The sequence below is a fragment of the Promicromonospora sp. CA-289599 genome, assembly GCF_050936155.1.
Taxonomy (GTDB): domain Bacteria; phylum Actinomycetota; class Actinomycetes; order Actinomycetales; family Cellulomonadaceae; genus Promicromonospora.
On record NZ_JBNJNI010000001.1, the window covers coordinates 4385238 to 4499721 of the forward strand.

104 protein-coding genes, 2 tRNA genes and 1 pseudogene (2 of these 107 only partly in view) are annotated in these 114484 nt (G+C 69.3%); 56 read left to right on the plus strand and 51 right to left on the minus strand.

The genetic code is table 11. The features are described 5' to 3' along the window. A protein-coding gene (locus ACQEVI_RS19510) for a glycoside hydrolase family 76 protein (RefSeq protein ID WP_432901826.1) crosses the window boundary here: on the plus strand, positions 1-354 show its end. The gene continues 828 nt to the left of window position 1, outside the view; only the last 354 of its 1182 coding nucleotides appear in the window; its start codon lies beyond the left edge, outside the window; it ends in the stop codon at positions 352-354. A gap of 9 nt (positions 355-363) precedes the next feature. Here the strand turns inward: ACQEVI_RS19510 and ACQEVI_RS19515 are convergent, their stop codons facing one another. The 5 genes from ACQEVI_RS19515 to ACQEVI_RS19535 all read right to left on the minus strand — a co-directional run bounded on the left by ACQEVI_RS19515 (position 364) and on the right by ACQEVI_RS19535 (position 5783). Continuing rightward, on the minus strand, positions 364-1410 hold the full coding sequence (locus ACQEVI_RS19515; RefSeq protein ID WP_432901828.1) for a MerR family transcriptional regulator: 1047 nt from the start codon (positions 1408-1410) through the stop codon (positions 364-366). Positions 1411-1453: 43 nt separating this feature from the next. Beyond that, entirely contained in the window at positions 1454-2638 is a 1185-nt protein-coding gene (locus ACQEVI_RS19520; RefSeq protein ID WP_432901830.1) for an MFS transporter, read from the minus strand. 100 nt (positions 2639-2738) lie between these two features. Next, a complete protein-coding gene (locus ACQEVI_RS19525) occupies positions 2739-4241 on the minus strand; it encodes an RICIN domain-containing protein (RefSeq protein WP_432901832.1) in 1503 nt (500 codons plus the stop codon). A 148-nt stretch (positions 4242-4389) separates the two neighbouring features. After that, positions 4390-5058 (minus strand): phosphatase PAP2 family protein, encoded by a 669-nt coding sequence (locus ACQEVI_RS19530; RefSeq protein ID WP_432901834.1) that lies wholly within the window; start codon positions 5056-5058, stop codon positions 4390-4392. Then, positions 5058-5783, minus strand: coding sequence for a phosphatase PAP2 family protein (locus tag ACQEVI_RS19535; protein ID WP_432901836.1), 726 nt, complete (start codon positions 5781-5783; stop codon positions 5058-5060). The genes ACQEVI_RS19530 and ACQEVI_RS19535 overlap by 1 nt, the downstream gene beginning before the upstream one ends. A 554-nt stretch (positions 5784-6337) precedes the next feature. Between ACQEVI_RS19535 and ACQEVI_RS19540 the strand changes: the two genes are divergently transcribed. Further along, entirely contained in the window at positions 6338-9994 is a 3657-nt protein-coding gene (locus ACQEVI_RS19540; protein ID WP_432901838.1) for an NACHT domain-containing protein, read from the plus strand. A 211-nt stretch (positions 9995-10205) separates the two neighbouring features. Here the strand turns inward: ACQEVI_RS19540 and ACQEVI_RS19545 are convergent, their stop codons facing one another. From ACQEVI_RS19545 to ACQEVI_RS19565, 5 genes are read right to left on the minus strand one after another with little or no spacing between them, the layout of a single operon-like run. Further along, entirely contained in the window at positions 10206-10940 is a 735-nt protein-coding gene (locus ACQEVI_RS19545; RefSeq protein ID WP_432901840.1) for a hypothetical protein, read from the minus strand. Between the two features lie 34 nt (positions 10941-10974). Continuing rightward, positions 10975-11643 carry a pentapeptide repeat-containing protein gene (locus ACQEVI_RS19550; RefSeq protein ID WP_432901841.1) on the minus strand — a complete coding sequence of 223 codons (669 nt, stop codon included), beginning with the start codon at positions 11641-11643 and terminating at the stop codon, positions 10975-10977. Between the two features lie 47 nt (positions 11644-11690). After that, a complete protein-coding gene (gene amcA / locus ACQEVI_RS19555; protein ID WP_432901843.1) occupies positions 11691-11885 on the minus strand; it encodes a multiple cyclophane-containing RiPP AmcA in 195 nt (64 codons plus the stop codon). Beyond that, positions 11882-13033, minus strand: coding sequence for a cyclophane-forming radical SAM peptide maturase AmcB (amcB, locus tag ACQEVI_RS19560; RefSeq protein WP_432901844.1), 1152 nt, complete (start codon positions 13031-13033; stop codon positions 11882-11884). Before amcB ends, amcA begins: the two co-directional genes overlap by 4 nt. After that, entirely contained in the window at positions 13030-13911 is an 882-nt protein-coding gene (locus ACQEVI_RS19565; RefSeq protein WP_432901846.1) for an HAD family hydrolase, read from the minus strand. Before ACQEVI_RS19565 ends, amcB begins: the two co-directional genes overlap by 4 nt. 92 nt (positions 13912-14003) lie before the next feature. On the opposite strand from ACQEVI_RS19565, the gene ACQEVI_RS19570 reads away from it, so the two are divergent. Then, positions 14004-14165 carry a hypothetical protein gene (locus ACQEVI_RS19570; RefSeq protein ID WP_432901848.1) on the plus strand — a complete coding sequence of 54 codons (162 nt, stop codon included), beginning with the start codon at positions 14004-14006 and terminating at the stop codon, positions 14163-14165. A 101-nt stretch (positions 14166-14266) separates the two neighbouring features. Here the strand turns inward: ACQEVI_RS19570 and ACQEVI_RS19575 are convergent, their stop codons facing one another. Next, on the minus strand, positions 14267-14578 hold the full coding sequence (locus ACQEVI_RS19575; RefSeq protein WP_432901850.1) for a hypothetical protein: 312 nt from the start codon (positions 14576-14578) through the stop codon (positions 14267-14269). Between the two features lie 172 nt (positions 14579-14750). On the opposite strand from ACQEVI_RS19575, the gene ACQEVI_RS19580 reads away from it, so the two are divergent. From ACQEVI_RS19580 to ACQEVI_RS19595, 4 genes are read left to right on the plus strand one after another with little or no spacing between them, the layout of a single operon-like run. Further along, positions 14751-16118 (plus strand): helix-turn-helix domain-containing protein, encoded by a 1368-nt coding sequence (locus ACQEVI_RS19580; protein ID WP_432901852.1) that lies wholly within the window; start codon positions 14751-14753, stop codon positions 16116-16118. Between the two features lie 36 nt (positions 16119-16154). Further along, entirely contained in the window at positions 16155-16892 is a 738-nt protein-coding gene (locus ACQEVI_RS19585; protein ID WP_432906020.1) for a creatininase family protein, read from the plus strand. Then, positions 16813-17565, plus strand: a complete 753-nt coding sequence (locus tag ACQEVI_RS19590) for a RibD family protein (protein ID WP_432901854.1) — start codon at positions 16813-16815, stop codon at positions 17563-17565. The genes ACQEVI_RS19585 and ACQEVI_RS19590 overlap by 80 nt, the downstream gene beginning before the upstream one ends. Then, the gene (locus ACQEVI_RS19595) at positions 17562-18023 is read left to right on the plus strand and encodes a deaminase (protein ID WP_432901856.1); all 462 of its coding nucleotides are present in this window, start codon (positions 17562-17564) and stop codon (positions 18021-18023) included. Before ACQEVI_RS19590 ends, ACQEVI_RS19595 begins: the two co-directional genes overlap by 4 nt. A gap of 310 nt (positions 18024-18333) precedes the next feature. Here the strand turns inward: ACQEVI_RS19595 and ACQEVI_RS19600 are convergent, their stop codons facing one another. The 10 genes from ACQEVI_RS19600 to ACQEVI_RS19645 all read right to left on the minus strand — a co-directional run bounded on the left by ACQEVI_RS19600 (position 18334) and on the right by ACQEVI_RS19645 (position 27977). Then, complete coding sequence (locus ACQEVI_RS19600) at positions 18334-19170, minus strand: DEAD/DEAH box helicase family protein (RefSeq protein WP_432901858.1); 837 nt, start codon at positions 19168-19170, stop codon at positions 18334-18336. 253 nt (positions 19171-19423) lie between these two features. Next, positions 19424-19870: a hypothetical protein gene (locus ACQEVI_RS19605; RefSeq protein WP_432901860.1), complete on the minus strand. Its 447-nt coding sequence runs from the start codon at positions 19868-19870 to the stop codon at positions 19424-19426. Between the two features lie 280 nt (positions 19871-20150). Further along, the gene (locus tag ACQEVI_RS19610) at positions 20151-20384 is read right to left on the minus strand and encodes a hypothetical protein (RefSeq protein WP_432901861.1); all 234 of its coding nucleotides are present in this window, start codon (positions 20382-20384) and stop codon (positions 20151-20153) included. 47 nt (positions 20385-20431) lie between these two features. Then, complete coding sequence (locus ACQEVI_RS19615; protein ID WP_432901863.1) at positions 20432-21871, minus strand: SAVED domain-containing protein; 1440 nt, start codon at positions 21869-21871, stop codon at positions 20432-20434. Next, positions 21868-22404, minus strand: a complete 537-nt coding sequence (locus ACQEVI_RS19620; RefSeq protein WP_432901865.1) for a Mov34/MPN/PAD-1 family protein — start codon at positions 22402-22404, stop codon at positions 21868-21870. The genes ACQEVI_RS19615 and ACQEVI_RS19620 overlap by 4 nt, the downstream gene beginning before the upstream one ends. After that, positions 22401-23825 (minus strand): HesA/MoeB/ThiF family protein, encoded by a 1425-nt coding sequence (locus ACQEVI_RS19625; RefSeq protein WP_432901867.1) that lies wholly within the window; start codon positions 23823-23825, stop codon positions 22401-22403. The genes ACQEVI_RS19620 and ACQEVI_RS19625 overlap by 4 nt, the downstream gene beginning before the upstream one ends. Before the next feature lie 150 nt (positions 23826-23975). Beyond that, a complete protein-coding gene (locus ACQEVI_RS19630) occupies positions 23976-25055 on the minus strand; it encodes a nucleotidyltransferase domain-containing protein (RefSeq protein WP_432901869.1) in 1080 nt (359 codons plus the stop codon). Between the two features lie 709 nt (positions 25056-25764). After that, positions 25765-25835, minus strand: a tRNA-Gly gene (locus ACQEVI_RS19635). Between the two features lie 109 nt (positions 25836-25944). Continuing rightward, complete coding sequence (locus ACQEVI_RS19640; RefSeq protein ID WP_432901871.1) at positions 25945-27054, minus strand: transaldolase family protein; 1110 nt, start codon at positions 27052-27054, stop codon at positions 25945-25947. A 185-nt stretch (positions 27055-27239) separates the two neighbouring features. Further along, positions 27240-27977 (minus strand): GntR family transcriptional regulator, encoded by a 738-nt coding sequence (locus ACQEVI_RS19645; protein ID WP_432901873.1) that lies wholly within the window; start codon positions 27975-27977, stop codon positions 27240-27242. A 192-nt stretch (positions 27978-28169) separates the two neighbouring features. Here ACQEVI_RS19645 and iolC point away from each other — a divergent pair. The 12 genes and pseudogenes from iolC to ACQEVI_RS19705 form a co-directional block, all read left to right on the plus strand. Continuing rightward, positions 28170-29126: pseudogene (iolC, locus tag ACQEVI_RS19650) on the plus strand (5-dehydro-2-deoxygluconokinase); the annotation flags it as partial. 177 nt (positions 29127-29303) lie between these two features. Next, positions 29304-30119, plus strand: a complete 816-nt coding sequence (locus ACQEVI_RS19655; RefSeq protein ID WP_432906022.1) for a Cgl0159 family (beta/alpha)8-fold protein — start codon at positions 29304-29306, stop codon at positions 30117-30119. Positions 30120-30190: 71 nt separating this feature from the next. After that, entirely contained in the window at positions 30191-31120 is a 930-nt protein-coding gene (iolB, locus tag ACQEVI_RS19660) for a 5-deoxy-glucuronate isomerase (RefSeq protein ID WP_432901875.1), read from the plus strand. Then, on the plus strand, positions 31117-33027 hold the full coding sequence (gene iolD / locus ACQEVI_RS19665; RefSeq protein ID WP_432901877.1) for a 3D-(3,5/4)-trihydroxycyclohexane-1,2-dione acylhydrolase (decyclizing): 1911 nt from the start codon (positions 31117-31119) through the stop codon (positions 33025-33027). Before iolB ends, iolD begins: the two co-directional genes overlap by 4 nt. Before the next feature lie 61 nt (positions 33028-33088). Further along, on the plus strand, positions 33089-34591 hold the full coding sequence (locus ACQEVI_RS19670) for a CoA-acylating methylmalonate-semialdehyde dehydrogenase (protein ID WP_432901879.1): 1503 nt from the start codon (positions 33089-33091) through the stop codon (positions 34589-34591). Between the two features lie 111 nt (positions 34592-34702). Beyond that, positions 34703-35680, plus strand: a complete 978-nt coding sequence (locus tag ACQEVI_RS19675; protein ID WP_432901881.1) for a substrate-binding domain-containing protein — start codon at positions 34703-34705, stop codon at positions 35678-35680. Continuing rightward, positions 35680-36741 (plus strand): ABC transporter permease, encoded by a 1062-nt coding sequence (locus ACQEVI_RS19680; RefSeq protein WP_432901882.1) that lies wholly within the window; start codon positions 35680-35682, stop codon positions 36739-36741. Before ACQEVI_RS19675 ends, ACQEVI_RS19680 begins: the two co-directional genes overlap by 1 nt. Next, entirely contained in the window at positions 36738-37520 is a 783-nt protein-coding gene (locus ACQEVI_RS19685) for an ATP-binding cassette domain-containing protein (RefSeq protein WP_432901884.1), read from the plus strand. Before ACQEVI_RS19680 ends, ACQEVI_RS19685 begins: the two co-directional genes overlap by 4 nt. 61 nt (positions 37521-37581) lie before the next feature. Next, entirely contained in the window at positions 37582-38601 is a 1020-nt protein-coding gene (gene iolG, locus ACQEVI_RS19690; protein ID WP_432901886.1) for an inositol 2-dehydrogenase, read from the plus strand. A 43-nt stretch (positions 38602-38644) separates the two neighbouring features. After that, positions 38645-39604: a TIM barrel protein gene (locus tag ACQEVI_RS19695; protein ID WP_432901888.1), complete on the plus strand. Its 960-nt coding sequence runs from the start codon at positions 38645-38647 to the stop codon at positions 39602-39604. Continuing rightward, positions 39583-40785 (plus strand): Gfo/Idh/MocA family protein, encoded by a 1203-nt coding sequence (locus ACQEVI_RS19700; protein ID WP_432901890.1) that lies wholly within the window; start codon positions 39583-39585, stop codon positions 40783-40785. The genes ACQEVI_RS19695 and ACQEVI_RS19700 overlap by 22 nt, the downstream gene beginning before the upstream one ends. Before the next feature lie 103 nt (positions 40786-40888). Then, positions 40889-40965 (plus strand) — tRNA-Pro (locus ACQEVI_RS19705). A 58-nt stretch (positions 40966-41023) separates the two neighbouring features. On the opposite strand, the gene ACQEVI_RS19710 is transcribed toward ACQEVI_RS19705, so the two are convergent. The 12 genes from ACQEVI_RS19710 to ACQEVI_RS19765 are packed head-to-tail and all read right to left on the minus strand — an operon-like array spanning position 41024 to position 48473. Further along, the gene (locus ACQEVI_RS19710) at positions 41024-42205 is read right to left on the minus strand and encodes a tyrosine-type recombinase/integrase (protein WP_432901892.1); all 1182 of its coding nucleotides are present in this window, start codon (positions 42203-42205) and stop codon (positions 41024-41026) included. Then, positions 42202-42399 carry a helix-turn-helix transcriptional regulator gene (locus tag ACQEVI_RS19715; protein WP_432901894.1) on the minus strand — a complete coding sequence of 66 codons (198 nt, stop codon included), beginning with the start codon at positions 42397-42399 and terminating at the stop codon, positions 42202-42204. Before ACQEVI_RS19715 ends, ACQEVI_RS19710 begins: the two co-directional genes overlap by 4 nt. A gap of 35 nt (positions 42400-42434) precedes the next feature. Then, positions 42435-44000: a replication initiator gene (locus tag ACQEVI_RS19720; protein ID WP_432901896.1), complete on the minus strand. Its 1566-nt coding sequence runs from the start codon at positions 43998-44000 to the stop codon at positions 42435-42437. Next, positions 43997-44272: a hypothetical protein gene (locus ACQEVI_RS19725; protein WP_432901898.1), complete on the minus strand. Its 276-nt coding sequence runs from the start codon at positions 44270-44272 to the stop codon at positions 43997-43999. The genes ACQEVI_RS19720 and ACQEVI_RS19725 overlap by 4 nt, the downstream gene beginning before the upstream one ends. Beyond that, complete coding sequence (locus tag ACQEVI_RS19730; protein WP_432901900.1) at positions 44269-44958, minus strand: DUF2637 domain-containing protein; 690 nt, start codon at positions 44956-44958, stop codon at positions 44269-44271. The genes ACQEVI_RS19725 and ACQEVI_RS19730 overlap by 4 nt, the downstream gene beginning before the upstream one ends. Beyond that, the gene (locus ACQEVI_RS19735) at positions 44955-46637 is read right to left on the minus strand and encodes an FtsK/SpoIIIE domain-containing protein (RefSeq protein WP_432901902.1); all 1683 of its coding nucleotides are present in this window, start codon (positions 46635-46637) and stop codon (positions 44955-44957) included. Before ACQEVI_RS19735 ends, ACQEVI_RS19730 begins: the two co-directional genes overlap by 4 nt. Then, positions 46634-46879 carry a hypothetical protein gene (locus tag ACQEVI_RS19740; RefSeq protein ID WP_432901904.1) on the minus strand — a complete coding sequence of 82 codons (246 nt, stop codon included), beginning with the start codon at positions 46877-46879 and terminating at the stop codon, positions 46634-46636. Before ACQEVI_RS19740 ends, ACQEVI_RS19735 begins: the two co-directional genes overlap by 4 nt. Further along, the gene (locus tag ACQEVI_RS19745; RefSeq protein ID WP_432901906.1) at positions 46879-47121 is read right to left on the minus strand and encodes a hypothetical protein; all 243 of its coding nucleotides are present in this window, start codon (positions 47119-47121) and stop codon (positions 46879-46881) included. The genes ACQEVI_RS19740 and ACQEVI_RS19745 overlap by 1 nt, the downstream gene beginning before the upstream one ends. Then, positions 47121-47366, minus strand: a complete 246-nt coding sequence (locus ACQEVI_RS19750) for a hypothetical protein (protein ID WP_432901908.1) — start codon at positions 47364-47366, stop codon at positions 47121-47123. The genes ACQEVI_RS19745 and ACQEVI_RS19750 overlap by 1 nt, the downstream gene beginning before the upstream one ends. Next, a complete protein-coding gene (locus tag ACQEVI_RS19755) occupies positions 47366-47626 on the minus strand; it encodes a hypothetical protein (protein WP_432901910.1) in 261 nt (86 codons plus the stop codon). Before ACQEVI_RS19755 ends, ACQEVI_RS19750 begins: the two co-directional genes overlap by 1 nt. Continuing rightward, complete coding sequence (locus ACQEVI_RS19760; protein ID WP_432901912.1) at positions 47626-48012, minus strand: hypothetical protein; 387 nt, start codon at positions 48010-48012, stop codon at positions 47626-47628. The genes ACQEVI_RS19755 and ACQEVI_RS19760 overlap by 1 nt, the downstream gene beginning before the upstream one ends. A 2-nt stretch (positions 48013-48014) precedes the next feature. Then, positions 48015-48473, minus strand: coding sequence for a plasmid replication, integration and excision activator (locus tag ACQEVI_RS19765; protein WP_432901914.1), 459 nt, complete (start codon positions 48471-48473; stop codon positions 48015-48017). A 125-nt stretch (positions 48474-48598) separates the two neighbouring features. Between ACQEVI_RS19765 and ACQEVI_RS19770 the strand changes: the two genes are divergently transcribed. Continuing rightward, a complete protein-coding gene (locus ACQEVI_RS19770; RefSeq protein WP_432901916.1) occupies positions 48599-49420 on the plus strand; it encodes a hypothetical protein in 822 nt (273 codons plus the stop codon). Then, positions 49417-50214 (plus strand): hypothetical protein, encoded by a 798-nt coding sequence (locus tag ACQEVI_RS19775; RefSeq protein WP_432901918.1) that lies wholly within the window; start codon positions 49417-49419, stop codon positions 50212-50214. The genes ACQEVI_RS19770 and ACQEVI_RS19775 overlap by 4 nt, the downstream gene beginning before the upstream one ends. A gap of 41 nt (positions 50215-50255) precedes the next feature. Here the strand turns inward: ACQEVI_RS19775 and ACQEVI_RS19780 are convergent, their stop codons facing one another. After that, entirely contained in the window at positions 50256-51284 is a 1029-nt protein-coding gene (locus ACQEVI_RS19780) for a hypothetical protein (protein ID WP_432901920.1), read from the minus strand. Between the two features lie 324 nt (positions 51285-51608). Here ACQEVI_RS19780 and ACQEVI_RS19785 point away from each other — a divergent pair, with 324 nt between their 5' ends. After that, complete coding sequence (locus tag ACQEVI_RS19785; protein ID WP_432901922.1) at positions 51609-51854, plus strand: hypothetical protein; 246 nt, start codon at positions 51609-51611, stop codon at positions 51852-51854. A 537-nt stretch (positions 51855-52391) separates the two neighbouring features. Here ACQEVI_RS19785 and ACQEVI_RS19790 read toward each other — a convergent pair. Further along, positions 52392-53459 carry a LacI family DNA-binding transcriptional regulator gene (locus ACQEVI_RS19790; protein ID WP_432901924.1) on the minus strand — a complete coding sequence of 356 codons (1068 nt, stop codon included), beginning with the start codon at positions 53457-53459 and terminating at the stop codon, positions 52392-52394. Positions 53460-53675: 216 nt separating this feature from the next. On the opposite strand from ACQEVI_RS19790, the gene ACQEVI_RS19795 reads away from it, so the two are divergent. From ACQEVI_RS19795 to ACQEVI_RS19805, 3 genes are read left to right on the plus strand one after another with little or no spacing between them, the layout of a single operon-like run. Further along, positions 53676-54926, plus strand: coding sequence for an ABC transporter substrate-binding protein (locus tag ACQEVI_RS19795; RefSeq protein ID WP_432901926.1), 1251 nt, complete (start codon positions 53676-53678; stop codon positions 54924-54926). Continuing rightward, positions 54923-55861, plus strand: a complete 939-nt coding sequence (locus tag ACQEVI_RS19800) for a carbohydrate ABC transporter permease (RefSeq protein ID WP_432901927.1) — start codon at positions 54923-54925, stop codon at positions 55859-55861. The genes ACQEVI_RS19795 and ACQEVI_RS19800 overlap by 4 nt, the downstream gene beginning before the upstream one ends. 28 nt (positions 55862-55889) lie before the next feature. Further along, on the plus strand, positions 55890-56759 hold the full coding sequence (locus ACQEVI_RS19805; protein ID WP_432901929.1) for a carbohydrate ABC transporter permease: 870 nt from the start codon (positions 55890-55892) through the stop codon (positions 56757-56759). A 99-nt stretch (positions 56760-56858) separates the two neighbouring features. Here the strand turns inward: ACQEVI_RS19805 and ACQEVI_RS19810 are convergent, their stop codons facing one another. The 3 genes from ACQEVI_RS19810 to ACQEVI_RS19820 are packed head-to-tail and all read right to left on the minus strand — an operon-like array spanning position 56859 to position 59730. Continuing rightward, complete coding sequence (locus ACQEVI_RS19810; RefSeq protein WP_432901931.1) at positions 56859-57620, minus strand: glucose 1-dehydrogenase; 762 nt, start codon at positions 57618-57620, stop codon at positions 56859-56861. Continuing rightward, positions 57617-58645 (minus strand): zinc-dependent alcohol dehydrogenase, encoded by a 1029-nt coding sequence (locus ACQEVI_RS19815; protein WP_432901933.1) that lies wholly within the window; start codon positions 58643-58645, stop codon positions 57617-57619. Before ACQEVI_RS19815 ends, ACQEVI_RS19810 begins: the two co-directional genes overlap by 4 nt. Continuing rightward, the gene (locus tag ACQEVI_RS19820; protein WP_432901934.1) at positions 58642-59730 is read right to left on the minus strand and encodes a C-terminal binding protein; all 1089 of its coding nucleotides are present in this window, start codon (positions 59728-59730) and stop codon (positions 58642-58644) included. The genes ACQEVI_RS19815 and ACQEVI_RS19820 overlap by 4 nt, the downstream gene beginning before the upstream one ends. A 149-nt stretch (positions 59731-59879) precedes the next feature. Between ACQEVI_RS19820 and ACQEVI_RS19825 the strand changes: the two genes are divergently transcribed. Genes ACQEVI_RS19825 through ACQEVI_RS19845 form a run of 5 tightly spaced genes read left to right on the plus strand, consistent with a single transcriptional unit; the run spans position 59880 to position 64966 of the window. Beyond that, positions 59880-61256: an ABC transporter substrate-binding protein gene (locus ACQEVI_RS19825; protein ID WP_432901936.1), complete on the plus strand. Its 1377-nt coding sequence runs from the start codon at positions 59880-59882 to the stop codon at positions 61254-61256. Continuing rightward, complete coding sequence (locus tag ACQEVI_RS19830) at positions 61253-62215, plus strand: carbohydrate ABC transporter permease (RefSeq protein WP_432901938.1); 963 nt, start codon at positions 61253-61255, stop codon at positions 62213-62215. Before ACQEVI_RS19825 ends, ACQEVI_RS19830 begins: the two co-directional genes overlap by 4 nt. After that, positions 62202-63110: a carbohydrate ABC transporter permease gene (locus tag ACQEVI_RS19835; RefSeq protein ID WP_432901940.1), complete on the plus strand. Its 909-nt coding sequence runs from the start codon at positions 62202-62204 to the stop codon at positions 63108-63110. Before ACQEVI_RS19830 ends, ACQEVI_RS19835 begins: the two co-directional genes overlap by 14 nt. After that, a complete protein-coding gene (locus tag ACQEVI_RS19840; protein ID WP_432901942.1) occupies positions 63111-63974 on the plus strand; it encodes an amidohydrolase family protein in 864 nt (287 codons plus the stop codon). Then, the gene (locus ACQEVI_RS19845; protein ID WP_432901944.1) at positions 63971-64966 is read left to right on the plus strand and encodes an aldo/keto reductase; all 996 of its coding nucleotides are present in this window, start codon (positions 63971-63973) and stop codon (positions 64964-64966) included. Before ACQEVI_RS19840 ends, ACQEVI_RS19845 begins: the two co-directional genes overlap by 4 nt. A 112-nt stretch (positions 64967-65078) precedes the next feature. Here the strand turns inward: ACQEVI_RS19845 and ACQEVI_RS19850 are convergent, their stop codons facing one another. Beyond that, positions 65079-66248 carry a mandelate racemase/muconate lactonizing enzyme family protein gene (locus tag ACQEVI_RS19850; RefSeq protein WP_432901946.1) on the minus strand — a complete coding sequence of 390 codons (1170 nt, stop codon included), beginning with the start codon at positions 66246-66248 and terminating at the stop codon, positions 65079-65081. A gap of 110 nt (positions 66249-66358) precedes the next feature. On the opposite strand from ACQEVI_RS19850, the gene ACQEVI_RS19855 reads away from it, so the two are divergent. The 5 genes from ACQEVI_RS19855 to ACQEVI_RS19875 all read left to right on the plus strand — a co-directional run bounded on the left by ACQEVI_RS19855 (position 66359) and on the right by ACQEVI_RS19875 (position 72640). Beyond that, positions 66359-67135, plus strand: coding sequence for a FadR/GntR family transcriptional regulator (locus tag ACQEVI_RS19855; RefSeq protein ID WP_432901948.1), 777 nt, complete (start codon positions 66359-66361; stop codon positions 67133-67135). Between the two features lie 132 nt (positions 67136-67267). Beyond that, the gene (locus tag ACQEVI_RS19860; protein ID WP_432901949.1) at positions 67268-69373 is read left to right on the plus strand and encodes a right-handed parallel beta-helix repeat-containing protein; all 2106 of its coding nucleotides are present in this window, start codon (positions 67268-67270) and stop codon (positions 69371-69373) included. Positions 69374-69482: 109 nt separating this feature from the next. After that, positions 69483-71597 carry a beta-galactosidase gene (locus ACQEVI_RS19865; RefSeq protein WP_432901951.1) on the plus strand — a complete coding sequence of 705 codons (2115 nt, stop codon included), beginning with the start codon at positions 69483-69485 and terminating at the stop codon, positions 71595-71597. A gap of 192 nt (positions 71598-71789) precedes the next feature. Beyond that, positions 71790-71984, plus strand: coding sequence for a DUF4177 domain-containing protein (locus ACQEVI_RS19870; RefSeq protein ID WP_432901953.1), 195 nt, complete (start codon positions 71790-71792; stop codon positions 71982-71984). Between the two features lie 137 nt (positions 71985-72121). After that, positions 72122-72640, plus strand: coding sequence for a hypothetical protein (locus tag ACQEVI_RS19875; protein WP_432901955.1), 519 nt, complete (start codon positions 72122-72124; stop codon positions 72638-72640). A 63-nt stretch (positions 72641-72703) separates the two neighbouring features. Here the strand turns inward: ACQEVI_RS19875 and ACQEVI_RS19880 are convergent, their stop codons facing one another. Further along, the gene (locus tag ACQEVI_RS19880) at positions 72704-73663 is read right to left on the minus strand and encodes an LLM class flavin-dependent oxidoreductase (RefSeq protein ID WP_432901957.1); all 960 of its coding nucleotides are present in this window, start codon (positions 73661-73663) and stop codon (positions 72704-72706) included. A 145-nt stretch (positions 73664-73808) separates the two neighbouring features. Here ACQEVI_RS19880 and ACQEVI_RS19885 point away from each other — a divergent pair, with 145 nt between their 5' ends. Next, on the plus strand, positions 73809-74843 hold the full coding sequence (locus ACQEVI_RS19885) for a DUF418 domain-containing protein (protein ID WP_432901959.1): 1035 nt from the start codon (positions 73809-73811) through the stop codon (positions 74841-74843). Positions 74844-74890: 47 nt separating this feature from the next. Continuing rightward, entirely contained in the window at positions 74891-77254 is a 2364-nt protein-coding gene (locus ACQEVI_RS19890; protein ID WP_432901961.1) for a beta-galactosidase, read from the plus strand. Here the strand turns inward: ACQEVI_RS19890 and ACQEVI_RS19895 are convergent. Together ACQEVI_RS19895 and ACQEVI_RS19900 are read right to left on the minus strand one after the other, a co-directional pair. Beyond that, the gene (locus ACQEVI_RS19895) at positions 77251-78609 is read right to left on the minus strand and encodes an MFS transporter (RefSeq protein ID WP_432901963.1); all 1359 of its coding nucleotides are present in this window, start codon (positions 78607-78609) and stop codon (positions 77251-77253) included. The genes ACQEVI_RS19890 and ACQEVI_RS19895 overlap by 4 nt on opposite strands. A 71-nt stretch (positions 78610-78680) precedes the next feature. Further along, the gene (locus ACQEVI_RS19900) at positions 78681-79625 is read right to left on the minus strand and encodes an SDR family oxidoreductase (RefSeq protein WP_432901965.1); all 945 of its coding nucleotides are present in this window, start codon (positions 79623-79625) and stop codon (positions 78681-78683) included. 222 nt (positions 79626-79847) lie between these two features. Between ACQEVI_RS19900 and ACQEVI_RS19905 the strand changes: the two genes are divergently transcribed. The 5 genes from ACQEVI_RS19905 (at position 79848) to ACQEVI_RS19925 (ending at position 83716) form a co-directional block, all read left to right on the plus strand. Next, positions 79848-80687: a helix-turn-helix transcriptional regulator gene (locus ACQEVI_RS19905; protein ID WP_432901967.1), complete on the plus strand. Its 840-nt coding sequence runs from the start codon at positions 79848-79850 to the stop codon at positions 80685-80687. A 93-nt stretch (positions 80688-80780) separates the two neighbouring features. Further along, positions 80781-81326 (plus strand): hypothetical protein, encoded by a 546-nt coding sequence (locus ACQEVI_RS19910; protein ID WP_432901969.1) that lies wholly within the window; start codon positions 80781-80783, stop codon positions 81324-81326. A 4-nt stretch (positions 81327-81330) separates the two neighbouring features. Beyond that, on the plus strand, positions 81331-82434 hold the full coding sequence (locus ACQEVI_RS19915; protein ID WP_432901971.1) for an amidoligase family protein: 1104 nt from the start codon (positions 81331-81333) through the stop codon (positions 82432-82434). Continuing rightward, complete coding sequence (locus ACQEVI_RS19920) at positions 82431-83021, plus strand: SigE family RNA polymerase sigma factor (RefSeq protein ID WP_432901973.1); 591 nt, start codon at positions 82431-82433, stop codon at positions 83019-83021. Before ACQEVI_RS19915 ends, ACQEVI_RS19920 begins: the two co-directional genes overlap by 4 nt. Continuing rightward, entirely contained in the window at positions 83018-83716 is a 699-nt protein-coding gene (locus tag ACQEVI_RS19925; RefSeq protein ID WP_432901975.1) for a hypothetical protein, read from the plus strand. The genes ACQEVI_RS19920 and ACQEVI_RS19925 overlap by 4 nt, the downstream gene beginning before the upstream one ends. Before the next feature lie 74 nt (positions 83717-83790). Here ACQEVI_RS19925 and vanX read toward each other — a convergent pair whose 3' ends face one another. The 3 genes from vanX to ACQEVI_RS19940 are packed head-to-tail and all read right to left on the minus strand — an operon-like array spanning position 83791 to position 86516. After that, positions 83791-84435, minus strand: coding sequence for a D-Ala-D-Ala dipeptidase VanX (gene vanX / locus ACQEVI_RS19930; RefSeq protein WP_432901977.1), 645 nt, complete (start codon positions 84433-84435; stop codon positions 83791-83793). Then, entirely contained in the window at positions 84432-85469 is a 1038-nt protein-coding gene (gene vanA, locus ACQEVI_RS19935) for a D-alanine--(R)-lactate ligase (protein ID WP_432901979.1), read from the minus strand. Before vanA ends, vanX begins: the two co-directional genes overlap by 4 nt. Before the next feature lie 48 nt (positions 85470-85517). Further along, positions 85518-86516, minus strand: a complete 999-nt coding sequence (locus ACQEVI_RS19940; RefSeq protein WP_432901981.1) for a D-isomer specific 2-hydroxyacid dehydrogenase family protein — start codon at positions 86514-86516, stop codon at positions 85518-85520. Positions 86517-86818: 302 nt separating this feature from the next. On the opposite strand from ACQEVI_RS19940, the gene ACQEVI_RS19945 reads away from it, so the two are divergent. Then, complete coding sequence (locus ACQEVI_RS19945) at positions 86819-88807, plus strand: anthranilate synthase family protein (protein WP_432901983.1); 1989 nt, start codon at positions 86819-86821, stop codon at positions 88805-88807. Between the two features lie 110 nt (positions 88808-88917). On the opposite strand, the gene ACQEVI_RS19950 is transcribed toward ACQEVI_RS19945, so the two are convergent. Further along, positions 88918-90585: a M15 family metallopeptidase gene (locus tag ACQEVI_RS19950; protein ID WP_432901985.1), complete on the minus strand. Its 1668-nt coding sequence runs from the start codon at positions 90583-90585 to the stop codon at positions 88918-88920. Positions 90586-90938: 353 nt separating this feature from the next. Between ACQEVI_RS19950 and ACQEVI_RS19955 the strand changes: the two genes are divergently transcribed. Both ACQEVI_RS19955 and ACQEVI_RS19960 read left to right on the plus strand, forming a co-directional pair. Then, positions 90939-93500, plus strand: coding sequence for a helix-turn-helix transcriptional regulator (locus ACQEVI_RS19955; RefSeq protein WP_432901987.1), 2562 nt, complete (start codon positions 90939-90941; stop codon positions 93498-93500). Between the two features lie 337 nt (positions 93501-93837). Then, entirely contained in the window at positions 93838-99405 is a 5568-nt protein-coding gene (locus ACQEVI_RS19960; RefSeq protein WP_432901989.1) for a choice-of-anchor G family protein, read from the plus strand. A gap of 85 nt (positions 99406-99490) precedes the next feature. On the opposite strand, the gene ACQEVI_RS19965 is transcribed toward ACQEVI_RS19960, so the two are convergent. Next, positions 99491-100423 (minus strand): SDR family NAD(P)-dependent oxidoreductase, encoded by a 933-nt coding sequence (locus ACQEVI_RS19965; protein ID WP_432901991.1) that lies wholly within the window; start codon positions 100421-100423, stop codon positions 99491-99493. Positions 100424-100523: 100 nt separating this feature from the next. Between ACQEVI_RS19965 and ACQEVI_RS19970 the strand changes: the two genes are divergently transcribed. Next, positions 100524-101198, plus strand: coding sequence for a TetR/AcrR family transcriptional regulator (locus ACQEVI_RS19970; RefSeq protein ID WP_432901993.1), 675 nt, complete (start codon positions 100524-100526; stop codon positions 101196-101198). A 64-nt stretch (positions 101199-101262) separates the two neighbouring features. Here the strand turns inward: ACQEVI_RS19970 and ACQEVI_RS19975 are convergent, their stop codons facing one another. After that, complete coding sequence (locus ACQEVI_RS19975) at positions 101263-101748, minus strand: hypothetical protein (RefSeq protein WP_432901995.1); 486 nt, start codon at positions 101746-101748, stop codon at positions 101263-101265. 260 nt (positions 101749-102008) lie between these two features. Between ACQEVI_RS19975 and chrA the strand changes: the two genes are divergently transcribed. The 7 genes from chrA (at position 102009) to ACQEVI_RS20010 (ending at position 109055) form a co-directional block, all read left to right on the plus strand. Continuing rightward, positions 102009-103400 carry a chromate efflux transporter gene (gene chrA / locus ACQEVI_RS19980; RefSeq protein WP_432901997.1) on the plus strand — a complete coding sequence of 464 codons (1392 nt, stop codon included), beginning with the start codon at positions 102009-102011 and terminating at the stop codon, positions 103398-103400. 119 nt (positions 103401-103519) lie between these two features. Next, the gene (locus tag ACQEVI_RS19985; protein ID WP_432901999.1) at positions 103520-104248 is read left to right on the plus strand and encodes an ATP-binding cassette domain-containing protein; all 729 of its coding nucleotides are present in this window, start codon (positions 103520-103522) and stop codon (positions 104246-104248) included. Beyond that, a complete protein-coding gene (locus ACQEVI_RS19990; protein ID WP_432902001.1) occupies positions 104245-104931 on the plus strand; it encodes an ABC transporter ATP-binding protein in 687 nt (228 codons plus the stop codon). Before ACQEVI_RS19985 ends, ACQEVI_RS19990 begins: the two co-directional genes overlap by 4 nt. A 13-nt stretch (positions 104932-104944) precedes the next feature. Further along, a complete protein-coding gene (locus ACQEVI_RS19995) occupies positions 104945-106483 on the plus strand; it encodes an ABC transporter substrate-binding protein (RefSeq protein ID WP_432902003.1) in 1539 nt (512 codons plus the stop codon). Then, positions 106470-108245, plus strand: coding sequence for an ABC transporter permease subunit (locus ACQEVI_RS20000; RefSeq protein WP_432902005.1), 1776 nt, complete (start codon positions 106470-106472; stop codon positions 108243-108245). Before ACQEVI_RS19995 ends, ACQEVI_RS20000 begins: the two co-directional genes overlap by 14 nt. A gap of 40 nt (positions 108246-108285) precedes the next feature. Beyond that, a complete protein-coding gene (locus ACQEVI_RS20005) occupies positions 108286-108582 on the plus strand; it encodes a hypothetical protein (RefSeq protein ID WP_432902007.1) in 297 nt (98 codons plus the stop codon). A 62-nt stretch (positions 108583-108644) separates the two neighbouring features. After that, a complete protein-coding gene (locus ACQEVI_RS20010; RefSeq protein WP_432902009.1) occupies positions 108645-109055 on the plus strand; it encodes a hypothetical protein in 411 nt (136 codons plus the stop codon). On the opposite strand, the gene ACQEVI_RS20015 is transcribed toward ACQEVI_RS20010, so the two are convergent. Next, on the minus strand, positions 108980-110245 hold the full coding sequence (locus ACQEVI_RS20015; RefSeq protein ID WP_432902011.1) for a zf-HC2 domain-containing protein: 1266 nt from the start codon (positions 110243-110245) through the stop codon (positions 108980-108982). The genes ACQEVI_RS20010 and ACQEVI_RS20015 overlap by 76 nt on opposite strands. A gap of 217 nt (positions 110246-110462) precedes the next feature. Between ACQEVI_RS20015 and ACQEVI_RS20020 the strand changes: the two genes are divergently transcribed. Next, positions 110463-110924, plus strand: coding sequence for a MerR family transcriptional regulator (locus ACQEVI_RS20020; protein ID WP_432902013.1), 462 nt, complete (start codon positions 110463-110465; stop codon positions 110922-110924). Between the two features lie 84 nt (positions 110925-111008). Continuing rightward, a complete protein-coding gene (locus ACQEVI_RS20025) occupies positions 111009-111938 on the plus strand; it encodes an alpha/beta hydrolase family protein (protein WP_432902015.1) in 930 nt (309 codons plus the stop codon). Here ACQEVI_RS20025 and ACQEVI_RS20030 read toward each other — a convergent pair. Continuing rightward, positions 111935-113539 (minus strand): IS1634 family transposase, encoded by a 1605-nt coding sequence (locus ACQEVI_RS20030; RefSeq protein WP_432905779.1) that lies wholly within the window; start codon positions 113537-113539, stop codon positions 111935-111937. The genes ACQEVI_RS20025 and ACQEVI_RS20030 overlap by 4 nt on opposite strands. A 98-nt stretch (positions 113540-113637) precedes the next feature. Between ACQEVI_RS20030 and ACQEVI_RS20035 the strand changes: the two genes are divergently transcribed. Continuing rightward, positions 113638-113955: a hypothetical protein gene (locus tag ACQEVI_RS20035; protein WP_432902017.1), complete on the plus strand. Its 318-nt coding sequence runs from the start codon at positions 113638-113640 to the stop codon at positions 113953-113955. 264 nt (positions 113956-114219) lie between these two features. On the opposite strand, the gene ACQEVI_RS20040 is transcribed toward ACQEVI_RS20035, so the two are convergent. Beyond that, positions 114220-114484, minus strand: the 3' portion of a protein-coding gene (locus ACQEVI_RS20040) for a hypothetical protein (RefSeq protein WP_432902019.1). 752 nt of this gene lie beyond the right edge of the window; the window shows 265 of its 1017 coding nt (coding positions 753-1017); its start codon lies off the right edge, out of view; it ends in the stop codon at positions 114220-114222.

The following is a 114484-nucleotide window of genomic DNA, read 5'->3' on the forward strand; positions in this document are numbered from 1 at the left end:
TACACCCTGCTGTACGAGGCGACCGGCGACAAGCGCTACCTGAAGAAGGCGAAGGCGATCGCGGCGGCGTCCTACCGCTTCTACGTCACCGAGGGGCGGCTTGACGGCCAGCCGATGTTCTTCAACTCCATCTGGTTCAAGAACCTCCTGCTGCTGGAGTCCGTGACCGGAGGCACGAAGTACCGGAACGCCATGGCGGACTACGCCGACCACCAGTGGCGCACCGAGCGTGACCGCGCGACCGGGCTGTTCAACGCAGGGGACGAGCACACCGAGCTGCTGGAGCAGGCGGCGATGGTCCAGATCTACGCCACTCTCGCCTGGCCGCGCGGGCAGGCGTCCATCCTGTACTGAAGAGCCGACTCAGGCGGCCTTGGGCCGCACCGGCATGAGGAGCACGACGGCGTCAGGTCCATGCGCAGCGGCGAGGCGGAGGGCGTCGCGCTCGCCGACGGTCAGCAGCAGGTCGGCGTCGCCGAACGAGCGGACGGCGTCGGCGAGGTACTCGCGGTCGAAGGCGACCGTGCCGGGCTCGTCACCGATGCGAAGCTCGGTGGGGTCGAGACCGAGGCGGACCAGGTCGGTGCGCGGCCCGGCGTGGGGTCCGCTCCTGGCCTCGTCCCGCGTGACCTGTTCCAGGAGTTCAGGGGCCGTCACGGTGATGCCGGAGGGGATCGATGACGGCTGCGCCCGTGTGCTCCGGGACCCGTGCACGGCGAGGACCGCCCGGTAGTCGGGGTAGACGGCGTCGATCGGCGTGGCTGCCCGGCCGTGGAGCGCGACGTGGTCCGCGGCCAGGGAGATGTCGACCCGTGCCGCTTCCGCGCTGTCCAGGAATACGTCCACGACCGGGACCGGCACGATGACGCGCACCGGTGGGCCCTCCACGCCTGTCACCGGCAAGGCACTGACGGCCAGCCGGTGACGGTCGGTGGCGACGAGCCGGAGGGTGCCGTCGCCGACGTCGAACAGCACGCCGCGCAGGGCCGGCCAGCCGGAGTGGTCCGCGACGGCGTGCCGGACGGAACGGAGCGCGGCGCGCAGCTCGGCGGCGTCGACCGTGAGGCTGGTGGTTGCCGCCAGGAGCTCTCGCACGTCGGTGAGGTGGGCGGTCGCCGTGGCGAGCTCGGCCTCCAGCCGGCGCTGGTGCGCGTCGACGACCCGGCGGGCGGTGACGGGGTCGGCGGTGATGACGCGGCCGATGTCGGCCACCGGCATGCCGGTCCGGCGGACCTGGGCGACGAGCCGGGCTCGTGCGACCTGGTCCGGCGCGTACCGGCGGTAGCCGGTCGCCGGGTCCACGTGCGCCGGCCGGAGCAGGCCCGCGGCGTCGTAGTAGCGCAGGGCGCTGACGGGTAGACCCGAGGCGCGCGAGAACGCGCCGACGGTCAGCATCGATACGTGGTGCACGGGTACAGCATGGACCCTCGACAGGGTCGAGGGTCCAGCCGGGTCACGACGCCGCCGCACGCAGTCGGGTGGCTGCCACGGCACACACCCCGAGCACGGTGGCGCAGCAGCACAGGGCGGCCCCCGGGGAAACCTGCTCGGCGAGGACGCCGAGCAGGTTGGCGGACACCACGACCGGGGCGAGCTGCGCCAGTGCGGTCCACGCCTGGACCCGCGCCAGGTGAGTGCGGGGTGCACTGCCCAGTACGAACGGCCCCAGGTGCGCGACGGCGACGCCCGTTCCCGCCCCGACGACGACGGCCGCGCCGGCAGCCTGACCAAGCGCGCCCCCGCCTGCGGCCGCGACCAGCGCCACACCTCCGGACGCCGCGGCCAGCCCCAGCGCCACGGCTTGCCCGGTCCGCCGTGCCGTCCCGGTCCGGGACACGACGAGCGCGGCGCCGATCGACCCAGCCGCCTGAGCGGCGACCACCACTCCCGTCGCCCCCGCGCCCCACCCGGATGCCTGCCCGAGCAGCGGCACGAGCAGCGACGACACCGGCAGCACGACGGCCGCCACGGCCCCGGTCAGCCCGAGCGCGCCCACCAGGCCGCGCGTCCGGGCGACCACGCGGGCGCCGTCGGACAGGGAGCGCCAGAACGGCTCCGCGGACGGGCCGATGTCGCGCCGGGGCCGGATGACCGCCAGGACGGCCAGGACGGCGGCGAAGCCCACGGCGCCCGCGACCGCGATCACGGGCAGCCCCACCGTGACGACCAGGATGCCGCCGAGCGGTGCACCGGCAAGCAGCACGGCCTGGCTCAGGCTCTGACGCAGGGCCATCGCGCGGGGGAGCGCGACGTCGTCCACCAGGCGGCGGGGCATCGAGCCCAGGGCGGGCAGGGAGAACGCCGAGACCACACCGGATGCCAGGCCCGCGGCGGCGAGCAGCCACGGCGTCGGACCGGTGGCTTGCAGGCCGGCAGCGAGGGCGAGACAGACCATGACCATGGCTGACTCGGTGCACAGGAGCAGCCGCCGGGCACCGACGCGGTCGGCGACGGAGCCGCCCACCAGCACCAGGAGCAGGCGAGGCAGGCCGGACGCCGTCAGGACGAGCGCCGCTACCTGGCCGCCGTGTGATGCGGCCGCCAAGCCGAGGGCGAACCAGAGGACCGAGCTGGCGAGCTGGCTGAGGGTGCTCGCGGCGAGGAAGACGAGCCAGGCGCGGGGGAGCGGAGTAGACATGCCCGTGACCCTGAGGGGTCGACCGGGTCGAGGGTCAACGCCGCGCAGCGGCGGGCGAGGTCGGGGCCTCGCCCGCCGCCGGCATGGCGTCAGGCAGGGATCACGAGGTCGTGATCGTCCAGACCTGGTTGGTGCTGCTGGTGTTGCAGGTGTACTGCTTCAGGCGGGCGCTGTTGGCGGTGGACGCGCCCGGGACCTCGATGCACTTGCCCGAGTTCCGGTTCATGAACTGGTGGTCGCTGCCCACGCTGATGCGCTGCCACTGCTGGTTGTTGCCCGCGTTGCAGGTGTACTGCGTGATGCTCGCGCCGTCGGCCGTGGACCCGCCGGGAACCTCGATGCACTTGCCCGAGTGCTGGGCGACGAGGTGGTAGTAGCCGTTGCCGAGGTCGTTCAGCGCGATGCGCTGGTTCGTCCCGGTGCCGCAGGTGTACTGGGAGACTTCGGCCCCGTTCGCCATCGAGACGGCGACGACGTCCATGCACTTGCCGGAGTGCTTGGCGGCGATCGTGCCGACGCGGGACCCGGAGCCGGTGCCGCCGCTGGGGTTCACGTTGTCGCCCATGGCGTACCGGTACTGGTTGGCGCCCGAGTAGTTGCGGATCGTCATGTCGAGCGCCGTACCGCTGCCGCTCTTGATGTACATGGAGTACCAGTCGTAGCCGATGTTGCCCTGCTTGCCGCCTGTGGCCGGCCAGTAGGTGCCACCCATGGAGTTGTCGCGCATGACCTGCGCGACCGCCCGCAGGTAGCGGACCATGTTGTGGGTGCTGCCGCTGTCGTTGTAGTTCAGGCCGCTGTTCATCGCGGAGCCGAACTCGGTCACGATGGCACGCGACGCACAGTTCCCCAGGCGGGTCGTGATGTGCGACCTCCACGCGTCGTAGGTCATCGCGCCGTACATGAACGTATACGTGTGGAACGAAAGCAGCGTGTTGTTGAAGCGCGAGTCGTTGCAGACGTCGCGCAGGTCCTGGCTGAAGCCGGTGCCACCGATCAGGACCCGGCCTTGCGGGGCGTTGCTGTGCGAGCTGAGCCAGCCAGCGGCTGTGTCACGCCATGCGGACGACGAGTAGCCGTGCGGCTCGTTCATCGGCTCGAAGTAGACGAGGCTGTTCGAGGCGTACTGCGACAGGACCGTGTTCCACATGGAGTGCCATGCGCCGGTGTTCGTGACCCTGCCGCCGGAGGCGGCGCCGTCCTCCCAGTACGCGAGGATGACCTTCCACCCGCGGGCCGTGGCCGCGTCGATCGTGCCGCGGTAGGCGCCCCACCAGGCGGTGCCGACCGTGTGGGTGTTGACGGGGAGGCGGACGGTGTTGACGCCGAGCGTCGAGCCCATGTCGTCGTAGAGCGCGTTGGCCTTGGCCCGCACGGTGTCGTAGCTGTCCGACGACGAGAGCCCGTCGAGCACCAGCGGGCTCGTCGAGAAGTTGTCGCCGGCGACCGCCCAGTTCATGCCGCGGAACTGGGAGGTAGCCGCTGCGGCGGGGGCGCTGCTCGCGACGGCGGTGAACGGCAGGAGGGTCAGGGCCAGCAGGGCGGCTGCCAGGCGCGCACGGGGCCGTCTGGTGCGTGGGGTGGTTCTGCGGAGTGTCGTCACGGTTCAACCCATCTCGCGCTTCGTTGCGCGTGTTCGTCGGTGAACTAGCAGAGGGCTTCGATGCTGATCGTTTGCACGTCAGCATCGCCGTAAGGGTTCCACCCGAACAGTAGGTGGTCAAGAGTGGGCTGTAAACGATCAGAAACGATCACGCACGGGGTGCTCGCCGTAGCCAGTACCACCCGATGACGACGCACACGAGACCGTTGAGCACCCCGATGACGACGTCGCTCGGATAGTGCATCCCCCGGTACAACCGGGAGCAGACGACGAGCAGGGGCAGTACGAGCAGCACGACGGTCACGCTCACGCGGAGCCATGTGCGCTCGATCTGCTGGGCCATCAGCGCCAGCGACAGGTAGAGCGCTACCGAGGCGCCGGAGTGGCCGCTCGGGAAGCTCGACGTCGGTGGTGCGTGGTCGAGCTGCTCCACCTCGGGGCGTTCGGCGCTCACGACGAGCGCCGCCAGCATGAAGACCGCCGCCTGGACGGCGACCGCGATCGCCGGGACCGCCGCGTACCACCACTGCCCGGTACGCCACCAGACGACGCCGGACACGACGAGGCAGATCCCGATGATCGTCTCGGTGGTTCCCATCGCGCTCCACACCTCGGTGAGGGTGTTGAGGGTCGCCGTGCGTTGCTCGACGAGCCACTCGTTGACCGCGTCCTCGCGCTCCTTGAGCCCTGCGAGCGGGCCGGCGAGGAGGAAACCGAGCCCTACGACGATCACCCACCACACCACTGCTGGGATTCCTACGCGGAGGCCGAGGTCGGGTGCTGACGTGTCGTTCGCCCACCGCTCGAGGTCGACCATCAGGACTCCTTACCGGGCTCGGGGCGCGGCGTCGGCCAGTGCTTGTAAGCGAGGTATGACGCCAGGACGAAGCCGACCCCGAAGAGGATGCCGGCCACCACGTCGGAGGGGTAGTGGACGCCGAGCATGACCCGGTCGACTGCTGTGGCGACGGTGAGCGCCGCGGCCCCCGCCACTGCAGCGGCCCGCAGGACGCGCGACCTGAGCGACGGCCACACGAGCACGACCAGTGCCGTTGTCATCGCAGCTGTGTTCGCGGCGTGCCCCGAGGGGAACGAGTAGCCGGCGGCGATCTCCACCGGCTGGTCCAGCACGGGCCGGGCGCGTCGCACGATCTCCTTCAGGAGGTTGGACAGCCCCCAGGCGGTGAGGATCGTCGAGATGGCCCACCAGGTGCGCGTGGTGTTGCCGGTGCGCCACCAGTAGGCGAGGCAGATCGCTGCGACGGGCACGAGCAGGTGGATTGCGAGGAAGGCCCACTGCCAGAGGATGAGTGCGTGCAGCAGTTCGGGGTGCTGGGCGGCGAACGCGGCGCCCTCCGTCACGGCGCGCTCGTCGAGCTGGACGAGCCGCGGCCACTGCTCGCGGACGAGAAGGGCGATGGCGATGAGGGCGACGCCGGTCAGCGCGGCGCGTAGGAGGCGGCGTGTGCGGCCTGCGCGTGGTCTTGGTGGTGTGGCGCTCTGCGGGTCGTGGCCGGGACTTCGGTGCAAAACGGGCCTCATGACGACACGCTGCCACAGGGTGGCGCCACTGGCCCGTCATGCCTAGCTACGCCGATATGACAACCGCGCCGTCCGGCATGCTTACCGGCTTCGCTGCCGAAGTCACGCTCTTGGAGGTCGAGGGAGCCGCTCAGTCGGCGTGGGCATTGAGCCGCACCGGCATGAGGTGTGATCTCCGACAGCACGCGGAACGGAACGGAACGGAACGCGGCACGAAGCTCGGCGGCGCGGATCGTCAGGCTGGTGGTTGCTGCCGCGAGCTCCCGCACGTTGCCGAGCTGAGCGGTCGCCGTCACACGTCACGGGTGCCTGACTCGACAGCCCGTCGGACCACCCGCGCAGCAGAGTCTGGTCGAGGGCTACTTCACGACCGCCGTGAGACGTATCGACGCACCAGTGCGTCACGCCGCTGGCAACGCCTGCTCTCGGGTGAATTGGCAGGGTGAACCGGGCCGGGCGGTAGCCCGAATGCGTGACAAGGCGAGGCGTTGAGCCTAGCGTCTGTTGCTATATCTCGGCGAGGGCACTCACGGCAACTGGAGGTCGGACAAGCGGTGGACTACCTGTACGAGAACTTGACGCCCGAGCAGTTTCAGTATCTAGCACAGTCAATCATGCTGCGTCGGTATCCGGATCTGCAGTGCTACCCAATCGGGCAACCCGATGGCGGAAGGGACGGCTACTCACGCGCGAGCGGAGCCATTCTGCAGGTGAAGTTTAAGAGGCGGGACGAAGAGTCGAATGCCGACTGGATGATCGCGTCACTCGAGGGAGAGTTGTCGAAAATTAACGAGTTGGTCTCGCGAGGCGCGAGCCACTACGTAATGGCCACCAACGCTCGCGGAACGTCTCATCTCGACCGTGGATCAATGGATCGCGTCCAAAAATGGCTCGACGAGCATCTTAAAATAACTGCAGAAATACTTTGGAGGGATGACGTAAGTCGCCGCCTTGAAACTATGACGGCGCTCGCCTTGCAATACCCCGCTATGTTGAAACTGACAGATGGCATTGCAGGACTACTGTCGGGCGTCCTTGACGTTGACACCAACAGGCGAATCGAAACCTTAAAAAGATTTGTCCGGCACCAGCAACAGCAGGATCGAAAGGTAAAGCTTCAGCAGGTTCAGGATGTTCAACTTGATGCTGAACTGGCGTCGATTTTCGTGGATATACCGCTCGGAATCTCTCGTGAGCTCCTGGCCACAGATAAAGACCGGCGTTGCGTTCGCCTACGCCGGGCGGTTGCCGAACTCGTGGACTCCGATGTGAGGCGCTTCCAAAAGCGGATTCTGGCGAGCGATGCGTTTGAAACTGCCCACGAGCCACCAGTGGTGGTCGATGCTTGTGCGCTGCTCATGAACCCTGAAGTACAGACCGGTGTTACTCGAATCTTGCTACATGGCGCGCCCGGCCAGGGTAAGTCGACGCTCGCTCAGCACGTCTGCCAACAGCACCGGGCTGCGTGGGTCGAGGCTTTCGCGAGTTCTGGCGGGCTAACGATTACCAAGCATCTCGGAGGCGTGCGCCTGCCGATCCGCGTCGACCTTAAGCAACTGGCTATCTTTCTGTCCGGAGGAGATGCTCCTAGGGACCTTCCCTCGCCGGTGCGCACCATAGAGACATTCCTTGCTGGCTTCATCCAGGACTCAGCGGGGGGAAGTTCATTCAGCACCGATGACGTTGCGTGGACGCTACGGTCGTTGCCGATCCTACTCTTTCTTGATGGGCTCGACGAGGTTGCGGACTTGAAGAGCCGTCAACAGGTGGTGGATGCAATAGCAGAGGGGCTGGCGCGTTGCCCCGAAGACGGGGACATTCAAGTAGTGGCAACATCGCGCCCATCTATTTTCGGGGCTACTGCTGACCTCGCCCAACATGACTTCGTCACGCTGGAGTTACAGCCACTGTCGGCGCTGCACATCACGAGGCTTGCCGAGCGGTGGATGGATGCCAGGAAGAAGACTGGTGAAGATAGGAAATCGTTTACAAAGTTGCTTCGTGAGAAACTCAAGCAGCCACACATCAAGGACCTAGTCCGTAGCCCAATGCAACTGACGATCATCCTGAGTCTAATTGACATGAACGGAACGATGCTTCCGGATGGCCGGACTGATCTCTACGAGAAGTACCTCGAACAGGTCATGGTCAGGGAGGGTAACAAAACTAGAGTCGTAGCCGAACATCGGGATCTCCTGGTAGATTTCCTTTGCGGCCTTGCATGGGAGATCCAGCTTGCTGCCGAGGTCGATGGAGACAATGGAAGTCTCACACTCGCGGACCTGCAAGATAAAGCCGCGACATTCCTAAAGGAGCGCAGCGAATCACAGAACCTGGTTCGAGCGTTATTCACGGGAAGCGAGCGCATGTATGTCCTCGTCGCCCGGGTGCAAGGGCGATACGAATTCGAAGTCCTGCCACTACAGGAATTTCTATGCGCTAGGCATATGCATCGAACCAAACCGGTGCGATCAAGTTGGGATCCGGAGCCGAGCGGTGACCTCGTTCGACGGTTTGTGACCGTCGCAGCTAATCCACGCTGGCTCAACGTCGCACGTTTTCTCGTGGGGATGTATGAGCCTGGCGAGTTGGCAGGAATACCATTCGGACTGAAAGAGCTGCTTGGTGGTGGCAGTTCGGCTGCCAGAATCCAGGCGCGCGTTGTAGGCCAAATCGTGCTGGCTGATCGGATATTTCGGAATCGACGACCGTACCAGGAGGAAGTTGCTGCGATTGCATACGATTCGATCGGAGCGCACGTGGCTCAGCGGACAGGGCTCTATTCCGGGCCGGTTCGCATATCTTCAGATATGACTGCAGAGGTTATTGGGGAAACGCTGCTTGCACTGATCGACAAAACTCCGAATGAGATGCCCTTTTGGCCGCTAACGAACATTCTCATGAGGGTGGCGAGCCCGCGCCTCGCTAGAGCACTAATAGATAGAATCGAGAGTTCCAACGGCCAGGCCCGCACTCGATGGTTGTGGATGCTCTCACGAGTTGGTATCCCAAAGCGTGGGAACGTGTTTGATCGGATGATCCAGCTGATAGATTCGGACCATCCGGGCGAGAGTGAGCTCGCGCAACGCGTTATATCGATGGCGAGGGCCACGTCGGATAACCGGGAGTTTCCGAGCCGCTTGGTTAACATCTACGTTAGCGAGATTCTGGCCACGGGAGCCAATGGGGCCAAATATCGAGCGGACACCGGGCTCGAATTCTTCGAGGCCGTAGCTGGCTGGGCACAGGGGTTTTTGTCGCATCCTCAACGTTGGGAGTTGGCAACTGGTGTTTCCCAGTGGGAGTCCAGCGGAACCGTTCTAGACGGCTTTATCGAGGCTTTCAAGCGCAGATGGGATGTTGAAGAGGCGTCCGCACCGGAGCGCTGGCCAGCCATTGGTGTGATCGCCCTCGTCGAGACTTTTCCGGATAGTTGGCTAGCTCATTTGGCGGCCATTCGTTGCGTGCGCGACTTTGCGCAGTTCGAGTGGTTCGATGAAATTGTCGCCAGTATTGAGCCGGAACTTGTTTCGGCTGCGCGTATTGGACTCGGTGGCGAGTCTGCTCCGGTGGAATGGTGGCGTTCCGAACTTGGCGGTCCAGACCGTATGCGACGTCGTTTTGGTTTCCTTGTAGCCCTCGTCGCTGGCCAGTACGATGTGCTGGCCAGCTTCTCCAACGAAGTCGATCTGATTGTGGAGGATCTGGCCCAAGATGAGTACATTCAACTTTGGCAAGATGCGCGGATATTCGGAATCGAGGCGAGGCGAGACGCCGGAGATGGTGGTCCTGATATTCGGGCATCGTTCGGTGGTGATGCAGCCGTGCTGATCGCGGAAGCTGTCGGTGGGGACCCCCGCGAGATCGTGCGCGTGGACGCCGGTCCGAGTGAACGCTTGGCCGAGTGGATAGCCGTCGACGATTGGTATCAGAAGTGTTGTGACGAGGTTGAATGGTCGGACCTTGCGGCCGTACGTCGGTGGCTTGCTTTGGTGGATTCTCGGCCATTTGACGCTTCGGATCGGTACGTGGATGTGACTGAGATTCTCCGCTCCCAGTTGCAGGAAGGGGTAGCTGTGCGCCTCCTGGAGGATAGTGAGCAGCTTTCTTCGGAAGTGCCGGAAGCGTGTATTGATGTGATTATGAGGGCCCATGTCCCGGAGCCCGTCAAGAATATCGTGGAGGATGAGAACTGGAAGTTCATGTACTGATTCGCTACTGAACTTCCCGCGCGACACGTCACCCGTCTCGGTTGGAGGGCGTCGCTTTAAGAGTCTTGCCGGATGGCGTTCGGATGAGGGCCACGCGACGAAGGAGGCCGCTGACCTGGTCTCATGGTCGTGCTCGAGTGGGCTCGTGTGGGTTCACCTCGTGGCGCTGTAGGGCGTCGGGAACACGGGCGGCGAGCTGTTCACCTGCGGGTCAGATGAGCGTGGTGAGCGTTCCAGGTGGCCAGTGTCCGAGCCAGAAGGCGATGCGGGATCGTTCTGTGGTGTTGAGCGTGGAGCCGTCGTGCGGGATGAGTTCGGTGGGGGCGATGTAGCCCTCTCCGGGGTCGAGGCGGATACGCAGGAGCTGGAGCTGGTGGCCCTCGCTCACGTAAAGGCGCACGTCGTCGGTGTGTGGGTAGGACTGTGGGCGGTCGTGGTTGATGGTGCGGCATAGGTCCAGGACGTCGTTGATGGCCAGCACCAGCCAGCGTGGTCCGGGACCGAGGTTGACTCCGAGGCGTCGGCGTCCGGTGGCGCGGTCGGCGAAGGACAGTTTGTCGAAGTTGTCCACGTGGATGCCGATGCGCAGGTCCGTTGACCAGTCGGTCGTCGTTGTGCGCTCCCCGGGACCTTGGTCGGCATATCCGACGAACTCGGCGGGACGTGGCGTGCCGAACGGCTCAATCCTGTCGGGTGACTCGGCCACCATCGCGTGTGTGGCGGCGAAGTCGATCGGCACGTGGACGATCTCCACTAGAGTGCTCGATGGGGTGTGTCTATCGGCCTGCAATGGCGTGGCGTCGGCGCGGGACATCGGCTGCCAGAAGCCGGTCGGGACGATCGCGCCGTCTTCCCAACCTGGTTCGCCCGCGATCAGGCGGGCTGTGGTCAGGTCGCCGCGTTCGGTCAGGGCGTCGGGGTCGGTGAAGGAGATTCGGGTGGGCACGAGTGGTCCTCCTGACGCTGGGGACGCCTACGGGTTATCCGTCGGCGAAGGTGATGCCGAGCTCGTCGGCCAGGACGAGTGACAGATCGGCCAGCTGGTGCCGGTCGATGAGTATCCGCCGGAGGTTGACCGCGCCGCTGATCGCGGACAGGTCGTTGCCCCGCAGGTCGGTGTTCCGGTACGTGCCGGGCTGGAACGACGTGGCCCGCAGGACGCAGTCGTCGAACACCGCGCCGGACAGGTCGCTGGCGGTGAATTCGGTCTCCGTCAGGGAGCAGCCGGTGAATACGACCGGGCCTTTGGCGGTGACGTTGCTGAGCATCGCGTAGTCGATCTTGCAGTCCTGGAAGACGACGTCCTGGAGAGTCAGGTCCGCGAGCTGCGCACCCAGCAGCCGGCAGTTGGTGAACCGGACCCGGGACAGCTTGCTGTTGCTCAGCGTCAGCGAGGTCAGGTCGCAGCCGCTGACCTCGACCGACGACATCCGTAGGCGGTCCAGATCGACGCGTTCCGCAGTGATGCTGCTGATGCGACCGTCGAACAGCTGGGTCTGGGTGAGTTCAAGGGCCCTCAGGTCCTTCCCTGTGTAGCTGAACAGCGACAGGGGCCCATCCGTGGCCTCGATGACGTCGACAGCCGTGAGCTCGTCCGGGTCCAGGACGGGCAGGTCGGCGCTGGTGTCGCGGATCGTCAGGGTCTCCATGGTCACTCACCCTAGGGTTGGGAACGGGTTGGGGCGCTCGGCGTCGGTCACCGCTTCTTCCAGTTGTCCCAGGAGGGTCGGTTGTCCCACGGGCCCGGGGATTTCTTCCAGTTGTCCCAGGCCGGTTTGTTGTCCCACTCCGCGCCTGCGCGGCTCGTGCCGATCAGCGCGGTGACGGCTTCATGGTCGGACTCGACCAGGTCGGTAAGCAGGTTCGTCGTTGACTCGTGCACTGTGCTCACTTGTGTTCCTCTCTCGAGTGGGTGGGCGAGGCGGTCGTGTGGGCGATCGTGGTCAGGGCTCGTACCAGTTCCTGTTTGGATGCCCGGCAGTAGTTGGTCTCGGTGGAGTCGAAGCGGCCGTTCTCGAAGTAACGGTTCCCGGCCTGGGCTCCGCGGCAGAAGTCGAAGAATCCGCAGGTGTCGCGGCATGCTGCCAAGCCGTCCAGGAACTCGGACACGTAGGGCAGCCGCCACGCGTCCGCCAGCATCTCCGTCAAGGACTGGGCCAGGACGTTCCCGGCGAGGAAGTCGCCGTAGTGCTCGTCGCGGATACCTGCCAGTTCCGGGGACAGCAGCACGACGTCACCGTTGACCGAGACGGTGGGCAACGGGTCGTACCGGTGCGCCTCCCACGACTCCCTGCCGCCACCGCGGATGGTGCGCAGGTAGTGCGCCAGCCGGTCCAGCTCCCTGACTTCGACGTCCGGATGGGCAGTGGACCACGCGAACACCGCCTCCCAGAAAGCCCGCGCCCGCTCTGGTGCAGGTTGGGACCGGCTTGTGTTTACGCCCTCCAGCTCCTCGATATTGAGCCCGATCGACGTCGGTCCTAGCCCTGCGAGGAAGTCCAGTAGTTCGTCGGCCCGGTCGGTCCCCGAACCGACGACTGCGATCAACGAGAACCTGAACTGATGCTCGCTCAGCTTCCCGATGCCGGTCACGATGCGGTCGAACGCGGGCCTGCCGGCCCAGTCGACACGTTCGGCGTTCAGATCCGCGGGCCCGTCGATGCTCACACCGACGGCAACATCGTGTTCCAGGAACAGGTCGCACCAGGCGTCGTTCATGAGCGTGGCGTTGGTCTGCAGGCTGTGCCGCACACGCCCGGCACGACGCAGGTCCTCGAACGGTGCCATCAGGGCCGCCATCTTCTCCGGACCGATCGCCAACGGTTCACCGCCGTGCCAGCAGACCTCGGTGACATGACCAGTCGGCTGCTCGGCGAGCGAAGCGGCCACAGCCAGCGCGACCTCGACCGACATCTCCAGCCGCTTCTTGCGGAATGGCAGATAACAGTAGGAGCAGTCCAAGTTGCACAAGGTCGTGGGCTGCAGAACGACCAGGCTGGCCCGGGGCGCGATCCACGTTGCGTAGGTCTCGACTGTCATGGCTGGAACACCTCCACGTCGACCTTCTGACGCGGGTCAGGGGCGGAGCCGGTCGTCAGCAGTGACTGCAGGACGCGCACAGCGCCTTCCTGTTCGATGCTGTCTGCGACCTCGTCCGCGGCGTCCTGCACCTGAGCGGCGGCATGTCCCATGGCCACGCCGCGCCAGGCCCACTGCAGGAGCTCGATGTCGTTCTCGCCGTCCCCGATCGCGACCGTGCACTCGATCGGAATGCCGAGGTCCTGGCGCAGGCGCTCGACCGCGGTGGCCTTGGAGACGCCGCCGACGGTCACGTCCACCCAGTCGGGCCGGGTAGCGATCGCCGTCATCCCGGCTGCGCGCAGCGCGGGAACCAGCCGCTGGGCATCTGGCCCGGACAGCACCACGCGGGGTGTGGACCCTGCCCAGAGGTCGCTGAGCCGGGAGACCTTGACCTGATCACCGTTTAGCTCGCGGGCCGGGAACTGCTTGTTGACGTGGTAGCCGACGCCGACGATCTCCACCGCGATCCGTGCACCCGGCAGGCTCTTGGTGGCCAGCCGGACGACGGTCTCGGCGTCCACGGTCCGCACCTGGGACAGGACGTACGCTCCGCCGATCAGCCGGGCGGTGACTGCGCCGTTCGAGGCGATCACCCAGCCGTTGGCCAGGCCCAGCTCCCGCGCGGCGGCCAACGCACCGGACAGCGACCGTCCGGTCGAGAGCACCGGGTGATGGCCCGCGTCACGCACAGCGGCAACCGACTCGATGACCGCTGATGACGGCGGCCGACCAGTCACCAGCAACGTCCCGTCGATGTCCGACGCGACTAGCATGCGCACCCCGGTCAGCGGCGAGCCATGGTCGACGGCCGTGGGTGTGGTGTCTGCCGTGATCATGGCGTCACTCCTGTCGAATGTGATCCGATAAGTGCAAGCGCGACGGACGTAGCGAGGTCGCCGCCATCTGTCGCCAGGACGACGCAGGTCGCGTGATGCTCGGCAAGGTCGCGCTCGATCCCGGTGCGAGCGTCCGCGAGGCGAACCCCAGCGGGAAGGAGCACGTGCACAGCACGGTGCTGCTGGGCTGCCTGGACGAGCTGGCTGATCGTGCAGGCGTCGGACTCGTCGTGCAGCACGTCCGCAAGCGCTAAACCTTCTACCGCCGCGTAGGCCGTGATCGTCGTGAGCTGTCGTTGAAGCTCGACCCCGGCAGGTCCACAGGCGTAGCCGAGGGCGACCGGCTTTGGCGCGTTCACGTGCCCGCTCCCAGTGGTGTGCGCAGTGCTGACCGGACCTGGACCTCGAGGCCTTCGACCTGACCGGTCCACAGCGTGTGTCCCGGGACGAACATGCGGTGGTCCAGGGGGAAGTCGCAGCCCAGAGCACGCGCGATCTGCTCACCTCGGTTGAGGTCCACGGGTTTCAGACAGATCCGACCACGGGTCAGTGTCACGATCTCGACCTGATGCGCCCCGACCGTTCGCAGCACCCACGCGGCGGTGCCCATCGCGGCCTCTAGCCGGGAAGTCATGTCGGCTTTTTCGTTCTCACCGGACGTGCTCATGGTGCTCTCCAGAACCTGTGGTGGCTTCGATGCCTGGAACGCTATGGCTGACGTCGGCACACCAGCTCCGCCTCGTGCGCATAACTTGTATGCGCGCGCCGCATCCGCCCTCCTTCCGTGCGTACGCTGGGCACCAGCTCAGTGATGACGGTCACAACAGGGGGTGGGCTCGTTGCCAGCTACGACGACGGCGCTCGCGCGCTACTGCACCTGCTGCGCCGCGCGTATCGCGGCCGACAATCCATCCTCGATGTGCTCGGCCTGCGCCCGTCCGGGCAAGGCCAGCACTGATGGCGCACCCCAGCTGGACCGTTCGTTCTGGGAGACGGACCTCATGCGCGATGCCCTGGCGAGCCAGGACATGGGCGTGGTCGTGGCCGCCTACCGACGTCACCCACATCACGGGCGTCGCTCGCTCGCACAGAGCCTCGTCGCCGCGTGGCTGGGAATCACGCAGGGCCAGTTGAGCCGCATCGAGTCCGGTCGGAACAAGATCCGGGACATCGACCGGCTTCGGGACTACGCGTCGGCTCTCCACATACCTCACGAACTGCTCTGGTTCGCTGCTGCCGATCCCTCACCGACACGAGAGCGCCGCGCGAGACCGATAAACCTTCCAGGAGGTGTGCCTCGCCCGGGGACGAGTCACGCCACTGACGCCGTACTGGCGGATTCGCTGCTAGCGACGCTGCGGCAGTACTCGACCACCGACAACATGACCGGACCCGCCCCGATGCTTCCGCTCGCCGAGGCACAGGCGACGTTCATCAACTCACTTTTGGCGGACGCCGGCCCGTCACGCAAGCAGCTCCTGTACGTCGGCGCACGGTTTGCTGAGTTCATCGGCTGGTTGAACCAGGACAGCGGAAACATCCGGTCGGCCATGGCCTGGTCGAACCGAGCTCTGGACATGGCCACCGAGACCAAGCGCCCGGGGCTCATCTCCTATGTCCTGATGCGCAAGAGCAACATCGCGTTTGACGCGGGACGTCCCGACCTCGTTCTGGAACTCGCACGTGCTGCCGTCGAGGTCCCCGGTGAACTGACCTCACGGATGCGCGCTCTCGCAGCGCGCCAAGAGGCCCATGCCCATGCCTTGTTCGGAGATCAGGACGCCTGCGCCCGCGCACTAGATCGAGCCTTCGAGCTGGCCGCTGTCCCGGCCCAGGAACGCGACATCGCGCGCTACTGCACGCCGAGCTACATCGAGATGGAAGCCGCCCATTGCTGGGTCGAGCTCGGGAAGCCGGAAAAGGCGCTTGGTGCTCTCCAGCAGGGCCTCGCGGAGTGGCGTCCGGAGTTCCGCCGTGACCTTGGGCTCGGGCTGGCACGGTTCGCCGTCGCGCACGCCCGGACCGGGCAGGCCGATGACGCTCTGGACATCGCGACGGAATCCATCCGGATCGTCAGCGAGACAGGATCAGTCCGAACAGCCAAGCAGTTGTACCGCGCATCGTCGATCCTGAACACCTCAGGGGCTCGAAGTGAGGGGGCTGACCTGCGGCATTCTCTTCAGGCGACGCTACGTCTGAGAGGATGATGCGGACCCCGAGAGAGGATCGCAGACGTGAATTTCATGCCCCGGGCAACCGCGACCGACGCCGCTCGCCAGGACTCCCGGATTGCCGTTCTGCCGATTGGAAGCTTCGAGCAGCACGGAGACCACCTGCCTCTTGCCACGGACACGATGGTCGCCGCACTGATCGCCGAGCGGGTCAGCGAACGATACGGGCTTCTGAACCTGCCGCCAGTGACCATCTCCTGCTCGCACGAGCACGAGGCCATGCCTGGGCTGGCCGGCACCGTCAGCATCAGCCCGTCCACGCTGATTGCGATCGTCGACGATGTGCGTCAGTCTCTCCGCCGCGCGGGTATCGACCACCTGGTCCTGGTCAACGCGCACGGCGGCAACTACACGCTGTCCAACCTCGCCCAGGAGGCGAACGTCGAGGGAGCTGCGGTGGCTCTGTTCCCCGGCAACGAGGACTGGAAGGCGGCCCGCGCGACCGCCGGGATCGAGACCAGTGGACGCGCCGACATGCATGCTGGTGAGCTGGAGACGTCGATTCTCATGCATGCCTCGCCCGACTCCGTCGGAGAGACGTACGTGAAGAACGACCACGAGGCGCCATCACGCAACCACCTCACGACGCTGGGGATGAAGGCGTACACAACGTCCGGTGTGATCGGCCTGCCCTCGTTGGCTACCGCAGCCAAAGGACAGGCCGTCATCGATGCACTGGTGGATCGGTTCGCTGAATGCCTCAGCCTGTTCGACAACGACAACCCGACCCGGAGGGCCGGCAGTGAGTGAGCACCGACCGCACGTACTGCTCTCCGTCGCGGTATCGCTCGACGGGTACATCGACGACAACCTTCCTGAACGGCTGCGGCTGTCGAACGCCGCAGACTTCGACCGTGTGGACGAAGAACGCAAAGCCGTCGACGCGATCCTCATCGGAGCCAACACAGTGCGCCGAGACAACCCGCGCCTGGTGATCAAGTCGGAAGAGCGTCGTGCGCAGCGGGTCGCCGCCGGCAAGCCGCCCTGCCCGATCAAGGTGACGATCACCGCGAGCGGTGACCTTGATCCCGACTCCAAGTTCTTCGGCACCGCAGGCGTCGAGAAGATCGTGTACACGATCGACACCGCCGAGACCACGGCCAAGGAGCGGCTCGGTGACGTCGCCACTATCGTCGCGGTCGGCGAGACGGTGACACCGAAAGCCGTCCTTGAAGACCTCGCTGCGCGCGGCGTCGAGCGAATCATGGTTGAGGGCGGCGGCCACATTCACACCATGTTCCTCACCGCCGACCTCGTCGACGAGCTCCAGGTCGTGTTCGCCCCGATCTTCGTCGGCCAGGACAGCGCACCGCGCTTCGTCCACGACGGTGTGTTCCCCCAGGATTTTCGCAACCGCATGAACCTCATCGAGACGCGAGCAATCGGCGACTGCGCCCTCCTGCGCTACCAGCCGATCCGATGACGACAACGAACACAGTCGACAATCGTCGATACCTGGAAGAGGCCATCGCCTTGGCGAGCAAGTGCACGCCGAAACCCACTTCGTTCTGCGTTGGCGCAATCATCGTGGACGCCGATGGGACGGTGCTGGCCGGCGGCTACTCCGGGATGCATGACCCGCACGACCATGCCGAAGAGGCGGCACTGAACGAGCTCGACGATACAAGTCGTGCACGACTTGCCACCGCAACGCTCTACACCTCGCTCGAGCCCTGCAGCAAGCGAGCGAGCCGCCCCGTCACCTGCACCGAGCACATCCTGCGAACCGGGATACCACGCGTTGTCTTCGCGCTGTCCGAACCCGACCTCTTTGTGGATTGCGTCGGCGCCGAGACGCTACGGGCCGCGGGAGTCGAGGTTATCCAGTTCGAGGACCTCGCCGAGGCCGCGTGGGGTGCGAACCGGCATCTGCAGCGTTGACGCGATGTCCGGCGAAGAGGTGCGAGCGCTGGCGGCGCGGATCGGGTCGGCGACCACGGAGCGGGTCGTCGTGGGGACGGCGATGCCGCCGAAAGTGTCCGCAGCCGCGTAGGGAGGTCAGGTTGCCTCGTCCGGCTGTGGGCGGCCTCCCGTTGCGAGGAGGTCCACGCCTTATCTGGAGTCCTCTTCTCCGACCTGCAACAGCCGGCCACCTCACTGTGTTGGCCGCAGCCGACCGATCCAGCACCGTGGTCCGCCATTTCAGCATGGCGCTCAAGATCGGAACGGCAGACCGCGTGTTGCGTGGGTGCTACTCGAAAAACGTGCCGCCCGATTGTGCGAATGTTCGCCGTTTGGAAGTTCGGCGAGCAAGTAGTGCAGAAGCTTCCTCGGGGTCTGATGGCTTGTCGGTCGCTATGAAGCCGGACGCACGGCTGGGGCTCTCGACAGGCTGGTGCAATGCACGTTCCGCCAACGCAGCAACGTCGTCGGGCATGCTGACGCTGAAGAGTATGGTTCTCCGCCGAGCCGCCGTTCGCGCCAGGAGGACTTCAGCATCCGGCAGGAGGCCGAGGTCGTCCATTTCATCGGCTCCGTCGAGAACAACCAAGCGTGCATGCTCCAGATTCAGGCGACCTTCGTCGATCAACCGGACCAGTTGATTTACCGCGCCGATGACCACGTCGGAGGGCTCTGAGTGGACAGTCGCTTCGTCGGTAGGCCCATCGCCGAGGCCAACTGGCACGATGTGGACGGTTCGTTTCGCTGAGGCGGCTAAGACCGCGAGGTGGCCAGCGACTGTGAGCGCCAGTTCGCGAGTCGGCACGGCTACAACAGCTTGAGGATGACCCGGATTGGGAAGCCGGTCATAGCCGGTCTCGCCCCGTGCGACGACGTGGTGCAACAGAGGGATGGCGTACGCCAAGTGACGGTCGACACCTTGGGGAACGTGTCCGATGAAGTCGCGACCGCTCATGACGGCAGACAGCGTGGCTGCTTGGATCGGTGAGAACTGACTGGCGTCAACGAGCAAACGAACAAGCGATTCACTCGGTGAACCAGCGAAGGAAGGAGCGAGGTCGGGCTGTGCCGCTCCGCGTTCAGCCAGCGCCTTGACAGCGATGGCGAGACGATCATCGACAGACACGTTCTCCGGTTCGTCTCGGCCCGGCGCGGTCCAACGTGAGGCGCTCCTGGCGGGCTCTTGGACAAGCGCTTGGGAGCGCGCGGTGCGTTGCTGCCGTGAGGTAGGGCCGGTCGAGTCGCGATCCACCAGGTGTCGCGGTCCGAACGCGTCGTCCACTGCGGCTTTCGCACGGAGGCGACGTCGCTTCTGACCCGGGAGCGGCAGCAGACCCCAGCCGGTCTTGCGTGTGTGGGCGCGTTCCACCGTTCCCTCCCTACCGCTCACCGAACATCGCGATGGAACTCAGGACTCCGGCGGCCACGGCCATGACGACTTGGACTCGGGCGAACCAATACATATGACGTAGGCAATCGTCGTTCATGAGCACGCTCTCGTAAAGAGATCGCAAGAGTTCGTCACGGATCGCTTCGTCGGTCCATCCCAGATCGCGCGCGGTCGCCATGATGGCGTGGGCATCGGGCTCTTCCAGATGGTCTGCGTTGTATGCGGCGATCAGCAGTAGCAGCGAGCAGAGCAGGGCTATGCAACTAGCGAAATTGAGGTTCGTACGGCCGATTTCCTGCCACGACGCCACCGATACAGCAGTCGCCGTGCCTAGGGCGAAGACTGTGACAACCTTCCCACCGTCCATGCGCCACTGCTGACGCGCCAGAGACCGCTCAAGGCTCTGTACGAGGTCTTGTCTCAGTGGGCCGTCCACGATCCCGATCGTCACCGGTATCGCGGCTTATGTCCAACGAAGTTGCGATATGTCGAGGATCGGCGCGAGCGCACAGCAGCCTGTACCAGGAGCTGTGGCCCCTACGTGTCGAAGTGAGCGCGTGAGTCCCGGTGCGTGGCCGACGCGGTCAGGGTGGAGTAGTAGGTCATCGACATGTTGTCCCCCGCGCGAGCGGTCGCCATGGTCGCTGAGGGATACACCGTGGTACCCCAGAGCAAACTCGGTCGGGGTGCCGCCGCACGCTGCCAGTGCTAGGCCATCAGAACAGGATGGCCGCGGCGCCGCCGTCGGTGAATTGCACGGACATCTGGTCGAACGATGCACTGTGGGGGTTCCACTGGTGGGAGAAGTTGAAATGCTCCGAGTCGATCGCGAAGGCCCGCGCGCCGGGAGGTGATTCGTCGGCATGCGCGTCGAGCCAGTCGAGGCGGGCGTCAGTCGTCCTGTCGACGGTCGATTGCGCGGTCAAATAGCGCGCGCGGGAGTGTCCCACAGCCGAGCCGTACCTCGACGTCGACGCATGGACTCCTGTGTCCAAGGTTAGGCGTCGATTGTAAAGGCCTTGGCGTATTCAGTTCCGCCAAGGTGTTCGTAGACATGTGTGGTGGTGACTCGGTTCCAGTGGTGTCCGAGGAGTACCGCAAGGCCAAGCGGTCCGATGAGGAACAGGTGGAGTTCACCATTCACGTGGCGACGCGCGAGGTCTCGGACAGCGATTGCGACGCTGTTGGCGGCTATTGGCGTTGGTACGGCTTTGGGGCCGGTGCCAGCAACAGGTTCGGCAATGAAGATAATGCCGATGGGTAGCTCAGATTGACGAATCCATTCCGTGGCGATGTCTGCGGCGTCGGCGGCAACGTTGACGATGATGGCCGTATCTGGCCCTGTTAGGGCATCCTGCTCGGAAACGGTGATGGCGTCTTTGGTGGTCGGAGTTTCACCGGTCCAGAGTTGTTCGCGTTGACGGATGCCAACTTCGTAGCCGGTGACGCGACGTAGTTCCGTACCGATCAGGAAACCAGTCGCTTGGCGTAGGTGGCCTGTGACGAGAACCCGCTTGCTTCCGCCGAGCTGTCCAGTGATGGTACGGATGTCTGCGGCGAGTTCCTCCCACGTGTGTGGTGGCGTGGGGCTGACGCGGGTCCAATCGGTGATGCCGCCGATTCGGTCAACCCAGTCGATACTGACTGCCGCTTGGTCTGCGACTTCATCGTGCTTGATGGTCGCGACCGAGACGGTTGTCCAGGGCGCCCCAGCTCGAAGTTCGAGCGTGTCAATGGCGATCTCGATGTCGCCGAGGGTGATGTGGCGGTGACCGGCAATCACCTGCTTTTTGACCCAGTCTGCGCCGACAGTGACGGCCAAGGCGTCGGACCGGAGGCCGTTTGCCGTCATCAGCAGGCTGTTATCTCTTCGGAGGCGGTCAATGTCGTAGGCCACGTCGAGGTGGAAGTTAGAGAGGAAGTCCATAAGGCCCGGGTTGTCGGTACCGGCCTTCTGGGCCCAAGCAGAACGGGCCTTTTCCCGGTCGGACTTCGGCCCACCTTGAGCCGCGCGTGGCAGGAGGCGTCCATCGCGGCCGTCTCGGTCGCTCGCTAGCAGGTCGTTGGGATCGACTGTTCGGTTGGTGACGAGCCGCATCTGTACGGATGTTCCGGTGCTGGTGAGGTCGCTGTACGCCCTGACCATTTTCGCGAGTACGCCGCTCTTGTCGAGGTAATGGAGATTGATGGAGGTACGATTGTCGACTGCATACTTAACTTGCATATACGTGTTTGGCGGCTGTGCTCGGTGGAGGACCACGTCGTCGCCGTTGCCCACTCCCGCTTCTTCGACGCCGACAGCGATGATCGGATTGGAGTTGTTCCCGGTGAGGTTCTCGTGGAGTGCCTCCATGCAGCATCGCCAAGCGTGGAGCCATTGGTAGTCGTCGCCGGCGATCCGGACGCCGCTTGCACTCGGCATCTGGTTGCTAGTCACGTGGGCTCCTCCGTGGTGGGTTGGTCTTGGTCGGTGGATGCGTGGCTGAATGCGGTCTTCTCAAGCAACAGGTCGCCTGCGAGTCGGATCTCGCACGGGCGCGGAGCCGCAGTGACGATCCGGCGTGTGTCGAGGACGTGTCCGTCGGCAGTGTTACGTACGACGACAAGGGTCGGGTTAGGTGCTCGAGGGTGCTTGAGTGAGAAGAGAGCGAGGGTTGCGAGATCCTTAGGACTTGGGCCGACATTGGCCGGGTGAGTGTGCCAGTCGCCGAGATATCCGAGGCGGTGGTCGTCCCGCCGTGCGGTGTATACGGCAGGATGTGTTGCTCCTAGTGGGATCTTGTAGTGGCGTCGGCTTCGGTCCGAACTAGGAATCTCGATGGCGCGGGTAACCCATGGCTTGCCGTCGACATAGACGCCTAGGAGGATGCCGCCGGTTTCAGTGGGATGCGCTTTGATAGCGGCGCGAATCATTCCGTATTCGGCTGATTCGGAAAGGATGAGCTGTGGTGAGGAGGTGGGACGGCTCATCCGGTTTCACCGGCCGCAGGCAGATCAAAGGTGCCCGTTCGGTCGAACGGTGGGTCACTGGCTTGAAATACCAAGATGCGCTCATCGTGCCTCTGGCGACGCCCGGTGAGGTAGTCGACCGCGACGTGTGCGATGTCCGCTGCCGTCGCCAGGACAGCGGTGGGCGGAGCGTTGTTGACGGGTGCGGTGCAACCCAGTTCGAGGAACCCAGCGTCCGGCTCGGTTGGGTCCTCGGGTGGAAGCTCGTAGTAGTTGGGATCGGCAGGACGGGCCGCAAGGAGAGCGTCGTCGCTGGCTTGACGTTGGATGCGTGCTAAGGCTCCTTGATGGTAGAGCGCACCAGTTATCAGAGCGATATTCTTGCGACGGCACACCTCCGCAAGGGCGGCGGTCATAGGGGCTGTTCCGGTACAGTCGATGATGAGTTCGAAACCATCGATTTCTGAGGAAAGTATTTTTGGGTTGTAGGAAAGGTCGGCATAACGTTCGATTTTTGCCCATGGTGCATGTTGCTCAATGGCTACCTTCACAGTAAGTGTCTTCTCATAGCCGACTCCGTATTTGTCGCTGACGTGACGGGCGAGATTCGCGGTTTTCAGGGAATCGCTGTCGTGGAGACGTAGTCGGTCGACCCCACTCGATGCGAGTATGAGCGCGACGTGTCCACCGACGGATCCGGCCCCAGCGATCAGAATTTTCTTGGCAGAGAGGAGCGCGGCATCTCTCCCTGCTCGCCGCCGCCGTGCCGCGATGTCATTGGGTGTGGCAGCAATGGCCGATGCCACGAGCGTGTCGCCGCTTCCATCGAAGGCAATGACGACAGCATCGTGTTCCCCGTCATGACGGGACCAAGCGAGGACCGCGAAGTCGTGGCCACCGCTAGGTTCGCCCAGAGCGGCGGACGATCTGGTGTCTAAGCCGCGTGCCAGGCTCTCGGTTTGTCTCCTGGTCAACGCTGCCCGAAAGCCGTCGAGGTTGCGGGGCGGTGTCTCGACGCGACGCCTCTGGTAGAAGACACCTATAAGCGGAGCAGTATCTTCTTGAGCTGCGTTACCTGACGGGACGGGCTCAATCATGAGAGTCCCGTCGCCGTGCTTGGTTGCGGTCAGGGGCGCAAGGTATCCGTTGCTGCCGGCGAGGACGAGGTCCCCGAGCGGCAGCTCGGCTTGGAGGGTGCTGTGGTGGTCGAACAACAGGTACGCGTCGAGGGCGCGGTCTTCGTGACGGAAGCCCTGTTGCGCCCTTTGAGCCCATTCATCGAGTCGGTTCCAGAGCGTTCCGAGATTCCGGCCCGCAACCTGTGATGGGTCATCCTCGGCCCATAGGCAGATGATGCCTTGGCGGACATGCTCTGTGTCGAGTCCGTTTACGATGACATGGGCGTAGCGCATCGGCCAGCCCTCGTAGAACTGGATCTGCATGCGAGTGGCGTGCGTAAGCGGCTTGAGGCTAGCGCGTATGGGACCGGTCCACCGCGCCTGTGCGGTGTCCCGAACTGGCGCGAAACCCTCGTCTATTAGGTCTCCGCAAAAGAGGTCAAACGCTGCGTCGTCGTAGGTCTCCACGGAGCGTCAGCGGAGACGGTGTTGCGGCCACGGCAGGCTCGCGAACCCACGCGGTTGGTTACTGCCAAGCGAACTGACGGCAGTGACCGGACCGACGGGGATGCCATTCGCGTCGCACCCCTCGGGGATCGGCAGCACCCTCCCTCGCTCGTTGGTCCCGAGGATGTCACGCCAAATCTTGGCAGCGCGGCATCGCTCCGAGTCGGATGCTTCCCTGGCTTGCTCTGCTAGGCGGCTTAGGCCGTGTGCAGCGTTGTTCCACTGCCACGATTCGAGAGCAGGCTTCATAGGTGTGCCGAGCACAGGATCGGGGAGTCCATGGTCGGCACACTCCTCGAATCGTTTGGCGACCTGTTCCATGGTTGAGGTCAGTAGTTCGGCCCACGTGGAGCCCGCTACAACTTGGTCATTCCACGCATAGTAGGCAGCAACTTCGGTGAATAGGCCGCCAGGTCGCTGCTCGCCAAAATGGACATGCCGTACTTGGCGGAGGAGCCGCACAATGGGTCTGTAGGCGTTGACGCTGCCGACGGTAGGGCTCCATTCGGCGGTGGCGAGTGCATTTGTTTCCTCGGCAAACCTGACGGGGTTTGTCTTGATCCACCGCTTGTCGTCCTTGTTCCACAGGTCGCGGTCGCGGTTGGGGATCGCCCAGTGGTCTTCCCATGGCACGGTAGGGACCGCGTCGATGGAGAAGGCATCATCGCCAAACTGCTCGTCAGGGTCTGGAAAGTCGATCTTCAGTGACCGTGCCTGACGGGTGACGCGTCCGCCAGCTTCCTCATCCTTGAGCCCATACTGCGCTATGAGCACACGTTCGACCGCGTTGTAGACTTTTTCGGGGCTGTGTCGGACGGAGAGGTTGTTAAATCGGAGGAATATGTCGACGTCTTTGCCGGGGTACCTCGCAGTCTGACGAGCATAGGACCCGATGAGGATGGAGTCGACGCCCCACTCCTGCAGTTCCTTGTCAGCTTCGAGCAACTCCCGTACTTCGGTGTGCGCCGCGATTGCTCGCACTCGCTTCTCGCCGCTGATGGTGACGTTTCGGACGGCCTGGTCGAACTCGTTGTCTAGCGTTTCCACGTTTCCCAATCCTGATAGTTTTCCCTTTGGGAACTATTTTCTAAACTTGCGTCAGTGCCGACACTTCTCGTAGTGATTGGTTGGTCCCGTCGAGGCTCGCGTCCGTAAGCCCCATTGGTCGAGTAGCTCTGTCGCCGCTGGCGTGTTCGTCTTCGATGGCCATGCTGACTCCCAGCACCGAATAGGACAAAAAGCCCAAAGACTCGAGGTCACCTTCTAAATTCGAAGGTCCAATGTTTAGCAGTAATCTTGCGAGTGCATGTCAGGTGAGGGAAGACCTTTGCTGGGTGAGGTCAGGTCCAGATTTCGCATGGCGGAACCAGCTGCGGTGGATTCACCCGCAGGGCGTCGTCACAAGGGAAGCTGCCTGTCCTGGTCCTTGTGTTCCTGCACTCTCCCGTGTTGTCGTCCAGGCGCGGGCCGCAGGGATAATCTCGATCGCCGGGTTCCTGGCTTCCAGTTGTTGGGGCTGTGCTGCCGGACGTTGCCGTAGCCGCCTGCTGCGTCGAGACGCTTGGCCATGCTCCGAGGTGTGTCCGCCTTTTCAGAGGGGACCTTCTGATCGAGTGCAGCGGACATCGCGACTCCGGCTCTCGCCCCGTCCGGGAAGGTTTCGGGTCGATTAGGGCCACCCGATGCCGCTACCGCTCCGCCAGAATGCACGAAGCCCAGGTCAGAAACACTCTCTGACCTGGGCTTCCGCACTCTGAGCGGGCGACGGGAATCGAACCCGCGTAATTAGTTTGGAAGACTAAGGCTCTACCATTGAGCTACGCCCGCAAGGCCGCGCGCGATGCACGGTGCGGGGAACACAGTAGCAAACTTCGGCCCCTCGCCGACCCCGCTGCCACGCGCGCCGCGCAGCACAACCGGCCACCACGGCCCCACCTCAGGGCGCAGCAACCAACACGTCCCGCACCAGCGCATCCAGCTGCGCATCCGCCTCAAGGAACTGGCGCAAGGTCCGCCGCGATGGACCGAACCCAGCGAACTCCTCAGGCGCCAGCCCATCAGACTCATAAGCCGCCCGGAAGTCCGGCAGCGCACGCAAGAGCGTCTCGAGGATCTCCGGATCCACCGGCGAGTCAATCCGAGACGGCAACGCCAGAGAGTTCCGGTTGATCGAGTCCTGCCACTCGAACGGCGGCGAGATCACGAGGTCACCACCCACCAGCTCCGACAGGTGCAGGTGCGTCCGGAACGCCGCGGACAGCACCCGGGTGCGATAACCCCGCTCCTGGAAGATCCGGTACGCGTTCTTGAGAGCAGCCACCCCCGCCCAGTCGAGCACCCCAGGCGGCAGGAGCAGACCCTCCCGCGCCGCCACGATCTTGAGCCAGTCATCAAGCCGCCCACCCATGATGGTCGCCACGGCCCCCATCTCCTCGACCGGCAGCCCCTCACGCTCGCGCCGGTCAAGCCCGCGCTCGACGGCCTCGGCCACCGCCACCGCCTGTGCCACGGTGAACGACACCGTCGCGTTGACGCTGATGCCGCGGTAGGTCACTTCCTCGATCGCCTCGATGCCGACCTGCGTCGCGGGGATCTTCACGATGATGTTCGGCGCCAGGGCGGCGAACTGCTCGGCCTGGCGCACCAGGGCACCGGCGTCCCGGTGCAGGCGCGGGTCGGTCTGGATCGACAGCCGCCCGTTCCGGCCGCCTGACTCCTCGAAGGCCGGCAGCAGCAGGCGGGCCGCCTCGACGCTCAGCTCCTGGACCACCAGCCAGCCGAGTTCCGACTCCGTGGCGGTGGGCAGGTCTTCTGCGAGCGCGCCCAGCCGGGTCGTCCAGTGCGGCAGGTCCGCCTCGATCGCCGCGAGCGCGATCACCGGGTTGCAGGTCGCGCCGACGGCGCCCCAGGCGATCGCGCGGCCGAGCTGCACCGGGTCCGCCGAGTCGTTCCACAAGGCGGTCTGCGGGTGCTCGCGCGTCATGCGCGCCAGGGGGATCTCCCTGTCGGCGCCGTCGGGTGTGGCGGTGTCGAGCGTCTGGGTCACGAGATCCTCCGGAGGCGTAGGCCGACAGTGCGCGTCCGCACCCGCGCCCGCGTCGTCGCAGGGTTCGGCGTGACTCCATTCGACAGTGCGTCCAGGCAACCTGTCAACCGAATGTCAGGACAAAGGTTGTCAGACGTATGGATCACTCGGGTGACGTGTGCGTCTGACACGTAGGAGTGCGGGGCTCAGCTCGCGAACAGCATGGTGTCGAACATGTACCGGGACGCCCGGTAGATGTGCTGCCCGAACTCGATGCCCTTGCCGTTGTCGTCGTACGCCGTGCGCTCCATGGTCAGCAGCGCCGCCCGCGGCTTCTCGCTGAGCGTGCGCGCCTCGGCCGCCGTCGCCGAGCGTGCGCCGATGCGCTGCCGTGCGACCTTGGGCTTGGCACCGCGCGAGCGCAGCAGGTCGTACAGCCCGCTCGTCGCGAGCTCCTCGACGGTCGGGGCGATGTCCAGCGGGACGTAGTTGGTGAGCACGGCCAGCGGCTCGCCGTCGGCCATGCGCAGACGGCGGATCATGACCACCTCGGTGCCCTCCGGCAGCTCGAGCGCCTCCGCGACCTCCGCGCTCGCCGACACGGTCCGGTGCTCGAGCACCTCGGTGCTGGGCTTGCGGCCGGACTTCGTCAGGTCGTCGTGCAGGCTCGTCAGCTCGACGGGCCGGCGCACGCGCGCGGGGGCCACGTGCGTGCCGACCCCGCGCTGGCGCACCAGGCGTCCGCGCTCGACCAGGTCCTGCAGCGCCTGGCGCGCGGTGGGCCGCGAGATGCCGAGACGCGCGGCCAGCGCCACCTCGTTCTCGAGAAACTCGCCGGGCTGCAACCGCCCGTCCTCGATCGCTGCGTCGATAGCGGTGGCAACCTGGTGGTACAGGGGCACCGGGCTCGACCGGTCGAGGTCGATGCGCAGCGTCTGGGGCACGGAGAGCCTCCTCGTCGGGGTCATCTTCTTGTCGATGAGAGTCTAGCCGTCGGAGGTCCTGAGGACGGGATGTTCAAATGTCAGGACAAAGTATTGACAGAAGAGCGCGCCGGAGGCAGGGTCGAGGTATCTGCCGCACGAGTGGTGCGCGCGGGTCCGCGACGATGGGGATGACGATGGGGATGGGGCAGCATGACACGACGCGTTGACGCGTGGGCGCCGGACGTGCTCGCGATCGGCCGCATCGGGGTCGACCTGTACCCGCTGCAGAGCGGCGTCGGGCTGGAGGACGTGCAGTCCTTCGGCAAGTTCCTCGGCGGCAGCCCGACGAACGTCGCGGTCGCCTCCGCCCGGCTCGGCTACGCCACCGCCCTCGTCACCGGCGTGGGGGAGGACCCCTTCGGCCGGTACGCGCGCCGCGAGCTGCGCGGGTTCGGGGTCGACGACCAGTACGTCGTCGTCGTTCCCGAGCTGCACACCCCCGTCACGTTCTGCGAGATCTTCCCGCCCGACGACTTCCCGCTCTGGTTCTACCGGTCGCCGTCGGCCCCCGACCTGCGGGTCACGCCGGAGGACGTCGACATCGACGCCGTCCGCTCGGCCCGCCTGTTCTGGCTCACCAGCACCGGCCTGAGCCAGGAGCCCAGCCGCTCGGCACACCTCGCGGCCCTCGAAGCGCGCGGCCGGTCCGGCCACACCGTGCTCGACCTGGACTACCGCTCCATGTTCTGGCCCGACGTCGAGACGGCGCGCGAGCAGATCCAAGCCGCGCTGCCGCACGTGACGATCGCCGTGGGCAACCGGGAGGAGTGCTTCGTCGCCGTCGGCGAGAAGGATCCCGACCGGGCCGCCGACGCGCTGCTCGCCGCCGGCGTCGAGCTGGCGGTCGTCAAGCAGGGTCCGCGCGGGGTGCTCGCCAAGACCCGCGACGAACGGGTGGTCGTGCCGCCGGTCGCCGTCGACGTCGTCAACGGTCTCGGCGCCGGGGACGGGTTCGGCGGGTCGCTGTGCCACGGGCTGCTGCAGGGCTGGTCGCTCGAACGGACGCTGCGGTTCGCCAACGCCGCCGGCGCGATCGTCGCGGCCCGGCTGGAGTGCGCGGCGTCGATGCCGACTGTTGCCGAGGTCGAGTACCTGCTGGCCACGGGCCGGGTGCCGGAGCAGCGGACCGATGCCCCCATCGAGATCCGCGAGCGGGCGGCCGCGCCGTCCGACACGAGCGACACGGACGACGACGCCGCTCACGAAGCATCCGCGGGGAGCACCGCGCGCCCCACCCTGACCGTCGACGACGTCGCCGAGCTGCGGCTGAGCGACCCGCGCGCACTGCGCGAGCGGCTCTTCACCCGCCCACGGCACCCGGGTTCGGTCCCGGGCGAGCGGTTCCTCGTCATCGCCGCCGACCATCCCGCGCGCGGCGCCGTGGCGGTGGGCGGCGACCCCATGGCGATGGCGGACCGGCGCGACCTCCTGCGCCGGACGGCGATCGCGCTCGGGCGGCCGGGCGTCGGGGGCTTCCTCGGCACCGCCGACCTCGTCGAGGAGCTCGCCGCGATGGGCGCGCTGGACGGCAAGCTGGTCTACGGGTCGATGAACCGGGGCGGTCTGGCCGGCTCGTCGTTCGAGCTGGACGACCGCTTCACCGGCTACGACGCGCGCGGCATCGCCGAGGCGGGTCTGGACGGCGGCAAGATGCTGCTGCGCATCGACCCGCAGGACCCCGCGTCCGTCGCCACGCTGGAGGCGAGCGCCCGCGCCGTCGACGAGCTCGCCGACCGGGGACTGGTCGCGATGGTCGAGCCGTTCATCTCCCGGCGGGTCGAGGGGCGTGTGCGCAACGACCTGACGCCCGACGCGGTGATGCGGTCCATCGCCATCGCATCCGGCCTGGGCCGCACGTCGGCCTATACGTGGCTCAAGCTGCCCGTCGTGGACGACATGGAGCGAGTCTTGGCGGCGTCGACCCTGCCCGCGCTCATCCTCGGCGGGGAGGTCAGCGGGGACCAGGACGCCGCCATGGCCGGCTGGGCCAAGGCGCTCGCGCTGCCGACGGTGCGCGGCCTGGTGATCGGCAGGTCCCTGCTGTACCCGCCGGGCGGCGACGTCGCGGCGGCCGTGGACGAGGCGGTGCGCCTGCTGTGACCAACCCTGCGCTGCACGACGCCGTACCGAACAAGCCTGCCGGGAACCACACCGCCGTGAAGGAAACCCCTGTGAACGATCTGATCCTCAGAGCGAGCGTCCCCGACGTACGCACCGGCGGCGCCGTCGCCGAGGTCACGCCCGAGCGGGCCGGCTGGGGCTACAGCGGCCTCCTGGTCCACGAGATCGCCCCGGGCGGGCAGCTCGGCCTGGAGCTCACCGCCGACGAGGCCGTCGTCGTACCGCTGCGTGGCAGCCTGCGCCTGGACGTCACCGACCCGAGCGGCGAGCACCACGACCTGTGGCTGACGGGCCGCGAGAGCGTCTTCGCCGGTCCGGCGGACATCGCCTACCTGCCGCTCGGCTCGACGGTGACGCTGCGGCCCGACGGCGGGGAGACACCCGACGGCGAGAGCGCCCGCGTCGCCATCGGCACCGCACGCGCCGGCCGGACGCTGCCCGTCCAGGTGCTCCGGGCGAGCGACGTGCCGGTCGACCTGCGCGGCGCGGGCCGGGCCAGCCGCCAGGTGCACAACTACACGATCGGCACGGCCGTCGACGTCGACCGCATCCTGGTCTGCGAGGTGCTCACGCCGGGCGGCAACTGGTCCAGCTACCCGCCGCACAAGCACGACGCGCACAGCGACGTCCCCGGCCACGAGGAACGTGAGCTGGAGGAGATCTACTACTTCGAGGTGGCCGACGGCCCGGCCGGCCCGGGGCTGGCGCACCACCAGGTGTACGGCACGGCGGACCGGCCGATCGAGGTCCTGGCCGAGGTCCGCACGGGCGACACCGTGCTGGTCCCGCACGGGTACCACGGGCCGTCCGCGGCGGCCCCCGGCTACGACCTGTACTACCTCAACGTCATGGCCGGCCCGGCCGACGACGGCACCTGGCTGTCCGTCGACGACCCTGCCCACCACTGGGTGCGCGAGACGTGGGCGTCGGAGCCCGTCGACCCGCGCCTTCCGCTGAATCTCACCGAGGAGCCCGCATGACCACCGTCCGCCTCACCGTCGGCCAGGCCCTGGTCCGCTTCCTCGCGCACCAGCACACCGAGCGCGACGGCGTGACCCAGCGGCTGTTCGCCGGCGCGTTCGGCATCTTCGGGCACGGCAACGTCGCGGGGTTCGGGCAGGGGCTGCTGCAGGCGCACGTCGAGGCCGCCGAGTCCGGCGTGCCGGTGGGCGAGACCGGACCCGACGAGCTGCCCTACCTGCTGGCCCGCAACGAGCAGGGGATGGTGCACGCCGCCGTCGGCTACGCCCGGACCAAGGAGCGGCTGCAGACCTTCGCGTGCACCGCGTCGATCGGCCCCGGCTCGACCAACATGGTCACGGGCGCGGCGCTCGCGACTATCGACCGGATCCCCGTGCTCCTGCTGCCCTCGGACGTCTTCGCGAACCGGCTCCCCGACCCGGTGCTGCAGCAGCTCGAGCACCCCGGCGGCCCCGACGTCACGGTCAACGACGCGTTCCGCCCGGTCTCAAGGTACTTCGACCGGATCTGGCGGCCCGAGCAGCTCCTGTCTAGCGCACCCGCCGCCATGCGCGTGCTGACCGACCCCGCCGAGACCGGCGCCGTCACCCTCTGCCTCCCGCAGGACGTGCAGGCCGAGGCCTACGACTGGCCCGTCGAGTTCTTCCGCGACCGCGTGTGGCACGTCGCGCGCCCCGTCCCGGAGCCCGCCGCGCTGGCACGTGCCGTCGAGGTGATCCGCTCCGCGAAGCGACCGCTCGTGGTCGCGGGCGGCGGCGTCGTCTACTCCGGGGCGAGCGAGGCGCTGCGTGCCTTCGCGACGGCGACCGGCATCCCCGTCGCCGACACGCAGGCCGGCAAGGGTGCGATCAACTGGGACCACCCGCTCGCCGTCGGGGGAGTGGGCGCCACGGGCAACGACGCCGCCAACGCGCTCGCGGCCACCGCCGACGTCGTCATCGGGGTGGGCACCCGCTACACGGACTTCACGACGGCGAGCCACACCGCCTTCCGTGACCCGGGCGTGCGGTTCGTCAACCTCAACGTCGCCGCCTTCGACGCCGCCAAGCACTCCGCGGAGATGCTGGTCGCCGACGCCCGCGAGGGGCTCGCCGCGCTCACCGACCTGCTCGCCGGACACACCACGGACGCGGAGTACCGGGCAGAGGTCACCCAGCGCGTGGCCGACTGGCAGGAGGTGACCGAACGCTGCTACCGCCTGGGACACGGGCCGCTGCCCGCCCAGACCGAGATCTTCGGGGCGCTCAACGAGCTGATGAGCGACGAGGACATCCTCATCAACGCCGCCGGCTCGATGCCGGGCGACCTGCAGGCGCTGTGGCGGGCGCGGACGCCGTCGCAGTACCACCTGGAGTACGGCTACTCCTGCATGGGCTACGAGATCCCGGCGGCCATGGGCGCGAAGCTGGCGGCGCCCGACCGGGAGGTGGTGGCGATCGTCGGCGACGGCACGTACCAGATGCTCCCGCAGGAGCTCGCGACCATCGTCTCCGAACGCATCAAGGTCATCGTGGTGCTGCTGCAGAACCACGGGTTCGCCTCGATCGGGGCGCTCTCCGAGTCGCGCGGCTCGCAGCGCTTCGGCACCAGGTACCAGATGCGCAACCCCGAGACCGGCCTGCTCGACGGCGACGACGTGCCCCTCGACCTGGTGCGCAACGCCGAGAGCTTCGGCGTCGACGTGCTGGCCGCCAAGAGCGTCGAGGACTTCCGCGCGGCCTTCCGCACCGCCGTCGCCTCCGACGCCGCGACCCTCATCCACGTCGAGACCGACCTGTACGGGCCCAACCCGCCCGGTTCGAGCTGGTGGGACGTGCCGGTGAGCGAGGTCTCCACCCTGTCCAGCACGCGTACCGCACGCACCGAGTACGACGCGGGCCGTGCCGCGCAACGGCACTACCTGTGACGCCGCGCCCCACCACCCCGGCCGCCCCGACCGACCCCACCCAGCCCGAGCGAGGTATCTGATGTCCCTGATCACCCACTGGATCGACGGCAAGCCGGTCGAGCCGTCCGGCGAGCGCACCCAACCCGTCTTCAACCCCGCGACGGGCGCCGAGATCGCGCGCCTCGGGCTCGGCACGGCCGCCGACGTCGACCGCGCGGTCGCCTCGGCCGCCGAGGCCTTCGAGACCTGGTCGCGGTACCCGCTCGGCAAGCGCGCCGCGGTGCTGTTCCGGTTCCGCGAGCTGCTCGCCGCGAGCACCGGCGAACTGGCGCGCCTGGTCAGCCGGGAGCACGGCAAGGTCGTGTCCGACGCCGCGGGCGAGGTGGGCCGCGGCCTCGAGGTCGTGGAGTTCGCCTGCGGCCTGCCGCACCTTCTCAAGGGCGAGTACTCGGAGCAGGCCGCCACGGGCGTCGACGTCTTCTCGTTCCGGGAGCCGCTCGGGGTGGTCGCGGGCATCACGCCGTTCAACTTCCCCGTCATGGTGCCGCTGTGGATGAGCCCCATGGCGATCGCCACCGGCAACACGTTCGTGCTCAAGCCGTCCGAGCGCGACCCGTCCGCCTCCCTGTTCCTGGCCGACCTGTGGCAGAAGGCCGGTCTGCCCGACGGCGTGTTCAACGTGGTCCAGGGCGACAAGGAGGTCGTGGACGCGATCCTGCACCACGACGACGTCGCTGCCGTCTCGTTCGTGGGCTCGACCCCGATCGCCAAGTACATCCATGCCACGGCGTCGGCGCAGGGCAAGCGTGTCCAGGCGCTCGGCGGCGCGAAGAACCACGGCGTGGTGCTGGCCGACGCCGATCTCGACGACGCGGTGAACCACCTGACCGCCGCGGCCTTCGGCGCGGCCGGCGAACGCTGCATGGCGATCTCGGTCGCGGTGGTCGAGGACTCGGTGGCCGACGCGCTCGTCGAGAAGCTCGCCGCCAAGGCCCGCGCGGTCAAGGTGACGTCCGGCGACCAGCCGGGGGCCGACATGGGCCCCGTCATCACCGCGGCCGCGAAGGAGCGCATCGAGGGCCTCATCGGCTCGGCCGAGCGCGACGGCGCCGAGCTCGTGGTCGACGGCCGCGGCCACACCGTGCCGGGCTACGAGGGCGGCTTCTTCGTCGGCCCGACCGTGATCGACCGGGTCGCCCCGGCACACGAGGTCTACCGCGAGGAGGTCTTCGGGCCGGTCATCGACGTCGTGCGCGTGTCCGGCCTGGCCGAGGCGATCGATGTGATCAACGCGAACCCCTACGGCAACGGCACCGCCGTCTTCACGAGCTCGGGCGAGTCCGCCCGCACCTTCCAGCGTGAGGTCAAGGTCGGCATGATCGGCGTCAACGTGCCGATCCCCGTCCCGGTCGCCTGGCACTCGTTCGGCGGGTGGAAGGACTCCCTGTTCGGCGAGAGCCACGTCTACGGACCCGAGGGCATCAAGTTCTACACGCGCGGCAAGGTCGTCACGCAGCGCTGGCCGCACCGCGAGCAGCGCGCCGACGCCTCGTTCCACTTCTCCGGCGACTCACAGAAGTAGGCGCTGCTGCAGGCGTTTGACCGGTAGTAAGTATGTCTTGACATGGGCTCTCGCAGCGGTAGCGTGGGTCACTCAGATCCTTCACAACGACGTGACTCAAGGAGCCCAGACGTGAACAGATCACACCTCGCCCGTGCGCTCGCCCTCGGCGGCGCACTGGCGCTGTTCCTCACCGCTTGCTCGGAGGGTGGGCGGCAGCAGGAGGACGACGCTCCCGCTGCCGCCGCCGAGAAGACCATGACCGCGGTGATGGTCACCCACGCCGGGCCCGGAGACACGTTCTGGGACATCGTCCGCCGCGGCGCCGAGGCCGCGGCCGAACGCTACGGCGTCGACCTGCAGTACTCGGGCGACCCGGACGCGGCACGCCAGAGCCAGCTCGCCCAGCAGGCGGTGGACCAGGGGACGGACGGCCTGGCGCTCACCTTCTCCAAGGGGGAGGCGATGCAGGGCGTGACGCAGAACGCCGTCGACGCCGACATCCCCGTCGTCGGCTTCAACGGCGGCATGGACGACGCGCTCGACTACGGCGCGTTCACGTTCATCGGCCAGGACGACGCTCTTGCGGGCGAGGCGCTCGGCGACCTGCTCACCGAGCAGGACCTCACGCACCCGATCTGCGTGATCCACGAGCAGGGCAACGTGGGCCTGGAGGCGCGCTGCGCCGGCGTCAAGGAGAAGCTCCCCGACACCGAGACGCTGTACGTGCAGGGCACCGACATGACGCAGGTGAGCTCGACGGTCACCGCCAAGCTCCAGTCCACGGCCGCCGCCGACGTCGTCATCGGCCTCGGCGCGCCCTTCACGCTCACCATCGTCGACGCGGTCGAGGAGACCGGGTCGGAGGCGCAGGTCGCCTCGTTCGACCTGAACGCCGACCTCGCGCAGGCGGTGGCCGACGGCGACGTGCTCGCCACGGTCGACCAGCAGCCCTACCTGCAGGGCTACATGGCGATCGAGTCGCTGTGGCTGCAGCACAACGGCGGCTTCGTGCTCGGCGGCGGCCAGCCCGTCTTCACCGGCCCGGCGATCATCGACCAGGACAACGCGGCCGACGTCCTCACGGGTGCCCAGGACGGCATCCGCTGATGGTCGCGGCCACCACCCCCGCGGAGGCGGCGTCACCGCCGCCTCCCGCCGACGAGCGCGTCGTGCGCCGCTCGCCGGTCGCGCGGCTGCTCGTGCGGCCCGAGATGGGCGCCGACGTCGGCGCGGTCGCCGTCTTCGCGTTCTTCGCGACCGTCGCCCCGGTGTTCACGCAGCTCTCGTCCGTCGCGACGGTGCTGTACGGGGCGTCGACCATCGGCATCATGGCCGTCGGCGTCTCGCTGCTCATGATCGGCGGCGAGTTCGACCTGTCCACCGGCGTCGCCGTCGTGTTCTCGGCGCTGACCGCCGCCCAGTTCTCGTGGTTCCTCGGCACCAACGTGTGGGTCGGTGTCGGGGTGGCCCTCGTCGTGTCGCTCGGGCTCGGCCTCCTCAACGGTTACCTGCTGATCGTGACCAGGCTGCCCTCGTTCATCGTCACGCTCGCGACCTTCCTGATGATCACCGGCGTCAACCTCGGCGTCACGAGGCTCGTGGCCGGCGGGGTCTCCAGCCCGTCGATCGCGGCGATGGACGGGTTCGAGTCGGCCCGCTCGGTGTTCGCCGCCAAGATCAGCTTCCTCGGCGTGCGCTGGGACGTGACAGTCATCTTCTGGCTGGCCCTCGTGGTGATCGCGACCCACCTGCTGGTCCGCACCCGCGTCGGCAACTGGATCTTCGCCGCGGGCGGGGACGAGCTGGCGGCGTCCGCGGTGGGCGTCCCCGTCGTCCGTACCAAGATCGGCCTGTTCATGGGCGTCGGGCTGTGTGCCTGGCTGCTCGGCATGCACAACCTGTTCGCGTTCGGCACGGTGCAGTCCGGCGAGGGCGTGGGCAACGAGTTCCTCTACATCATCGCGGCGGTGATCGGCGGGTGCCTGCTGACGGGCGGCTACGGCTCGGCGGTCGGCGGCGCCCTCGGCGCGCTCATCTTCGGCATGGTCAACAAGGGCATCGTCTACGCGCAGTGGAACCCGGACTGGTTCAAGTTCTTCCTCGGCCTCATGCTGCTCGTGGCCACTATCGTCAACCTCGTCGTCAAGGAGCGGGCGGAGCAGCGATGAGCACCAGCGGCGGCTCCCTCGTCCGGATGCGCGGGGTGGGCAAGCGGTACGGCAACATCCTCGCCCTGCAGGACGTCGACCTCGATGTAGTGGCGGGCAGCGTCACCTGCGTGCTCGGCGACAACGGTGCGGGCAAGTCCACGCTCATCAAGATCATCGCCGGCCGCCACCAGCACTCCGAGGGCGTCCTGGAGATCCACGGCGAGGAACGGACCCTCGGCTCGCCGCGCGAGGCCCTCGACCTCGGCATCGCCGCCGTCTACCAGGACCTCGCGGTCGTGCCGCTCATGCCCGTGTGGCGCAACTTCTTCCTCGGCTCCGAGCTGACCAAGGGGCGCGGCCCGGCTCGCATCCTCGACGTCAAGGAGATGCAGCGAATCACCAAGCAGGAGCTGCTCGACATGGGCATCGACCTGCGGGACGTGAACCAGCCGATCCACCAGCTCTCCGGCGGCGAGCGGCAGTGCGTGGCGATCGCGCGCGCCGTCCACTTCGGAGCCCGCGTGCTCATCCTCGACGAACCGACCGCCGCGCTCGGCGTCAAGCAGTCGGGCGTCGTGCTGCGCTACGTGCTGCGGGCGCGCGACCGGGGGCTCGGCGTCGTCTTCATCACCCACAACCCGCACCACGCGTACCCCGTCGGCGACCGGTTCCTGCTGCTCAAGCGTGGCCGCCCGCTCGGGTACCACGCGAAGAAGGACGTGACGCTCGACGAGCTGACGTCGCAGATGGCCGGCGGCGCCGAGCTCGCGGCGCTGGCACACGAGCTGGAGCAGTGACCCGAGGCTTGTCCTGACGCTTGTCCTGACGCTTGTCCCGAAAGAGATCCAAGGAGAAACCATGCGCATCGCGCTCATCGGCGCCGGACGGATCGGCGCCGTCCACGCCCGCTCGATCGCCGCGTCACCCGACGCCGAGCTCGTGCTCGTCGCCGACCCGGTCGACGGCGCCGCGGCGCGCCTCGCCTCGGCCCACGGCGCGGCGGCCACCACCGAGGTCGGCGACGTGTTCGCCGACGACGCGGTGGACGCGGTGGTCGTCGCCTCCCCGACCACCCACCACGTCGAGCAGATCCTCGCGGGCGTCGAGGCGGGCAAGGCCGTCCTGGCCGAGAAGCCGGTGGACCTCGACCTGGCCCGCGCCGACCGGTGCCTGGCTGAGGTCGGCGACCGCGCGCACCGCGTGATGCTCGGCTTCAACCGCCGGTACGACGCGGGCTTCGCGGAGATCCACCGCCGCGTGAGCGCCGGCGAGATCGGCGACCTCGAACAGCTCACGATCATCAGCCGCGACCCCGCCGCGCCGCCCGTCGGCTACCTCGCGGGGTCGGGCGGGATCTTCCGCGACATGACGATCCACGACCTCGACATGGCGCGGTTCTTCCTCGGCGACATCGTCGCCGTCCAGGCGGTACCGCAGCGCCTGGACCCCGCTTTCGCGGAGATCGACGACTACGACGCCGCGGTCGTCACCCTCACCGCCGCCTCCGGCGCCGTGGCGACGATCATCAACAGCCGGCACTGCGCGGCCGGGTACGACCAGCGGCTCGAGGCGTTCGGCCCGCGCGGCGCGCTGCGCGCGGAGAACCACACGGCGACGTCGGTAGTGCTCGACGCCGCGGGATCCTCGGGCGCCCGCGGCCCCTACCTCGACTTCTTCCTCGAACGCTACGCCGCCGCGTACACGAGCGAGCTCGCCGCCTTCGTGGCCGCGGTGCGCGAGGGCTCCGCGCCGACGCCGTCGCTGCTCGACGGGCGCCAGGCGCTGGCGCTCGCCGACGCCGCTACCGAGTCCGCGCGCACGGGCCGCAGCGTGGCCCCCGCCCCGGTGCCGTCGACGGCGTCGTCGGCCGCCGTCTGACCCCTGCCGGACCCCAACCCCACCCCGGACGAGAGAGAACGAGATGACCAGCGAGACGACGTCCTCCGGCGCCCCCACCAGCAAGGCGCGCAACACCGACCCGCGGTTCAGCAAGCTGACCGTCGGCGTCTGCCCTGACCAGTGGGGCGTGTGGTTCCCCGACGACGAGAAGCAGATCCCCTGGGAGAAGGCGCTGGCCGAGATGGCCGAGGCCGGCTTCGAGTACATGGAGACGGGCCCGTACGGCTACTTCCCGACCGACCCGAAGCGCCTGCAGAAGGTGATGGACGACAACGGCTTCACGGTCGTCGCCGGGACCGGCTGGGGCATCCTGCACAAGGCAGAGGCCTGGGCCGAGACCGAGAAGACCTTCCGGGCCATCGCGGAGACCCACGCGGCGGTCGGCGCGGAGTACATCGTCCACCTGCCGCCGCTGTTCCGCGACGACAGGACCTGGGAGTGGACCGACGACCGCGTGCTGACGCCGGACGCCTGGAAGCTCTACACCGAGAACGCCAACCGGCTCGGCCAGATCCTCAAGGACGAGTACGACCTGAAGATGGTGCTGCACCCGCACGGCGACAGCCACATCGAGACGCCGGAGGACATCGCGCGCGTGTTCGACGCGACCGACCCCGACTACGTCAACCTGTGCCTCGACACCGGCCACATCGTCTACGGCGGGGGAGACCCGCTGGAGATGGTGCGCGCCTACCCCGACCGCATCGCCTACGTGCACATCAAGGCCTTCGACGTCGAGCTGACCGAGCAGGCGCACAAGGAGGACTGGCCCTTCGGCGAGGCCGTCGCGCGCGGCGCGTCGGTCCGGCCCCCGGCCGGCGCCCCCGACATGCCCTCGCTCGTCGCCGCGCTGGCAGGCCTGGACAAGGACCTGTACGTCATCACCGAGCAGGACCTGTACCCGTGCGACCCGCGGCTGCCGCTGCCGAACGCCGTCATGACGCGCCAGTACCTGGCGTCGTGCGGCCTGGGCCTGCTCTGACGGGGCGGATCGGCGTCGGGCTGATCTCGGCGGGCTGGATGGGGGCCGTCCACTCGCACGCCTACCGGGCGCTGGGGGAGCGGTACCCGGAGCTCGACGTCGACGTCGTCCCCGTCATCGTCGCCGACACCTCCGCGCCCAACGCCGAGGCGGCCCGCCGACGCTTCGGCTACCGGTCGACGACGGCCGACTATCGCGACGTGCTCGCGCATCCCGAGGTCGACGTCGTGTCGATCTGCAGCCCCAACTACCTGCACCGCGAGCACGCGCTCGCGGCCGCGGCGGCCGGCAAGCCGTTCTGGGTGGAGAAGCCCATGGGCACCTCCGTCGGGCAGTCCCAGGACATCGCCGACGCCGCGCGGGACGCCGGGCTGGTCACCGCCGTCGGGTTCAACTACCGGCATGCCCCGGCGGTGGAGCACCTGCGGTCGCTGGTCCGGTCAGGGCGGCTCGGGCGGGTCAGGAACGTCCGGGTGGTGCTCGACGCCGACTACTCGTCCTCGCCCGCCGGGCCCCGGACCTGGCGGTTCGTGCGCGAGACGGCCGGGTCGGGGGTGCTCGGTGACCTGCTCAGCCACGGGTTCGACCTCGCGCAGTACGTGGTGGCTCCGGTGCGGGAGGTGACGGCGCTGACCGAGACGTTCCTTGCCGAGCGTCCGGCGCCGGCGGGTGGCGGCGTCGGGCACCAGGCCCATGGTGACCTCGACGGGGAGCTGCTGCCCGTGGAGAACGAGGACTACGCGGCGGTGCTCGCGCGGCTCGACGGCGGTGCGGTGGCGACCTTCGAGTCGTCCCGGGTGGCCGTGGGGCCGCGGTGCGGGTACGGCATCGAGGTGTTCGGGAGCCTTGGCACCGCCCGGTGGGACTTCGAGCGGATGAACGAGCTGGAGGTCTGCCTCGGGCCCGGTGACGCCGGGTACGGGTTCACGCGGGTGCTGACCGACGGGGCGCACGGGGAGTTCGGCCGGTTCAACCCCGGCGGGGGCATGGGGCTGAGCTTCGAGGACCTCAAGGTCATCGAGGGGGCGCAGTTCATCAGGTCGGTGCTTACCGGGGAACAGCTGGCGCCGTCGGTGGCGGACGGGCTCCAGGCGGCCCGGGTGGCGGCGGCCGCGGAGGCTTCTGCTGTCGACGGGCGGTGGCACGCTGTGGCCCGTTCGGGGGCCGTCGGGTGCCCGTAACAACTGGCGTCACTGTCGTACCTACCGGATATGATGGGGCGCGTCGGTCAGGCACCGGTTTGGAGGACCTCCGAGGTCACCCCTGGTTTCCGTGTCGGCATGACGGGCTGTGGCGCAGCTTGGTAGCGCATCTGCTTTGGGAGCAGAGGGTCGCTGGTTCGAATCCAGTCAGCCCGACCAGGGAAAACACGGTGGGGGAGTAGTTCGCTCCCCACCGTGTTCCCCACCAGAACCCCACTCATGCCCGCCCCTGGTAGGCCATCAGGGCCGCCGCAGCGAGGCTCAGCGCGTCGTCGTGTGCCCGGGCGTAGAGACTCGTTACCTGCAGGTCCTTGTGACCGACGATGTCACGTACGACATGGGGCGGCACCCCTGCCGCAAGAAGGTTCGTGACCGCCGTCGCGCGCAGGTCATGGATGCGGAAGCCGTCGAAGCCCAGGTCCGCGACAAGCTTCGTCCAATCGACCTTCCGGCGGAACGTCCGGACACGCAGCACCTTCTCCCGCTCAGACTCGATCACCAGAGCCGAACGCGGCCGACCGGCAATGAGCTCGTCGAGGGCTTCCACGAGGTGGAGCGGAACCGGCACGGTCCGTTCACCGCCCTTGGGTGGCCCCCACACGAGATTGCCCTCTCGCCAGTGCCCGGACTTGAGTTCGATGTTCTCGTCTATGGCGACCTCGGTCACGGACAGCTTGATCTGCATCACCCCACGCTTGAGGTCAACCTGACCGATCTTCAGCGCCGCCGCCTCGCCGTAACGGAGCCCAGCCGAGCCCATCAGATCCGCAATCGTCGCGTATCGGCCACCGCCTTTCTTGACCTTGATTGCGGTCACCAGGGTCCTCAACTGCTCAGGCGTGAGCGGTCGCCCAACACGCCGGTTGTCCCGGGCAGATGCATCCCCCGCCGGACGCTGAGCCGAACGAGCCGGATTCGCTCGAAGCAGGCCGTCACGCACAGCGACCCGCAAGACGGCCGACAGAGCGTTTCGAGCCTGCCTCACGGTGGAAGGTCCGGCACCAGCCGCCGCCCATGTGGTCTGTGCTCGCTCCACATCTCCGACCGTCAATGCCCCCACCTTGACCTTGCCGAGCGTGGGCAGGACGCGCTTCTCCCAGCCGCGCCGGTAGTGATCGAAGGTCTTTGGTGCGAGCTGACCACGCAGCACCGGTTCCGCCCGTTCCCACAAGCCGGACTCAGCGAGCGTCAGCCGCTCCACATCGATGGTCCGGCCCCGAGCGGTACCACGCTGCTCTCGCTCCCACTCCTCGGCATCTGTCTTCCGGTCGAACTCCTCCTCGACCTGACGACGCTCGCCATGCGGCGGATAGGTCCACACCCGAGCACGCCAGACGGTGTAGGTCTTCGTCCTGCTGTCCTTGTCGGTGTACTCGTAGACACGCTTCGTGACGCTCACGCCGCCACCTGCTGACCACGTGAGGCGATGAAGGCATCGACGTCGGAGGCGAGCCAGCGCCAAGCCCGGCCGACCTTCCACGCCTGCGGGATCGAGCGGTGCTTGCGGCGTGCCAGGTCTTGCAGGGTGCTCTCCGGCACGCGGAGAATCGCGGCCACCTCGGCCTGCGTCAGGATCTTGTCGTTCTGGTTCATCGGTACTTCCCCTTCCACATCCACCAAGTCGTTTGTCAGGCCGCGCGGGCCGGGTTCTTCTGTCCTGCCTTCCACTGCGCGTATTCGCGGGCACGAGCTGCCGCAGCCTCGGCGAGCTCCTTCTCACCGTTGGTGGCCCAGCCAGTTCCCGCGTAGGTCCACGAGCCGTCTACGACGAGCGTCGTTTCTTCGTCGTCGGCCAGCAGGCGGCGTTCCAGGTCGGCCACGTCCAGCGGCTCACCCGATCGCGCAGCTTCAGCGGCCAGACGGGCGAACCTGGCCCGGGCGGTCCGGAGGCGACCGAGGGTGACGGAGTAGCGGCGTGACTTGCTGGAGAAGTGACCCCGGAAGCCGAGCATGTGCGCCCACTTGGCCAGCAGCCGGTACGGCGAGTTGATGCACTCCCCGCACACGCACCCGTCCTCGTCCTCTTCTGGCTCATAGCCCGGGAGGCGGCAGGCGGTAGCGGCACGGTCGGCAAGGCGGCGGCACTGCCGGGTCAGCCGGGACAGGTGCGGCCGGGGAGCGGCCGGGTCCACGTCCGTGGACTTCGTGGCGTACTTCGCCAGATACCCCGCGACCTGTTCCGGGGACAGGGTGTCGGAGGAACGTGCCTCGTCGGCGACGCTGCCCGGTAGGCCAGTGCTCACGATCCGCGTATCAACCTGGACCCCGAAGGCCAGTTTGCGCGGCACGTCGGCACCATCGACCGGAACAGCTACGTACTCCACACCCAGCGCGGCAGAGGTGATCAGGTCTTCCAGCGTGTCCCCGTCCACCGGAGCCATCGACCCGGGACCGTCCGGGCCGTCCAGGCGGATCAGGGCGTGGAAGTGGACCGAGCCGCGCGCCTGGTACTCGGCCACCTTGGCGTACTGCACCGAGACCACGGACTTGAGCTCTGTGTCCGTGAGGCCGAGGTGTGCGGCCAGTGCACGGCGCAGAGCGATCGTGAACCGGCGCCAGAGCTCCGGGGCGTGCCATTGCCACACGACGGCGGAGTCCCAGTCGTAGCAGTCCCAGCACAGCGGAGCACCCACGACTGGTTCGTTCTCGAGGTGGACGCGCATGCAGGACATTGAGCGGCCGTGCTTGCAGACCTTGTTGCGGTCGAAGGGGCGGCACCTGCCACCGGTCTTGTGCCCGTCCTTCTTCCGGATGCCGTGGACGTGGCCGAACGAGGGCGCGGTCAGGGTGGCGAACACCAGCGGAGCCTCAGCCACCGACTCGGGCACGGTCTTGCCACCGAGGAGGCCGGAGCGGATCATCGCGAACGTGTCCCGGGCGTAGACGCGGGAGCAGGCCGGGCAGATGTCGGCACGCCGGTTGCCGCAGGGCCGGTAGAGCTGCCCCATGGGGGAATCGGCCGAGTGGAACTCGGAGATGACTTCACCGGTGGTGGTGTCCACGGTCATGGATGAGCCGTTGAGCTTGATCGGGTGCGAGCAGTACCCGACGGCGGCAGCGGTCTCGGAGAAGGCTTCGAGGGCGGAGCGGAAGGACCGGCCCCGGGCCGACTGGGTAGCGAACCCCAGGGCACCGGGACCGACCTCCAATGGTGCGTGATCCCCGAACCCGGAGAACGTCGGAGCGGTGGTCATGCTGCCGAGCCGAGTTCGAGCCCAGGCAGGGTGTCCTGCACCGGCACCAGCTCGTCATCCAGCCAGACGGTGCGGTCCCTGCCTGCCCAGAACCCCGCGGTGGTCGTCGTGGTGGCGACTTCGAGGGCGCAGGTAGCCAGGACCGGGCAGGAGGCGCACACCCGGGCCATGAGCGCCACGGCAAGAGGTGAGGGGGGCTGAGTCCAGGGCAGGTCCTGGTTTTCCGGGCGGGCGCAGGCGGCACCACGCAGGGAGTCCGGGGCGGCGATCATGCGTCGGCCCCCACCAGGCCGGGCAGGTCCAGGGCATCCTGAGTGACCGGCCGGACACGGCCCAGACGCGGACGCCGAGCGACCGGAGCAGCAGCGACGGGGGAGCGTTCCAATTCGGCCGGCACGGGAACCGGGTCCGGAACCGGCTCCGGCGTCACGTCGACGGGAGCAGCCGACTCGATAGCAGCCGGAGCAGGCTCGGCGGCAGTGATGGGCTCAGCGACTGGGACCGGCTCCGGCTCGACGACGGGCGTGTGAGCGACCACGAGGGACGCCAGCGCGTGGGTCGAGGTCAGCACCGACAGCGGAGCCAGCGCCACCAGGACAACGCCGACGATCGTGCGCAGCTCCGGCCCCACGTCGTAGGCGTGCGCGGCGTTCGCGCCGATAGACACGACGGTGAAGCCGAGCATCAGGGTCCAGGCCCACGCCGACGACGACCCCCGGGCCCGCAGCACCAGCGCCACCAGGCCGTAGACGAGCACCGAGGCGTCGATGACAACGGGGACGAGGAACGCCAGGGACTCCGGGACCTTGCCCCACAGCGCCGCATCCCGCAGCGACGCGAACGACAGGGCGAACGACGCGAGAGCGACGGCGACGGTCAGGACGACGGTGAAGACCAGGACGGGCCGGGAGTCGGCCGCGATCCGCACGGCAGGCCGTGCAGTGGTGGGGCGGTTCATGACTGGACCTCCTCAGTGGATTCGGCCGCAGGGGCCGGGCGGGGCGCACGAGGTGCGCGGGGCTTGCGGGGAGCGCGTGGCTTGCGCTGACGCGGGGCCGGAGCGTCGTCGTCGTTGCTGGTCTTGCTCGGCTCGTTGTCGTTCGTGACGGTGGTGGTGTCGACGAGGGCGAGGTGGCCGGAGGCTTTGGCCCAGGCGTTGACGGCGTCCTGCCCGTGGCGGGGCTCCGGCGCGGAGTGGAAGGCGGGTGCGGCGTACCGGGTGGCGGTCTCGCGGATGAGGTCGTCGGGCCAGTAGGTGAACCGGACCATGACGGGTGCGCCGTCCTCGCGGACCAGGTACCCGGTGCCGGGGTCTGAGCGGGAGATCTCGTGAGCGGGTGCCTGGAGCGCGGCGGGGCCGAGGACCATGTCTGACTCGACGTCGGAGTCCAGGCGGAGGGCGATCTTCTGGGAGTAGAGGTTGCGCTGCCCGACGGCTTCCTGTCGGGGGTTCTGCACGCAGGAGACGACCACGACTCCGAGGGCGCGGCCCTGGGTGAGGATCTTGGACATGAGGCGGTCGGCCTCGCGGCGGGTCTCGAAGTCGCTGTAGGCCATCAGGTCGGCGAGCTCGTCGATCATCAGGACGTGCAGCGGATCAGCGGCCGTCGGGACGTGGAGGCGGGAGACCCCGCGCATGTTCTCCTTGCGGCGGTCGATCACCCGCATGAGGGCACGTAGGACTTCGATGGCGTCTTCGGCGGTGTAGGCGACGCGGCCGAACAGGGACCGGCCCATCTCCAGCTCGACGCCGCCCTTGAGGTCCAGACCCCAGGCGCACACGGTGCCGTCGTGGATCGCGGGGGCGAGACCACCGATGACCGACCACAGGACCGACCCCTTGCCCGCGCCGGTCGCACCCACGACGAGGGTGTGACGGCCCCGCACGACCATTTCCGCGACATGACCCGTACGAGCCAGGCCCACGGGCAGGGCATCCGGGTTGGCGCCCTCGGGGACGGGCATGCGGGCGGTGACCGGCGCGATGCGGTAGGTCGTGAACAGGGCGAGGTCGAGGACGCCGGGCTTGACCGGGGTGACCTCGAACCCGTGCGCCCGGTAGGCCGACGCGATCGCGGGGGCGGCGCGGTGCAGGGTGTCGGGGGTCTGGCCGGGGAACGTCTCGATCCGCAGCACGACCGCGCCGGGCTGGTGGGCGACGTGCCGCAGCCGGGAGATGGTCACGGTGCCGTCCGGCTCGGTGCGGTAGAGGCTGCAGGAGCGGGCGACCTCGGGCCAGTACGCGGCGACCTTGTTCGCGTGCACCCGACGCCGGTAGCGGGCCGGGGCGATCATCGCGAACAGGCCGACCGCGAGGCCCGGGGACCAGAACACCAGCAGCGCCAGGAGCGGGCCAGTGATCCGGTCCCCGGGGACCTCGGCCAGGGTGAGGATGCCCCACCAGCCAACCGAGACGACGACGCCGAACACCGTCGGCATCCAGTGCTTGACGGCCCACACGGTCAGTGCCCGGGTGAACATCCAGTCGCGGTAGACGATCCACGCGGCGACCCGCCAGACCTTGCCCATCCGGTCGTTGCGCCCCACGGTGGAGGCGCGGACCGTGGCACGAGCCGAGGAGACTCGCTCATCCAGACGAGCACGCAGGCCCGTGTTCGGCGTCGTCGTGGCGTTCATCGGTCCCGTCCCTCCTTCTCGATCTCGTCGTTGACCCTGCGCCAGGCGGTGTGGGCGGCCTCGTGCGCGTCCTTGACCGCCGCAACGGCACCGCCCAGGGCCTGAGCCAGGTCCTGATCCAGACCGGTCTCGGTGACCCAGTCCTGCATCCGCGCGACCATGACCCGGGCGGTCTCCAGGTCGTTGCCCATCCCGTTGAGAAGTTCCGGGTAGTCCTTCTTGCTGATTCGTCGGTTGAACATCAGTGCTGTCCTTCCTGCTCGGCCCGCTTGAACGCGGTGCGGAAATCGATGAGGAGCGTGTGAACCTGGCGGCTCAGTTCGCGGGCGCGGTCGCCCAGGTCGTGGTCGAGTTCTCCGACCTGCCCGGCAGCCGCTTGCATGGCCTCGTCGGCGGTGTTCATGTGCCGGTAGCCGGACTCGAAGTGGTGGACGTCCTCCGGCTCCAGGACTCGGCGCTTGTCTCGCCTGATCAGCTCGAACATCACTGGCCCTCGGTCTCAGCAGCCAGGCGGCGGGACACGTCCTCACGCGCCGCACGGATACGGGCAGCCACGGCCCGCAGCTCTTCCAGGGCCGGGTCGTGGGCGTTGGTGTACCGGCTCAGCGCCTCCAGCGGCACGAGCGCCAGGCCCACATCGGCGTTCGCTTCACGCAGCCGGTAGGCGGCCTCGTCCAGCGCATCGACCGCACGCCGGTTGACCGCCCGGGTCGTTTCATCCAGTGCCATCAGATCTTCCCTTTCTGGTCCTGTCGGCCGACCCACTGGCCGGACTCGTCGTAGAACTCGGGCCGTTCCACCCGGTGCGCGGTGTTGGCTGCGCGGCGAATTTCCTGCTGCAAGGGCTTGGTGCCCTCGTGCAGACCCCGGACCTGGTCAGCGGCACCCAGTGCCCCAACGCGGTCGAGGGTCTGCGCTGCGCTGTCCAGGGCGTTGACGGCCTGAAACAGGTAGTCAGCCGCAACGGCCAGCGCCGCCGCCCGGGACATCAGGCCACCGCCTGCAGGTCGGCCGGGGCGGACCAGCCCCACGGGCGCAGCGCGGGCAGCGCACCCAGACGCAGATCGGAAGCCACCTGGACCGTCACCCCGTCCAGGGAGCCCTCCCAGTAGGTGTGTGCACCTCGGCCGGTGGCCTCACCGTCACCCGTAGCGGGCACGTCGGTCGGCCCGGTCAGGTCCAGCCGGTCGGCGAGGTCCGACGCCTGCATCGGGTCGGGCACGGTCACGTACAGGTGCCCCAGGCTGTAGACGTTGACGCCCTGGACCCGGTTGTCCCCGGTCAGATCGGCCACGAAAGCGGCGACCCTCAGCACGGCCCCCATCGAGGGGGCGGGAACCGAAGCGCCCGCCCCCGGGGTGTCATGGGTCGTCATGATCAAGCCGCCTTACCGGCGTCCGGGCGGGCCGGGGAGGGCACGTCGGCCTTGCCCGGGGCGCAGATGTCATCGGCCTTGTACGACCACGCCAGACGCGGCCGGTTGCCGTTGTCGTCCACGTACGGCAGCGCCGTCAGGCCGACGAACTCGATGAACCGCATCGTCATCGTGCCCATCCCCGGCACCGTCACCTCCACCGGCGACGGCGGCACCGGCTGCACCCGGGCGGCGATCTTCACCGACACGCCCGCCTCGTTCTTGCCCGCCTCCTCGTCACGGTCGGTCACCACCACCTGCCACAGCGGCAGGCCCGTCTCCTTGTCGAGCTGCTGCGGACGCGACCCGTCCTCACGCTTCGGAGCGTTGAAGTCCGCCACCGGCTGGACCTCACCCTTCATCTCCACACCCGCCGGGAACACGTCCGAGTGGTTCACCGCGAACCGTCGCTGCATCGCCATGTCTGTCTCCCTGTGTTGAGGGGCCTAAACACCAGGCCCGCTAGGTAACCCTTCGAAGTTGAGGGGTCTAAACACGAAGGTATGCCCGATCGCCCGTCCCGTCAAGGGGTCTAAACTCAGGAACTATGGATACCGACGAGTTCGAGCAGATCAGGGCGGAGAAAGACCCCCTCCGTCAGGCGCAACGCGCCACCGAACTCATCGACGTCTACAAGAACCGAAGCGCCGAGCTCGCCCGCCTGCGCAGGACCGCGATCGATCGTGCGTACGCCGACGGTCGCTCCTACACCGATATTGCGAAGGCAAGTGGCGTCACCAAGGGCCGAATCACGCAGATCCGAAAGAGCGCCCCGCCAGTGGCCCGCGCGTTCTTCGGCGTCGGACCCGTCACGGTCGCGATACCTCGGCGTGCGCTCGACGAGCGCCCACGGGGTGTCATCGCCAGCGAAGACCAAGCAGCAGCAGATGCGATGGCGGAACTGCTGGTACTCCTCGGGCACCAGCCCCGCTCCTTCGAGATCCCGCCCAGCGGCGCGTGGGAGCCGCCCGCCGACGCCGTAGCGATCTGTGGCCCCAAGTCGTCTCACGTCACGGCCCAGGCGATCGAGTCCGATCCCTACCTGTCCTTCGAGCCGGATGTCGAGGGCCGATGGGTCATCACGGATCGTCAGACCGGTAGCGTGTTCGTGTCGCCGTATGACGTCGGTGACAAGACGCGAGACATTGCCTACGTGGCGCGCCTCGTCCGCAACAACCGACAGGTGCTCGTCGTCGCAGGTGTGCACGCCCTCGGATCGATCGGGGCAGTGGAGTACCTCCGACGCAACCTCGATGACCTGTTCGGCGTCGTGAAGGAACAGCCGTTCTCGCTCGTCGTCGCGAGCACCTTCGACGACCTGACCGTGACCGAGACCGAAGCGCTATGGGGGCCGAAGGTTCACTCGTGAAGACATACGCTGCCACTCTTGCCGGAGCATCCCGAAACCAAGACCGCTACGTCACTGGAGACAGGTTCGCCGCTGTGCTCGACGGTGCGACCTCCGTAGCCGGAGACCGGTCCCATGACCCAGGCTGGTACGCGGAACAGCTCGCGGACGCCATCGAGAAGACGGTGCCACAAGGCGGCTCCCTCGCGGGCGCTGTCGAGGAAGCGATACGCGCCGTGTGCGACGCCCACGGACTGACCCGGGACACCACACCCACCAGCACCATCGCTCTGGCCCGATGGTCGGACGACACCGTCGAGACGTACATGCTGGGCGACAGCTACGGCGTCGTTCTCTACGCGGACGGCACCGAGGCCGTGCACACCGATGACCGCCTGGACACCGTCGCCGCCGACGAACGGGCCGCATACCGGAAGCGCCTGGCGGTCGGGCACGGATACGACGACGACCACCGTGCCTTACTGCTCGACCTGCAAGCCGAGCAGGCCCGACGCTGCAACCGGCCTGGTGGCTACTGGATAGCCGGAGCCCAACCAGAAGCCGCACGCCACGGGATCACGACAACTGAGGGCCGAGCGGGAGTTTCAGCGTTCGTGCTCGCAAGCGATGGTGTCGACCCGGCGCGCCACCCTGACGCTACGACCTGGCGGGACCTCTACAACGAGGCTCGCTGCGACGGCGCGGGCGCAACGCTCAGGCGCATCCACGACGCTGAGACCACCGACCCCGACGGGCGGCGCTGGCCTCGGGCCAAACTCCACGACGACAAGACATTCGTCGTTGTCGAATTCTGATCGGCCAGGCACCTTCCGTGTAGTGGCCTGAGTTCACTTCACTATTCTTGCTCCGACTCGGGAGTGCTCGGAGGCCCGTCTGACTGCTGGCTTCGATTCCCCCATCGGGGCTCATACCCCTCGCCCAAATGGGAATAATAGGCCAGGGCTTCCATCAGCCGATCTCCATCTTCGCCTTGCAACGACGAACGGCTGGGGTGTCGCAGTTTCGAAATTGTCTGACCCAGGCGATCACTCATGTCACGCGCGGCAAAAAATTCGAGCAACCAAATGACGCGATCCACGTAATCGAGGTCATTGATAGTCCTATGCTCTGCCATGGCAGATGTAAGGCTGGCGAAAAGCGGAGGCCTCGCCCAGCCGGAGTAGATGCTCTGAGCGATGTATACGTTCGCCTCTCTCCTTCGATCGACCGCTTGTGCCGCCAGGACCACAACTGCGGTGCCACCACCGAGAGCGATCAAGCCTGACTCAGGCCAAGGGACGAGCGTGCTGCACACAATGGTAAGGATGAGAATTGGAGGCCATATTCCGTTCCGCAACTCATACTCCGAACGAAGGCGGTCGTAGTGTTGGTATTGCTCGGGCTTGCTTGAATGGAGGGCGTGGGCAGTGAGGTGGAACTCGTTCATGATCATCTGCGAGACGAGGCCTCTGACAACGGACGGCAGATTCGCAAGGCGATCATTGACGGCACTGATTACTAGTTGGTGAGACTCATCTCCCGGGATGTTGAGAAAGGCGTGAAGGCGATAGGACCACGATGACCCGGTTTTGGCTACTAAGCCTTCTAACAGGCGTTCCCGAACGTTACTAGTCTCGAACCTTCTAGCAAATCCTTCGGCGACAGATCCGACGACATAGGCGATTCCGCCGAGCAGTGCCCATGCGACACCATCGGGTAAGGGCGCCAGTACGGCTGACACGGCTCGGACTCCAGCATATTGCGGAAAATTTCCAGAGTAAGTCTGGTGGAGAACTAGTGCGCCCACGAAGACCCAAAGCACACCGGTGACGAACGGAGTTCGGAAGTCCCGAACGCCGGGCAGGATCGCTGACAGCAGCCCCATGGACCCTCCCTTCTTCTGAGATGTGCACGGACTGTCACGAGACTCTTGCCCCGGCTGGTGGTCGGGCGCAAGCGTCTTCCGTTGTTCACCCGACACTTCACCCGATCGCTTCAACATCGCAGGGCACCGTGAGGACTTTCTTTACTGGCTCAAGGCGCGGCTGCGCCGCGCGTCCGGCCCGCCCGGGCGGGGCCCCGCGATGGGGCCCCGCGCTGCGGCGCTTCGCGCCTCCGCGCACCCCACCGCACCCCACCCAGCGGGCCGAACTCGAAGAACGACGAAGCGGGCCCCGGCCAGGCTCGGGACCCGCCTACGATTCGCGGTGTGGACGCACTCGGCGCCGGACTACGTGACCTTGCTACGGCTCAAACGAACGAACAGCTCGTGGACGCCCTGTGGGACCTCCGCGACTCGGCATACGACAACCCCGCGACCTGGAGCGACTTCACAGCGGAGGTCTTCCTGCAAAGCCTCGCGGCCGAACTGGAGCAGGACAGCGGTCCGCTCACGACCAGCACGGTAGTTCGTGCCCTGGCGAAGGCGGTCGACCCACGACCGACCCGAGGCTAGGTCTCGGCCCAGCCCAACGTGCCTCCGGCGGGCACCCGGGAATCAAGAGGATCGAGGGACCGCGGTGTCCCTGTTCCTCCGTCATCCATTGGCTTGACCGGGACCCTGACACCGAACCCGCCGGCAGTGCAACAGGTCCCGCCGACACCCAGCACCACCGCACCAGACCACGACGGGCGGGACCTGTTGCACTGCCGGCAGAACCGATGTCCGAGACGTGCCCCGCGCCAACGGATGACGGAGGAACAGGGACCCCGAAGCAGGAGCATGGTGGGGTCACAAGCCCGCAGGGGAGTGGGCGACACCGTGCAGCTCCCCACCTGGTTCCCCACCAAAAGCCCCGCGAAGGCCGCTCGGAACCCACTTACTCGGGGTTTTCGGGCGAATGGAACCGCAGAATCTAGCCGTTCGAGCAGTACCCCTCGCCTTTGGGAGCAGAGGGTCGCTGGTTCGAATCCAGTCAGCCCGACCCCCGCCCACCAGCACTGATACACATTGGTGCTGGTGGGCTTCGTCGTCCTCGTCGGCCGGCGGAGCCTACCGGGGAGCCTCGGCGGACTCGGCCCTGGCTGGCGCTGTGCCGGTGCTGTTGCGCACGGTCAACGAGGTGGCCAGCTCGACGTGCCGGGACGTCGGCGGCTTGCCGGTCGACATCGCCATGATGGCTTGGACCGCCATCCGTCCCATGCCGTCGAGGTCCTGGTGAACGGTCGTCAGTGGCGGTGTCGTCCAGGACGCCTGGGGCGTGTCGTCGAACCCGGTGACGCTCAGGTCCTCGGGGACCCGGATCCCGAGCGCGTGCGCGGCCGCCAGCACGCCGACGGCGAGCTCGTCGTCGGCTGCCATGATCGCGGTCGGTGGGTCCAGCGCCGACAGGAGGTCGTGCGCGTGCCCGGCACCTGTGGCGACGTCGAACTCGTCAGCGCGGACCAGCTCGGGGTCGACCTCGAGTCCTGCGGCGTCCAGCGCCGCGGTGAAGCCGTAGAAGCGGTCGCGTGCGGCCTCGGAGAGCTCGGGGCCGCCGATCCACCCGATGCGTCGGTGACCGAGCGCGATGAGGTGGGCCGCGGCCGTGCGTGCACCGGTCCAGTTGGACGAGCTGACACTGACCATGCCTTGGTGGTTGGTGTCGACGGGGTCGACCATGGCGAACGGGATGCCGGCATCGGCTGCCGCGTCGATCAGTGCACCTGGTCTGGCCAGTGTGAGCCCGACGATCCCCGTGACACCGGCGGCGTGCTGCTCGGCGACCCACTCGCGGGCCACCGTGCGCTGCGTCCGTACCTCGCGCTCAGGGGCGAGCCGGGTGAGCATGTCCAGCTGCCCGTCTGACGCCTCCGTCAGTACCCCTTGAAGGACACCGAGGATGTAGGGCGATGCGGGGATGTCGTAGACGACGGCGATGGCACGCCGGGTCGTGGTCGGTACGTGCGAGGTCGTCGGCCGGTAGTCGAGCTCGGCGACGGCGCCGAGCACACGCTCCCGGGTCGCGCCCCCGACGTCGTCACGTCCGTTGAGCACCTTGGAGACGGTGGCCTTCGACACCCCGCTGGCGGCTGCGACATCCGCCAGGGTGGTCCGCCGGGTCGTTGAACGATCAGTCATGCGCGCCCCACCCTGTTCGAAATAGTTTCGCAGCCATGCTCGCACGATACCTGACTTATTGGTGCAGTGGCGGACTCTTGCATGGCCGTGAGGGCTCCTATAGTCTCGACGCGCAGCGCATAGTTGCGAAACTATTTCGGCAGAGTGGCCGTGTAGCGCAGCCGTAGCGTTTCGCCCGACTCGAGGAGGAGTTCGATGAAGTCACGGTTGAAAGGCATGAGGAGCCGGGGACGCCTCGGCGTCTCGGTAGTGGTCGCGGGGGCGCTCGTCCTCGGTCTCGCTGCATGTTCACGAGACGGTGGTGGAACCTCGGGCCTCGACGGCGACACCCTCGAGATGTACACGTGGATCGGCGGCGAGGCCGACAAGCAGCAGTGGAGCGACTACATCGCCGGGGGAGTGCACGCCGACCCGGAGATGAAGGTGAGCTTCTCCGGGCCGCCGATCGGCGACTACTACACCAAGCTGCCCACTGTGATGCGGAGCAACAGCGCGCCCTGCCTGGTCACGTTCCAGAACGGCCGGGTCAACCAGTACGTGGAAGGGCTGGAGCCGCTGGACGACCTGGTGCAGGAGAACAGCCTCGACCTGTCGGCGTACAGCTCGGCGATGCTCGAGCAGCTCAGTGTCGACGGCAAGCTCTACTCCATCCCGTTCAACGCCGGGCCCACGGTGATTCTCTACAACAGGCAGATGTTCAAGGACGCCGGCGTGGCCGAACCCACCAACGACTGGACGACCGACGACTTCATCGCGGCAGCGAAGGCGACCACGAAGGACGGCGTGTACGGCTTCGCGATCCCCCAGGCGTCGAACCCCATCGCCACCCTCATGGCGGCCGACGGTCACCCCTGGGCGGACGAGAACGGTCCGCTGATCGACGACCCGAACTTCCACGACGCGCTGCAGCTGCTCGTCGACCTGTCCAACAAGCACAAGGTCGCGAAGCCGCTCGAGGCGGCCGCCGGCGGGACCTTCCCCGACATCGACGCATTCAACACGGGCCAGGCGGCCATGGAGATGCAGGGGCTGTGGGATCTGCAGCACGCGCAGGAGTCTCTCGGCAAGGACAACGTCGGCATCGCCGTCATCCCGAGCAAGAGCGGCGCCTCCAAGGGGTTCATCGGCGGATCGGGCTTCGCCATCACGAAGACCTGTGGCGACAAGCAGAAGGCATTCGAGGCCATCGAGGCGATGACGAGCAAGAGCGGGCTCGAGTTCGTGACCACGTCGCAGGCCTCCGTGCCGGCGCGGCTCGACGCGCTGGACGCCTGGTCCACCAATGCCGGATCACCGGAGTTCGCCTCGGTCATCGAGCAGATGACCGGTGACGCGACGCCCTCGCCCGTGCCGCCCAACCAGGCCGAGCTCGACACGCTCCTGACGCAGTACGAGGTGGACGCCTTCTCCGGCAAGAGCACGGTCGAGGAAGTGCTGCAGCAGGTGAAGGCCGGCCTCGCGCAATGACGTTCGTGCGTCTGGACCGTGCGGAGGAAGGGGCCGCCGTCGGGGCCGTCGGCAGACCTCGCCGTCGGCCCCTCCGGGGTCCCCGATGGGTGGGGTGGGCCTTCGTCCTCCCCGGCCTCGTCGGGCTCGTGGTGTTCATCGTCCTGCCGCAGGTCGCCTCGCTGATCCTCGGATTCGCCGACTCGACCCTGCTGGGAGGCACCCGGTTCACGGGCACGGAGAACTACGCCCGGCTGCTGCGGGACCCGCAGTTCCTCAACAGCATCATGGTGACGGCCGTCTTCGTGCTCGTGTACGTCCCGGCGAACATCGCGATCTCGATGGCGATGGCGATGTGGCTGAAGACCCGCATCGCAGGCCGCAACTGGCTCCGTGTGATCTTCCTGATCCCGGCCCTGTCACCCCTGGTGGCGAACGCCGCGGTCTTCCGGTTGCTCTTCCAGCAGGACGGCGTCGTCAACCAGGCTCTGGCGGCGATCGGGCTGGGGCCGATTCCCTGGTTCAGCGACGGCAACTGGGCGCTGGCCGTCGTGATAGCCGTGTCGGTCTGGCAGTCGTTCGGCTACAACATGATCGTGCTCGGCGCGGGCCTCGACTCGATCAGCCCCGACGTCATCGCGGCATCACGGATCGACGGCGCCGGCCGGTTCCGGCGCCTGGTCTCGATCACGCTGCCGCTGGTCAGCCCCGCCCTGTTCTTCACGACGGTGCTGACCGTGATCGGCGCCTGGCAGACCTTCGCCCAGGTCTACGTGATCACGGGCGGAGGCCCGGGCAACAGCACGATGACGATCATGATGTACCTCTATCAGACCGCCTTCACGAACAACGAGCTCGGCTATGCGTCGGCCATCGCCACCGTGCTCTTCGTGATCATCGCAATCTTCACGCTGTTCCAGCTGTGGGGACAGAGGAGGTGGGTCCACTATGACTGAGCCGACGACCGCTCCGATGACTGAGCCGATGACTGAACAAGCTCCGCGGAAGCCGGGACCGAACTGGCGTCGCCGGTTGCGCACCGTCGGGTTCGCCGCCAACACGACGGTCGCGTGGCTGTTCGCGCTCGTGTTCTCGTTCCCGCTGATCTGGACCTTCTTCACGGCGCTGAAGCCGGGGAACGAGGTGTTCGGCGCCCAGATCAGCTTCATCGGTTCGAAAGTCCTCTGGTCCAACTTCTCGGATGCGTGGACCGAGGTCGACTTCGGACGCCTGCTCCTCAACAGCCTGGTAGTGGCCGCGATCTCGACCGTGCTCACCCTGGTCGTCGCGACCTTGACCGCGTTCGCGTTCGCGAGGCTGCGATTCCCCGGGCGGAGCGCGATCTTCGTGCTGTTCGTCATCACGTTGACGCTGCCGAGCGAGGTCGCCGTCGTGCCGCTGTTCCTCGGTTTCGACCAGGCCAGGCTCGCCGACACCTGGTTCGCGCTCATCATCCCTGGCCTCTTCGGGGCCTTCGGGGCGTTTCTGCTCCGGCAGTTCATGCTCCAGATCCCGGGGGAGCTGGAGGAGGCCGCCCGGCTCGACGGAGCCTCCACGTGGCGCCTCCTGATCAGCGTCGTCGTTCCGCTGGTGCGACCGGCCCTGTCGGTGCTGGCGATCTTCTCCTTCCTTGGCAGCTGGAACAGCTTCCTGTGGCCGCTGATCATCCTCAACAGCTCCGACAAGTGGACGATCCCCATCGGGATCGCCGGGTTCACGACCCAGACCGGAACGCAGTGGGAGCTGCTGATGGCGGCCTGCGTGATGACGATCGCTCCCGTGGTGATCGTGGTCGCCGTCGCCCAGAGGCAGCTGGTGGCCGCGATCGGCGCGGGTGCCTTCGGCGGGCGCTGAGCCCTGAGCGGCAGCTCCACGGCCCACGCAGGACGCTCGGCCGGGAAACCCCAGCCGAGCGTCCTGGTTTGGCACCCCGCCCGCCGCGGAGCCAGGCGGTCAGCGTCCCAGCCACCCACCGTCGACAGCGAGCACCTGCCCGTGCACGTACCCGGCGGCGGCCGAGGCGAGGAACACCACGACGTTCCCGATGTCCGCCGGTGTGCCCCACCGTCCGGCGGGGATCCGGGCCGAGAGCTGCTCGAGCCGCACCGGGTCCGCGAGCAGGGCCTCGTTCATCTCGGTGGCCATGTAGCCCGGCGCCACCGCGTTGACGCGCACTCCTCGCCCGGCCCACTCGTTGGCCAGGGCCTTGGTCAGCTGCGCCACCGCACCCTTCGACGCGGCGTAGGCGGGAACGTTCAGGCCACCCTGGAAACTGAGCAGCGAGGCGAGGTTGACGATCGCGCCGTCCCCGCGCTCCAGCATCGGGCGCCCGAACCGCTGTGCGAGCTGGAACACCGCGCGCAGGTTGACGTCGAGCACCCGGTCGAACGCGTCGAGCGGGAACTCGGCCGCGGGAAACCGGTCCTGCACACCGGCGTTGTTGACCAGCACGTCGACCTGGTGGCGGGCCAGCACGTCGTCGGCCGCCTCGTCGACGGCGGCGCGGTCGGCCAGGTCGACGGACACCAGCTCGATCGTGCGTCCCAGGGCCTCGGCCGTCTCCGTCAGGTCCTGCGGCAGGTCGCGGCGGGCCAGCACGACGACGTCCGCTCCGGCCTCCAGCAGCGCGGCGGTGATGCCGGCGCCCAGGCCGCGTCCGCCGCCTGTCACGACGGCGGTCCGCCCGGCCAGCGAGAACGGTGCCGCGCCGCTCACAGTGCACCGCCCGAACGCACCAGCACCTTGAGGTTGTCCTGTCCCGCCGCCGCGGACTCGAACGCCGCGGCCACGTCCTCCAGCGCGAACTCGGCGACGGGGAGCCGCTCGAGCCCGAGCTCTCCCGACGCGACCAGGCGCACCGCCTGTGCGACGTCCTCGTGGGTGTACACGCGCACCCCCACGAGCGTCTGCTCCTTGAAGCAGATCGCCTGCAGGTCGACGGGAGCGGGCTGCTTGTGCACGCCCACGATCACGATGCTGCCCAGCACGCGGGACACGCCGGGCAGCTGAGCGGCCACCGCGGGGTGCCCCGCGGTGTCGAACGTGACGTCGGCGCCCTCGCCGGCCGTCAGGGAGGCGAGGTGGGCGGCGGCGTCCACGCCGTCCGGCACCACGTCGAGGCCCAGCCCGGCGATGACCTCCCGCCGCCAGGTGCGCGGCTCGCCGACGACCACGCGCCCGGCGCCGGCGTGCGTCGCGACGAGCGCGGTCAGCACCCCGATCGGGCCGCCGCCGAGCACCGCCACGGTGTCACCCGCCCGCAGGCCCGAGCGGGCCACGGCGTGCACCGCCACGGCCAGCGGCTCGACCAGCGCGGCCAGCCGCGCCGGCACACCCGCCGGGACGACGTGCAGCGCCGAGGCAGGCAGCGCTACGTAGTCGGCCAGCGAGCCGGGCGCGTCGATGCCGTACAGCTCGAGGTCGCGGCACACGTGCGTGCTGCCCGAGCGGCACGCCAAGCAGCGCCCGCAGGAGATGAGGGGCTCGGCCACCACCCGGTCGCCCACGGCGAGCCCCGTGGTCCCGCCGTGGGCGACGACGCCCACGATCTCGTGCCCCGGCACGATCCCTGCCTGTGCGCGCGGGTGGGTACCGTGCAGGATCGACAGGTCGGTGCCGCAGATGCCCGTGTACTCGACCTTGACCAGCGCCCATCCGGCGGGCACCTCGGGTACGGGGACCTGCTCGACCGTGATCGTGTCCGGTCCCTGCCATGTTGCGGCCTGCATCGACGTCGTCATCGCGCCTCCTCCGTCACCACGTTGCGGGGCACCCGCCCGGCGATCGCCTCCACGGCGTTCTCGACGGTGCGGCGCTTGAGCTCGGTGTAGGACTCCTCCGTGTACCAGGCCAGGTGGGGCGTGAGCGTCACGTTCTCGAGCCGGGTCAGGGGATGCCCCACCGGTACGGGCTCCTCCTCGTGGACGTCGATCCCGGCCGCCCGCAGGCGGCCCTCGCCCAGTGCGGCGACGAGGGCGTCGGTGTCGACGACGCCGCCGCGGCTGGTGTTGACCAGGACAGCAGTGGGCTTCATCAGAGCCAGCTCCCGGCGCCCGACCAGGTGGTGGGTCGCCGCCGTCAGCGGGGTGTGCAGCGACACGACGTCGGCCCGGCGCAGCACCTCGTCGAGGGGTGCAACGGGCACGCCGTGCAGCTCGCCGTCGGCGTCGGGCGCGAGCACGTCGAACCCGAGCACCTCGTACCCCAGCCCGCGTGCCTTGAGCGCCGTCGCGTGTCCGATGCGACCCACGCCGACGACGCCGAACACCGATCCGCGGACCTGGCCCACCGGCCGTACCGCCTGAAGGTCGAACCGCCCCACCCGGACACCGCGGTCCAGCCGGGCGACGCCCCGGGACGCGGTCAGCGCCAGCGCGATCGCGTGGTCGGAGACGGCCTCCGTGCCGTAGTCGGGCACGTTGCACACCGTGACGCCCCGCGCGGCGGCCGCGGCGACATCGACCGAGTCGACTCCCACCCCGTACCGGGAGACCACCTGGAGCCCCGGCAGGGCGTCCAGCACCGCAGCGCTGATCTCGGCGTACTGCACCACCAGGCCGGCGGCACCGGCGGCCGCGGTGACGAGCTCCTCCGGCGTGCGTGCCTGCGCCAGCCGCAGCTCCACCCCGGCCTGCCGTGCGACGGCGATCTCCGCGTCGAAGGTGTCGTGGTCGCACTCGGTGATCAGCACCACCGGTGCGCCCGGTGCCCCCGGCACGAGCACCTCCACGCCCGTCGGCGTCTGCGGCCGCGCGCTCGTACCCGGAACGGAGCCGGGAATGGGGCGATCCGCGTTCTCGACGCGGGGATGTTCAGTTCTGGGCACTGGTGCCTCCTGGGCGATCGGGTGGCGCAGCGTCGCGCTACCTCCGAAGGATAACGGGACTTGGAGTAAACGTCACATGTATGATCTACTTCGATGAGGCGCCGCCAGTGCGGTGCTGAGTGTTTCTCCGAGGAAGAAGGAACAGAGCCATGACAACACCGCACACTCGCGCGCGGTTGACGAGTATCCCCACGAGGTCGGTCGCGCTGGCCACGGTGCTCGGCGCATCGATGCTCGCCCTGGCTGCCTGCACTCCGGGTGCCTCGACGGCCGAGGAACCGGACGCGCGGTACGGGTTCCCGATCGTCGAGCAGGAGGCCGACGCGCCCATCACCGTCTGGGTCGACGCCTCACGGCAGCCGGCCGCGGACGCCTTCAAGGCTGCCTATCCCGAGATCCCGATCACCGTGGAGACGTACGACGGCGGGGCTGACGGGTCGGGCTCGTTCCAGACCAAGGTCCAGGCCTTCAACCAGGCCGGGAGCGGTTGGCCCGACGTCGTGTTCTCGACGCAGAACAACGACGCGGCCTGGGCCAGCCAGGGGGACAAGGCCTTTGCCGCGCCGCTCAACGAGGGCTACTTCGAGCAGTCGTTCCTGGACGGGTTCACCGAGGGAGCCCTCGCGCCGCTCACCGTGGACGGCACGGTCTACGGCCTGCGCAACGACCTCGCACCGACCGTGACGTGGTACGACCAGAGCCTGATGGACGAGTTCGGCTACACGGTGCCCACGACGTGGGAGGAGTACCAGGAGCTCGGTGAGAAGGTCGCGGCCGAGCACCCCGGGTACATCATCGGTGGTGTCGGTGACGCGTTCGCCGAGGAGATCTACTTCTGGGGCGCCAAGGCTCCGGTGAACACCGTCGTGGACGCCAACACCCTCAGCTCCGACACGTCCGACCCGTACGCGCAGGACATGGCGGCGATCATCGACGACCTGCTCGATGCGGGCGTCCTCGCGCAGGAGAACGTCTTCAGCCCGGAGTTCGTGCAGAAGTACACCGGCAAGGTCCTGATGCTTCCCGGACCCGTCTGGTACTCGGGCGCGCTCTTCAGCAACCCGGACTCTCTCGATGCCGAGCCCGGCACGATCGCCGCGGGGCTGCCTCTCGCGTGGGAGGGCGAGGACGCGGTTGCCGGCAACGTCGGCGGCGGGACGTGGTTCATCTCGCAGCACTCCGCGAACCTGGAGGCCGCCAAGACGTTCCTCGAGTTCGTCACGAGCGACGACCGCTGGCAGGTGGAGGTGGCGTCCGGGCTGCCGGCGTACCAGGCTACGGCCGACAAGTGGCTCGCCAAGCAGGCCGAGGCCGGCTTCTTCGCCGGCGACTTCGCGGAGAACGTCTCGACCGCGTCGGCCCAGATCTGGGACGGCTGGGGCTACCCGCGATTCAGCCAGGAGGCGGTCTGGGCCAAGACGGTCACGCCGAAGCTGGCGGCCGGTGAGAGCCTCGTCGACCTCCTGCCGGAGTGGCAGACGGCCATCGAGAACGAGGCCCAGGTGAACGGGTACGCGATCAAGTGACAACGTCATCAGCCCAGCACTCGCTGACCGACGCCGCCCCCGGCTCCCTTCGCGGGGGCCGGCGACGGCACCCGACGAGCAAGCGGAGAACCGTCACCGGACGGTGGTCGCGGGTCAGCTACGTCTTCGTCTCCGGCTATACCCTGTTCGCCCTCGCGTTCGGGGTGCTGCCCACGCTGTACGCCGTGTTCATCGCGTTCCTGGACGGTGACGGGCGGTTCGCCGGCATCGCGAACTTCACGCGAGTGGTGGGCGACTTCAGGTTCTGGCCGGCGGTCCTCCACGTGGGCGCTTTCCTGCTGGTCTGGCTGGTCGCCCTGCTGGTGCTCGTCACGCTCCTGGCGCTGCTGGTCCACGGCATCGGACGGCGCTGGCTGAGCTCGAGCATCCGGTTCGTCTACTACATCCCGGGGGCGCTCGCCGGAGCGTCCTCGGTGGTGCTGTGGTTGTTCGTGCTCAACCCCTCCGTGAGCCCGGTATCGGCCGTGCTGCGCGCCTTCGGGTTCGAGACGTTCGTCCAGACGGTCTCGCCGGGCAACCTGCCGGTCGTCTTCGCGATCATCGCGTTCTGGACAGGGGCCGGTGGCTGGATCGTCGTCATGTACGGCGCGCTCAACAGCATCCCGAACGAGGTGCTGGAAGCCGCGCGCATGGACGGGGCAGGTGTGGTGCGGACGGCACTGCACATCCAGCTGCCGATGCTGCGCAAGTGGATCTCCTACATGGCCGTCATGTCCCTGGCGGGTGGTGCGCAGCTGTTCGTGGAGCCGCGGGTGCTCTCCCAGGCCAGCCACGCGGTCGTGCCTTCGGACTGGTCGCTGAACCAGCTCACCTACCTGTACGCGTTCAAGCAGCAAGATCTCAACGGCTCGTCAGCCATCGCCGTCATCCTGCTGGTGGTGTCGCTCGGCCTGAGCACGTTCTTCGTCATCCGAGGAGGCCTCTTTGAGCGCGATTAGCACGAGCACGCGCCCCCGCCACGATCTCAGTCCGAGGGACTGGCTCGGCCGCGCGTTCGCCGTCGTCGTCACGGTCTTCTTCCTCCTCTTCTTCGTCGTGCCCATGGTGTGGTTGCTGATCGCCTCCGGGAAGTCGCCGCACGACCTGATCACCACAGGGCCGTTCGTACCGGGAACCCTCGGGGACCTCGCCACCAACTGGAACGCGCTGATCCACTTCCAGGACGGCATCATCCTGCGCTGGCTCGGGAACTCCGCGTACTACTCGCTGGCGGCCCTCGCGATCACCCTGGTGACCACGATCCCGGCCGGCTACGCGCTCGCCCTCGGCGACTTCCGCGGACGGAAGGTGCTCCTGACGACGACCCTGGTCGTGATGCTGATCCCGAACACCGCGCTGGTGCTCCCGATCTTCCTCGAGCTCTCCGCCGTCAACCTGATCGGGACTCCGCTCGCCGCGATCCTGCCGTTCTCGTTCTATCCGTTCGGGGTGTACCTGACGTACATCTACTTCTCCACGAGCGTCCCGCGCGACCTGCTCGACGCCGCGCGGATCGACGGCTGCGGGGAGGTCGCCGTCTTCCGCAGGATCGCGATGCCGCTCGCGCTCCCGGTGATCGCGCTGGTGGGCTTCTTCAGCTTCGTGGCCAACTGGAACAACTTCTTCCTGCCGTTCCTGACCGTGCCCGGACCGGCGGCACCCATCCAGGTGGGCCTCACCGAGATGCTCAGCAACGTGCCGGCCTTCAACCCGACGTCTGCGGGGATGAGCACGATCGAGCTGCCGGTGCTGGCGGTGGCGACCCTGGTCTCCGTCACCCCGGTGCTGCTGATCTTCCTGTTCTCCCAGCGGTTCCTCGTCGCAGGCCTGACGGCCGGCGGGACAAAGGAGTAGGTGTTGGTACCTCGCACGAGACAGATCCTGGACGCCCACCTGCACGTGTGGGAGCGCGCGAAGCACCCGCAGCCCTGGATCGACCCCGACACGATGGCAGGCATCGACAAGGACTTCCCCCCGGAGTCGGCGGTGGACGAGCTGGGCCGCAACGGTGTCGGTGGCTGCGTCGTGGTCCAGGCCGTCAACGAGATCGAGGAGACGGTCGACCTGCTGGCCGACACCCGTGAGCTGGACGCCGTGGCCGGCGTGGTCGGCTGGGTCGACCTCGCCGGTGACGTCCCCGCGCAGGTCGCCACGCTGCGGGCGTGGCCAGGGGGCCACAAGCTCGTCGGGATCCGGCACGTCACGTTCGAGGAGGACGACGAGCGTTGGCTCTCCCGCGACGACGTCGGGCGCGGGCTGGAGGCGCTGGCTCCGCTCGGGCTCACGTTCGACGTCCTCGTGGGACACCGCCAGCTGGCGCAGGCCGCCGACGTCGTACGCGACCATCCGCGCACGACGTTCGTCCTGGACCACCTGGGGAAGGTGCCGCTGCGGAGCACGGAGCTCGTCGACTGGGCCCGGGATCTCGCCCTGCTCGCCGAGCAACCGAATGTCGTCGCCAAGGTGTCGGGGCTGGTGACGGAGGACGAGCCCGGCCGATGGACCACCGCACGACTGCGTCCGGTCATCGACCACGCGCTGCGCACGTTCGGTCCCGGCCGCCTGCTGTTCGGCTCGGACTGGCCGCTCGCGGAGCTCGAAGGGGGCTACGGGGCGTGGCTGCAGGCCTACCTGGACCTCACCGACCACCTCCCGGCGACCGACAAGGCGGCCGTCGACGGGCAGAACACCGCCCGGGTCTACGGACTCTCGCGATGACGCCCCTGCCATCGCGCCCGATCGGGGCCACGGGACTGCTGCTGACCGAGCTCGGGTTCGGGGCCGCGACGCTCGGCAACCTCGGCCGCGCCATGACGGACGAGGACGCGACGGCGACGGTCGACCGCGCGTGGGAGCGCGGCATCCGGTACTTCGACACGGCGCCGCACTACGGCCTCGGGCTGTCGGAACGCCGGCTGGGAGCCGCGCTGCAGGGCCGTCCCCGTGCGGAGTTCGTCGTCTCGACGAAGGTGGGGCGGCGACTCGAGCCGAACCCCAGCCCGACCCCACTGGACGACGACGGCTTCCTCGTCCCCGGCGACGTGCACCGCGTGTGGGACTTCAGCCGCGACGGCGTGCGGCGGTCGATCGACGCCTCGCTGGAGCGTCTCGGGCTGGACCACGTCGACATCGCCTACGCCCACGACCCGGACCAGCACTCGCCGGAGTCGGGCCGCCAGGCCCTCGAGGCCCTCGCCGACCTGCGTGCGGAGGGAGTCGTGCGCGCCGTCGGCGTGGGGACCAACGCTCCGCACAAGGTGCCGGGGCTGTTCACGCCCGGGCTCGCCGACGTCGTGATGGTGGCGGGGCGGTACACGCTCCTCGAGCAGAGCGGGTTGCGGTCGGCGCTCGAGCCCGCTCGGGCCGGGGGCGTCGCCGTGGTCGTCGCCGCGGTGTTCAACTCGGGTCTGCTCAGCAGGCCCTGGCCCCCCGACGACGCCAGGTACGAGTACGGGCCGGCGCCGGCGGACGTGCTCGCGCGTGCGCGCCGGCTCGCCGAGGTGTGCGAACGGCACGGGACGACGTTGCCCGCCGCCGCCGTCGAGCTGCCGCTGCTGCACCCCGCCGTCGCGGCGGTGGCGCTCGGCGCGCGCGACGCCGCGCAGATCGACGCGAACCTCGACAGGCACGACGAGGGCGTGCCGGCCGAGCTCTGGTCGGAGCTGGTGGAGTCGGGCCTGCTGGATCCCGGAGCTGTAGCACTTCCCTGATGTGAGGCGCTGAGGAAGGCGCCTGGCGGGGATGACGAAGGCCCCCGGATGCCGGATGGTGCACCTCGCACCATCCGGCATCCGGGGGCCTTTCCGGGCTCACCTGCCGGGATCAGCGGCCCTCGGACGACAGGCGGCTCGACGCCTCCTCCGTGACGAGCCGCAGACCGGCGCGTGCCGGGCGGACGTGCGGCCCGGCCGCCCGGGACCATCCCGCACGGCCGCGCACCTCGGTGATGGCCTGCTCGTCGACCGAGAGGCCGTTGCCCGGCTCGTCGCCGAGGACGACGCCGCCGTCCGCCACCTCGTGGTCGGTGTGCAGGCCCACGGGGTCGGTCAGGCTCTGCAGCTCGAGCGCCAGGTGGTTGGGGACGGCAGCGGCCGCGTGCCACACCGGGCTGGCGAGCGAGCCGACGGGGCTGACGGGCAGGTCGTGCGCGTGGGCCACGACCGCGACGCGGAGGAAGTGCGTCACGCCCCACATGCTGCCCACCTGCACGATATCGACCGCGCCGGCGTCCAGCAGGGGCCGCAGCTGCTCGAGGCCCGTCAGGTTCTCACCGGTCGCGACGGCCGCGCGGACCGAGCGCGTCAGCATCGCCATCCCTTCGGCGTCCCAGCGGCGCAGCGGCTCCTCGACCCACGTGAGGTCGAACTCGCGCTCCAGCTCGCTGATGTGACGGACGGCCTGCTTGCGGCTCCACGACTCGTTCGCGTCGAGCATGAGTGCCGGTCGCGGCGTGTTCTGCCGGAACAGGTCCCGGACCAGGCGGAGCCGCGCGGCGTCCCGGTCGAGGTCGAGGCCGCCCTTGATCTTGACGCTGGTGAAGCCCCGGTCGACCCAGCCCTGGAGCAGCGACCCGAGGTCCTCGTCCGGCACGGCGACCTCGAGGGCCGAGGCATAGGCGGGGACGAAGCGGTCGGCGGCACCGAGCGTGCGCCAGAGCGGCTCCTCGGCCATCTTGGCCTTCAGGTCCCACAGCGCCATGTCGAACGCCCCGACGCCGCCGAAGGTGGCGCCCGCGTGCCCGCTCTTGAAGACGTGCGCCAGCATGCGGTCGTGAAGGGTGGCGGTCGCCCGCGGGTCCTGGCCCTCGAGTGCGGGGAAGAGGCGGTCCAGGTCCGCGTGGGAGCCCACGCCGACACCCTCCAGCCCACCGTCGGTCTCGATCACGACCAGGGGGACGTCGGTGATCCCGTCGTCGATGAAACCGTTGACGTCCCCCACCGGGCGCCCCCAGTCCTGCACGGTCGTGAGCGTGCGGAAGCCAGTGATCTTCATAGTTGCTGTCCTTCGGCGCGGGCCCGTCATCGGGTAGCGGCGCCCCCATGGCGCCTTAAACAGCATACATCACACGTCTGCTGGCTTGGTCTCTTCGCTATAGTTCACGCATGACGGAACGTGATGGCGCTGACAACCAGATCACCGGAGCGCTCTCACTGCCCCTGCGCGCGCCGGCCAAGCGGCTGGGGGTCGTGGTGGTCGAGGCGCTCGTGGACCTGATCGTGTCCGGTCGGCTGGAGCCCGGGGACACCCTCCCGCCCGAGCAGCCGCTCGGCCAGCAGTTCGGCGTCAGCCGGACCGTCCTGCGCGAGTCGATCAAGAAGCTCGAGGAAAAGGGCCTCGTGACCGTGGGCCAGGGCCGCGGCACGGTCGTCCAGCCCACCAGGTCCTGGAACATGCTCGACCGGGTGGTGCTCGAGGCGCTGATCGCCCACGATCGTTCGCTGGGTGTTCTCGACGAGATCACGGTGGTCAGGGCGCAGCTGGAGTCGGTGATGGCGCGGGAGACGGCGGCCACGCGGTCGCACACCGAGCTGGAGGCGCTGCGCGCGACCCTGGAGGAGATGCGGGCGTCCCTCGACGACGTCCCGCGCTTTCTGGCGGCCGACGTCGCCTTCCACGAGACCGTGATGGCGATGTCGCGCAACCGCCTGGCGGAGAGCATCGCGCGGTCGCTGTTCGAGCGGGCGCGGGAGAGCAGCCGGTACTCCGTCGACGTGCCCGCGGCCTTCCACGAGCAGACCCTCCAGGAGCACGAGCGGGTCTTTGCCGCCATCGCGGCCGGGTCGGCCGACGAGGCGGCTTCGACCATGCTCGGGCACATCGTGGACGCCTGGACGCGACGGCGGCCGGCTGACCATCGAGGGACGAAGAGCGCCAAGTAGGCAAGCCCGCTGCACCGGCGCTGTGCCGGCGCCGATCTCTGCTGCGGCAACCCTTGCGCATACGTCATACGTATGATTCCGTAGACCCTCGGGGTAAAGCTGCCCTGCTCAACATCACGGAAGCGAACAGCCATGACACTGATGTCACGCACGCGAGAAGTCTCTGTTCGAAGGAAGGGCCGGTGGCGGGCGGCCGCCGGATCTGTCGGCGCGGCAGCCCTGCTCCTGAGCGGTCTGGGTACATCGATCGCCCAGGCGGCACCACCGCAGAAGGACACCGTCTACTACGCGTCACCCGACGGTCGCGACCACGGGCGGTGCCAGGAGAAGCACCCGTGCTCGCTGGAGCACGTGCAGGGCGTCGTGCGACACGCGGCGGCCAAGGGGAAGGGCGATGTCACCGTCGTGCTCGCCGACGGCACCTACCGCATCGACCGCCCGCTCGAGTTCCGTACGCAGGACGGCGGCCGGCGCGGGCACACCGTGCGCTGGACGGCTGCTGAGGGCGCGCACCCCGAGATCACGGGTTCGACCCAGCTCACGGGCTGGGAGCAGTACGACGAGGCCGCGAACATCTACGTCGCGGACACGCCGGTCGGTCTCGAGACCCGGCAGCTCTATGTCGACGGCGTCGCCGCGCCGCGGGCCTCGACCAGCCTGGAGCTGACCGACCTGACGCTCACCCCGACGGGGATGACGATCGACAACCCCGAGCTCGCCTACCTGGCGGACCTGCCGGACCAAGACCGGATCGAGTTCGAGTCGCTCGGCGACTTCACCGACCGCTACTCCCCGGTGCAGAGCATCGAGGGCAGCACGATCACCATGACCCAGCCCGCCTGGGACAACAACACGTGGGGCTGGGACACGGTGCAGTACTCGCTGCTCGCCGAGTCGAAGTGGTTCCTGGCGAACTCGCTCGGCTTCCTGGACGAGGCGGGGGAGTGGTATGTCGACCCCGACGCGGGGAAGCTCTACTACAAGCCCGCGGACGGCGTGGACCCGCGGGACCTCGACGTCGAGCTCCCGCGGGTGGAGACCCTCGTCAGCGTCGGCGGCACCTATGACGCCCCCGTCTCCAACCTGGAGTTCAGCGGTCTCACCTTCACCGGGACGTCCTGGCTCGGCCCTTCCTCGAACGAGGGTTACGTCAGCCAGCAGAACGGGGGCTACCTCAAGGGCGAGTACGACTACCGCCCCGCCGACGCCTTCACCAGCTGCAGCCGTGGCTGCGAGGCGTACGAGCGGACGCGCAACACCTGGTTCCAGGAGCCTTCCGCCGTGCAGGTGTCCGCCGCCGACCACATCACGTTCGAGCGGAACACCTTCCGTAACCTCGGGTCGTCGGGCCTCGGCATCGGCAACGACGACAACGCGACGCTCACCGGGATCGGGCTCGGCGCCAGCAACATCGACGTGACCGGCAACGTGTTCACCCATGTCGGTGGCCACGCCCTGTTCGTGGGCGGGCTCCGGGCGGACGCGCATCACCCCAGCGACCCCCGGATGACGAACCAGGACATCCGCATCGAGAACAACACCATCAGCCACGTCGCCGTGGAGTACCAGGACAACTCCGGCATCCTCAGCACCTACGTGACCAGGGCGCAGATCGTCAACAACGAGGTCGCGAACCTCCCGTACGCGATCGACACCGGTTTCGGCTGGGGGATCAACGACGCCGGCGGCTCCCAGGAGTACGTCCGCCGCGGGTACTACAAGCACAACCCGCTCTACCAGACGCCGACGACGCTCAAGGACAACCTGATCGCGGGCAACCTCGTGCGCGACATCAAGCCCGACTTCGCCGACTCCGGCAACATCTACAACCTGTCGGCGAGCCCGGGGACGGTGATCGAGAACAACTACATGTACAACGTCTCCGGCGTCGGCATCTATCTGGACGAGGGCAGCCGCTACATCCTCTCGCGGCACAACGTCCTGAGCGGCTCGAACCCGTGGGTCTTCACCAACGCGTACAGCGCCGGCAACGGTACGAACGACAACACGCTGCAGGAGAACTGGTACAACTCCGGCGGTGCCCAGATCCCGAACGCCGAAGAGCGCAACAACCGGCTGATCGACAACGTGCAGGTCAGCGGGAACAACTGGCCCAGCGCCGCGTGGGAGGTCATCTGCGCGGCGGGCGTCGCCCCCGAGTACCGCACGGAGCTCAACGCCAACCTCGGCGGTATCGACCCGCGGTGCGAGACCGCCGCCGCGACCGAGACCCCGTAACGGCAGCTGTTCGCACTGCCGGCGACGGCGCCCCCGCCCCCGCGACATCCCTGGCGCGGGGGCGCCGTCGCCCGTCCTACCTACCCCTCCAGATGAGGACCTCGTTGCCTTGACAGACATTGACGACCGCGTGCTCTTCGGTGCCGCGTACTACCACGAGTACCAGCCCTCTCCCCGGCTCGACCAGGACCTCGACCTCATGCAGGAAGCCGGGTTCACCGTGATCCGGGTGGGCGAGTCCACGTGGGCCACCTGGGAGCCCGAGGACGGGGTGTTCGACCTCGACTGGATGCAGCCCGTCCTGGACGGCGCGCACTCGCGAGGGATCGCCGTCGTGCTGGGTACGCCCACCTACGCGGTACCCCCGTGGTTGACGCGCAAGTACCCCGAGATCGCCGGAGAGCGACGCACCGGAGAGCGCATCGGCTGGGGGGCACGTCAGGAGATGGACCTGACGCACGCCGCCTACCGCTTCCACGCCGAGCGCGTGATCCGCGCAGTCGTCGGGCGCTACCACGACCATCCCGCGGTCGTCGGGTTCCAGGTGGACAACGAACCCGGTCTCGAGCTGCTGCACAACGAGGGTGTGTTCCAGGCTTTCGTCGACGACCTGCGCCGCACCTACGGCGACGTGGAGACCCTGAACCGGGAGTGGGGACTCGTCTACTGGTCGCACCGGCTCACCACCTGGGCGGACCTCTGGCGACCGGACAACAACGCCCAACCGCAGTACGACCTCGCCTGGCGAAAGTTCCAGGCCCGGCTGGTCACCGAGTTCATCGGCTGGCAGGCCGGGATCGTCCGGGAGATCGTCGGCGCCGAGAAGTTCGTGACCACCTGCATCGCCTACGACAGGCCAGGAGTGCAGGATCCGGAGCTGACGGCCGCGCTGGACGTGACCGCGGGCAATCCCTACTACGCGATGCAGGACGGACTCGCTCTCCCCGCCGCAGAACAGCTCCCGCTGGGCTGGACCACGAGCGGGACCTGGGCGATATTCCACAGCGCGGACCGGATGTACTCCTCGAAGCAGGCGCGGTTCCTGGTCACCGAGACGAATGCCGGGGCCATCGGCGGCCCGGCCATGAACGCGCCCGCGTTCGACGGTCAGTGGCGGCAGGCCGCCTGGGCGATGATCGTCCGGGGCGCACGAATGATCGAGTACTGGCACTGGCACACGCTGCACTTCGGTACCGAGACGTACTGGGTCGGCATCCTCCCGCACGATCAGCGGCCCGGGCGGGTGTACGAGCAGCTGGCCGCGCTGGGTGCGGAGATCAAGTCCGCCGAGGATCACCTGAGCGGGCTCGTCCCGGACGCCACCGTGGGGCTGCTGTGGTCCAACGAGTCGATGTGGGGCCTCGCGGGCCAGCCCGCGCTCGCCCGGGACGACGGCTCCGCGGACCCCGGCAGCTACCAGCGGATAGTGCACGCCTTCTACCGGGGAGCGTTCGAGGCCGGTGTGCCGGTGCGCATCGTCCACGACGTCCAGCTGGTCGAACAGGGCGACGGCACCTGGCTCCGCGAACCTGCCGAGGTCGCCGCCGAGCTGCCCGTCCTGCTGGTGCCGGCGCTCTACGTGGCCGGCGACGCGCTGCTCGACTGGTTGCGCGACTACGCCGAGGCGGGCGGGCACCTGGTGCTCGGACCGCGCACCGGATATGCGGACACCGAGGCCCGGGCGCGCACAGAGGTCAAGCCGGCGCGGCTCGCCGCCTCCGCCGGCGTCAGCTACCAGGAGTTCAGCAACCTGGCGACACCGGTGCGCGTGGCGGATTCCGACGGCGCGCTGGAGCCGCCCGACGCGGCCGCCGGCGCGGCGTGGGTCGACTACCTGCAGGTCTCGGACGACTCCGTGCAGATCCTCGCCCGATATCAGCACCCCGCGTTCGGCCGGTACCCGGCGATCACCACCGCTGAGGCGGGGCTGGGACGCGTCACCGTCGTCGGTACCGTGCCCAACGCCGAGCTGTCGGCCGCGCTGGTGGCCTGGGCGGTGCCGGCTGACAGGGACGTCTGGAGCTCTCTGACGACCGGTTCCGTCACGGCGACCTCGGCGACGACGGCCGCAGGTCGTCGGCTGCGAGTCCTGCACAACTGGTCGTGGGAGGCCTGCTCGGTGCGGCTGCCGACCGCCGTCACGGATCTCCTCTCCACCGAGTCCCTGGAGGCCGACGCGCTGGTCGAGCTGGGGCCGTGGGACGTCCGCGTCCTTCTGGAGTAGGAGCGAGAGCGCCCGTCGGGGTCCCGGCATGACACATGTCACGGGTCGGGACGACGAACCTCCTGGGTGCCGGTGACGGCAGGTCACTGGGCTACGTGCCGGGCTCCGCGAAGACTGGTCGGACCGACCTCGGGTACTGGTCGCTCGGTGTCGCCGGGTCCCGGGGTGGGTACGGCAGAAGGGAGTTCCGGCATGACGACAGCCTGGGAGAACAAGATCCTCACCTACAAGCTCGCCTGGAAGGGGTTCGACTACCAGCAGATCGAAGAGGACCTCAACGGCTACGGCCGTGATGGTTGGGAGGTGGTGCAGACCATCGTTCCCAGCGTCGGCGCCGGCCAGTCACTCGAGATCGCCGTGCTGATCAAGCGACCCGTGGGCGGGTGACGACGATGACCAGCTGGAACGATCGACGCCTCTCGCGACGAGTGAAGCCCGGCGACGGGCGTCCCCTGCGACCTTTCCGCTGGTGGCACCTGCTGAGGCGTTCGGTACTCTCCATCTCCCTGCCGGCCGGTGGGCGGATGGTCGTGCACAGCGTCGAGGTCATGCACGGCGGTGACCTCAACACGGGCGAGGTGATGGCGCGGCTCTACCGTGACGGCCGGCTCGACGCGGAGTCGCGCGTGCCGGCGCGCTTTCCCGTCGAGGGCGGCGTCATCGAGGTCCGGACGAGCGAGGCGGGTATGCGCCGCTGCGCGTTCGTCGCCGACGACGGCAGCGAGCATCGGCTCGTACCTGACCCGGCGTCGGCCGAGGGGCGCCGAATGCGCTTCGCGCGGGAGCACCCCGGGGCCAGCCGTCTGATCGGTGCCGTGTCGGTCCTCGTGCTGCTCATCGGCGTCGGAGTGAATCTGCTGCAGCTCGCCGAACCGATCTCGCAGATCCCGCCGGTCGCGGAGGCGATCGGCACCTTCGAGTCGCCGGTGAACCTTCCGCTGTGGCTCAACATCTCGCTCGGCGTCGCGGCCGCGGTCGGTGCGACCGAGCGTGCCCTCAGGATGCGCTACCACTGGTTGCTCGACAGCGGCGCCGGCACCTGACCGATGTGTGGGCAGGACCAGCCCCGATGACGGGCGGTCAACGAGCCGGAGGAGCGCCGACGTTCACAGGACTGCCGCGAGCTGTTCCAGCGCAGCGAGCGGGTCGGGACCGGCAGGTATGAGCACGTTCGACGTCACTCCCGCCGCGGCCAGGTCGTCGATCCGCGCACGGACCTGGTCAGGGGAGCCGGCGAGCGCGAGCTGCTGCACCCACGGCGCGGGCAGTCGCTCGACGAACTCCTGACGCGTGGCGCAGCCGGCACGCAGCGCGGCGAACTCCGCCGCGAACGGCAGCGGAGCAAGGTGCGGCGCCCAGTCCGGTTCCCCGATCCACTCGAGGCCCGGCCGCGCTGTGGCGACAGCCACGTCCGGGTCCGGATCGACGGCGGCGATGTTGTACGCGACGACCCGGTGCGCGCCCTGGGCCGCGATCTGCTCACGTGCCGCGACCACGTACTCGGGTGTGACCGGCTCCGCCAGGACCGTCCCGTCCGCCACCTGGCCAGACGTCGCGAGCGACCGCGGTCCACGGACGCCGAGCACGAGCGGCGGCACGGTCTCGGGCAACGACGACGGCTCCAGCCGGACGCCCTCGAGACGAGCACCCGCGACCGTGCCGTCCAGGGTGTCTCCAGCGAGGAGCGCACGCAGCCCTTCCGTGTACTCGCTCAGGAACGTCAGCGGCCGCTCCGGCCAGCACCCGGCCTGGCGCATCCAGCCGGGCATGCCGTGCCCGATCCCGACCACCGCCCTCCCGGGGAAGAGCTGAGCCAGCGTCGCGATCTCCATCGCCGCGAAAGCGATGTTGCGCGACGCCGCGGGCAGGATCCCGATGCCGACGGCGATGCGCTCGGTGCTGGCGAGCACCGCCGCGGCCTGCGAGAGGCCGCCACGGAAGCCGAGGTCCTCCACGACCCACAGCTCGTCGAACCCGATGCGCTCGGCCGCTCGGGCGTAGTCCAGTACCTGGTGCGCGGGCAGGTCACGCGGCAGCATCACACCGATGCTCGCTGTCGAAGTCATGGCTGATGCCTATCAGAACGCTTGTATGTGGACAAAGCCCATCGACAGGCACGGCGAGGGTCAGGGTTCACCCCCAGTCCGTGACCGCCGAAGGTGGGCCCGTGGGTTGACGACCGGCGGGAATCAGGCCGCTTGGATGGGAGCCATGAGCACAACCACTGCACTCGCAGCGGCTCCGCAGGTAGCAACGCGGCAGCGCTGGCACTTCATCGACTCGCTGCGCGGGTTCGCCGTCCTTGGGATCCTGCTGGTCAACGCGATCGACATCATCAGCCCCGGGATGGACCGCATCTTGGCGGGCGGTGCCATCGTCCCGGACCCGGTGAAGGACGCGCTGTACCTCACCGTCCAGACCCGGTTCGTGCCGATCTTCGTCTTCCTGTTCGGCATGAGCCTCTGGATAGTGCTCGACGGCGCCCGCGCCCGGTCCCCACGCCCAGGCCTGGTGCTGGTCCGCCGGCTGCTCGGGCTCGCGGCCATCGGCGGGCTCCTCATGCTGGTCTACCCCGGCAACGTGCTCCTGGAGTACGCAGTCGTCGGCCTGCTGATGTTGCCCGTCGTCTACCTCGCGCCGCGCTGGGTGACCCTCGGGGCCGGCGTCGCGCTCACGGGCGTGGCCTACGCGATGTTCGGCGGTGGCCTTGTCGCCACGCCCGGTCTCGTCCTGCTCGGCGCGGGTGCTGCGGCCTTCGGTCTGCCGCGCGTCCTGGAGACGTCGCGCAAGACGGTCGCCATCGCGTTCGCCGTCGCCGCAGTGCTGACCGTGCCCGCCCTGGTGTGGCAGGTGACGGCCGCTCCCGGCGACCCGCGGTTCACGAACCCGGGCGGTATCGCGGGCCTGGTCATGGCCGTGCTGTACGTGACGGGCCTGGCGCTGCTGTGGCACACGCCCGCGCGGCGGGTGGTCGCCGCGGTGTTCGAGCCGCTGGGCCGGATGGCGCTGACGAACTACGTCGGGGCCGCGGTCGTGATGGCTCTGGTCGCGCAGCTGTGGGACTTCGGCCAGCTGACCAGCGTGGCGCCTGTCGTCGTGCTCTCGCTCGTGGTGATCGCCGTGCAGTCCGTGCTGAGCCGCCTCTGGCTCGAGCACTTCGTCTACGGTCCCGTCGAGTGGCTGTGGCGCAGCGTCACCTGGCTGCGGCCCGCGGCGTTCCGCTCATCGGGCATGGTGCACTCCTAGGGTGAGCATGCTGATCTGTACCCATCCGCTCGAAGGAGAGAAACGGTATGCACCTGGCCGCCACCGCAGGCGTCGCACGGAGCCGGTTCCAGGCGTGGACCGCGCCGCTCGCGCCGTCCGGGGCGATCACCGCCACTGACGGGCGCCTGGTCGCCGGGCCGAGGTACCTCAGCAGGGACGGCCGCCCGGTGATCCCCGTCTCCGGCGAGCTCCACTTCTCCCGGGTACCCCGCTCCGACTGGGACCGCAGGCTCCGGCTCATGCGCGCGGGCGGCGTGACGGCGGTCTCGACCTACGTCATCTGGATCCATCACGAGGCCGAGCGGGGCGAGGTGTCGTTCGACGGCGGTCTCGACGTCGCCGCGTTCATCGACACGGCGCAGGCCGCGGGGCTGGACGTCGTCCTGCGCATCGGCCCCTGGGCCCACGGCGAGGTCCGCAACGGCGGCCTGCCCGACTGGGTGCAGGAGCTCGACGTCCGGCACCGCACCGACGACCCCGGCTATCTCGACGTCGTCCGTGAGTGGTTCGGCGCGCTCGGTGCTCACCTGGCGGGTCGCGTCCGGCCGGGCGGGCCCGTCGTCGCGGTGCAGATCGAGAACGAGCTCTACGACCAGCCCGGGCACATCAGGACCCTGATCGGTCTGGCCCGCGAGGCCGGGATCGAGGCGTCGATCTGGACCGCGACCGCCTGGGGCGGAGCCGAGCTGCCGGACGAGGTGCTCCCGCTCTACGGCGGGTACGGCGACGGGTTCTGGGTGCCGTCCGACCACCCGTGGGACGCCAGCTTCCGGGCGCACTACTTCTTCGGGCACGTCTGGGACGACCCCGGCATCGGCTCCGACCAGCGTGCGGACGCCGGCACGCTGCCGCCGACGACGACGTCCGAGCACCGCGGCCCGGCGGCGACCTGCGAGCTCGGGGGTGGCATGGCGGCGTCCTACCACCGACGGCCCGTGCTGCGGCCCGCGGACGTCGCGGCGATCGCCCACACCAAGATCGGCAACGGCTCGGTCTGGCAGGGCTACTACATGTACGCCGGCGGCAGCAACGTCTGGCGCGGCCCGGACCTGCAGGAATCGCTCGCCACCGGATACCCCAACGACCTCCCGGTGTTCGACTACGACTTCCACGCGCCGATCGGTGCGGCCGGTTCGAGGTCGCCGTCGTTCGACCTGCTGCGCGACCAGCACGCGTTCCTCACCGCGTTCGGTGACCGCGTGGCGACGATGTCGGCGTCGATGCCGGAGACGCAGCCCGCTGGCCTGGACGACACGAGCACGCTGCGGTGGGCGCTGCGCAGCGACGGCACCAGCGGGTTCGTGGTGATCGGGCAGCACCAGCCGTACGTCGAGATGCGGGACGCCGAGCCGACCCGGTTCGCCGTCGAGCTCACCGACCGGGTCGTCGAGCTCCCCGCCGCGCCGGTGACGATCCCCGCGGGCACGATGGCGCGCTGGCCCGTGGCGCTGCGCCTCGCGGGCGCACCCGAGATCGAGTGGGCGACGGCGTCGGCGGTCACGGTCCTCGACGGCGTTCGCGGTGCCGACGGCGCAGACCGGGTGACCCTCGTGCTCCGCGCGGACCGAGGCATCGACCCGGCGCTCGCGTTCACCGATCCCGAGGTGGACGTCGTCGCACGGACCGGAGCGGTCGCTCTCGCCGACGGGGCCTGGGCGGTCACGGCGGACGACTGCGCGCTGCTGGAGGTGCGCACCGCCGGGACGGCGCTCGACGTCCTCGTCCTCGGACCGGACCGGGCGGCCAGGACCTGGGTGCTCGACCGCGGCGGCCGCCGCACGCTGCTGGTCGCGGACGACGACCTCTGGACCGCGGCGGACGGGTCGCTCACCGCGCGGACGACCGGCACGACGGCGGGCGCGGTCGAGCGCTGGGAACCGGCGTCGGGCCAGTTCGTGCGGCTCGCCGGCCCCGGCGCCGAGCCGCGCTCGGGTGCGTGCGCCGTCGTCGTGGAACGCCCAGCCGGCGAGGCGCCCGCGAGCTACGGCGGCACGCGCACGCGCGGCGCGGCCCCGAGCCACGACCTCGTGCGCCGGACGGGCGCCGTCTGGACCGTCGAGCTGCCGTCGTGGACCGCGGAAGGGGGCGTCGACGCCGTCATCGACGCGGTGATCGACGTGGAGTGGGCGGGCGACGTGGCGCTGCTCGAGGTCGGCGGGACGGTCGTCGCCGACCGGTTCTGGGACGGCACACCGTGGCGCCTCGACCTCGGGACGCTCGGCCGCCTGCCGGCCGAGCTACGCCTCGTCGTGCTCCCGCTGCATCCGGACAACCCCGCCTGGCTGCCGGCGGCGGCCGAGGCGAGGCGGCGCGAGACCGACGGGCAGCTCGCGGCGCTCGACTCGATCGTCGTCACCGAGCGCATCACGTGGACGGCCGCACGTGACTAGTGCTTGACCTCAACAGGGAGGCTCGGGCGGACGGGGACCTCGTCGGTCCCGGCGATACCGCTCAGCACCTCCGCGGCGGCGAGCTCGTCGCGTGCGGCGAGCCGGTCGAAGCCGTCCACCGCCGGGTAGACGTAGCGGCCCAGCGTCCCGACGAGGATCGCGCCGACCACGAGCACGCCCATCAGGACCGGGATGACCGGGTCGTAGGAGCCGAGCTGGTCGTAGCCCAGCCCGAGGAGCAGCGGCCCGACGGCGCTGCCGAGGATGAACATGGCCTGGACCGGGCCGATGATCTGGCCGAAGTTGCGCATGCCGAGGTACCGGGTGATGAGCAGGGCGAGCAGGTCACCCTCGATGCCGAACGCGATGCCGATGAACGCGACCGCGAGGGCGGCGGTGGAGAAGGGCGGCTCGAGGAAGAACATCCCGGCGATGGGGGCGAGGATGACGATCGGTCCGACGACCGAGCCGTGGACCCGGTCGATGACGATGCCGCCGACGACGCGGCCCACGAGCGACGCCAGGCCGAAGACGACGAGCAGCTGGCCCGCCTGACCGTTGCTCAGTCCGCGGTCGGTCATCATCGGTACGAGATGGACCTGGAGCCCGATGATCACGACGCCGACCATGCCCAGGCCGAGCGCGATGCCCCAGAACTGGCGGGTGCGCAGCGCCTGGCCGAAGGTCAGGCCGGGGAGCTCCAGGCTGACGTCGCGGTCTCCGACGTGCGTCTCCTGGACGAGTCGCCCGCGCACGTGCCGCTCGGCGCGCCCCCGGACGAACAGGGTGACCATCGTGACGGACACGAGGCCGGCGATCAGCGCCATGTAGCCGTAGGTCTGCCGCCAGCCGACGCTCTCGATGAGCGCTCCGGCCAGCACCGGGCCCAGCGCGGCGCCGAGGCCGATGATGCCCGTGACGATGCCGACGGCCAGCGCGCGGTTGTTGTCGAACCAGCTCACGACGACCCGGGTCGCGGGGATCGCGGTGCCGCCCCCGAAGAACCCGACGAAGAAGCACGGGACGAAGTAGACGGCCTCGACGGGCGGGACCAGGCCGATGGCGGCCATCGAGGCGGCGAACAGCACGAAGCTCGGCACGAGGACGTACCGGGCGGCGTACCGGTCCACGAGCCGGCTGACGAGAACCAGGCCGATGACCATGCCGACGGCCGCGACCGAGTACGCGCCGGTGACGGTCGTGCGGCTGAACCCGGTGTCCTCGACGATCGGCAGGACGAAGAGGCCGGTGGTGGCCAGGTACATCGGGGGGCCGACGGCGTTGGCCGTGCCTGCGCCGATGACCACCCACCAGGGGTTTCGGCGTCGGACGGCGGGCGTGGTGGAAGAACTCACAGGGCTGCTCCTGGGACTCGGCTGTCGGGACTCGTGGATCTCGGCCGTGCGGTTGGATCTCGGCCGCGCGGTCAGGTGGTCACGAAGGAGGCCTTGGTCAGCTCCTCGGAGACCTGCCAGACACGGGCGGCGTCGGTGAGGCTGCGCAGCGGCCGGTGCATCCGCTGCTCGGCCGGCGCGCCGCCGAGGGTGCCGGGGCCGCTGGGCCCGTACAGGGCGCCGGGCTTGGCAGCCGGGTCGGTCGCTGCCATGAGCGCGGGCATACCGGCGGTCTCGGCGGTGCCCAGCAGGATGCCGTGCTCGGAGAGCCAGCGGATCCGCCGGATGTGCGGGGTGTCCTCGCCGCGGCCCAGCTCGGGGCGGGCGGCCAGCAGGCTGGTGGGCGCGACACCGGGGTGCGAGAGGTTGCTCGTGATACCCCAGTCGTTGGCCCTGCTGCGGCGCTCCAGCTCCAGGCCGAACAGTCCGACCGCGATCTTGGACTGGCGGTAGGCGCGCATGACGTCGTACGAACGCTCCCAGTTCAGGTCGGCCCAGTTGATGGCGCCGCTGGCCGAGGCGACGCTGACCTGGGAGGTCACCCGTGCCCGCCCCGCTCGCAGCAGGGGCAGCAGGTGGGCGACGAGGGCGAAGTGGCCCAGGTGGTTGGTGCCGAGCTGCACCTCGAACCCGTCGACCGTGGTCAGCCGCTGCGGCGGGCGCATCACACCCGCGTTGTTGATCAGCAGATGGATCGGCTCTCCCTCCGCGCCAAGGGTGTCGCCCAGGGCCGCGACGGACTCCAGCGAGGCGAGGTCGAGGCTGCGCAGCGAGACCTTCGCCCCGGGGGCGGCCCGGTTGATCCTGGCGATCGCGGCCTCGCCCTTGGCCTGGTTGCGCACGGGCATGATGACCTCGGCACCCGCGGCGGCCAGGCGGCCGGCCATGCCCAGGCCCATGCCGTCGCTGGCTCCGGTGACCAGCACACGCTTGCCGGTCAGGTCAGGGATGGTGATGTCGATCGGTGTGCGTGGCATCGCTCTGCTCCTTGGCATCGTCGCGGGCCGTTCGTCGGCCATGGCACTGATCCTTGGCGGACGACACAGACCTATCCAGGGCCTCCCGATCACAGGCTCGCGAGGTCACGGCTCTGCTCGGCAGGGGGTGGGCCGGGCGGTAGAGGGGGATCGCCGGGCCGTGGCTACCACGCTCCGCACGGGATACAAACGACGTAGTACTTCAAGAAGAAGGGGAGCGTCATGATCGATCGCACCGGGCTGGCGAGCTTCCTGCGCCATCGCCGTGAGGCACTGCAGCCGGAGGACGTCGGCATGCCGCGCGGGCAGCGCCGCCGGACCAGCGGGCTACGACGCGAGGAGGTCGCCACGCTGTGCAACATGTCGGCCGACTACTACTCGCGCCTGGAGCGCGAGCGCGGACCCCAGCCGTCGCAGCAGATGCTCGCCTCGATCGCGCAGGGCCTGCACCTGTCGATCGACGAGCGCGACCACCTGTTCCGCCTGGCCGGGCACAACCCGCCGCCCCGGGGCAGCTCCAGCGAGCACATCAGCCCCGGGCTGCTGCGCATCCTCGACCGGCTGGAGGACACGCCCGCCGAGATCGTCACCGAGCTGGGCGAGACCCTGCGGCAGACGCCGATGGGCGTCGCCCTGACCGGCGACACGACCCGGTTCACCGGGCCGGCCCGCAGCACGGGCTACCGGTGGTTCACGGACCCCACCGCACGGGACCGCTACGCCCCGGAGGAGCACGCGTTCCTGACCCGGATGTACACCGCCGGGCTGCGCGGTCTCGTCACCCTCCGCGGCCCCGACTCCCGTGCCGCCTACCTGGCCGACCTGCTCCTGAACAGCAGCGAGGAGTTCCGGCAGGTGTGGGACGAGCACGAGATCGGGATCCGTCCGCACGAGGTCAAGCACTTCGTCCACCCCGAGGTCGGCGCCCTGGAGCTCAACTGTCAGCGGCTGGTCGACCCGGACCAGGCCCACGCCCTGATGGTCTACACCGCAGTCCCCGGCACCGAGAGCTACGAGAAGCTGCAGGTCCTGGCCGTCATCGGCGCACAGACGCTGAGCTGAACCCCACCCGAACCGGTGGCGATCCGGACTCCACATCTCGGCCGCGGGCGGCGTCTTAAGGGGGTACGCACATCCCCACAACTGGAGGTCCACGTGACCAGCACCCCCAGCACGCCCCGCACCGCCCGCTCCAAGACCCTCCGCCTCACCGCGATCGGCGTAGCGGCCACCGGCCTGTGCCTCGGCGGCGCCGGGATGGTCGCCACGGCCAACCCGGCCTCGGCCTTCGGCCAGGCGGTCGGCACCGCCGTGCACGCCGCCGGCGTCGACTGGTCCGACATGCCCGCCGGCTACACCCAGGCGCAGTACGAGGCCTTCTGGGCCGCCGAGTACAGCGGCGAGGACCTCGCCGAGCTGCAGGACCTCTGGTCGCTCGGGGAGACCGAGACCAAGTCCCGCGCCGGCCAGATGCTCCTGGACGGCGAGGCGCTCCCGTTCGAGCCCGGCACGCACACCACCCCCGAGCTCCCGGCGGACGAGCAGGCGGCGATCGCCGCGTTCTTCGACGCCGGATACTCGTCCGAGGACGTCGAGGCGCTCAACGACCTGTGGGACACCGAGCACGTCGAGACGAAGGCCCGCGCCGGCCAGCTGATCCTGGACGGCGAAGAGCTGCCCATCGGCCCCGCCGCGGGCTGATCCTGTGCGCCCGGCACCGCTGACGACTCGCCAGGAGGCGACCATCAACACCCTCACGTCGCGTATCGGCTTCGAGATCGAGCTGCTCGCACCCGCCGGCTCCGACCGGCAGGCGCTCGCGGACGCCCTTGCGGCCCGGAGCGGCGGCCGGGTGCACCGGTCGTTCCATACCGACAGCGAGCCGTCACCGGTGCCGGGCGTCGGGGTGTTCCGGCACCTGTCGCCCGCGTTCGACGTGGTCGACAGCGTCGGCGCCCCGGTGGGACGGCTCGTCGACGACATCACCATCGTGTCCGACCTCGCCGGTGCGACCACCCGCGGCCACCGCGGCTGGTACCGCGTGCTGTGCGACGAGCCGCGCCTGCTGCGCCTGATCGAGCGGCGCACGGACCCCTCCGCCGCCCTGCCCGACGTCCTGGCCCCCGTCGCCGAGCTGTTCGGCACCCAGGTCGAGCTGAAGGGCGGGGCGGCGCGGGTGAACGACGCGACGGGCGCCACCATCGCCGTCGCGATGCCGCTGCCCGCCGGACGCGAGCGACCCTGCGAGGTGGTCACCCCGCCGATCACCGAGGGCCACTGGCGGCATCTCGACGACCTGCTCGCTCCCGCGCGGGCCCTCGGGTTCACGGTTCCCGCAGAGGCCGCGGTCCACCTGCACCTCGACGGCGCGGCCTTCCGGCGGACGGCGTCGTTCGCCAACCTGGTCCGGCTGTTCGGGTACTGGCGCGAACCCCTGTGGGAGGCACTGGGCACCAACGGGGCGTGCCGACGGCTGGCGCCCCTGCCCGCCGAGCTGCTCCCGCTCGTGGAGCGGGACGGCCTGTCCTGGGCGGAGCTGGTTACCGCCGCACGCGGGGTCGGCCTGACGAAGTACGCCGACGTCAACCTCACGCAGCTCGTCGCCCCGCAACCGGTCCGCGACACGGTTGAGGTGCGCGTCCTGCCCGGTGCGCTGGACGCGTCCGACATCGTCCCGAGGGCGGCGCTCGTCGAGCGCCTGCTGCGGCGGTGCCTCGACGACGCCCCGGTCCCGGGGCCCGACGGCGGGGCGGCGCACGACCCGGTGGGCGCCCTGCTCGAGCTGGCGTCGAGGGGTGCCGCTCGATGACGATCTGGGTGGAGTCCTCCGGACCTGCGAGCGCGCCCACCCCTCGGGTAGGCGCGCCGGTGCGCGGCGCCGACGAGAGCGGCCCGGCCGGAACCCTCGACGAGCTGGTGCGGACGCAGCTGCCGGGCCTGGTCCGCTACGCGACGGTGCTCGTCGGGGACCAGCACACCGCCGCCGACCTGGTCCAGGAGGTGCTGCTGCGGGCGCACCAGCGCTGGCGGCGGATCGCCCTGACGGATCGCCCGGACCTGTACCTGAGGCGCATGGTCACCAACGAGCACCTGTCGTGGCGGCGGCGCTGGCACGTGCGCATGATCCGGCCCACCGCCGACGACGCCCTGGTCAGCCATGCGGGTACCGGAGGGGACCACGCGGAGCACCTCGCCCAGGAGGACGCCATGTGGCACCGTCTGGAACAGCTGCCGCCGCGCCAGCGCACGGTGCTCGTGCTGCGGTACTACGAAGGGCTGGCGGACGCCGAGATCGCGACGGTGCTCGGCACGTCGTCGGCCACCGTCCGTTCGCACGCCTCGCGCGCCCTGACCACGCTCCGGAACACCGACCCGAACCACCTGGAGACGCGATGACCAAGGACCGTCCCGCCGGTACGCCGGCGCCCGGACCCCGGCCGGGGGGCAGTGACCAGCACGACGACCTCACCGAGCTGGTCGCCGCCGCCCTGCGTTCTCGTGAGCCCGACGCCGCTGCCACCGCCGCCACCGCACAGCGCGTCGCGGCCCGGATCGAGGCGGCCGACGGCCGGAGCGGCGTCGTGACGCCGTTCGCCCGGCGCGCCGGCACGATCGCGGTCACCGGCGTCATCGCGTCGGCCCTCGGCGTGGTCGGTGCGGGTGCCGCCGCCGCGGCCAACCCCTTCTCAGGCTTCGCCGTAGCGGTCGACGGGGTCGCGCAGGCGGTGGGCGTCGAGTGGTCCGCCATGCCCGACGGCTACACGCGCGAGCAGCACGACGCGTTCTGGGGCGCCGAGTACTCGGCGGAGGACCTGGAGGCGCTCCGTGACCTGTGGAACGTCGACGCGCTGGCGGCCAAGGCCCGCGCCGGCCAGATGATCCTCGACGGTGAGACCGTCCCTGTGGCGCCGTCCGGTCCCGTCGAGGACGTGCCCTACCCGGGGCCGGAGGAACAGGACGCCCTCCGGGAGGCCGGGGTCACGTGGGAGGACGCCCAGCAGCTCGCCGAGCTGTGGCAGATCGGTACGTACGAGGCGAAGGCGCGCGCCGGTGACATGCTGCTCCGGGGCGAGGAGCTCCCGCTGCCCTGACCCGGGCGACGGTTCGCGAGCGGTGATTCCGGCCGACCGGCGGGGTGACAGCACCCTCCGGTCGGCCGGGCCGCCTAAGCGATCGAGGTGGCGGCCGACACCGGGACCGTCGTCGAGATCTCGAAGTCGAAGTAGGTGTCGGGGAAGGGCTCGTCCCGCAGGGTGTAGTGCCACCACTCGTTGTCGTAGCGGTCGAACCCGCTCTCCTCCATGACCGTGCAGAGCGTCTGCCGGTTCCCGGCCTCAAGGTCGGGAACGCCCGCGGCTCCGTGGTGCGAGACCGGATCCATCAGGTCGTGGTCACCACCCATGCTCGCGAGCTCGCCGCTGTCGAGGTGAAAGAGCGTCAGGTCGACGGTGCTGCCCCGGGTGTGGCCGGACCTGGCCGCGACATAGCCCCGCGAGAACATCTCGTCCCGGGGGATGTTCGGGTAGTGGCGCTGCTTGGTCCGGCCGTCCTCCGGCTGCCGCGACCACTGCAGGAAGCGGTCGACGGCCCGCTGCGGCCGGTACCCGTCCCAGATCAGCAGCCCGAACCCGAGCGACCGGGCATGCTCCTGCGCGCGCTCGAGAGCCGCGCAGAGGGCCTTGGTGCCCACCACCCGGTTCGCGAGGTAGCCGTCGACCGGCCTGCCGGTGAAGTTGTCCCAGGTGGCGTACTTGGCATCCCAGCGGATGCCCGGGACGAGCTCGTCGATGAAGGCGAACTCGCCGTTCATCGTGCGGTCTGCAGCGCCAGCGGCACCAGGCGGTCGATCACCTCGGAGAGCGGCAGCCCGGCCGCGGCCATCATCCGGGGGTAGCGGCTGTACGACGTCAGGCCGGGCAGGGTGTTGACCTCGTTGAGGATCACCTGTCCGTCGTCGGTCAGGAACGTGTCGACGCGGGCCAGGCCCTTGCATCCCAGGGCGCGGTAGATGGCCTTGGCGGTCTCCTGGACGAGCGTGCGCTCCTCGTCCGTGATGTCGGCGGGGACGATGAAGGTCGAGTTCTCCGAGCCGGTCTCGGGCGACTTCTCCTGGTGGATCCGGAAGAAACCGTGCGAGAGGTCGACGCGGTCCACCTCACCCGTGAACAGGTCGGGGTCGTTGCCCAGGACGGCGCAGCCGACCTCGCGACCGACCACGGCCCCCTCGATCAGGATCTTCGAGTCGTACTGGCGAGCGTCCGCCAGCGCGGCGGCCAGCTCGTCCGGGCCGGTGACCTTGCTGACACCGAACGAGGAGCCGGAACGGGCGGGCTTCACGAAGACGGGGTAGGTGAGCTCGTCGGCGTCGACGGCCTCGTCACCCTGGACGATCTTGAGGTCCGGCGTCCGGATCCCCGCGGCCTGGACGACCGTGTAGGTGAGGGACTTGTCGATGCACACCACGGAGGCCTGGACGTCGCAGCCGACGTAGGGGATGCCGGCGAGCTCCAGCAGGCCCTGGACGGCGCCGTCCTCACCCAGCTGGCCGTGGAGCACGGGGAAGACCACGTCGAGCCGGATCGCCTCGTACGCACCCTGCTCGAGCACGAGCAGACCGTGGACGCTCCGGTCGGGCGACAGCGTGACCGGACGCGAGCCGGCGTCCTCCCAGCCCTCCCCGGGACCGTCGCAGAGCCGCCAGTCGCCCTTTGTCGTAATGCCGATCCAGAACGGCTCGTACTTCTCGGTGTCGAGGCTCTTCGCGACCTCCCGCGCGGACTTCACGGAGATCGGGTGCTCCTCGGAGAGGCCCCCGAACAGGATTCCGACATTGAGCTTGGACATGCAGTTTCTCGCTCTCGTAGTTTCAGGCGGTCGAGCAGGGTGAGTGGTTCAGATTGCTATGTGGTTCAAGCAGTTGATCAGGCTGTTCTCGACGGTGTCCGCCAGCGCGTGATCCGTGAAGTAGGCCGTGTGCGGCGTGATGACGACGTTCGGCAGCCCGTGCAGCCGCGCGAGCGCGCCGTCGTCGAGGGGCTTGTGCCGGCGGTCCGCGTAGAAGACCCCCTCCTCACCCTCGACGACGTCCAGCGCGGCACCACCCAGGTGCCCGCTCTCCAGCGCCTCGAGCAGAGCCTCGGTGTGCAGGAGCGGCCCCCGGCCGGTGTTGATGACGTAGGCGCCGGGCTTCAGCTGCGCGATGCGCCGCCGGTCGAGGAGGTGGTGCGTCGCCGCAGTCAGGGGGGTGTGCAGGGTGACGATGTCGCTCTCGCGGAACAGGTCGTCGAGGGGCACGTGGTCGTCCGAGGTCGCGGCGCGGGTGTCGTAGGCCAGGATGCGGCACCCGAAGCCGCGCAGGCGGTCGATGACCGCCGTGCCGATGCGCCCGGTCCCGACGACCCCGATGGTCAGGTCGCGCAGCTCCCGGCCGCGCGTCTCGCTCAGGCGGTAGTCGTGGGCCTCGACGCGGAGCAGCACGGACTTCAGCTGGCGCACGGCCATCAGCATCAGCATCAGCGTGTAGTCGGCGACGCTGTCGGGGGAGTAGGCGACGTTGCCCACCGTGATCCCGACGCTCTTCGCGTACGGCACGTCGATGTGGTTGTAGCCGACGCTCCGCGTGGAGATGTACTCGACCCCGACCTTGCTCAGCGCGAGCAGCGTGGGATTGGTGATCTGCGTCTTGTGGCCGACGCTGACGCAGCTGTTGCCGAGGGCAAGGTCCGCGGTCTCCTCCGTCAGCGCGGCATCGATGATCGTGGGCACCACGTCGAAGCGGGGCGCCATCGTCCGGAACAGGGCTGCCTCGTCTGCTCCGCAGCCGTAGACCGTGATTCCCGTCATCGAGACGGTGGGCGAGGCGGACGTCCCTGACCGGACGTCGGAGGTCATCGCCGGTGCGGGTCCGCTGGAGCTCGTTCGACCAGTCAAGAGAGCGTCGTGTGGCCGGGGCGTATCGCTTTGTGCATACCCGGATGGTACCGGCCGTCCGGCTACCTGTGGACATCTCGCACCCTGTCCGGCTAGCGTTCCGCCCATGACGTCGCACCTGACAAGCCAGGACTGGTGGCCCGCCGAATAGGCGAGCCGCGACGCATCCACACACGTCCACGACCGCCTCGCCCCGAGGCGGTCGTTCGTGTTTTCCACGAGGCCGCGGACCGGGGCGGGCACCCCGAACCGAGAGGCCCCGCATGTCCGCCAGCCGTAGCTCCGCCAGCATCGACCACCCCCTTCTCGACCGTGTACTGGCCTCCGACGGCACGCTCCCGTTCGCGCTCCTGCGGCGTGAGGGCAGCCTCGAGGTCGAGGTGCTGGTCGGCGACGTCGTCGACGTCGACCTCCTGGGCGACATCCCGCTCGACGGTGCGCCGGTGCTCGCCGTCGTCCCCTTCCGCCAGGCGGTCGAGCGTGGCTTCACCGTGCACGACGACGGCGCCCCGCTGCGCTGCATCGTCGCCCGCGAGTCGGAGCGGGTCTCGTTGGCCGACGCCATCGCCCTCCTCCCGCTCGAGCCCGTCGCCGCCGAGCCGCTCGGCTTCGACATCCCCGACGACGAGTACGCGGGCATCGTGCGCCGCGTCATCGACGACGAGATCGGGCAGGGCGCGGGCGCCAACTTCGTCGTGATGCGCCGCTTCGAGGCGCGCACCTCCGCCGCGCCCGTGAGCACGCTCACGTCGTGGTTCCGTGCGCTGCTGACGCACGAGGTCGGCTCGTACTGGACCTTCGCGGTGCACGCCCCGGCGTCCGACGGCGAGGCGCTGTCCCTGGCGGGCGCCACGCCCGAGCGGCACCTGACCCTGCGCGACGGCGTCGCCCGGATGAACCCGATCAGCGGCACCTACCGCCACCCCGTGACGGGCCCCACGCGCGACGGCGTCCTCGAGTTCCTGCGCGACACCAAGGAGAACGAGGAGCTCTTCATGGTGGTCGACGAGGAGATGAAGATGATGAGCGCGCTCTGCCCGGACGGCGGGCGCATCGTCGGCCCCTACCTCAAGCAGATGGCTCGCCTCAGCCACACCGAGTACCTGCTGGAGGGCCGGACCGACCTCGACCCCCGCGAGGCGCTGCGCCAGACGATGTTCGCGCCGACCGTCACCGGGTCGCCCATGGAGAACGCCTGCACGGTGATCACCCGCCACGAGTCGCGCCCGCGCGGCTACTACTCGGGGTTCCTCGCCCTGTTCGAGCCGGAGCCTGCTGTCGCCGGGCCCGGCTTCGCTGCTCCTTCGGCGGATGGCCCCGTGACCTACTCGCTCGACGCCCCGATCCTCATCCGCACCGCCTATCTGCACGACGGCGGCCTGGTGTCCGTCCCGGCGGGAGCGACCCTCGTGCGCCACTCCGTCCCCGAGCACGAGGTCGCGGAGACGCGGGCCAAGGCGTCCGGCGTGCTGACCTCGCTCGGGCTCGTACCGCGCGGCGCCGGGCCCGACGTCGCCGTCGACCTGAACGCGCAGCCCGGTGTCGCCGAGGCGCTCGCCGCCCGCAACAGCCAGCTCGCCGAGTTCTGGGTGCGCCCGCAGGACGCCTCCCACACCGCCACGACGGCGGTCCTGACCGGTCCGAACGTCCTGATCGTCGACCACGAGGACCAGTTCACGACGATGCTCGCGCACCAGCTGCGCCACCTCGGCATGAACACGCGCATGGTCCGGTGGGACGCCGACTACGACGTCCTCGCGGACGACCTCGTCGTGCTCGGCCCCGGGCCGGGCGACCCGCGCGATCACGAGGACCCACGCATCGCCTCCATCGCGCGGCGCATCCACGAGCGGGTCGCCGCGGGCCGGCCGCTGCTCGCGGTCTGCCTCAGCCACCAGGTCCTCGCGGGCCTCGCCGGCTTCCCGATCCGCCCGCTCCCCGCTCCCCGCCAGGGCGTGCGGCTCGACGCCGACGTGTTCGGCAGCACGGCCGCCGTCGGCTACTACAACACCTTCGGCGCGCACGTCACCACCACCAGTGCCGCCGACGACGGTCCCGTGCCCCGGCTCGCCCTGGAACCGTCCTTCGACGCGGACGGCGTGCTCACCGCGCTGCGCGGTCCGCGTGTCGCCTCGGTCCAGGGCCACCTGGAGTCGGTGCTCTCGTCCGACGGCCTCACGGTCCTCGACGCCCTCACCCGGCACGTCCTGGGTGTCCCGGCGGAGCCGCGGCAGCTGATCCCATCTGACTGACTCGGCGTACCGGGTACCGCCAGTCAGCGCGCTGGTCGGACTGCGGATCTGACTCGGCGTACCTGGTACGCCGAGTCAGTTCCGTAGGCACCATCCCGAAACACGCTAGGTCAGTCTTCGGTCAGGCCGAGGCCCTCGGCGACGTCGGACAGCGAACCGGTCGGCGCCGACGGGCTCGGCGACGTCTCCGGCGTCGTCGGCTGCTGGCTGGGTTCCGACGGGCTGGGTTCCGACGGGCTGGGTTCCGGCGCGGGGGGCTCCTGGCCGGGATCCGAGGGAACCGGGGTCGGCGATGGAGCGGGCGACGGGATCGGTGACGGGACCGGTGATGGAACCGGTGACGGAACCGGGCCGGTCGGGGGAGTCGTCGGCTTCGGCGCCGGCTTGCTCGGCGTGGGCTTGGGCTTCGGCTCGCTCGGGCTCGGCTTCGGCTTGGGCTTCGCGGCGGGCTTGGCCGGCTTCTTCGCCGGCGGCTTGGTGCTCGGCTCGTCCTTCGGCTTCGTCGGCCGCTGCCTGGCCTCGGAGTCGCGAGAGTCGTCCTTCGGCCGGCGATCGGCCGCCGGCTCGGAACGCGAACCGGTGTTCCCGGAGGAGCTCGACGCGAAGGTCGGGCCCCACGTGTCGACGTCGGACGGGTCGACCGCACGGTCGGGAACCGGACCGGCCGCGAAGAACTCGAAGTGCCACGGCTCGGGCTTCGCTCCGCCCAGCCGGGCCCACGACGGGTTGTCCCACCCGTAGTCCGGACCGTGTATCCGCAGCCAGGCGTACTCCGGGGACGTGCCGCCCGAGATCGGGTCGCTGAGATCCACCGCGAGGCCCCAGCCATGGTTGGAGGTGCCCGGCACCGCGGCCAGGTGCGGCTTCGAGCCGGCGAGGCTGATCTGCTCCACGTAGGTGCGGTAGGAGTCGGTGATCGGGATCGGGTAGCCGAACTTCCGCTCGAACCTCTTGTTCAGCACGGTCAGCCGTTCCGCGGCGTCACAGCGCAGCATGTGCCCCGGCGCGAACTCCAGGTCGCAGAGCACCGCTGCGGGGATCCGGCCGTTGGCATAGCCGACCGTCGAGTCGCCGAACACCGCGACCACGTCGTGCAGGTTCGAGCGCAGCGAGGAGCCCTGACGCCCCGAACCGCCCGCGAGCAGCGGAGAGCCCTCGAACCGGTCAGTTCGCTGCACGTCCACGGAAGCGTCCGGCATCGACTGGTCCAGCATGCCCGCGAGCCGCATGGCCGCGACCATCACCTCGTCATAGGTCACGTGGCCGGTCTCCGGGCCCACCCCGTGCGGCTCGCCCTCCCGGGCCGGCTCGCTCTCCGCGTGGGAGTGGCCCTCCGCGGCGCGCACGTAGGACACGGCAACGGCCGACAGGACCTCCTGCTGTGCCGGCTCCTCGACGTCCTGGCTCTTCTCGGCGCCCTTCTTCGTGGTGGCGCGCGCGACCGGCGCGTCCTCGACGCGCAGGCCCCCGTTCTGTTCGACGGACGGCTGCTGCTGCGCCTGATAGGTCGTGTACAGCATCCCGAGCTCGGCAGCGGCCTGTGCGATCGTCGGGCTGAGGTCCGGACCCTGCTCCCGCGCCAGCTTCTCGACCCGCTCCAGGAGCGCCACGATCTGCTCCACGCTCACGTTCGTGGGGACGGCCCGGACGACCGGCTCGGCTCTGAGCCGTGCGCGGTGCTCGGCGGGTTGCTCGGCGGAACGTTCGCCATCAGCGGAGGACAGCTGCCCGGGTGGAACATTCGCCGAGACGGTGAAGAGCAGACCCCCCGCAGTCACTGTGGCGACAATGCCGGCCCAGCCAGTGCGCACCCATCTTCTGTTGAAACATCTCTTGTGGAAGAAACTGTGAGAAACCGGTCCGGATACGGGCATAGCGAAATTCTTCGCCTCGTCCTTCACACGTCGCTCCCTCGGTTGGTGCGTTCGTTCGTGGTGCGTGCTGCTCGGATCTGTCCACGGCGGTTAAAGGATCTCTTGGGGGCCGTTAAAGGAGTATCACGAGTTGGGTTGACGCACGAGGTGAAGCTCTGCGGCAGTTGCTCTTCCGGTCGCGGAGACACGGGCCCGCCGTAGGCTTTCTCTGGCATTGCCCATTGAAAGTCATGGGAGTTTCCTGAAAAGGAGCGAGCGTGGATCCAGAGGACGGGCCCTGGGCGGGCGGCTGGCCGGCAGGATCATCGGGGCAGGCACCGGACCAGGGTGGTGGGGGGCTGGACCGCGTGGTTCATGGCCGGGACCGGGAGCTGCGACTCATCGAGGCGTTCGTGACCGGTCTTGATCCCACGACTTTGGTCGTGAGCGGTCTCAGCGGTATCGGCAAGAGCACCACGGTGCTGGCCGCGTTGCACCGGCTCGGCGCACAGGCTTCGGCGGTGCGGCTCGTGCGGTCGTGCGCGTCACGTCCGTACGCCCAGGCGCTGTCCGGCCGGCTGCACCTCGACCTGTCGTCTCTCTCGGTGCCGGTCGGAGCAGGGCCGCTCGGAGCAGCGCCGCTCGGAGCAAGGCCGGTCGGACCTGTGCCGCTCGGAGCAGGTTCGCACGGGCCGGGGTACGAGCTCGACGCGGCAGGCCTCCTGGACGCGGTGGGCTCCGCCGTCGGACCGAGGAGCACGGGCCCCCGGATACTGTTCGTCGACGACCTGGACGTGCTCTCGGTCGGCCGGGCCGCCTGGTTGCAACAGCTCGGGGACCTGGCCTACGAGCGTGGCTGGCGCGTCCTCGCCGCGGCCCGGCACGTTCCGGTAGGCCCGCTGCCCGACGACGTGGAGGTGCTCGACCTCGGACCGCTCGACGCCCGGTCGCTGCGTCTGCTGCTGGACGCCGTGCTGCGGACACCGCTGGCCGCCGACGTCGCGGAACGGCTGCACTGGTGGAGCTCGGGCAACCCGCGGATCGCCCTCGAGCTCGCCGACGGGCTCAGCCCCGCGCAGCGCCGTGGCGACGTGCTCTGGCCGGGGCCGGACGGCGTCGGGCCGGTGGCCCGGCGGACCTTCCGGGTACTGCGCGGCGGGCTCGACGCCACCGCGACGTCCCGACTCGCGAACCATCCGGTCCTGGCGGCGGCCGGCGTGCTGGACCGCACGATCGACGACTCCGCGCAGTGGAGCGTCGGGCTCGGCACCATCTCGGTCCCGCCAGGACCCGGCGACGTGAACCGGCTGGCCGCGCGCTACCCGCTGCTCGCGCTGCTGTGCCGGGAGCAGGGCCGCGCTGCGGCCGACGCCGGACCAGCCGACGCCGGACCAGCCACGGACGGCGACCGACCGACCTTCCCGGTCGCCGCCACTCTCGCCGAGGTGATCCTCAACGGGCTGCACCTCGACGCCGTCGAGGGACTCTCCCCGGGCGAGCGGGAACCACGTGCGGCGGCCCGTGCGGTCGGCCTCACGCTTCTGAGCGGGGCGACCTGGGCAGACGACCGCGTCCGCTGGTGGACGCCGTCCACGGTCGGCCCGGAGTGGACGGATCATCTGTGGTGGCACGGGACGACCGCCGTCGAACCCGCGCAGAGTGCCGCCGGAGAACGCGCGGCCGCCGCGCTGATCCAGCTCGAACGCACCGGCTGCCTGGCCGATCCTGCCGGTCTCCGCGCGGACCTCGAGGTGATCGGGTCCACGCGACGTCTGGACTGGGTGGGCGTCTGCCTCCAGGTGCGGGCCCGGCTGCTGCTGGGTGACGCGGCCGGAGCCCGTCGGCTCCTGGACGGCGAGTCGGGCACGTCCTCCGGCAGGACCGTCGCGGAGGTCGTGGCACGGCATCTCGCCGCCGCCAGGGTCGCGATGTTCGAGGGGTGCGCGGCCGACGTCCGGCAGTGTCTTGCGCGGGTGACCGACCTTCGCCCGAGCGTCGCGGACTGGCTCCCGGTCCAAGGACTGCGTGCCGCCGCGGACGCCATGCTCGACGGCAGGGCGCCCACCAGCTCGGTGCCGCTGTCGGCCGAGGCGTGGTCGACCAGAGCGCTCGGCGAGTTCGCCGTCGACCTCGGCACGGGACATCTCGCCGTCGGGCAGGCCGAACGGGCCGCGGAGCTCCTGGCCCTCGGGCTGGAACGTTGCCAGTGGCCCTACCGAGGCCGGGTCCAGGCCCGGGCCGACCTCGTCGAGGCGGTCCTGGCCTCGAGAGGCGTCCATGGCGACGTGCCCCGGTCGGCGCTCGCCGACCCGCCGATCGAGCCCCAGGAACGGGCCGGCGCGGACACCGGTGCGGCCTACACCCGGCTGCAGGCCATGCTGGCGGACGCGGGTACGCGGGTGGACGGCGTCGAGGACTGGCTGCCTGCCTCGCACCTGGTCTCGCCATGGCAGCGGCTGCGGTCGCTCGTCGCCTACGGACGCTACTGCCTGGCCCACGGGGACCGGGCGGCCTCCGAGCCTGCTCTGACGGAAGGCCGGGTGCTCGCCCGGCTGGCCGGCACGCCCGGCTGGCGCAAGGCGATCGACGTGTGCCGCGCCGGATTCGGCACCTCGGACGGTCCCGGCTGGGCTCGGCTGAGCGCGAACGATCGCGAGTTCGTCCGCCTGGCGCTCCGCGGTGTGACCAATGCGCGCATCGCGGAGGCGGCTTACGTCTCCGAGCGCACTGTCGCCAATCGCCTGCGCCAGATCTATGTGCTCCTGCGGGTGCGGGACCGCAAGGAATTGATGGAGCTGGCCGAGGTGGACCCGCCCGGCTGGCTCGCCGGTAACGGCTGAGGTATTTTTCACCCGCTCCTTTTCTGGCTCTTTCGTCGATTGATGGGTCAGTGACCGAAATTCCCCGTCCTTTGTGCTCCGAGTTGTCCTTGGTTGCATCGACGCACTTTGTATTGCGCGGCAGTGCGCTCGTGCATGATTGCCGTTCACGCGTGGCAGATCATTTCATTCCTGTGTGTTCTGAGGGCGGGCACGTACCGCATCTGGTGCGGGTCGCAGCAATTCCCGACGCCATTGCAGCAGGCGCGAACGTAGAGGAGTGATCTTCTTGATCTCGACGCATGTGCCGTTTATTCGAAGGCGAGATTCCCGAGGGCGAGTGCGAGGTGGCGCGACGTTGCGCCGAGGCCTCGCCGCAGTGGCCGCCTCAGCGCTCCTGATCACGGCTGTCGGCGCCCCCGCCGTCGCTGTGGACAACTACCCCGACGAGCCTTCCGAAGCGGCTGCCAGCGTGCTGGCGTCCGAGCTCATGCAGCAGGAGCTGCTGGGTGCGGCAACCTCCGACGCCGGGTCGCTCAGCAACCCCGGCCCGAACTCGGAGAACCTGAACGTCGACCTCCTCGGTTCCCAGGTGCTCGCGCTCGGCGACATCCAGCTCCCGGTGGACCAGTTCCTTGACTTCGGCCAGATCGGCGCACTCGCCAGCACTAGCGAGGCATCCGGTCCCATGGACGCGCGCGCCGTGTCCGGCCTGCTGGGCGCCGACGGCGGCGTCACCCTGGACGGCGCGGAGGACTCCTTCGGCACCGCGTCCATCGACGTGCTGTCGCTGGCGAGGCTCGTCGGCGTGGACGGCATCACCGACGCGGTCGTCGACGAGCTGACGATCGAGCTGGGCGCCCTCGGCGCCGAGGTCATCGCCGAGGACGGCGTGATCCTCGACCCCGACGGCGGGGTGACCGGGCCGGGGCAGTACCGCCTCGGCGACGGCACGCTGCGTCTGCGCTCCCCGATCGTCGCGGGCGCTGCCGACACCATCTACGACATCGGCGGCGCGATCGACACGCAGATCGAGACGCTGGTCAACGAGACGCTCGACATCTCGGCGCTGACGGCGCTGCTGGCTGCGGTCCCGGGGATCCCGGAGCCGACGGTCACCGTGGACTCGGACATGCAGGAGACGCTGTTCCAGTCCGTCGTGGGGGAGCCGATCACGTCGGCGAACCAGCTCGTGACCCTGGACCTCTCCACCGGTGAGCTGCAGGTCCACCTGGAGCACCTGGTCGAGGGCAACGACCCCTGGGGTGGTGGCGACGACGTGGGCATGAACGGTCTCGCCCCCAACTACGAGGTGATCGACGACCAGACGTACCCGCAGATCGCCGAGGGCGTCCACGAGATCATGCAGGAGGCCACGCGCATCCTGATCGGTGCGATCGAGGACTCGCTGAACGCCGTGACGATCGACATCGCGTTCTTCGACCAGTCGGCGCTCGGCACGCTCGACGTGTCGTGGTCGGTGCCCCTGGCGGACGCCGTGAACGGCAACTTCCCGCAGGTCGTCAACAACAGCACCGGTGTCCAGGCGGTCACCGGGACGCTGCTGGCGACGACGATCAACGGTCTCGGCAATGCCGCCGCGCCGATCTTCGGGGCCGTCTACGACCTCATCATCAGCGACGCGGGCGACCAGATCTTCGAGTTGCTGATCAACGACATCAAGTCGGGCATCACCGGGACGATCGGTGCCGCGCTGTCGCCCGTGTTCGACATCGTGGTGCAGTTCGTCTCGCTGCAGATCAACCACCAGGAGACGGCTACCTGCACCACCGCCGACGGCACGGAGCTGCTCGGCCAGCTCGAGGTCTCCGCGCTCAGCCTCGGACTCGTCCAGTCGGTGGACGCGGGCCGGATCGGCCTCGGCAACGCCGGCGTGCGGATCGACGCCTGCGACCTGGCGGCCATCGCTCCGACCCTGGCGGTCGACCCGGGCGAGGTGGCTCCGGGCGGCACGACGACGGTGACCGGTGAGGGCTACACGCCGAACTCCACGGCCACGGTGCAGCTGACGGACGCCGACGGCAACCCCGTCGGTGACCCGATCGTGGTGGACACCGACGAGAACGGTGGCTTCACGACGCCGCTGGTGGTGCCCGAGGACGCCGAGCCGGGTGACTACACGGTGGTCGGCACGGACGACACGACGGATACGCCTGCCGAGGCGCCGCTGGTCGTGACCCCGCCGTCCGAGATCACCCCGGAGCTGAGCGTCGATCCGGCGGAGGTGGCTCCGGGCGACTGCACGGAGGTGTCCGGCTCCGGCTACACGCCCAGCTCGACGGTCACGGTGCAGCTCACGGATGCCGACGGCAACCCCGTGGGTGAGCCGGTCGTCGTCGACACGGACGAGAACGGTGACTTCACCACGGAGCTCTGCGTCCCCGAGGACGCCGAGCCGGGTGACTACACGGTGGTCGGCACCGACGACACGACGGGCACGCCCGCCGAGGCACCGCTCGTGGTGACCGAGGCACCGGCGATCGACCCGTCGATCACGGTCGACCCGGCGGAGGTCGCCCCGGGCGGCACGACGACGGTGACCGGTGAGGGCTACACGCCGAACTCCACGGCCACGGTGCAGCTGACGGATGCTGACGGCAACCCCGTCGGTGACCCGATCGTGGTGGACACCGACGAGAACGGTGGCTTCACGACGCCGCTCGTGGTGCCCGAGGACGCCGAGCCGGGTGACTACACGGTGGTCGGTACCGACGACACGACGGACACGCCTGCCGAGGCTCCGCTCACGGTGATCACCGGTGCCGAGCAGTGCGCGTCGGCGCCTGAGCTGACGGTGACGCCGAGCTCTGTGCCGGCCGGCGAGACCGTGACGGTGGTGGGCACCGGCTTCCCGGCCGGGGTCGACGTCCTGGTCCAGCTGACCGACGCCGAGGGCAACCCGGTGGGCGATCCGGTCACGGTCACTCCTGACGAGAACTGTGGCTTCACCACCGACTACACGGTTCCGGAAGGCACCGAGCCCGGTGACTACGAGGTCGTCGCGGAGCCCGAGGACGGCAGCGAGGGTGCCGAGGCACCGCTCACGGTCGAGCCCGCGGACATCGCACCGACGCTGGTGGTCGACCCGACCGAGGTCGAGCCGGGTGCCTGCACGGAGGTGACGGGTGAGGGCTACACGCCTTCCTCGACGGTCACCGTCCAGCTGACGGATGCCGACGGCAACCCTGTCGGTGACCCGATCGTCGTCGACACCGACGAGAACGGTGCCTTCACGGCCGACCTGTGCGTGCCCGAGGACGCCGAGCCCGGTGACTACACCGTGGTCGGGACCGACGACACCACCGGTACTCCGGCCGAGGCGCCGCTGACGATCACCGAGCCGGCCGCCATCACGCCGACCCTTGCGGTGGACCCGTCGGAGGTCGCCCCGGGCGGCACCACGACGGTGACGGGCGAGGGCTACACGCCTGACTCGACCGTGACGGTGCAGCTGACGGACGCCGACGGTAACCCCGTCGGTGACCCGATCGTGGTGGACACCGACGAGAACGGTGGTTTCACGACGCCGCTCGTGGTCCCGGAGGACGCTGACCTCGGCGACTACACGGTGGTCGGTACCGATGACACGACGGGGACGCCTGCTGAGGCGCCGCTGACCGTGATCTCGGGTGCCGAGCAGTGTGCGTCCGACCCGGCGCTCACCGTGGTTCCGGACTCGGTGCCGGCAGGTGAGACGGTGACCGTCACGGGTACCGGCTTCCCGGCCGGGGTCGACGTCACGGTGCAGCTGACCGACGCCGAGGGCAACCCGGTGGGTGACCCGGTGACGGTGACTCCCGACGAGGACTGCGCGTTCACGACGGAGTACACGGTTCCGGAAGGGACCGAGCCTGGTGACTACGAGGTCGTGGCGGAGCCCGAGGACGGCAGCGAGGGTGCCGAGGCACCGCTCACGGTCGAGCCCGCGGACATCGCTCCGTCGCTCACGGTCGACCCGTCGGAGGTCGCCCCGGGCGGCACCACGACGGTGACGGGTGAGGGCTACACGCCTGACTCGACCGTGACGGTGCAGCTGACGGACGCTGACGGCAACCCCGTCGGTGACCCGATCGTGGTGGACACCGACGAGAACGGTGGCTTCACGACGCCGCTCGTGGTGCCCGAGGACGCCGAGCCCGGCGACTTCACGGTGGTCGGCACCGACGACACGACGGGGACTCCCGCGGAGGCTCCGCTCACGGTGATCACGGCTGCCGAGCAGTGCGAGTCGGCACCCGAGCTCACGGTCACGCCGAGCTCTGTCCCGGCCGGCGAGACCGTGACGGTGGTGGGCACCGGCTTCCCGGCCGGCGTCGACGTCACGATCCAGCTGACCGACGCCGAGGGCAACCCGGTGGGCGACCCGGTCACGGTCACTCCGGACGAGGCGTGCTCGTTCACCACGGAGTACACGGTCCCCGAGGGCACCGAGCCCGGTGACTACGAGGTCGTGGCGGAGCCCGAGGACGGCAGCGAGGGTGCCGAGGCGCCGCTCACGGTCGAGCCCGCGGACATCGCTCCGTCGCTCACGGTGGATCCGGCGGAGGTCGCGCCGGGTGGCACCACGACGGTCACCGGTGAGGGCTACACGCCCGACTCGACCGTGACGGTCCAGCTGACGGACGCTGACGGTAACCCCGTCGGTGACCCGATCACCGTCGACACCGACGAGAACGGTGGCTTCACGACGCCGCTCACGGTGCCCGAGGACGTCGACCTGGGTGACTACACCGTCGTCGGTACCGACGACACCACCGGTACTCCGGCGGAAGCGCCGCTGACCGTGATCTCGGGGGCCGAGCAGTGTGAGTCGGCACCTGAGCTCACAGTGGCGCCGAGCTCTGCACCGGCGGGCGAGACCGTGACGGTGGTGGGCACCGGCTTCCCGGCCGGCGTCGACGTCACGATCCAGCTCACGGACGCCGAGGGCAACCCGGTGGGCGACCCGGTCACGGTCACTCCGGACGAGAACTGTGGCTTCACCACCGACTACACGATCCCCGAGGGCACCGAACCTGGTGACTACGAGGTCGTGGCGGAGCCCGAGGACGGCAGCGAGGGTGCCGAGGCGCCGCTCACGGTCGAGCCTGGCTCTGACCCCGGAGAGGAGTGCACGGACCCGACCCTGGTCGCCGACCCGACGTCCGTCGAGCCGGGCGGCGAGGTGACCGTCACCGGTACGGGCTTCCCCGCGGGTGTCGAGGTCAGCGTCACGCTGACCGACGCATCGGGTGACCCCGTCGGCGACCCCGTCACGGTGACCCCGGACGAGTCGTGCGGGTTCACGGTCACCATCCAGATCCCGGACGACGCGGATCCCGGCGTGCACGTCATCGTCGCGGAGCCCGAGGACGGCAGTGACGGTGCCGAGGTGCCGATCACTGTGACGGGACCTGACTCCAGGACGCTGACCGCCTGGTTCGAGAAGGACTCGGTGAAGCCTGGTGCGAGCCAGACTCTCTACGCCGCGGGCTTCGAGCCGGGTGAGATGGTCGTCGGCGTGATCCGCGCGACGTCGATCCGGCTGCAGGCCGCCGCCGCGGACGAGACGGGCAAGGTCGAGTGGACCTTCATCGTCCCGCCCGGGCAGAAGGCGGGTTCGTACATCGGAACCGCCACCAGCCAGACGATCGGGGACTCCGCAGCTGCCTCGTTCAAGGTGGCGCTGACGTCCACCGGTGGCGGCAACGGCAACGGCAACGGTGACGGTAACGGTTCGGGCAACGGGAACGGCAGCGGTTCGGGCTCCGGCTCGGGCGGTCTGGCCACTACCGGTGCGGACGTCGCCACCCTGGTGACCATCTCGATGCTCCTGCTCGGAGCCGGTGCGGTACTGATCCGGCGTCGACGTGAGCTCGCGATGGCCGCGGCCACGGCCATGGGCAAGATGTCTGACAAGCAGTAGCAGGAAACCGCTGACGGCCGGTGATCCGGCCGGCGGGTGAGCCGGCCCGGCACGAGAACCCTCGTGCCGGGCCGGCTTGCGCCGGCTACTCGGTCCGCTCCACCAGCGCCGGCTGGGTCTCGGGAAACTTCACGCCGGTGAGCTCCTCGGACACCGACCACAGCCGCTGCTGAAGGGCCTGGTCGTAGGACTGCGGGCTGGACGGGGCCACTCGTGGGTTCCCGCGGAGCTCGCCCCTGCCGTCAGGACCGTAGTACTGCCCGCCGAGCACCGCAGGGTCGGTCGCGGCACGCAGGCTCGGCAGCGCCCCGTGCGCGGCGTCCTGGCTGACCAACGGCCCGAGGACCGGTGCGATCAGGCGCAGTACCGCTGAGGGGTTGCGGACCAGCTCGGTGCTGGCCAGGCCGGGGTGCGAGGCGACGGAGATCGTGGTTCCCGCCGGTGCGAGACGGCGCTGCAGCTCGTAGGTGAACAGCAGGTTCGCGAGCTTCGACTGCGCGTAGGCCCCGGTCCTGCTGTAGGTCCGGTCCCACTGCAGGTCGTCGAAGTGGATCGCGGCGCCCCCGGAGCGGTGGGCGATACTGCTGACGGTCACCACCCGGGAGCCCGGCACCGGCAGCAGCAGGTCCAGGAGCAGCCCGGTCAGCGCGAAGTGGCCGAGGTGGTTGGTGCCGAACTGCAGCTCGAACCCGTCCCGCGTGGTCTGCTTGGGCGGGATCATGACGCCTGCGTTGTTGATCAGCAGGTCGATCGAGGCGTGCTTCGTGTGCAGCTCCGCCGCCGCGTCGCGGACGGACTCCAGCGACGTCAGGTCCAGGGCCTGCACCGTGACGTCGCCGGACATGCGGGCCGCGGCCAGCTTGCCCTTCTCGACGTCGCGCACGGCCAGGACCACCCGCGCTCCGTGCTCGGCGAGAGCCCGTGCGGTCTCGAAGCCCAGGCCCGTGTTGGCGCCGGTCACGACGGCCACCCGGCCCCGCTGGTCGGGGATGCTCTGCTCGGTCCATCGCTCACTCATGGGTCATGCTCCTTTTTACGGACCGCCGGTCTCTTGTGGCTCGACCGTAAGAGACCTTCGGTCTGTTGTCAATAGACTGGCGGTCTGTAAACTGGCGGACATGACGTTTCAGCGAGCACGCAGCGAGGAGCAGCGGGAGATCCGGCGCCAGGCGATCCTCGACACGGCGCGGTCGATGCTCGACGAGATGCCGGTGGCCGAGGTGGGTCTCAACGAGCTGAGCCGGCGCGTCGGGCTGGCGAAGTCCAACGTGCTGCGCTACTTCGAGTCGCGTGAGGCCGTCCTGCTCGAGCTGCTGACCGACGCCGTGGAGGTATGGATCGCCGAGGTCTCGCAGGAGCTCGCCGCCGGCGTCGATCCGCGGCTCCCGGCGGGGGAGCGTGGTGACCAGATGGCGGCGATCCTCAGCCGGTCGCTGGCGCGCCACGCGGTGCTGTGCGATCTGGCCAACGCGCAGGCGGGCGTCCTCGAGCACAACGTGTCCGTCGACGTCGTCCTGCGCCACAAGCGGTCCGCCCTCGCCAACCTCGGGACCGTCGTCGAGCTGCTCCACCACCATCTGCCGGAGCTCGGCGACAACGCCAGATCGGTATGCATGACGGCGCTGGTCCTGGCCGGCGCGATGTCGACGTACTTGAGGCCGTCCGCCAGCACGCTCGCGGCCTACGACGTCGACCCCTCGCTGATCGGGTTCCGGGTGGAGCTGGACTCCGGCCTGGAGAGTGCCGTGTCCCTGCTCATCGCTGGTGCCCTTGCGCGCTCCGGTGCCCGCTGACGCCGAGGTGGCAACGGCAACGGCCCGGCACGAGAACCTTCGTGCCGGGCCGGCTTGCTTCTCGCTAGCGGGCCGGAGAGGTGCGCAGCAGTGTTCCGAGCCAGGAGGCAACGTGCGTCCGGGCGGAGGCCGTCGCGGTGAACCGCGCGGCGTGCGCGTGGATCTCGGACTCCTCGTAGACCTGGCGGCCCAGCAGAAGGGCCGCCTCCTCGCGGTGGTGCCGGGCGCAGAAGGCCCGGACCTCGGCTGCCTCGAACAGTTCCCACGACGACATCAGGTTTGACGTGCGGCCCGCCCGGACGAACGCGGCGGCGGGTGCCAGGTCGTCGAAGAACGCCCAGTGGTCGGAGAGGTCCACGGCCGCTCCGCGGCAGACCCGCAACGTGGCGGTCTCCATGGCTCCGGGCAGCGCTGGTTGGTCGACGACGGCCGTGTACTCGCAGTCTGTCGCAGGGTGGGTGTCAGCGGTGTGGGGGGAGTGCTTGCCGTACTGTCGGCAGATCGACGTCTCGATCCTCTCGAGCACGGAGCTGGTGGTGCTGGGCGGCATATCGATCCTTCACGTGGTCTTGCCCGGGTCTGCTGGCGGGCACGGGAGAGGGCGTCCATGCAGAGGCATGGAGTTCCGGTCGTGATTCACCCTGTGTGCGGAGCGATATGGGGGGTGCTTCGCCTGGGTGGTTCGGCGGATGTGCTGTCGGTCAATCACCGGCCCCAAGGGGGCCATGCGGTCATTCTGTCAAAAAAGGGTCGAATTCGCCCGACGTACGGGTCGGAGGGGCATGGTTACATCTGAGCGTGGCCGGCGACATGACTGATGATGAGACCGGCGCGACCTCTGCGGCCGCGTCGCCACCGACGGACCTGGTCCCCTTCCGGACCGCGGTGCGCGCCTGGTTCGCGATCTCGTGGCAGACGTTCGGCGGCCCGGCCGGGCAGATCGCCGTCATGCAGCGCACCCTCGTGGACGAGAAGCGGTGGATCGGGCAGGGCCGGTTCCTGCACGCGCTCAACTACTGCATGCTCCTGCCCGGGCCCGAGGCGCAGCAGCTCGCCGTCTACACCGGCTGGCTGCTCAACGGGTGGCGCGGGGGCCTGGTCGCGGGCGGCCTGTTCGTGCTGCCGGGGATGCTCGCGCTGCTGGTGCTGTCCGCGATCTACGTCGCCTTCGGCGAGACCGCCGTCGTCTCGGCGGTGTTCGCCGGCCTCGCGCCGGCCGTCCTGGCCATCGTGGTCCAGGCGGTGCTCCGGGTGGGCAGGCGGGCCCTGACCAGTCCTGCCCTGGTCGTCCTTGCGGTCGCCGCCTTCGTGGCGCTCACCTTCTTCGCGGTGCCGTTCCCCCTCGTCGTGCTCGGCGCCGGTGTGATCGGGTGGCTGGTGCACCGCTACGCGCCGGTCTGGATCGCCACCACACCGCGCAGCGACCGGGCCGACGGCCCCGCCCCGCTCATCCCCGACGACGCCCTGCACGCCGAGAAGCCGTCCGGCCGCCGCGCCCTGCGGGTCCTGGTGCTGGGCCTCCTGGCGTGGTCGCTCCCGGTGCTCGCGGTCGCGCTGCTGACGGGGGTCGACAGCGTGCTCACCCAGCAGGGACTGTTCTTCTCGGGCAGTGCCCTGGTGACGTTCGGCGGCGCCTACGCGGTGCTGGCCTATGTCGCGCAGCAGGCCGTGCAGACCTACGCGTGGGTCACGCCGGGCGAGATGACGCGCGGACTGGCGCTGGCCGAGACCACGCCCGGGCCGCTGATCATGGTCGTGCAGTTCGTCGCGTTCCTCGGCGCCTACCGCAACCCCGGCGCCCTCGACCCGTGGGCGGCGGCCGTGCTGGGTGCGCTGCTGACGACCTGGGTCACCTTCGTGCCGTCGTTCCTCTTCATCTTCCTCGGCGCGCCCTACGTCGAGCGGCTCCGGGGCAACCGGACGCTGAGCGCCGCCCTCACGGCCATCACCGCTGCGGTCGTGGGCGTCATCGCCAACCTCGCCCTCTACTTCGCCACGCACACACTCTTCGCCACCTCGAACCCCTGGACCGCCGGTCCGCTGTCGTTCGACGTCCCCGCCCTCACCTCGATCCAGCCCGCCGCGCTGGGCATCGCCGTCGTCGCGGCGCTGCTGCTGTTCGTGGTGCGCTGGTCGGTGCTGCGAACGCTGGGTGTGTGCGCCCTGCTCGGTCTCGGGCTCGGTCTCGCCGGCCTGCTCTGACCGGCCCGCGCCCACCACTCGCACCATCCTGCTCGCGGCAACCAGCCCGGCAGACCACCGGTCTGCCGGGCTGCGGCATTTGTCAAGAGATCACCCTTTGGGCGATAATGATTCTCAATATGAGTCAGAACCTGATCAAGCCCGTCCGCGAGCACCAGGACAGCGTCGACGGGCCGGATCAGGTGGACCGCCCGATCCTGTCCCTGCGTGATGTCGAGGTGCGCACCGCCGACGGTACGAAGCTCCTGACCGTCGCCTCCCTCGACGTCCTCGCCGGGCAGCGCATCGTGATCACCGGGCCGTCCGGCAGTGGCAAGTCGCTCCTGCTCAGCACTCTCACCGGGCGGTGGCCGGCCGGCCTGCGCCTCACCGGGGAGCGCACCGCGCGGCTCCAGCGCATCGGCTTCGTCCCGCAGCGCGGCCTCGACGCCCTGCACCCGCTCGTCCCGCTCGCCCGCCAGCTGCGGATGGTGACCGGTGCCGACCCCGCCCGGATCAGCACGGTGCTCACCGCGGTAGGGCTCGACGATCCCGCGCTCCACGGGCGGCGTCCCACCGAGCTCTCGGGCGGCCAGGCGCAGCGCGCGAGCGTGGCGCTCGCGGCCCTGACGGACGCACCGCTGGTCCTCGCCGACGAGCCGACCAGCGCGCTCGACCACGAGTCCCGGGACCAGACGCTGCGCCTGCTGGAGGAGATCGTGGGCCCGCGGCAGACGCTCGTCGTCGCCACGCACGACATCGCGGTGGTCCGGGCGCTCGGCGCCCGCCACCTCGCGGTGTCCGACGGCGCCGTGACCGAGCTGGCACCGGGCGCCGGACCGGGCGCCGGACCTGGGGGCGCCCGGTGACCGCGGAGCTCACCGCGCCGACGCTCACTATCGAGCGTCTGACCGCCGTCCACGGCCGCGGCGCCCAGGCCCGCTCGGTCCTCGCCCCGACGAGCCTGGAGGTCCGCCCCGGCGAGTCCGTGGCGGTGGTCGGCCGGTCCGGCGCGGGCAAGTCGACCCTCGCCGACATCACCCTGGGCCTGCGAACCCCGGCCGGGGGACGTGTCCTGGTCGGCGGCAACGAGTGGTGCACACCATCGGGCCGTCCGCCGCGGAGCCAACGTCGCCTGGTCCAGGGCGTCCCGCAGGACCCGCTCGCCGCCTTCGTGCCGCGCTGGACGCTCGGCCGGTCCATCGAGCAGGCCGTGCGCAGGCTCACGGGCGACGACGACATCAAGTCCCGGGTGCACCGGGCCGCGGAGCTGGCCAGGCTCGACCTGGAGCTGCTCGGACGCCGCCCGTCGGAGGTCTCCGGCGGGCAGGCCCAGCGCGCGGCGATCGTCCGCGCGGTCGCGCCGGGCCCCGCCGTCCTCGTCGCCGACGAACCCACCAGCGCGCTCGACGCCGACACGGCGAGCGCCGTCTCGGCGGCGCTGCTGACCATCACCCGGGAGCTGGGCATCGCGCTCCTCCTGGTCACCCACGACCCCGAGGTCGCGGAGCGCTGCACCCGCACGCTCACGATCACCGCTCCCGCCCCATGAACGGAACCATCCGATGAACCCCCTCAAGCGCCGCCCCCAGCCTCGCCGGCTCCTCGCGCTCGTGACGATCCCGCTGTCGCTCTCCCTGCTCACCGCGTGCTTCTCCGAGCCGGCCCCGGCCGGCGGCGCGGGATCCGACGAGCGGATCTCCGTCGCGATGCTGCAGCCCCCGCGTTCCGGCCTCAGCCCCCTGAGCGACGACGCCTTCAAGCTCTCGCGCTGGGCCACCGCCGAGACGCTGGTCGTCCTCGACGAGGCGGGGGAGGCGCTGCCCGCGCTCGCCACCGGGTGGGAGCAGGTCGACGACACGACCTGGCGGTTCGCCGTCCGCCAGGGTGTGTCGTTCCACAACGGCAACGAGCTCACCACCGAGTCGGTGGTCAACTCGCTCCAGCACGCGATCGACGCGAGCCCGGTCCCGCGCATCCTCGACGGCGTCGACCTGACGGTCCGGGCCGATCGCGACGACGTGGTCCTCACCACCGCCGAGCCCGACCCGCTCCTGCCGCACCGGCTCTCCAGCCCGCAGCTCGCGGTCCTCGACGCCGAGGCCTACACCGACAGCGGCGTCGACCCGACCGGTACGGGCACCGGGCCGTTCGAGCTGACGGCGATCGACGGCGTCGTCGGGGCGACGCTCGAGCGCTACGACGGCTACTGGGGCGAGCCCGCGCAGGCCGCGGGGATCGACGTGCGGTACGTGCCCGACGGCACGGCCCGCGCCGCCGCCCTGCGGACGGGCGAGGCGGACGTCGTCGAGGCGATCCCGGCCGGGCAGGCCGCGTCGATCGACGAGAACCTCATCACCGAGGTGCCCATGCCGCGTACCAACACGCTGTACCTGAACACCGAGTCTGGCCCGTTCGCGGACCCCGCCGTCCGCGCCGCCGCACGGGAGGCCGTCGACCGCGCGGCGATCATCGAGTCCGTCTACGAGGGCCGCGCCGACGTCGCGGAGGGTCTGCTCGGGCCGGCGCTGCCGTGGGCAGCCGGATACCGCGACGAGCCCGCCTACCAGGAGGTGCTCGACGGCCGTGCGACGCCGTCCGAGGTCGACGGCGTGCAGATCACGCTCGGCACGTTCACCGACCGGGCCGAGCTGCCGGAGGTCGCCGTCATCCTCGAGCAGCAGCTGGAGGCCGCGGGCTTCGACGTGCAGCAGGACGTCCGCGAGTACCAGTTCATCGAGGCCGACGCGCTGGACGGCACGTTCGACGCGTTCATCCTCTCCCGCGCCACGGTGCTCGACTCCGGGGACCCCGTCGCCTACCTCGCCTCCGACTTCACCTGCGACGGCGGCTTCTCCATCGCCCAGCTGTGCAGCCCCGACGTCGACGAGGCCATCAGCCGCGCCGCGCAGACGGAGCCGGGTGAGGACCGTCAGCGCGCCAGCATGGCCGCGGAGGCCGCGGTGCTCGCCACCGACGCCGCGATCCCGCTCCTGCACGAGCGGGTCATCCAGGGTGAGTCGCAGCAGGTGGCTGACGCCGCCCGGGACCCCCGTGAGCGCATCCTCATCACCGCCGACACCCACCTCGATGCGGCACGGTAACGCCCTCGGGATCGTCTCCCGGCTCGTCAGCGGGGTCGCGCTGCTGCTCGTCGCCGGGGCGCTGCCCTGGCTCTCGCAGCGCGACCCCGCCGCCTCGGTGCTCCGCGCCCGCTACGCCGAGCTCGAGCCGACGCCGGAGGCGCTCGCCGCCGTCCGCGCCGAGCTCGGGCTCGACGGCGGCCCGGTGGCCACCAGCATCCGCTGGTGGTCGGGTGTGCTCCGCGGCGACCTCGGCACCTCCTGGGTGAGCGGCGGCGAGATCGGGCCGGGGGTCTGGAACGCGCTCGGCGTCTCCCTGACCCTCACCGCCTTCGCGGCGGTCGTCGCGCTCGTCATCGTGGCCGCCGTCGTCACGCCCGCCGCGCTACGGGTGCTCCGCGACCGCCCGCAGCGCGGCTCCGGACCCGTCGGGGTAGCGCTCACCGCGCTGCCCGAGTTCCTCCTCGCGAGCACCCTCCTCGTCGTGGTCGCCGTCCAGCTGCAGTGGCTCCCGCCCTACGGGTGGAGCGGGCTCGACACCGCGATCCTGCCCGCGCTCGCCCTGGGCATCCCCGCGGGCGGCCTCCTCGGCCGCCTGCTGGCCGACGCCGTCTCCGGCGTCACCGAGGAACGCTGGGTCAGCGTGTGGCTGCTCGCCGGCGCACGCCACCGCGTGATCCTCACGGGGGTCCTCCGCCGGGCCGCCGCCGCGGTCGTCGACCAGCTCGGGCTCGTGCTCATCGGCGTGCTCGGCGGCGCCGTCGCCGTCGAACAGGTCTTCGCGATCCCGGGCCTCGGCCGCTACCTCCTCGGCGCCGCCAACGCGCAGGACCTGCCCGCCCTGCAGGCCGGCATCCTGCTCATGGCGCTCGCGGCACTGGTCGTCGGCCTGCTCGCCGGCCTCGCCCGGCGTGTCCTGCGTGGCGGACCGCTGCCACCCGGCGCGCTCCCGCCACCTCCCGAACGGCGGGGCGACGACCGGGCCGCGCGCTGGACCGTCGGCGTCGCGCTCGGCCTCATGACGCTGATGCTCGCCCTCGGCCTGCCCCGCGACCCGTACACGATCGCCCACCCGCGCCTCGCACCGCCGAGCGCGGAGCTGCCGTTCGGAGCGGACGCCAGCGGGCGGGACCTCCTGGCGCGCGTCGCGCACGGGACGCTGGGCACCCTGCTGCCCTCGGTGGGGATCATCCTGGCCGCCATCGCCGTCGCACTGCTCCTGGCAGTGCTCGGCGAGACCGCCCGCGGACCGGCCGAGATCGCCAACGCCACGCCCCCGATCCTCGCCGGCGTCATCATCGCCGCGCTCCTCGGCCCCTCCGTCGGCGGCGCGGCGCTCGCCGTGCTCTGGGTCACCTGGCCGCCTCTCACCGCTCACGCGACGGCGCTCATCGACGAGGCCAACGCCATGCCCCACATCAGGTGGCTCCCGGTCGCGGGCCTCTCCCGCCTCGAGATCTGGGCGCGGCACGTGCTGCCCGCCACGATCGGACCGCTGCTGCGCCACGGCATGCTCCGCCTGCCCGGGGTCGCGCTGGCGCTCGCGGCGCTCGGCTTCCTCGGCCTGGGCGCCCAGCCGCCGCTCCCCGAGTGGGGACTGCTGCTCGGCGAGGGCATCGACTACGTGGAACGCGCACCGTGGACCACTCTCGCGCCCGCCGCGGCACTCGTCCTGACGTCGGTGTGCGCCGTCGCGCTCGCCGGACTCCGGAGCCGCCGGACAAAGCGCAGAAGTCGCCCCACGGCCCGGCAGGAACCCCCGGCCCGTGCAAATGTGGGCTGACGCCGACGTCGGCGTCCCAGCCACAACGGAGGGCAGCCGCATGAGTCTTACCGACATCCACGCCGAGCACACGACCGCCGAGCACCAGCACGGCGAGAGCTGCGGTCACGCGACAGTGCAGCACGAGGGACACGTCGACTTCCTGCACGGCACGCACCGGCACGCGCTGCACGGCGACCACTACGACGAGCACGAGTCGGTCGCCGAGCACACGGCGGCCGAGCACGCGCACGGCCCGGACTGCGGGCACGAGGCGGCTCCCCACGACGACCACACGGACTACGTCCACGACGGGCACAAGCACGCCGTCCACGGGGACCACTACGACGAGCACTGATCCGGGCCGGCGCGTCCTCCTGCGGCTTCGGTCGGTCGTGCCGCAGGAGGACGTGATCGTCCTTGCCGCGTGAGATCCGTGTGACGCTCGCCCGCTGGACGCCTTCGCTCATGTCCGAGGTGGTCCGCGAGTACGGGCTGCCCGACGACGCGGCGGTCGCCGTCGTCCTCCAGGTGCTGGTGCGCCGCGACCGGACGAGCGATCAGCGCCGCGGCCTGGTCCTGAACCCGGCGGTCGACGCGTTCCTGGTGCGGCACGCGAGCATCCTGGCGCGCGTGGTGACCGCGCTCGACACGGCGGGCAAACGGTCCTACCTCGACCTCGCCGCGCGGAACCCGGAGGCGCACGCCGGGCTCGTCGCCGTCCTGGCGCACCGAGCCAGCATGCCCAAGGCCCTTCAGCCAATGCCGCCCAGCAGGATGCCGGGCAGGGCGACGGTGAACCCGTTCATGTCCTGCCGGCCGTGGTCGTAGCTCCGGCCGTTGCCCTTGCCGATGCCGCCTCGGTTCCCGTGGCCCTGGCCGTTCCCGCGGACGTCGTCCTGACCGTTGCCGCGTCCGTTGCCGGTCCCGGGGCCCTGGCCGTCGTACGTGGTGGGGCCTCGGCCGTTGGGGTTGCCGGGATTTCCGGGCGGACCGCCGGAATCGACAGCCGGCGGAGGGGTCGGCTTGGGCGCAGGTTCGGGTTTCGGCTTGGGAGTCGGTGCCGGTTCCGGTGCGGCGGGCTTGTCGGCGGGCGCCTGTGGCGCGGGCCGGTCCACAGCCTGTTCGATGTCCGGAGCGGACGGCGGGTCGTCCGCCGGCTCCGGCTCCGGTTCGGCCGCCTTCTGCTCGGGTGCCGGAACCGGGACGGCGTCCTCCTTGGGCGTGGTGGCCGGGCGCGGCTTGGGGTCCGCGGGCGGGATGGCCGGGGGTCGCTCCTGCGCGGGTGGTTCCGGCGGACCTGGCAGGCTCGGCGGCTCGGCTGCTGCGCCCTCTTCGAGGGCCTGGATCGGCGGTTCGTCGTCCTGGTCGGCGATCAACGCCGCCGCACCCGCACCGACCGCCAGGACGGCGAGAACACCGGCGGCCACAGCAGCCTCCTTCTTCCCGACCGAACGCGGCTGCGCCTTGCCCGCACCGACCGCGCCGACGCCGATCGCGCCGGTGCCGACGGCTCCGGTGGCCCAGCCGCCTGCGATGAGGTGTTGTCCGAGGTCGCGGAGCATCCAGGACACCTCGCGGACGTCGACGAACGCGCGGGTGCACTCGGCGCAGCCGTCCATGTGGACCTCCAGGCGCCGTTGGCGGCGGGGCAGGAGGCGTCCTTTGAGGTAGTCGTGCATGGCGGCGCGGGTGGTGCGGCACTCGGGTTCGTTGACGTCTTGGGCGTGGGCGGCGGCGAAGGCGCCGGCGAGGCGTTCTTCGGCGCGGCGCAGGCGCATGGTGACGGCGTGGGGGCGCACGCCGAGAGTGGTGGCGATGTCGGCGACTGCGCGGTCGTGGAGGTGGCGTTCGAGGAGGAGGTTGCGGTCGTCGTCGGCGAGGTCGGACAGTGCGGTGCGGAGCATGGTGACGTCGGCGTGGCGTTCGGCGTCGATGCCGGGTACGCGTGCGGCGACCGAGCGCACGACGTTGGGCCGGTGCACCACCCAGTCGACCCGGAGGTCACCAGTGGCGGTCACGCGACGCTCCCCACGTAAGGCTGCTCGTCATTGAAAGGCCCAGACTGGAAATGTCCGGAACGGGTCGGGGTCGGCGGTGTCCGCCCAACACCACCGCCTCAAGCATACGGAAACGCCGTCCCACGCTTGTGATCTCGAAGATTGGAAGGCGGCGGCAACCCGTGGTATCACCCGCAAGGGCTTGCGGGTGGTGCTCAGCCTGTGAATCCATGGCGCCATGAAGTCACTTCCTGTTCCCGGAGATCGGTCCATCTGGTCAGTGGGCGACCTGGCCGTGCGGTTCGGCCTTGAGACACACGTGCTGCGCCACTGGGAGGCGGTGGGCTTGCTCAGCCCGGCCCGCGACGGCGCCGGCCGGCGCCGGTACGGCTCCGACGACGCCTTTCGCGTCGCCACGATCATCCGCAGCAAGGCCGCGGGCATGAGCCTGGAGCAGATCCGCGTGATGCTCGACGGCGGCGCGTACGACCGCCACGTGATCCTCGAGGAACACATCGCGGACCTCGACCGGCGGATGGCCGAGATGGAGCTGTCCCGCGAGATGACCCGCCACGCCCTCGAGTGCCGGGCCCATGACATCACCTCGTGCCCGAACTTCCGTACGCACGTCCGGGACATCGTCGACAACAGGGCCGGTCGCCGTCCGTCCCTCGCAGATTCCCTGAGGCAGCGACACTGACTCGCTCAGGGGCTTCCCTGGCTTGTCCCTGGAACCTCTCGCGAACCCTTGGTTCGCAGGTCAGCGCCGTGAAATAACCTCCACATGAAGACACCCAGCCTCATCCCGTCCGCACTCGTCGCGACGGCCCTCGTGGCCTGCACGGCGGTCGTCGCACCCAGCGCGACGGCCGGCCCGGCGGCGGCCACCGCGCCGTCGGCCGACGAGATCCCGGCCCTCTCCCTGCCCGAACCGACCGGGCAGTATCCCGTCGGGATGGCGCCGGTCCACCTCGTCGACGAGGACCGGGCCGACCCATGGCGGCCCGAGCGGCGCCGAGAGCTCATGGTGTCCGTCTGGTACCCGGCGGTGCCGTACGGCGAGCCCACCCCGTACACGACGGAGGCGGTCTCGGCGGCGATCGTCGAGAGCGCGAACCTACCGGTGCCCTCGGACATCCTGACGACCGTCGAGACCCACTCCTACGACCGGGCCCCGGCGCTGCCGGGCCGGCGGTCCCTCGTGGTGCTGTCGCCGGGCGCCGGCCTCAGCCGGGAGTCGCTGAGCTCGCTCGCCGAGGACCTCGCGTCCCGTGGGTACGTCGTTGCCGGCGTCGACCACACGTACGAGGCCCGTGCCATCGAGATTCCCGACGGCCAGGTCGCTCCCTGCCTGCTCTGCGAGCGGGAGAACAGCGCGGAGGTCGGCGCATGGGTCACGCGCGGTCGCGCCCTCGACATCGACTTCGTCCTGGACGAGCTGACGCACGGCCGGCTCTGGCGGCACGGGCCGATCATCGACGCGCGGCACATCGCCGTCGTCGGCCACTCGATCGGTGGCGCGGCCGCCGCGGCGGCGATCGTCGACGACCGGCGCGTGGACGCCGGGGTCAACATGGACGGCACCTTCCAGGTGGACTTTCCCGAGACAGGGATGGACCGGCCGTTCCTCATGCTGGGCAGCGCCTCGCACGAGCCGGGCGCCAGCGACGGGACGGACTGGCCGGACAACCGGGCCCCGACTTGGCTCATTTAGTGCGGTCGATGGATGCGGTCGACGGCGGCTTGCAGGTCGTCGGGTAGCGGGTCGGCGGCGGTGATCGTCTGCCCGCCGGCGGCGATGGTGATCTGCCGGTAGCGGCGGGCGGTCTTGACGAACTTGCGGATGGACCAGCCGGTGGCGTTCTCGATCCACCGTGTGACGGCCAGGGCGGCGAACACGATCGTCAGATGCGCCTCGATGCTGTGGCGGACGTGGTGGAAGACGGGCCGGGCGGCCAGGTCGGACTTGGTCATCCGGAAGGACTTCTCGACGTTGAGCAGCGCGGAGTAGGTCGCGATGACGTGCTCGGCGCTCGGGTCGTCGAGGTTGGTGACGTAGGCCTTGATCCCGGCCAGTGCCCGGGCCTTGGTCTCCAGGTCACGGTTGACGGTCTTGGTCGCGCCGGCGAGCTTGACGAACCGGTTGCGTTTCACAGCGCTCTTCCCAGCGACGGCCTGCTCGGCCTTGCGGACCTGCTCGTCGATCCCGTGCAGGGTGCGCCGGGCGCGCGCGGCGGAGAACTTGTAGTAGTACGTGTGGTCACGCCGCTTGTCCGAGGGCGCGGCGGGCCACGGGCGGGTGAACACGTGCCCGTCGGGGATCTCCTGCCCGGGGTGGTCATCGCGCCACTTCTGGACCACGATCGGGACCTCGCCCATCCGCGCCCCCAGGACGAAGGACCAGCCCAGCTCCTCGATCGCGCGCCAGTTCGTCTCGGAGATCATGCCCGCGTCGGCCACGATCACGATGTCGGTCAGCCCGTGGGTGGCCATGAACGCCTGCAGCACCGGGACCATGGTCGTGGTCTCGGCGCGGTTGCCCTCGAACGCGTGGACCATCAACGGGAACCCGGCCGCGTCCGTGAGCAGCCCGACGGTGATCTGCGGCTCCAGCCTGCGTTCTTTCGAGAACCCGGGTTCGCGGAACCCGTCGCCCTCGTGGGCCTCGAAGTGCAGCGTCGTCACGTCATACAAGCAGTACGTCGCCGGCCCCAGCCCCACATGCTCGGCGCACGCGTTCGCAATCCTCGTCCGCCACGGACCACCGGTCGGATCCACGACCAGCGGTTCGCAGTCCTGCGGTTCGGAGTCCTGCGGCTCGCCGTCGGCGTCGTGGTCGAGTGGGGGCAGGCCCTTCGCAGGCAGGCCTGCGTAGACGCGCAGACGCCGCTTGAGCGTGGCATAGGACGGCGCGTCGATCCCGGCTTCGGCCAGCACCCGCAACGAGTCCAGCTTCGAGGTCGGCTCGATGATCCGCGCCAGGACGAGCTGCTTGAACACCTCGTCCTTGCGGGCTGCCCGGTCGAACCCGAGCGCCTGGTAGGCGCGCTCGAGCGCGTCGACGAGCACGCCCATCCGCGACCCCGTGATCGGCAACGGTCCACCACCAGCCGGAGGGCTGTCGGGCAGCCGCAGGTCCAGCTCGCCCTGCCCGGTCGCGATCTTCTGCCGCGCCGCAGCGACCAACAGCTCCCAGTCCGCGTCGGTGTGCGCCGACCCGAGGTGCTCGATGTCACGCGAACCACGCAGCTGGGAGTGCACGATCTGTACCGCCCGAGCCCCCGAAGCCGTCTTGACCGTCCGCACGTACGCCACGACGAGCACGATAGACACCACGATTAGTGCGCACCACCGCACACCTCAGCAAGCATCCCCGCAGGTCACCGGGCCGCTGTCACCACGACCTCAAAACCGTGAGCCAAGTCGGGTCGCACGAGCCGGGCGCCAGCGACGGGACGGACTGGCCGGACAACCGGGCTCGCCTGGGCGCGACGGGCCTGTGGCTGCAGGTCCCGACCGCCAACCACGGATCGTTCACCGACCAGCTGATGTTCCTCGACCAGCTCGGCATGCCGCTGCCGGGCGGGCTCGTCGGTGGTGCGCGCGGTGTCGAGATCACCAACGCCTACGTGGGCGCGTTCCTGGACCGCCACCTGCGCGGCCGGGCCGCACCGCTGCTGGACGGCCCGGTGGCCGAGTACCCGGAGGTGGAGTTCCGGGACGGGCAGTGAACGTGGACTCAGCTGCTGTGCCGGGGGTCATCTCGAGCCGTGCCAAGCGCTTCGTGCCGGCGTCCGCTGCCCACCCAGCAATAATCGCGGCTCCTCCAGCAGTTCCAGCAGGTGCGCCTCACGTGAGACCGTCTCACCGGCAAAGAATCTACACAGCAGACCTCACCGGTCCTATAGCCACGACTCTGCCGTCGCCCTGGTGTGAATGGCACCAACGACAAGATTCTGCGGGGCAGCCGGGGTCCGGTTGATCAAATACTTCAGTTAGAGCAATGATTCTTGAAATTGACTTGACGACCACCTGTGGACGCTACCCAGGCCGAGAGAATAGTCGAGTCGATGGGTTTGAGCGATCGGGTAGACGCACCACGCGCGGTCTGCATACGAGGACGTCAGCCAATAGATCACACAAAAGATCGTGAACTTCGGGCCAATCGGGTAGACGACTATCGGAGCAGCCTTCGACTCGCTGGTCTCTACCGACATCGCGGCTGTGACCAATCGATCGACTATCGCATGACAATCGCCG

Excerpts from the sequence above, each read along its gene's own strand:
- ACQEVI_RS19890 (WP_432901961.1), top strand. The coding sequence starts at position 74,891 with ATGCACCTGGCCGCCACCGCAGGCGTCGCACGGAGCCGGTTCCAGGCG.
- ACQEVI_RS19970 (WP_432901993.1), top strand. The coding sequence starts at position 100,524 with ATGACGTTTCAGCGAGCACGCAGCGAGGAGCAGCGGGAGATCCGGCGC.
- ACQEVI_RS19870 (WP_432901953.1), top strand. The coding sequence starts at position 71,790 with ATGACGACAGCCTGGGAGAACAAGATCCTCACCTACAAGCTCGCCTGG.
- ACQEVI_RS19770 (WP_432901916.1), top strand. The coding sequence starts at position 48,599 with ATGGATACCGACGAGTTCGAGCAGATCAGGGCGGAGAAAGACCCCCTC.
- amcB (WP_432901844.1), bottom strand. The coding sequence starts at position 13,033 with ATGACAGTCGAGACCTACGCAACGTGGATCGCGCCCCGGGCCAGCCTG.
- ACQEVI_RS19885 (WP_432901959.1), top strand. The coding sequence starts at position 73,809 with ATGAGCACAACCACTGCACTCGCAGCGGCTCCGCAGGTAGCAACGCGG.
- ACQEVI_RS19800 (WP_432901927.1), top strand. The coding sequence starts at position 54,923 with ATGACGTTCGTGCGTCTGGACCGTGCGGAGGAAGGGGCCGCCGTCGGG.
- ACQEVI_RS19860 (WP_432901949.1), top strand. The coding sequence starts at position 67,268 with ATGACACTGATGTCACGCACGCGAGAAGTCTCTGTTCGAAGGAAGGGC.
- ACQEVI_RS19875 (WP_432901955.1), top strand. The coding sequence starts at position 72,122 with ATGGTCGTGCACAGCGTCGAGGTCATGCACGGCGGTGACCTCAACACG.
- ACQEVI_RS19780 (WP_432901920.1), bottom strand. The coding sequence starts at position 51,284 with ATGGGGCTGCTGTCAGCGATCCTGCCCGGCGTTCGGGACTTCCGAACT.
- ACQEVI_RS19530 (WP_432901834.1), bottom strand. The coding sequence starts at position 5,058 with ATGGTCGACCTCGAGCGGTGGGCGAACGACACGTCAGCACCCGACCTC.
- ACQEVI_RS19730 (WP_432901900.1), bottom strand. The coding sequence starts at position 44,958 with ATGAACCGCCCCACCACTGCACGGCCTGCCGTGCGGATCGCGGCCGAC.
- ACQEVI_RS19585 (WP_432906020.1), top strand. The coding sequence starts at position 16,155 with ATGCCCCGGGCAACCGCGACCGACGCCGCTCGCCAGGACTCCCGGATT.
- ACQEVI_RS19805 (WP_432901929.1), top strand. The coding sequence starts at position 55,890 with ATGACTGAACAAGCTCCGCGGAAGCCGGGACCGAACTGGCGTCGCCGG.
- ACQEVI_RS19595 (WP_432901856.1), top strand. The coding sequence starts at position 17,562 with ATGACGACAACGAACACAGTCGACAATCGTCGATACCTGGAAGAGGCC.
- ACQEVI_RS20025 (WP_432902015.1), top strand. The coding sequence starts at position 111,009 with ATGAAGACACCCAGCCTCATCCCGTCCGCACTCGTCGCGACGGCCCTC.
- ACQEVI_RS19735 (WP_432901902.1), bottom strand. The coding sequence starts at position 46,637 with ATGAACGCCACGACGACGCCGAACACGGGCCTGCGTGCTCGTCTGGAT.
- ACQEVI_RS19520 (WP_432901830.1), bottom strand. The coding sequence starts at position 2,638 with ATGTCTACTCCGCTCCCCCGCGCCTGGCTCGTCTTCCTCGCCGCGAGC.
- ACQEVI_RS19625 (WP_432901867.1), bottom strand. The coding sequence starts at position 23,825 with ATGCAGATCCAGTTCTACGAGGGCTGGCCGATGCGCTACGCCCATGTC.
- ACQEVI_RS19740 (WP_432901904.1), bottom strand. The coding sequence starts at position 46,879 with ATGTTCAACCGACGAATCAGCAAGAAGGACTACCCGGAACTTCTCAAC.
- ACQEVI_RS19995 (WP_432902003.1), top strand. The coding sequence starts at position 104,945 with ATGAACCCCCTCAAGCGCCGCCCCCAGCCTCGCCGGCTCCTCGCGCTC.
- chrA (WP_432901997.1), top strand. The coding sequence starts at position 102,009 with ATGACTGATGATGAGACCGGCGCGACCTCTGCGGCCGCGTCGCCACCG.
- ACQEVI_RS19940 (WP_432901981.1), bottom strand. The coding sequence starts at position 86,516 with ATGACCTCCGACGTCCGGTCAGGGACGTCCGCCTCGCCCACCGTCTCG.
- ACQEVI_RS19745 (WP_432901906.1), bottom strand. The coding sequence starts at position 47,121 with ATGTTCGAGCTGATCAGGCGAGACAAGCGCCGAGTCCTGGAGCCGGAG.
- ACQEVI_RS19695 (WP_432901888.1), top strand. The coding sequence starts at position 38,645 with ATGACCAGCGAGACGACGTCCTCCGGCGCCCCCACCAGCAAGGCGCGC.
- ACQEVI_RS19815 (WP_432901933.1), bottom strand. The coding sequence starts at position 58,645 with ATGACGACGTCGATGCAGGCCGCAACATGGCAGGGACCGGACACGATC.
- ACQEVI_RS19975 (WP_432901995.1), bottom strand. The coding sequence starts at position 101,748 with ATGCCGCCCAGCACCACCAGCTCCGTGCTCGAGAGGATCGAGACGTCG.
- vanA (WP_432901979.1), bottom strand. The coding sequence starts at position 85,469 with ATGTCCAAGCTCAATGTCGGAATCCTGTTCGGGGGCCTCTCCGAGGAG.
- ACQEVI_RS19670 (WP_432901879.1), top strand. The coding sequence starts at position 33,089 with ATGTCCCTGATCACCCACTGGATCGACGGCAAGCCGGTCGAGCCGTCC.
- ACQEVI_RS19685 (WP_432901884.1), top strand. The coding sequence starts at position 36,738 with ATGAGCACCAGCGGCGGCTCCCTCGTCCGGATGCGCGGGGTGGGCAAG.
- ACQEVI_RS19720 (WP_432901896.1), bottom strand. The coding sequence starts at position 44,000 with ATGACCACCGCTCCGACGTTCTCCGGGTTCGGGGATCACGCACCATTG.
- ACQEVI_RS20000 (WP_432902005.1), top strand. The coding sequence starts at position 106,470 with ATGCGGCACGGTAACGCCCTCGGGATCGTCTCCCGGCTCGTCAGCGGG.
- ACQEVI_RS19565 (WP_432901846.1), bottom strand. The coding sequence starts at position 13,911 with ATGATCACGGCAGACACCACACCCACGGCCGTCGACCATGGCTCGCCG.
- ACQEVI_RS19925 (WP_432901975.1), top strand. The coding sequence starts at position 83,018 with ATGACCAAGGACCGTCCCGCCGGTACGCCGGCGCCCGGACCCCGGCCG.
- ACQEVI_RS19590 (WP_432901854.1), top strand. The coding sequence starts at position 16,813 with ATGCACTGGTGGATCGGTTCGCTGAATGCCTCAGCCTGTTCGACAACG.
- ACQEVI_RS19985 (WP_432901999.1), top strand. The coding sequence starts at position 103,520 with ATGAGTCAGAACCTGATCAAGCCCGTCCGCGAGCACCAGGACAGCGTC.
- ACQEVI_RS19620 (WP_432901865.1), bottom strand. The coding sequence starts at position 22,404 with ATGAGCCGTCCCACCTCCTCACCACAGCTCATCCTTTCCGAATCAGCC.
- ACQEVI_RS19845 (WP_432901944.1), top strand. The coding sequence starts at position 63,971 with ATGACGCCCCTGCCATCGCGCCCGATCGGGGCCACGGGACTGCTGCTG.
- ACQEVI_RS19550 (WP_432901841.1), bottom strand. The coding sequence starts at position 11,643 with ATGGAGACCCTGACGATCCGCGACACCAGCGCCGACCTGCCCGTCCTG.
- ACQEVI_RS19575 (WP_432901850.1), bottom strand. The coding sequence starts at position 14,578 with ATGAGCACGTCCGGTGAGAACGAAAAAGCCGACATGACTTCCCGGCTA.
- vanX (WP_432901977.1), bottom strand. The coding sequence starts at position 84,435 with ATGAACGGCGAGTTCGCCTTCATCGACGAGCTCGTCCCGGGCATCCGC.
- ACQEVI_RS19880 (WP_432901957.1), bottom strand. The coding sequence starts at position 73,663 with ATGACTTCGACAGCGAGCATCGGTGTGATGCTGCCGCGTGACCTGCCC.
- ACQEVI_RS19795 (WP_432901926.1), top strand. The coding sequence starts at position 53,676 with ATGAGGAGCCGGGGACGCCTCGGCGTCTCGGTAGTGGTCGCGGGGGCG.
- ACQEVI_RS19535 (WP_432901836.1), bottom strand. The coding sequence starts at position 5,783 with ATGAGGCCCGTTTTGCACCGAAGTCCCGGCCACGACCCGCAGAGCGCC.
- ACQEVI_RS19855 (WP_432901948.1), top strand. The coding sequence starts at position 66,359 with ATGACGGAACGTGATGGCGCTGACAACCAGATCACCGGAGCGCTCTCA.
- ACQEVI_RS19900 (WP_432901965.1), bottom strand. The coding sequence starts at position 79,625 with ATGCCACGCACACCGATCGACATCACCATCCCTGACCTGACCGGCAAG.
- ACQEVI_RS19725 (WP_432901898.1), bottom strand. The coding sequence starts at position 44,272 with ATGATCGCCGCCCCGGACTCCCTGCGTGGTGCCGCCTGCGCCCGCCCG.
- ACQEVI_RS19905 (WP_432901967.1), top strand. The coding sequence starts at position 79,848 with ATGATCGATCGCACCGGGCTGGCGAGCTTCCTGCGCCATCGCCGTGAG.
- ACQEVI_RS19760 (WP_432901912.1), bottom strand. The coding sequence starts at position 48,012 with ATGACGACCCATGACACCCCGGGGGCGGGCGCTTCGGTTCCCGCCCCC.
- ACQEVI_RS19920 (WP_432901973.1), top strand. The coding sequence starts at position 82,431 with ATGACGATCTGGGTGGAGTCCTCCGGACCTGCGAGCGCGCCCACCCCT.
- iolG (WP_432901886.1), top strand. The coding sequence starts at position 37,582 with ATGCGCATCGCGCTCATCGGCGCCGGACGGATCGGCGCCGTCCACGCC.
- ACQEVI_RS19765 (WP_432901914.1), bottom strand. The coding sequence starts at position 48,473 with ATGGCGATGCAGCGACGGTTCGCGGTGAACCACTCGGACGTGTTCCCG.
- ACQEVI_RS20020 (WP_432902013.1), top strand. The coding sequence starts at position 110,463 with ATGAAGTCACTTCCTGTTCCCGGAGATCGGTCCATCTGGTCAGTGGGC.
- ACQEVI_RS19680 (WP_432901882.1), top strand. The coding sequence starts at position 35,680 with ATGGTCGCGGCCACCACCCCCGCGGAGGCGGCGTCACCGCCGCCTCCC.
- ACQEVI_RS19750 (WP_432901908.1), bottom strand. The coding sequence starts at position 47,366 with ATGGCACTGGATGAAACGACCCGGGCGGTCAACCGGCGTGCGGTCGAT.
- iolD (WP_432901877.1), top strand. The coding sequence starts at position 31,117 with ATGACCACCGTCCGCCTCACCGTCGGCCAGGCCCTGGTCCGCTTCCTC.
- ACQEVI_RS19755 (WP_432901910.1), bottom strand. The coding sequence starts at position 47,626 with ATGTCCCGGGCGGCGGCGCTGGCCGTTGCGGCTGACTACCTGTTTCAG.
- ACQEVI_RS19945 (WP_432901983.1), top strand. The coding sequence starts at position 86,819 with ATGTCCGCCAGCCGTAGCTCCGCCAGCATCGACCACCCCCTTCTCGAC.
- ACQEVI_RS20005 (WP_432902007.1), top strand. The coding sequence starts at position 108,286 with ATGAGTCTTACCGACATCCACGCCGAGCACACGACCGCCGAGCACCAG.
- ACQEVI_RS19825 (WP_432901936.1), top strand. The coding sequence starts at position 59,880 with ATGACAACACCGCACACTCGCGCGCGGTTGACGAGTATCCCCACGAGG.
- ACQEVI_RS19790 (WP_432901924.1), bottom strand. The coding sequence starts at position 53,459 with ATGACTGATCGTTCAACGACCCGGCGGACCACCCTGGCGGATGTCGCA.
- ACQEVI_RS19965 (WP_432901991.1), bottom strand. The coding sequence starts at position 100,423 with ATGAGTGAGCGATGGACCGAGCAGAGCATCCCCGACCAGCGGGGCCGG.
- ACQEVI_RS19850 (WP_432901946.1), bottom strand. The coding sequence starts at position 66,248 with ATGAAGATCACTGGCTTCCGCACGCTCACGACCGTGCAGGACTGGGGG.
- ACQEVI_RS19715 (WP_432901894.1), bottom strand. The coding sequence starts at position 42,399 with ATGAACCAGAACGACAAGATCCTGACGCAGGCCGAGGTGGCCGCGATT.